Genomic DNA, 115,343 nt, shown 5'->3' with positions numbered 1-115,343 from the left:
AAACCGGTTAACGGTATTTCTGGAAGAAAAAGATACAACCAGAACCCGTCTTGTAGATTCGGTTTTCATTACCAATATTCCAGACAACCTTCCGATCAGACTTACTTACGATATTGATAAAAATTCCTCAACAGGAAATTACAGATTAGTTGCTTTGGGTCGTGTAAAGAAATGGAGTGTCGACTTTGGAAAGTTTTCAGCAAAATCGGATTCCGACCCTGATCACCTTTATAATCTGGAAATTCTTGAAGATACGGTAGCGGTTATACCATAAAAAAGGAGCCCAAGCTCCATTTTTTAATCCAGTTTTACTTTGACCCAAACCAGCCTGTGGTCTGAGCTTGATTCTCTTTTTTCTACGAGATCATACATCGGTTCACCTTTCGAAGGCCAGAAAACGCCGCTGTCAATTATTTTAAATCCTGCTTTTGATGGCAAAACATAATCTGCTCGCATACGCCAGAATGCCGTATGATTTTTTGCAAATGGATTATTGGCTGAATGTTCAGTACCTCCTTTGCTTTGTGGTGCATTTTCACTGATAAGTTTCGGATGTGCCAGTAAAGATCGTATTCCTTCACCAATTGCATTTCCTTCATCAGGAGATGCATTCTGATCTCCTAAAATTACGAAAGAGGTATTTGGTGCTAGACCACCATGCACACCTTTGTCATCGTAAATATATTTGTTGTTAGAATCACTGATATAATCTTTCCAAAACCTGATCTCATCATGATTTCGCTTACCATTTCTATCTTCTGCACCATCAAATGAAGGCGGTGTAGGATGGCTGGCCAGAAAGTGAATTGTTTTATTTCCAACCTTCACTGGAACATCCCAATGTGATTTTGATGATAATGGAAAACTTGCCCAGGCTTCCGGAGCATACCAATCGCTTCCATCAGCCTTCACAGTTTTCAAAAATCCCGGCATATCCTTCCATTTGAAATTTTGAAAAGTTCTCACTTTCGAAAGATCGATTGGATATCTTGAAATCAACATCATCGCATACTGACCGGGATATAAACCAAAACCCCAGGCATCAGCACCAAATTTTCCTGCAACTCCATTATTATCCAGATCGTACGGACTTGACTGTCCGGTATTTACCGTTCCATAATAGTAATATGGGTAATCTATACTTTTCGCACCATCCTGATCTTTTGCCAGATATCCTTTAATAAATTGTAAAACACCCTGATTTGGATCTTTTATATAGTCGAACTCATTCAGCAATATCACATCCGGACGAACCGTCTGGATTATTTTAGCGATGTTTTTTATCTGTTGATTATTTCCCGAAGCCAGTTCATTAATCAATATTTTTTCCGAAAGATCAGGCGTTCCTTTTTTAACATAATTTTCCGACTCCATACTAACATTGTAAGTCGCGAAAGTCAATTCCTTTGGAGTAGTTTGGGCTTCAAGCTGCATTCCTGAACAAAACATAGTGAGGCCAAATACGGATGCTTTTAAAATATTATAATTCATAAATTTTTTGTTATTGCTGCCAGCAAAGTTACTTGTCCTTTTTGACTATAAATATTTATTGCCATTACATTTATATTAAACAATCTTACAAAAACAAAACGAGCCAACTCATTACTGAATAGGCTCGTTTCTATATCTAAATCAAAATTGATCAATGAAAAAAATCTTTCATTTTATCAAAAAATCCTTTTTCGTTTTTACCCGGTTTCGGCTGGAAGTTGGGAGAATTCCTCAACGATTCCAAAGTTTCCCGCTCGTCAGAAGATAATTGCTGAGGCGTCCAAACGCTGATATGAACCAGCTGATCTCCTTTTCCGTAACCATTCAGATCTTTAATTCCTTTTCCTTTCAGACGAAGAATTTTACCAGCCTGTGTTCCGGGTTCGATCGTGATACGCGCTTTTCCGTCAATCGTTGGGATTTCAGTTGAAGTTCCAAGTGCTGCATCAACAAAACTCATATGCATATCGAAAACGATATTATTTCCGTCACGTTTCAGATTTGGATCTTCCTCCTCTTCGATAACGATCAGCAAATCTCCTGCTACACCGCCTCTTGATGGTACATTTCCTTTACCTGACATAGAAAGCTGCATGCCTTCTGCAACTCCACCAGGAATATTCAATGTGATCAGATCATCCTGCAATAATCTTCCTTCACCTGCGCAAGTATCGCAACGTTCGCTGATGATTTTTCCATCACCATTACACTGCGGACAAGTACTGGTTGAAACCATTTGTCCAAGCATTGTACTAACCACTTTACGAACCTGACCCGTACCATTACAACCTGTACAAGTTGTCAGAGAAGTACCGTTTTTCGCGCCATTTCCACCGCAGGTATTACAGCTTACGTGACGTTTTACTTTAATTTTTTTCTCAACACCGTTGGCAACTTCTTCAAGATTAAGTTTCAGCTTAATTCTTAAATCGGAACCACGACGGACTCTTCGTCCGCCTCCTCCGCCGCCACGACCGAAAATATCTCCGAAAGGACTTTCACCGCCACCGAAAATATCACCGAACTGAGAAAATATGTCGTCCATGGAAAATCCACCTCCGCCAAATCCACCCGCGCCAGCTCCTGCTCCCCCATTACCAACACCAGCGTGTCCGTACTGGTCGTAACGAGCACGTTTGTTATCGTCGCTCAGAATACTATAAGCTTCGGCAGCTTCTTTGAATTTATCTTCCGCAGTTGGATCTTCCGGGTTTTTATCCGGGTGAAATTTAATTGCAAGCTTTCTGTAAGCCTTCTTGATATCATCCGCAGCAGCGCCACGATCCACCCCAAGAACTTCGTAATAATCTCTCTTCTTTGCCATTTTTTATTTTCAATGAGTAATGTATGGAGCGTTTTTCACCATCGCAGAAAATTTAATAATGGATGATCCGAATCATACATTACCATTATTTATTTATCATTATTTCACGCACCAACGATAACTTTGGCGTAGCGAATTACTTTTTCATTCAGGAAGTACCCCTTTTCAATTTCGTCAATAACTTTACCTTTCAAGTCATCAGAAGGAGCCGGGAACTGTGCGATGGATTCGTGAAGTTCTGCGTCGAAAACCTCACCTTTTGATTGCATAGGTTTCAAACCTTTTGCTTCAAGCGCTTTGTATAATTTTGTGTAGATAAGATCAACGCCTTCTTTCAAAGCTTCAATCTCGGTTGAAGAATCAAAAGAAACTTTCGCACGTTCAAAATCATCTACAATTGGAAGAACAGCCTTGATTACATCAGCACTGGCCACAGAAAGCATTTCAAGTTTTTCTTTTGCCGTACGTCTGCGGAAGTTTTCAAAGTCAGCATAAAGACGCAGGTACTTATCTTTCAATTCCGCCACTTCTGTTTTATGCGCTTCTGCCGGGTCTGTTACTTCCACTTCACCGATTACCTCACCAGCATTGTCCATTGGCAAGCCGTTTTCAGCGAAATTTTGATCATCATTTACCACATTGTCAGTATTCATCTGTCCGGCTTCGTCGTTTATTTGGTTTTCCATGTCCTTATCTATGTTGTATTCTGTATTTTTCGGCATAGTTTTCCCATGCTTTCCTGATAAAATCATTACCTGGTGTTTACTAAATTACTTTGCCAGTCATAAAAAACTGACAAGATGACATTCCCGCGGCAATTCGTAACTTTGCATCATGACCACAGAAGATCTCATACGCCAGGAGCGCAGCCAGTTTATTAAATCGAAAGCAGCCGAAATTGGTTTCGATTTCTGCGGTATTTCCAAAGCCGAGTTTCTGGAAGCAGAAGCACCGCGACTGGAAAACTGGTTAAACCGTCAGCAAAACGGGGCAATGGGATATATGGCCAATCATTTTGACAAGCGCCTTGATCCGAGAAAATTAGTCGACGGAGCTGAATGCGTCATTTCTGTACTCTTAAATTATTACCCCGCTGAACGACTTCCCGAAGGTCCGGAAGATCTCAAAATTTCCAAATATGCTTATGGAGAAGATTATCATTTTGTTTTAAAAGATAAACTGAAACTTTTGCTGGAAGCCATCCAAGAAGAAATCGGAGAGGTAAGCGGACGAATTTTTGTTGATTCCGCTCCGGTTATGGATAAGGTCTGGGCTGCGAAAAGTGGCCTGGGCTGGGTTGGCAGGCATTCCAATCTGCTTAACCGAGATATGGGCAGTTTCTTTTTTATCGGAGAAATAATCTGTGATTTAAAACTTGCTTATGATGGAGCCGTAAAAGATTATTGCGGAACCTGCACCCGCTGTGTGGATGCTTGTCCGACCGATGCGATCACGGAGCCTTATGTCGTAGACGGAAGCAAATGCATCAGCTACTACACAATTGAATTGAAAGATGCCATTCCTGATGATGTCAAAGGAAAATTTAATAACTGGATTTTTGGCTGCGATATTTGTCAGGATGTGTGTCCATGGAATCGTTTTTCACAGACTTCCAAAACGCCGGAGTTCTCTCTTTCTCAGGAGTTAAGCGGCTTTTCAAAAAACGATTGGGAGGAAATCACAGAAGAAGTTTTCCGCGAGCTTTTCCGTCGATCCCCAATAAAACGCACAAAGTATGATGGTTTAAAAAGAAATATTGACTTTCTAAAACCGTTAACATAAGAAGACCGTAAATTCTCCCGCCAATTTTTTAATAAGATTTCCTTTTGATGACCGAAAAATACTCTGCTTATGAGAAAACAATCCGTCAATCTTTGGGCCGTGCTTGTATGTGTGGTGATCGGACAAATTATTCCTGCTATATGGTATTACATTTTTGCAGAACAATGGACAGCACTGAACGGTTTTGAAAAATCCGCTATGGATTCTGCCAACAGTTCTGTGCCTTATCTTGCCAGCATTGTTTCTTCCGCCTTTATGGCTTATACCCTTGGCTGGGTTTTTACAAAAATTCCGGTAAAATCCGGTTACATAGGTTTTCTGATCGGTCTGCTTTTTGGAATTGTTTTTGTGCTTTTTGAGATTATCGTCAAAGATATGTTTTCAAAAAGAGCGCTGGAACTTTCTCTGATAGACGGCGGCGTGAGTGTAATTGTTTATTGTGTAACCGGCTTTATTCTTGGAATCTGGCGCAAATACGAATAAAAATGAGCAAAGTCATAGTCGCTTGGCACCATTCTTTACACTAAGTTCATACATTATAAGAACTATTGCGTTAACTTGGAGTCTAACTAAAAAGCCTGTAAACCGCGACAATTATGAATAAGATTTTGATTCCCATCGATTTTTCTGAAAATGCTGACCGTGCGTTGAGCGCAGCAAAACTCATGGCAGCTAAAGAAAGTACGGAGCTGATTATTTTGCACGCTTACCAACCTTATATTCCGGATGTAAGTGTGATGCCCGGAAGTGTTTTGCCAGGAATCGGCTCACCAGATTATTCCTATGTTGGCGTTGATCTTGAAAATAATTTCCGTCATCAGCTTGATGAATATGTTGCCAAAGTTTCGGCGGAAGGTTATAAAACAAAATCAATCTGGGCTGTGAGTGGTATTCAGTCTGCAATTGAAGAAGCCGTTGCTGAAAATAAACCTGACCTGATTGTTACCGGGAGAACCGGAACAGGCGGTTTTCTTGATAAATTAATCGGAAGTTCTGCTACGCATATTGCACTTCATTCTCCTAGTCCGGTTTTAATAATTCCTCCACAGGCTGAACCTAAAAGATTCTCGAAGGTTGTTTATGCAACCCAACTTGAATATTCAGAAAACGATATTTTGAAAGAAGTTTATGTGTTGATGAATCATTTGGGTAGTAATCTTACTTTGCTTAAAGTCAATGCTGATCATCAACCGGATATCCAGCCAAACAATCAATATCTGGACGAAATAACAGCCGAATTTCCTGAAAGTATTAACACCATTGTTTATCGTGATGATAAAAGCGTTTTAGACGGAATCGAAGCGTATTGTGATGAAGTGAGCGCTGATCTTTTGATCATGTCAACACGTGAACGTTCATTTATTGAAGAGTTTCTGATCAATCCGAGTGTAACCAGAAAACTTGTCGTAGACACACATGTTCCTCTGCTTATTTATCACCTTGCAGAATAAAAACAGAAAACTTTATATTTACTATCCACACAGGTAATATCGTCAGTTCAAATTCGAATGTCTAAGAGAAAGCATCGGCAGAAGCGGGAAAATTTGTTAACATCTCCTGGTACACTTACGTACATCGGTCCTGAAATTGAGTTAAAAACCAAAGTCAGGAAACTTCAATACAATGCCAATTTTTATAAAGACGATGCCGTCACAAGCCTTGCGGAATGTGCTGTCAGTCAGAATCTTGAACCTCATAATACCTGGCTGGATGTAGATGGAATTCATGAAACTGCTCTGGTTGGGAAAATCGGAAATTTGTATCATCTCCATCCGCTGATTCTTGAAGACATCGTCAATACAGAACATAAGCCCAAACTTGAAGTTTATGATTCCGGCTATATATTCCTGACCTTAAAAATGCTTCATGTTGAATCAGAAGAGCCGCTTGAAATTTCTTCCGAACATGTAAGTTTTGTTGCCGGAACTGATTACCTGATTTCTTTTCAGGAAGAAAGAAAAGAAGATATTTTTAAACCGGTCATAGATCGGCTTAAAGCCTCTGTTGGAAAAACAAGAAGAAACGGAACAGATTATCTGGTTTTTGCTTTGATGGATGTGATCGTCGATAATTACTTTTTTGTGCTCGAAAAGTTTGGAGAAAAACTTGATTCGGTGGAAGAAAGCGTCATCAGCGGATCAAAAAAACAATCTTTAAATGATCTCTATTCGCTTAAACGAGAATTGACATTTGTTCGCAGAGCAATCTGGCCATTGCGGGATATGATCAACCAATTGATTCGTGAAGATAATCCTTTGATCAGCAAAGATGTAGTACCCTATTATCGGGATCTTTATGATCATGTAATGCAGGCCGTTGATACCATAGATTCTTACCGTGAGTTACTGGCCAGTCTCGCGGATGTTCATCTTTCAACCATCAGCAACCGCATGAACGCGGTGATGAAAACATTGACAATTTTTTCTGCCATCTTCATGCCGCTGACTTTTATTGTTGGTGTTTACGGGATGAATTTTGAAAATATGCCTGAGCTGAAAAATCCAAATGGATATTATTACACCTGGGCTGTGATGGTTGTAGTGACAATAGGTATGCTGATTTATTTCAGGATCAGGAAATGGATTTAGTCCGGTTTGCGCGCATATTCGAACCATATTTATAAATAACCATACAAAAACATCATTCTTTAATACCTTTGCACTTTGCAAATACGATTTGAATGATTCTGACTGAAAATACAACTGCATCCATAAATACTCAGGCAAGTTACCTGCTCACCGATAGCCGCCAGGTATCATTTCCCGGAAAAAGCATTTTTTTTGCGATTAAAGGTGAACGTCATGATGGCCATCAATTTATTTCTGAACTATATCAAAAAGGCGTCCGGGAATTTGTCGTGGAAGAAGCTTCACTGACGGATGCGCTCAAAGCTGAAATCAGTTCCTGGAAGGATGCGAAAGTCTGGACGGTATTTTCAAGTATCCGTGCTTTACAAAAAATCGTAGCCGAACATCGCAACCAGTTTAATATTCCCGTTTTAGGAATTGCCGGAAGTAATGGAAAAACGATTGTAAAAGAGTGGCTCTTACAACTTACAGCACCGGGACAACGTGTTATTGCCAGTCCAAAAAGTTACAATTCACAAATCGGTGTTCCGCTTTCTGTCTGGAATTTGAAGAAAGAACATACTTTGGCCATTTTTGAAGCCGGCGTTTCCCGTGCGCATGAAATGGAATATCTTCAACCGGTTATTAAACCTACGATAGGGATTTTTACCAATATCGGTACAGCGCATGATGACGGTTTCCGCAGCAGAAAACAAAAAATCACCGAGAAACTTCGTCTTTTTACGAAAGTCAAAAAACTGATTTATTGTAAAGATTATACCGAAGTTGATGAAGAGATCAAGCTTATCCTGAAACCTGTTAATCCGTTTTTGAAAACCATCAGCTGGGGAATCCGCCCAGGCGCTGATGTAACGGTTTCTTATGATTTACAAAAAGAAAAAACATTCATATCGTTAAGCGGACAATTTGAGAATAACCGTTTCGAAACCAATTTTCGAGACGATGCTTCACTGGAAAACCTGACGCACTGTATTTTATTCCTGCTTGATTTTGGCTTACCGGCTGCTGTGATCCAGGAAAGAATTTTAATACTGCGTCCGGTTTCGATGCGACTGGAATTAAAAGAAGGCATCAACAATTGTTATATTATTGATGATACTTATAACAATGATATTCAAGGACTTACAATGGCTTTAAATTTCCTGTCGCAGCAGGAACAGCGTAGTCACAGGACGGTAATTCTTTCTGATGTTTTACAATCAGGACAAACTCCGGCTGAACTCTACGGCATTATCGCCCAATTGTTAAGAGAAAAAAAGATTGACAAACTTGTCGGGATCGGACCGGAAATGAGCCGGCAAATTATTCAGTTTGATACAGCAGAAAAAGATTTTTATCCGGATACAGAGACTTTTCTGACATCATTTCCTTTCAACTCGCTAAGTAACAGTCTGGTATTGGTAAAAGGTGCAAGAACATTTTCTTTTGAAAAGATTGTTCATCGCCTTCAACAAAAAGTCCACGGAACTGTTCTGGAAATAAATCTGGATGCATTGACGCATAACCTCAATTTTTACAGAACAAAAGCTGGTTCAGAAACCAAAATCATGGTGATGGTAAAAGCTTTTGCTTATGGAAGCGGAAGCTCGGAAGTGGCGAGTTTACTGCAATACCATCGGGTTGATTATCTGGGTGTTGCTTATGCGGACGAAGGTGTTTCATTACGTCAAAGCGGAATTACACTTCCGATTATGGTCATGAATCCATCCGTGCCTACTTTTGACACACTTTGGCAATATCATCTGGAACCGGAAATTTACAGCCGCAGGATTTTGAGTGACTGGGTTTCTTATGTCAAAAATAAAAATACGCCATCCGACATGCCTTCTGTTCACTTAAAACTGGACACTGGTATGCACAGATTAGGTTTTGTGGAAGATGATTATGAGTGGCTTTCGCAGCAGCTTACAGAAAACCCTGATATTCATGTTTCAACCATTTTCAGTCATCTTGTTGGCGCTGATGAAGGCGTACATAATAATTTCTCTCATCAACAATATGAGCGTTTTATCAAAGGTTCGTCGCTGATTGAGGATACGCTTGGATATAAAGTCACCAAACACATTTTAAATTCTGCCGGAATCGTCCGTTTTCCTGAGTTTAAGCTGGATATGGTTCGTTTGGGAATTGGATTATATGGTGTTGAAGCAACGGGCCAGCAGCAGCATTTTCTACAATCTGCCGGAACTTTGAAAACCGTTATTTCCCAGATTAAATATTTATCTGCCGGAGAAACGGTCGGTTATAGCAGACGTGGTTTAATCGATCACGATTCGGCTATCGCAACATTGGCTATTGGTTATGCTGATGGCTACGACCGCGGACTTGGAAATGGTATCGGCGAAGTTTGGGTGAACGGAACACTTTGTCCAACCATTGGAAATGTCTGCATGGATATGACGATGATTGACGTAACCAATGCCCAGGCCGAAGAGGGCGATGAGGTAATTGTTTTCGGGAAAGAAATTCCAATTACAGATTTGGCAAAACGAATTAATACCATTCCGTATGAGTTACTAACCGGAATCGGGGAAAGAGTAAAAAGAGTGTTTTTCAAGGAATGAAACAAAAAAACCGATTGGAGATTCCAATCGGTTTTTTTGTTTTAAGCTTTTGATTCATCAGCCTGCTCCTCTTCAGGTTGTGCTTCATCACAATCTACCAGTTGTTTTTGTTTTGCCAGATCTTCCTCAATCGTATCGGCCGGCTTCTGGTCAGGTACAAAAAGCTTCACTTTTAAAACATCTTCCAAAGTAACATCGAAAAACGCTTTGTGAATATTTAACGGCTCTTCATTCGGCTCCATACATTTGATGTACGTTCCGTCTTCCAGCATTTCGTAAGCGTTGACATTATCAAGCAAGCTGAAATACAGAATATGAATTGCTTCCTGTTTTACACGGATATCGACAAGTTTGAACAAAGATTCAATCCGACGATCAAAACTGCGAACCATTGCATCCGCACTACCGCCATAAACCAACGGATCTCCGTTTTGATGGAAATAAAATATTCTTGAATGTTCAAGGAAATCACCAACAAGGGACCGCACAGAAATATTCTCGCTCAATCCCACCCTTCTTGGACGCAAACAACACATTCCGCGAACGATCAAACGAATTGGCACACCGGCTTGTGAAGCAGCATATAATTCCTGAATCGTCTCCTTATCTTCCAGTGAATTTATTTTAATACAAATCCCGCAAGGCAAACCGGCTTTTGCATTTTCTGCTTCATTCCGGATAAGTTCAATTAATTTGTTCCGCATATAACGCGGCGCAGTGATCAGGTTTTGATATTCCGTAGGGCTTGAATGGCCGGTAATTACATTAAAGAACTCAGAAATATCCTGAGTATATTCTTCATTTGTAGTCAGCAAACCGGTATCCGTATACAATCTGGAAGTATCCTCGTTGTAATTTCCACTCGACAAATGCGCATAACGAAGCACACGATTTCCTTCATTACGAACGATTAACAGAAGCTTGGTATGCGTTTTTAACTGACCAATACCATAAATCACAAAACAGCCGGCTTTTTGCAAACGCTGTGCTTCCTTGATATTATTTTCCTCGTCAAATCTGGCCTTTACTTCAAACAAAACAGCAACGTGTTTTCCGTTTTCTGCTGCATGAAGCAAGGCTTCTGTAACCCTGGAATTTTTCGCCAGACGATAAATCGTCAATTTGATCGAAAGTACTTTTGGATCTTCCGCAGCTTGTTCCAGCAATTGAAGAACTGGTTCAAAATTGTTATAAGGATGATGCAGAAGAATATCTTTCTCTCTCATCGCTTCAAAAACGTCCACAATTCTTTCTCTTTCAAGTCCTAGTGGCGGGACTGGCGGATGTGTCGGTGGAATCTGATCCTTGAACTCAGGATGGCGGATGATGCTCCAAAGCGAAGTATAATCAATAAGTCCTTCTACTTTGAAAACATTATAATCATCAATTTCCCAACGTTTTTTAATCAGGCTTAACAGATCAGGATTTGCGTCCGGTTCGATAGCAACACTAACAACACGTCCGAGACGACGGTTCTTTATTTTCTGTTTGATCTCATCAATAAAATCTGATTCCATATCATCACTTTCTTCCAGAGAAAAATCACCGTTACGGATCAGCCTGAAAAGATTTGTGGATACGATATCGACGTTACGATACAGTTTATAAATATGCGCTCTGACAATTTTTTCTATTGGTAAAAATAGAATTTCTTCCTCGCGTTCAATAACATAGAATCTTGGAAGATTCAGCGGAAGCTGAACGAAGGATAGTTTTTTATCCTCCTCGGATGTAGAACCTTTAACCTGCGTGATGACTCCCAGTACCAAAACTTTCGCCAGCAAAACCGGAAAAGCATGCGTATAATCAAACAACATCGGCGTAAGCATTGGATAAACCGTACGCTCGAAATATTTTTCAATGTCCGTAGTTTCCTCTGTGGCCAGATCTTCCATACCAATGATGCGAAAACCATGTTTTGCAAAAAGCGGCTGGAGCCTGTCAGTGTAACACTCACTTTGCAGTCGAACAAATTCCTGCAATTCTTTCATTAACATTTTCCTGAACGGAATTTCACGCAGTCCGGAATAGTCCACGCGTTCTTTTCCGAAGTCAAGATAATTGTATAAACTTCCCAGGCGAATCGTAAAAAATTCATCCAGGTTGGAAGAAGTAATCGCCAGAAATTTCATTCTGTCGAAAAGATTTCTCTCTTCATTTTTTGCCTGATCCAATACACGGTCGTTGAATTTCAGCCAGCTTAAATCTCTGCTGATGAAATCACTTTGCTGAACCAAAGTGTTCACCTTTTCTGCGGGACTTACCAATTTTGTATCGTCCATGGCTGTTTCTTTTGGGTTTTTAAAGTAGGAAAATAAACTTGAAAGTCTCCCCTTTCTTTCCTGGTTGGTTATGGAGTCAGTATGGTCAGGCATAATGTTTAAAATTAAAAACGATTCGTATGATCGTGAACCACAAAATGCAACGAATCTGATTAGGTATTGTTTTTAGCTTGATGAAGTTTTTGTTAATTTTTTAACCAAAAAAAACGGACGACTGAACATAGTCAGCCATCCGTTTTTAATAATCTGCGACGAGTGCTAACCGTTACACGTCTACACGGGCATATTTTGCATTTTTTTCAATGAAATCACGGCGTGGACCAACTTCATCTCCCATCAACATAGAGAACAAATGATCCGCTTCTGCCGCTGATTCAACAGAGACCTGTTTAAGACTTCTGCCATCAGGATTCATTGTTGTGCTCCATAATTGTTCGGCGTTCATTTCACCCAAACCTTTATAGCGCTGAATATTTACAAGATCTTCACGGCCATTAGCAATAGCTTTTACAGCCTCTTCACGCTGCTGCTCTGTCCAGCAATATCTTTCCTCTTTTCCCTTTTTGACAAGATACAAAGGCGGCTGGGCAATATAGATATAACCGCTATCGATCAAAATCTTCATATAACGGAAGAAGAAAGTAAGAATCAGGGTCCGAATGTGACTACCGTCAATATCCGCATCCGTCATGATTACAATCTTGTGGTAACGCAGTTTGTCAATATTCAACGCTCTTTCGTCACCATCTTTTCCGATCTGCACACCCATTGCGGTGAACATATTCTTGATCTCTTCATTTTCATAAATCCTGTATTCCTGTGCTTTTTCAACATTAAGAATCTTACCTCTCAACGGCAAAATTGCCTGGAATGCGCGGTTACGGCCTTGTTTCGCAGTTCCACCGGCCGAGTCCCCTTCGACAAGATACAATTCGCAAATGGCAGGATCCGTTTCTGAACAGTCAGAAAGTTTACCTGGCAAACCTGTACCTGTAAGGATATTCTTTCGCTGAACCATTTCTCGCGCCTTTTTGGCAGCGATACGGGCTTTTGCAGCAAGGATAACTTTTTCAATAATCGTTCTGGCTTCCTTTGGATGTTCGGCAAGATAAGTGTCAAGCATTTCTGCTACCACCTGGCTTACCACACTCACAACTTCCGAGTTACCAAGTTTTGTTTTAGTCTGACCTTCAAACTGAGGCTCTGCAACTTTTACAGAAATAACGGCAGTCAGACCTTCACGGAAGTCATCACCACTAATCTCGATTTTCTCTTTCGCAAGTACACCAGACTTATCCGCATAGTTTTTAAGCGTTCTTGTCAAAGCAGCCCGGAAACCCTGAACGTGTGTACCACCTTCAACCGTATTGATATTATTCACATAAGAGAAAACATTTTCTCCATATGAAGTATTATACATCATCGCAATTTCAACCGGAACCGATCCTTTTGTATTCTCCATGTAGATCGGTTCAGGAATTAATGCCTGACGCGTTCCTTCAAGGTAAAGTACAAATTCATTCAACCCGATTTCAGAGTGGAATTCTTCACCACGTGGTACTCCATTTTCATCAAGTTCACGTTTGTCTGCCAACGTGATTCTGATTCCTTTGTTCAAAAAGGATAGTTCACGTAAACGGGTTGCTACGGTTTCGTATTTATATTCCGTAACCGTAAAAATTGTAGCATCCGGCTTGAAGTGAATAAACGTTCCCGTTTTTTCAGATTCCCCGATAATGCGTACAGGATACAAAGGTTTTCCTTCGCTATACTCCTGTTCAAATATTTTTCCTTCTCTGTGGATTTCTACGCGTAAGTGAATCGAAAGCGCGTTAACGCAGGAAACACCCACACCATGCAAACCACCAGAAACTTTGTAAGTGTCTTTATCAAATTTACCACCGGCATGAAGTACTGTCAAAACGACTTCAAGCGCTGATTTTTTCTCTTTGGCCATAAGCCCGGTTGGAATACCCCGACCATTATCCTGAACGGTAATGGAATTGTCTTCTTCGATCGTAACGTTGATGGTGTCACAGTAGCCCGCCATTGCCTCATCAATGGAGTTGTCAACTACTTCCCAAATCAAATGGTGAACTCCTTTAAAACCAGTATCACCAATGTACATGGCCGGACGTTTACGTACGGCCTCTAAACCTTCAAGAACCTGGATGTTATCGGCTGAATAATTATTTACTTCACTCGCTATTTCGTTTGCCATATAGTTTGTTTTACTCTACGAAAAAAAGAGCCTTATCAGGGGCTTTTTAAACATACAAAGATACGAAATTTTTGCTCTATAACCTACCCGGTTTTAATATTGATAGGTGTAAAATCCAGATATTTCCTGCCTTATATTAATAATTTCTTGTAATGGAATTATTATAAAACCAAAACAATTTACATAAACCTGTTTTCTAATCAGGAGGGAGAAAAAAAAGCTTTTTTACAGGATTGGAAGAGAAAAAAATTCTCCAAGCGATTATTATAAATTGTGCTATAAACTGAGTGTCTGAGTTGCCCAGCTGAATTTATTATTATTGTAAAGCCCGATTTTATAAACACCAGCCGGAAAATTTTCCTGTAAAAAATCGGCTCTAAAACCTGGTTTAGACAATTTTCCTGTTTTCAGAAATTCTAAAATACCTGAATGCTGACGGCGCGTAGGTAACCAGTACCCGATTCCATTTCCGCTTTTAAGATAAATGAATGTATTGCCTCTCAGATTGTTATTTTCGATAATCTGCGACTGGTATTGATAAGCGCCGCTGGCATCTTCATTTCTAATTGTCTCCTGAGAAAAATTCAAATCATAAGCTACTTGCTTTAATGAATCCGATTGTGCCACTCCTCGAAAATTATCATTCATTTTACAAATACCCGCAGCAACGACTTCCTGATACGTTTCTTTAATATTTCTATTTAGTGACCCGACATAATCTAACATAACGACATGATTAATCCAGTTCGACTCATCCGCTACACGCCAGTTTTTCCGATACTGAATATCGGTATTATACGTAAAATAGCTCAGTGCATTAAATAAAACTGCAAAGACAATAAAAAGCCCGGCAACCACCTTTCTGCTTCGAATATTCAAAAAAGAAAGGACAACAATATATACCCAGCACAAGACATATGGAGCATAGTGCTGATAACGTGGCGCGAGCACGGTTTCAATACCTGCCCAGCTTCTCGATACACTTACCAGTGCCCCGGTGATTCCCAGAAATAAAATATTCCCAAGCAGCATTTTATCAAACCCATTCAGGATCGACATCGGTTTTAACCGTAATGCATTCAACTTAGGGATCAGATATATTGCCAGAATTAATGCCATACCAGTTCCCAGCAAAACAGCGGCATTTGCATTTGAGGTCCTGATCCGGGTAAGCGATCCGAAAAAAGCAAAGAAGGACGAAATCAGTCTTACGGGATCAGAAAAACTTTTTCCAAAATCTGCATTCTGGCCTTTGACAAAATGCCAGAAATAAATCACGCCCACGATCAGCCAAACAACAACCCAGATGAGTGCTGTCCTCTTTTTGCGATCCAGTAATGCAAGCGTAATTCCGATTATAAAACTAAAAATTCCATTGCCATGGGTAAATGTTGCTATCACTGCAACCAGAATTGCCCAGTTGTATCGATTTCTGGAACATAAATAAGTCAATAACGAAAACCAGAAAATGATAACAGATTGCTGTAAAATACTGATCGACCAGGTTACATTGTCAATATATTGAGGTTGTAAAAAAATAAAAGGAATGGCAATAAACATCCAGACCGGCCACTTAAAATGGCTGAAACCTTTCCAAAAAAACCACAGATTTCCGATCCAGATAAGATTACCAATGAGAATTAAAGTTTTCCAGTTGATAGATCCTTCAATTTTATAATCGAGCAGCGTCAGCAATCTGGGAAGAAGAATACGGTGTTCATTATGCTGGTTCATCAGAATGGCAAGCTTTTCCCAGAAACCATCCACCTCCTGAACCCATAAAACAGTATTTAGTAATTGAAAATCGTCTGCATAAAACAAAGGGGCAGAATTGGAAATTGCATAAATCAGATATAATAAAATAGGCAGAAAAATTGCAAAAATCACAGGAATTGGTCTTCCGTATTTAATCATACTGTTTCTTTTGTTTTGTAATGCTAGGTTAATCTGATCAAAATTACTAAAACGCCCAATTTAAGCAATCATTTAGTTTTAATATCAGGTTGACCTATATCAATTGCGTTCCAAGCAAAAGGAGGGTGAATACGTTCACCCTCCTTTATTAAAAAACCTCGAAATTTATAAGCTGCCAGCCACTAAGTTATTTATCCATCGGATAATCTTTCAGTAATTGATCAGGAGCATAAAAATCAATTTTCTTTTCAGAAGCTGCTCTCACCTTCTTCACCTTATCCGGAAGAATGGCAGGTCCTTTATTTCCAAAAGAATTTCTGACATAGGTTAATACAGCCGCGACTTCATTGTCATTAAGCAAACCACCAAAAGGTGTCATAGGAACCTGTCCAGGATATTTTTTCCCGTTTACATCAATAGGGCCGAGAAGTCCTTTCAGAACAATTTTGATTAAACGGTCGTCATTACCCATTACCCATTTATTACTGGTAAGCGGAGGAAAACCGGAAGCTTCAAGTCCTTTGCCATCAGGTTGGTGGCATGTTGTGCAATAGCCATCCTTGGCATAAATTATTTTTCCCTGATTGAACAAAGCAAGTTCGTTTCCTTTCAAACCTGAATTAGAAATTTCCTCTTTTTCCTTTTTGACATTTTCACCTTTCAAATGGGCAACTGCTGCATCATAAGCATGAATCATCCATTCATCCAGAGGTTTTTTCTTAGCTTCCGCCAGAATTGGCAAACCTTTTTCCTTACCGATCCAAGAGGCTGCAACAATTGCTGCAAGTCGAACCCTGCTGTTTTCATCCTGAGCTGCCTGCATCAGCAAATTCGCCTGATCCGGAACCTGGTGGCCTGTATAACGTACAACTGTAACAGCTGCCGCTCTGGCGTGATAATCTTTGGCTTTCAAAACCTGTTTTAACAGTTTCTGATCCACCTTATCCATTCCCCAGCTTACCCAAAGTCCTTCTAAAAGATGGTGTTCGTATTTCGGATCGTTTTTATCCAATCCGTTTACCCAAACCGTAAGTTTTGACAAAACCTGGTTAACATCTCTTCCTCTCAATTCACGGCGCGTTCTGTAACGGGTGCGGTATTCAGGAAGTTTCAGATTTTCAAAAAGCTGTTCAATACTTGCGCCATCAATTTTTGCAGGCGTAACAAGTGGTCTTGACGGATATGTAATACGATAAACACGTCCATGTGAGTGATCACGCAAAGGATCGCGGGCATTATGCTGCATATGACCAATCAGGATATTGTGCCAGTCGATCACATAAAGTGAACCATCGGGAGCAAATTCCATATCCACCGGACGGAAATTTTTATCTTCACTGACGAGCAGATCTGCTCTGTGATGACTGGCATAACCTGTTCCGTCATCCGTCAAAGTATGTTCTTTTGTACCCAAAAATCCGATGGTATTGTTGATCAGGAAATCGCCCTGGATATTGTCAGGAAAATGACGGCTTGAAACAAATTCCAGACCTGATGTCGGGCGCACCTTGTGTGCTTCCTCGATCAGCGTTGGGCCTTTGTGCGTGAATTCACCATATCTTGGCAAAACTGATCCAGGCATCATCCAACGCACATCCGGACCAGAAGTTTCTGCAAAAAATGGTTGTCCCCAATCGTCAAAAGCAATTCCCCACGGGTTTGGAATAGAAAGTTGTGCTGTGCGTTCCAGTTTATGAAGTTGTGGTGCATAACGGTAAAAACCACCGTTTGTAGCACGAACCGGCCCATAGGAAGTCTCAACGTTGGTATGCAAAAACACACCTTCACCTGAATAAATCGCTCCTGACGGATCTACTGTAAATGCGTGACTGTTGTGGTGCGTATCGTGGTCATCAAAACCACTTAAAAGAATTTCACTTTTGTCCGCTTTTCCGTCACCATCGGTATCCATCAGGATTTTCAGGTTTGTTCCCTGCGAAACATAAACGCCTTCTTTTGCAATTTCAAAACCAAGCGGAAGATGCAATCCGTCTGCAAAAACAGTTTGTTTATCTGCTTTTCCGTCATTGTTGGTATCTTCCAGAATGATGATTTTATCATTAGGTTTCGAATCACCCGGTTTGTAATGCGGGTAACTTGGCATGGTTGCAATCCACAGTCTGCCTTTATTATCAAAAGACATTTGCATCGGTTTTGCCAAATCCGGAAATTCCTCTTCCGAGGCAAAAAGGTCAATTTTATAACCTTCCGGTACTTTTAGTTTGGCCAATGCATCTGCTCCGTACAAATAAGTCAGACTTCCGTTTTTCTCAGGATTGAAATTGGTTTTTACCGGGGGCAATGGCGAAGTATTCTTATCCGCAACAGCAAGATCCAGTTTTTCACCTTTCGACGCAGCAAGCCATACAGCCTGATCGCGAATATCAGTTAGTTCACGGATTTTCTGGATTTCAGCAGGATAATTATCCTGACCAAACGGATTGTACCGACGACCATAAACGTGAACGCCATTTGGAATTTTAAAATCGTTGTGCCACATCCAGTTTTTTTCCAAAACGGCTGCTTCAACCAGTTTCCGGTTTGCTTCTGCCTTTGGTTTTACTTTTCCGAAAAGCTGATCGGACAACAACAAGCCAAATTTTTCATAACCCGCGGCCGTAAGTTGGGAACCGTCAATGGTCAATGGCTCGGCAGTAGTGTCATACCATTTTTGAGAAGGCGTAAAAGCGTCAATGTAAAGAACTTTGTTCTGATCAGCAACTTCTTTCATTGCCTTTGCATAAAGCGCGATATTAATATTTTCTTTCTTTCCGTTCGGCAAATCCATTTTGGCAGATAAATCCTCAAAAGCGATTGGTGACACCAGCGCCAGTTGTGGAGCCATAATACCATTATATTTTTGACTCAATGTATATTTTACAAAAGCATCAAGTTCAGCCTTGTAATTTGCTACACCTGCTGGTCCGTTGAAGGATTCATTATAACCAAAAAAAGCGATAATAATATCCGTTTTCAAACGGGTAAGCCATTGATCGGGCGTTTCAAAATGGCCCTCACTTTGAGAATTATTGGCAAGTTCTGTCTGGAATTTTTCAGCACCAGGGAATGCCCAGGGAAGATTACGACTTGCGTGCGGACGAAATCCCGGGGTATCGCCGCCATCACACATATTGCGGATATAGAGCGAACTGTCCGGATATCTGACCTGCATTTCTGTTTCAAAAGAACCGTAGTTCATCATACGCGATCCCAGATTATTGCCGATCAGCATAATGTGAGAACCTTTTTTAATTTTCAGCGTATTCGGTTCACTGAACTGAAAAGCGCTGAAAGCAATGATAGCCAGCGAGAAAAGGATGACTGATACATTGAAGCTTATTTTTCCGGGTTTAGACATTTTGATTTTTGATAATGATTCAAAAATTTAAGAAAGGTTTCTGACGTGCCAATAATTGCCTGGCATGCAGCGGACTACACTATTTCGCTTCTCTGTAAGGAACGTTGATATCGATTTTGCCTTTCCAGGTTTTTGGCACTTTCTGACCTAGTTCCCAGTGAATGGCATTGATTATTAAATGCTGAAATGGTTCAAGTTTGAAGTCGTCCGGATGCCCCATGGTCGTCATGAAAACTTTTCCGCCGAAAGAATTGGTGCCTGTCCAGGCTACCGGATTTTCAATAGCTTCTTTATCCGGATTAACAGATTTTCCCATCAAAAGCCAGGTAGAACCTTTTGTTGGGTAATCTGGCAAAACACGGTATAACCATGAACGAACGTGGAAATTTGGAGAAACGCCGGTAAGAATCGGGTTATTTGCCTGTGCGGCAATCACGGAAACATCCGTGCTGCTGTTATGTCCGTAATGTGTATGGGCAGCCTTTCCGCCCCAGCCCGGAGGTGCGTTCAGAGCAAATTCTCCAAAAGCATTCCACTTTTCATTTTCATCACCTTTTGGATAATTAAATGCGTGCGTGGTTGTACGGAAACCCATCACCGGTTTTCCGGTTTTTAAATAAGCTTCTATGTGCGCAAGCTGCTCTTTTGGCAGTTGTCGCCAGCGAAGATAAAAAACAACCAGATCAGCGTCTTTAAGTGCTTCCAGACCGGGAATATTTTTTTCCGCATTATGATCCGGATAAGCTTTTAAAACGATCGTGCGCATGCCGTAATTTTTTTCAAGTTCGGCAGCGATCAAAGGCAAGGTTTCTTCTCCGCTATACTCGTGATCGCCTGTCACAAACACGACAAGCGGTTTTTTGTCTTTAACCGGCTTCGGCGGGGAAGCAAATGTGCTAACGGATATGCAGCAAATAACTGCACAAAGGATTAGGAATAAACGGGGTTTTAACATCATACTTCGATTTGTATCCAGTGGTTTAGGCCCTGGAAATCTTATGAAAGAAAAGATTGAAAATGCTTAACAGATTAAGTCCAGAAACGGTATAATCTACCGTTTGAAAATTCATTTTTAAAATAGCCTGTCAAGGTTACACAAGTAAGACTTTTTTGTCCAACTTTTCCCTTACTTAATCATAAAACAAAACGAAAGTATTAATGTAGAAATTTCAATCCAAGGGTGATTTCAATACGGGACAGATCTTCAAAATTTTCTCTTGTGAGCTTGATTGTCTCTGTATGCCCGGCCATTTGTTTTCTGAATTTGTAGGATGTACCCAAATAGCAGGCGCCTGTCAGATTCAGCGCAAAATGTTCACTTAATTTTTGTTCCAGTCCCAGACTCATAGCCCAGCCGGTAGCACTTCCTCTAAGTGTAAAATCTTCACCGTAAGCTCTTGCGCTATTTTTATAAGATTGATATCCCATGGCAAAACCTGCGAGAACAGACGTTTTTCCATTTTCAAATGGCGACTGATATATAAATGACGGGCCAACAAACTGAATGGAAATATCGTCGCTGAAATCAGCGTCGTACTCGCCTTTGCTTTTGTAGAAATTATATTTTAAACCAAGGCCAACACGCGGCCAGAAAAATTTGTGTCCGTCTGCTCCTATTGAGAAACCAGTCTTTAATCCTCTGAGATATTTTGAGTAAGGCGTATCTGAACGTGTTCCTGCATTGGGCAAACGATAACTATAACCGCCATTTAATCCAAAACTCCAAGCAGATTGGGGTTTTGTCATTTTCGGTTTTGGTAAAGAATCAGTTAGAGCAGGTAATGATTTATCAGTGGAATCCAGGACAACTTTCAAAGAATCACTTTCTGCCGTTTTAATTTCCTGCGCTTGTGTATTAGCGGTTATCAGACAAAAAGTAAAGATGAAAGCAGCTAAATATTTATTCATTTATAATTCTCGTTCAATTGTTTTGAATTCACAACCCTAACCAGAAATCGCGGTTTTGCAGGAAGTGAATTCAAAGATACAATTATTACTTTATGGCCGTAAATTCGTGGCAGCTCAAAAATGTTTTACAAGATAGATTATGGTTTGACTTTGGGATTTAAACCGTTCAGTTTATAAGTCAAAACGGCGGAATTATTTACCGTGGCAATCAAAATATTTTCCTTGCCAACAGGTAACGTAAGCAGATCCCGAACTTCCCCTTTTACAAACAATCCGGAAGTTTTTTGAGGAATATAATCAAAGTTCAGGTTTCCCTTATTAACAAAAAGCTGGACATAATTCGCGTCGTTTCTGCCCACTCTTACACGGGTATGGTTCAAATTTCCACCCAATAAAATATCAGCACGACCGTCATTATTTACGTCTGTCAGAGAAATGGCATAGATCGGCGCGAACTGTGCTTCCAATGGCAACGGATGAAAAATCATTGTCCCATTTTTATTTTCAAGAATTCCGCTTCTCCATTCGTTGGCAAATAATTTCTGTGCAGCATCCAGTTTTTCCTGTGGCAAAATTTCTGACAAACTGGCTTTGGAATAACTTACGTAATTTGGAAATTTCTTTTTAAGTGAAGGAATCTGGTCCAGCAATTCATCACGACTGGCATAGGGAAATTGCTTTTCTCCTTCGGTAACACTGATTACCGGAACAATCCGGCCCAGCTTGTCATAGTCATTTGCATATAAAGTCAGGCCTTTTGGTGATGTGATATTCCACTGCCAGTTGCTTCCCATATTTCCTACAACAAAATCGATATCGCCGTCACCATCCATATCTGCTTGCTGAATTGTATTCCAGCAACCGTTGAGTTTTGCAGTTCCCCAGGCAATACTTGCATCCGTAAGTTTGCCTTTTTGATTGGAAAAAATCCTGACCGGCATCCAGTCGGAAACGATGATTAATTCCGGAAATCCATCTTTGTTCAAATCCTGCCAGGAAGCGTCGGTAACCATCCCGACTTTTGAAAGTTGCGGAGCAAGCGCCGTAGTTTGGTCTGCAAATTTCCCTTTTCCATCATTGATCAAAAGTGAACCACCCGCACTTTCCGGAAATCTTCCCGGCGTAACCCTGACACCCAGAAAAATATCCAGATCGCCGTCTATATCTACATCGGAAATTGCTACTGTTGAGGCATTCAAAGCCACGGCTGGAAATTCCGCACGCGACCATTTTCCTTTGTCATTGATGTACAATCTGGATTGCAAAAGTTTATCAACGGCGTTTAATTCATAACCTGCGCTTGTTACCAACAAATCTGCATCACCGTCATTATCCGCATCAAAAAATTCCATATCCGCATCTTCATAAGCCACATCTTGTGTGAAAACTTCCTGAGGAGAAAGAATCCACTGCCCGGATTTATTACTCATAAAAATTCCTTTGGCTTGTCCACGTGCGCCGCCAATGTAAAGATCTTCAATGCCATCGCCGTTCAAATCCTTATGTGCAATATGCGGGCCTTGATAGGAAAGCATTGCGGGAAGCAAAGTTTGTACCCGGAAATCATTTCTCGGATCTTCGCTGTGTTTAAAATCAATCATCGTCACTTTTTCAAAAATTCCCGTTTTGGGTGGGATAATTACTGATACCGGCAAAGTGGCTTTGCTGTAATTCAAGGTTAAAGCATTACCAGAAACATTTTTTAGAGTCTGTGTTTTTCCATCGGCCCAGGAAATTTGCAGTGAATCAATTTCAGTATCATGCCCCAAACCAAAATGAATCCCGTCCCACTGAGCAGACTGAAATCCTCGGACGGGCATGAAATTCTGTGTCTGGGTTAATGAATCGCTGTAAAGTGTAACACGCGCTCCGGCCATCACGGCGTATTTTGGAGCTTCCAGTTTTACTTTCAGGAATTTGTTTTTGAGCTTTTGTTCTGCATTATTTTTGTAGACAAATGCTTTCTGGTTAACGTTATTGGTAATCAAATCAAGATCCCCATCATTATCCAGATCCGCGTAAATAGCTCCGTTTGCCTGGTTTTTTTCATCAAAACCCCAGTCTGTTGTTTTCTTAGCAAAAGTCAGGTTTTTCTGGTTCTGGAAAATATAGCTCGGACCGTTAATAGGCGGCATTTGTGCAATGATTTCCATTTGGCTTGGCACTTTCCCGTCCTTACCGGCATTGGCTTGCAGATCCGTGGAATATTTCAAGAACTCCATATTCGTATAATCACGAGCATATCCGTTGGAAACAAAAATGTCTTTCCAGCCATCATTATCAAAATCCGCCATTAAACCAGACCAACTCCAATCGGTATTTGAAACACCAGCCAACTGACCAATTTCGCTAAAAACAGGAATGCCATTTTCGTTAACTCCATTATTGACCTGCAACATATTCCGCATAGTCTGGTCATGAAAACCGGCGCGTAAAAGTTGCTGGTATTTGTCATAATTATCGTCTCCGGCTGTCAGTTTGATACGTTCATTGCCTTCCGGAAGCATATCCAATGTCAAAATATCCGTCCAGCCATCATTGTTTAAATCAGCCGCGTCGGTTCCCATTGAATAGAGAGAAACGTGGCCTGTTGCGTCACGGATGACTTCTTTAAATTTTCCGTTTTTATCGTTGAGATACAGATAATCATTTTCGTTATAATCATTGGAAATGTAGATATCCGGCCAGCCGTCGTTGTTGAAATCGTTGACATTGATCCCTAATCCAAAACTCAAAACATTAGAAACGATACCTGAGGAATCCGTAACGTTGGTGAATTTATTGTTATCATTTCTCAACAACTTATTCCCATAAATCGGGTTTTTCTGTTCTCTATAATTCGCGATCAGATTTGTGAAACCGGCATATTTCTGGATCGAGTGATTCAACAAAAAACAATCTGTATCTCCATCTCTGTCATAATCAAAAAATACGGCCTGCGTAGTGTAGGAATCGTCATCCAATCCATACTCTTTTGATCTTTCCGTAAAAACCGGAATTCCGTCAGCGGTTTTGCCATTATTGACGTACAATTTATTTCTTCTGAGATTCGCATCCTGTGCGCCAGCGCGACTTACGTAAATGTCAATCCAGCCATCATCATTAATATCAACCAGTGAAACACCTGTTTTCCAGCCAACATTTAAAGCCGTTCCTGATTTTTCTGAAACATCCTCAAATTTGAAATCTCCTTTGTTGAGATATAATTTATTGGCCACCATATTGCCGGTAAAGTATACATCCACCAGCCCGTCATTGTTAAAATCTGCTGCTGCCACGCCTCCGCCATTGTAAAAATATCCGTATTCGAGAACATTGTTTTCGGCATCTTCGTCTATGAAATTATTAAATTCTATTCCGGTTTCACCCGAATTGAGTAGTGTGAATAATGTGTCTTTTTTTTGACAGGAAGAAAAAAGAATGATCAGTAAAAGAATCGGGATGCGGCTATTTTTCATAATAATGGAATATACTGAACCTCGCAGAAATATTAACTCCGGTAAATAAATTGCGGCTTATTACCGTTATTTAACAAAACTAAATTTACAAAGTAAGAACAAAAAGGCAGGCATAAAGCCTGCCTTTTGCTAACTGGTACAATACCCGCCAGGTATTAATTTTTATCCCACCACAGCGGAGTGCTTGCTTTATCGGGACCACCCAATAAGGTTACGGCAGCCTGGACGGCTGCTCCGTTACTTGCTTTTTCTGCATCTATGAACGGAATTCTGCGGATGAACGTACTTTTCGGCACGTCCGCATTATCTGAATTTACGACATTGTACAACTTAGGAAAACGTGTTCTTCTGAACTCAGCCCACGCTTCGATACCATCAGGATAAATGGCAAGCCATTTCTGTGTACCGATTTGCTCGCGCTTAACAAGCTCCGATGATCCATCATCCCATTTTACTGCAATATTCGAAATGGCTGGAGAATTTTGCTGATCAGCCGGAGCTACCGGTGTTTTGGTGCTGTTAATAAATGCTGTTGCCGCTGCTCCTGTAATATTCCACTGAGATAATGAAGTTGTGATACCCAGCTCGTAGTAGGATTTTGCAGTCCCGCCACCCATATTCCAGCCATTCAAAGCACCTTCTGCACGAAGGAAATAAGCTTCCGAAGCATGCATGATATCCTGATGAACAGTTAACTGACTATCCCAGTTTGCACCTGAACCTGTAACCCAATGAGCACCAACGTTGGAATTATTATCATTGCTGTTGGCATCGATACCAAGTTCCGCAGCAGTCAAACCATTTCTAACACCTTCAAAAGTATTGGTTTTGGATGCTGGCTGAAAGTACACACCAATTCGGGGATCCTCAGTTCCTTTCAAAACTGATTCCATGGATGCACTCATACGGAATTCATTCCAGATCGCGATTCTTGCCAAACCATTGTGGTCATCACCAGCAAGGTTTTTCACCATATAAGCATCGTCAGCGATATCCGTAAACACACCACCGGCAACAGCTGCTTCCGCTTCTGTTTTGGCACGGGCAGGATCTACTTTGGAAATACGAAGTGCCAAACGCAATCTTAAAGTATTGGCAAATTTGATCCATTTGGTGACGTCACCACCGTACATGATATCAAAGGTATCGTAAGGTTTCTCCGATGTTTTTGATTTCAAAGCGGTTGTTGCAGTATTAAGACGTTTGAAAAAATCGTCATAGATTAAATTTTGCGCATCATATTTAACTGTGTTTTCTCCATTACCCGCATCGAAATAAGGAACCGGACCATAATAATCCGTTACGCGGTGAAATGCATAAACCCACATGATACTGGCCAGAGAATATTCCGCAGAAGCCGGGTCCGCAAGTTCGAATACTTTTTTCAACTGCGGCACAACGTCTGTGTAAATCGGATTCCAGTGACCAGTCAGCCAGTCGAAACGCATTACGTAGCGGTCCGACGGGAAATATGTAGCTGTTGTAGCAAAATATTGTGCATATAAATCTGCAAAAAGATTTTGTGCAATTTGATACGTACCACCAGAATAGGAAGCCTGCTGCTGAGCTCTTGAAAACAAGAACGGAAGCTCGTCTTCTCCTACGGCCGCGGCAGTAAGCTTGGTTTTACTGGTATTCATTTCTTCAAAATCTCCGGTACAGCCGCTCCAAACCACCGCGGTGCTTGAAACTAAACCTACCACAAAAGATCTGCGAAGCCATTTATTTATATTTTTCATATTCTTTACAATGTTTTAGATAAGGTTTAAATCAATTTGTCGCTGGACTAGATCAGAAACTTAATTTTAGATTTAAACCAATACTTCTGGTTGAAGGCATAGTTCCATATTCAACACCCTGATAGTTTCCTGAACCAAGGGTTACGTCCGGATCGAATGGCAGTTTTCTTTTTGCAATACCCGGAATGTCCAATGTTGCGTAACCTCTGTAAATGAAGAACAGGTTCCTGGCAACGAACGATACGCGTGCATTTTTGAAGAAAAATTTCTCTCCGAAAGGAATGTTATAACCTACTGTAATCTCTCTTAAACGAACGTTTGTGGTTGAATAAGTGAAGAATTCAGCCCATGAATAACGTCCACCCGAAGCAGTTGTCCAGAAAGTTTCCGCATTGATTGGCGTTGTGTTCGTTTCTCCGGTTGTAGTTACCGCCGGAATTATCCAGCCACCATCACGGAAGTTAGTCGTGTAGTCGGCATTTCCATCATTAGCAAGAATAGCCTGGCTGCCAGAAGTCATTTGTCCGCCAATACGTGCATCGATCAGGAAGCTTGCAACGAAGTTTCCATAAGAAAACGAGTTGTTCAAACCGGCTGTAAGTTTTGGGTTGAAGTTACCAACCTTTTCATCCTGAGTTGCTGTTGAAACTGGTTTACCACCATTTTTGCCATCAGCATCAGGAGCAGTTACTACAAATCTGCCTTGTGCATCTCTCAACCATTTATAACCTACAAGATCTCCATAGGAACCTCCCTCTTTGACAATTGGAGAAGCCGTACGGCCATATCCACCTGAAAGGAATGCAGATTTAATGTTTGGATCAAGTTTGATAATGGTGTTCACATTTCTTGCCATGTTAAGCGTTATATCCCAATTCAGTTTTCCGTTTTTAATCGGCTTACCAGTTAAGGTAATTTCAAAACCTTCGTTTCTGATTTTACCTGCATTGATATACTGGGACAAGAAACCTGATGCCGGCGCTTTACCCAAGCTTAACAACTGGTTAACAGTGTTGGAAATATAGTAAGTCGCGTCAATACCCAATCTTCCGTTGAAGAATCTTAAATCAGCTCCAAATTCAGTAGAAGATGAAATTTCCGGTTTCAGGTTTGTTGCCGGCTGCGTGTTGTCTCTTGAAATGTAACCTCCGCCATTTCCACCCTGATAAAACGTGTAATTCTGGTTCAGACGGTAAGGATCCGTGTCAGCACCTACCTGAGCCCACGAGCCACGTACTTTGGCAAAACTGATCCATTGAGGCATTTTTAATGCTTCTGAAAGAATTACATTACCGCTGAAAGAGGAGTAAAAGTAAGAATATGGTTTTGGAAGCGTAGAAGACCAGTCATTACGGGCAGAAGCGTCAATCGTAATGAAATCTTTGTAAGAAAGTGAAGCTGTTCCAAATACATATTGTAATTCTCTCTCCGAGTAATCCGCAATCTTAGTCAGCGTTCTTGCGAAAGAAAGGTCAAATCTGTTTGGTACGGTCAAACCACCTGCATTACCACCAATTTGAGAATACTCTCTGTGTGTTTGACCTGCTCCCAGGTTGTATGACAACAAAAAGTCTTTTCCAAGTTTATTGTTACCAGAAAGAAGCACGTCAAGGTTACGTTCCAAGACATTGTTTTGGTAATCGCTGTAAGAACCACCTGGCAAACCTCCCAAACTGTTGTTAGCAGTTCTGTTAGTCACCACATCATCGTAACGGTCATAACTTATACGGCCCTGAACACTTAACCAGTTTGTAAGCTGATATTTGGCAGAACCAAGTGCCGTAATTCTGTTTCTTTTTTCCTGTCCTGTATTTTTATAAATATTCCAGAAAGGGTTAGTGTAGATAGACGAAGTTGTCCAATATGTTGGATATCCGTCACTGCCTTCATAATTTCTATAAGTATCCAAATCAACACTGCGCGGAATTTTATAAAGCTGCATTACATTGCTGGCTTCTCCGGTCAACTGCTTGTTGTCAATTTTTTGATTGACATAAGTAATTTTTGCATCGACAGATAATTTGCTGGTAACCTGGCTGCTGATACGCATATTGAATGTGTGACGCATCAAATTGTTGGTCGGTACAATGCCCTGGTTATAATTATTGGTGTAAGAAGTATAGGTCTGAATTTTATCAGTTCCACCGGAGATACCAATTGAGTTATTTGTAGAAACACCGTGACGGAAGAAATCGCTGATGTTATTGGGATATGTAGTCGTTTTTGGTCCCCAGCTACTTGCCCCGGTTCCTGCCACTCCTGCGCTTCCTTGTCCATATTCGTTCTGTAATTTTGGAAGTAAAAATGGAGATTCCATCGTCACACCAGAATTAATATTTGTAGAAATCTGACCGGCTTTTCCTTTTTTGGTCGTGATCATAATAACACCATTGGCTGCACGGCTACCGTAAAGTGCAGAAGCTGCTGCACCTTTCAATACGTTCATCGACTCGATATCATCCGGGTTGATATTTGATGCTCCATCCGAAGAGTTGCTTCCACCAAAATCGCTGGAAACCTGACCAAGCAAACTATTGTCAATAGGTACACCATCAACTACAAAAAGTGCATTATTATTACCTGTGATGGATCTGTTACCACGCAAAATTACGCGGGCTGCGGAACCCGGTCCAGCAGCACCTTGTGAAACGACCAAACCGGCAACTTTACCGGAAAGTGTATTTACAAAGTTGGCATCACGGTTATCTGTTAATTGTTTTCCTGCAATTTGCTGTGTTGCATAAGTCAGCGATTTCGCGCTGCGCTCAATACCAAGAGCGGTTACAACAACTTCATTCAAACTTCTTACATCGGGTTCCAGACCAACATTTACGTTGGTAGTAGAAGAACTTACATTTAATTCCTTTGGTAAATAACCAACCGAAGAAATAATAAATGTTCCGCCGGCAGATGGAATAGACAAACTGAATTTTCCTTCACCATCTGAATTTGTTCCACGGGTTGTGCCTTTAAGAAGAATGTTGGCACCTGGCAATCCGGCTCCGTTTTCATCCAGAATAGTACCAGTTACAGTGACATCCTGGGCAAAGATCGGAACGGTGAATAAGGCTACTGCAAGTAAAGTCAGCAGCCAAGGTCGTAGTTCTTTTAACATAGGTTAATTGGGTTATATTTTAATTTTCTATTAAAACTAAAAGAAACCATTTAGCAATTAACTTATTCGGATAAAATTAATTTTATTTTAACAATATTTTTTCAAATTAATTAATTCAGTTATAATAATTCAAGAATAATACATATTGCAAAATTTTATTCTTCCCGCACCTCTATTTAATCTTTACTGGTATGATCCCCGCTCTTTTAATTTTAGCAACAACAAATTCTCCAACTCTCCTACCCTGGTCCTGCCCGTTTTCTATGGCATCCCTGAAATGAATACCTCCATAAAGCCGTGATATGGAAGCTTCTTCGGCAGCCTGGCGGAAAGAAGTAAAGTCTCTGGTCGGCAATTCAAATATGACTTCCGTATTGTCAGTGAAAGCAAAATTATCGCCAAGAAAATAAGTCAGTATTTCGGCCACGGCGGACGAAATCACACTATGTCCGCTGGTATATTCCGGAAATGGAGGTGTTTGTAAAAGCGGCTGCCAGCGGGGATCGATATAACGATTGATAACAGTTTCGGGCCTGACACGACTACCTTTATATTTTTCATCCCAGCAGCTGATAAATGCATCCATTAAAGTTGCAGCAACTGTGGCATGAATCATAATTCCATGATCAAGATCAACCTTTGCCTTGGTTGTAACAATACTCGTAATATTCATCCAGTGACCGCCCGGACTGATTTTCTTAAACCCGATCATCATATGGCCGGAAGTATTGATGGCAAAAGGATTACAGTCCCAATACGAAGCAATGGCGCGGGTTTTCTCATTCATATTTTTGCCTGCGGAATAAACTTCATAGGCAAGTTTGTAAAAAGTGCTCGATGTATCCTTACTGAAGGGTATTTCCGGTTTTGGTTTAAACTGACCGCTTGAATCAATCATAACCGGCCGGATTGTCCGCCAATGCGGCTCAACGCCTTCCATATACGCAGGTGGTGTCGGGTACCAGTGACCTTCTCCTTTGAGCGGGCGATATCTTAATCTTGTACTAAGTTTTGAATAATTATCCTGCGTGGAGAAAACGATGATTTTTTTCGCAACCTCTTGCGCAACCAAAATAGATTGCTGAATAATGGCGTCGGTAAATCCTTGTTTTTTTAGAGTTTCAATAAGTTTTGCTTCATCCTCTTCCAGCATATATCCGGAAGGAAGAATAATTTTACCGGTTTCAAGAATACATAATAAAGCAGCGATTTTATAGTCGTAAGTACCCTTGGTTTCTATTTCAATCTTTTTTAGATCATTAATATAAGCCGTTGGAGAAGTTATAGATTTATTGTTTTGCGAAATAATCTCCTGAGCCCCCAACAAGCAATAAGTGTAAAATCTGCTTGCGGCGGGCGGGTTGGCAACATCATGTATCATCACCATCGTAACGGCAAAAATCGCTGGCTGCAAATGTGAATCCAGTTCTTTTCCTAAATTCTGGGCTTTGGCAAAATGACAAAAAAACAAGCTTACTACTACTAAAAATTTCTTCATTATTTTTTATCTGATTGATAGAATTGCAAGGGTTTATTGAATGCGCCGATTACCAGGACTGGCTGTTTTTTGACTTTTATTTCAAAAGCCGTTTTTACATCGCCAGCAACAGAAAGACCAGAGTTTGCCTGACTGACATAAGCGAATTTCCCTTTTCCGTCGCCTTTTAACAGACATCCATAATTTGCATCCATACTGCCCAATTTCAAACGGTTATCTGATTTATTCCCCAATAACAATAAATCCTTATTTCCGTCACGGTCAAAATCCTGGTATAAAATTGAAGTCACTGGTGCAAACTGAGCCTGGATTGGCAAAATCTGTTTTTCAAAACGTCCGTTTTTATTCATAAAACAAACGGAGCGTGCTTCGTTAAAATCCAGCTTACCTGCCTTTGCCAAAACTTCCGGAGAAAAAATATCTGTGATACTGGCACTTGCGTAATCTTTGTAAAAGGCAAATTTCTTTCGCATCGGATAAATCTGGTCATTCAACTCATCGCGACTCACAAACGGATAGGATTTTCCTTGAACGTAAAAACTGAAAAACGGATCGATGGAACCGTTTTTGTCAAAATCGGCAAAATACAATTCTCCCGGTTCTTTGTGGGAAACTTTGATTTGTGAATTAATACCAAAATTCCCGGCCACAATATCCTTTTTTCCATCGCCATCCAGATCCTCAATGATCATCGAAGACCAGGAACCGGATTCTTCTTCCGTAAAATATTGCAACGTTTTATCAACGAAACCTTCTTTTGTATTGGCATAAACCTTAATCGGCATAAATTCTCCGCAGATGATAAGATCTTTTCTCCCATCATCATCAAGATCAGCCCATTGCGCATCGGTAACCATTCCTACTTTTGAAAATGGAACCGGGGTAACCGTGAATTCTCCTTTTCCATTATTAGTCAAAAGAAATGAAGTCGGTGCCTCAGGATAACGTCCAGGAATAATCCTGCCACCTACAAATAAATCCTGATCGCCGTCGCCGTCATAGTCACAAGCTCTTATGCAGGATTTGCTGCTAGCCTTCATATTCGGCATCGACAATACGGCGAGGTTTAGTTTTCCTTTACCATCGTTCAGATAAATTTCGTCCTGAAGAGAGAATGTGTTTGGTTCAAAAAGTGAATAACCACCTTTGGCGATATATAAATCATCATAACCATCTCCGTTCGCGTCAAAGAAAAGTGTGGCGGAATTGCCGGATAAATTTTCATCACCAATCGAAAAACCAAGCATTTCCTTGAAATCACCTTTGGAATCCTGCAAATAGATTTTCGCCTGTTTGTTTTGATCACCGCTTATGTAAATATCTTCCAAACCATCTTTATTCACATCACCCTTGGCAATGATCGGTCCGGTTTGGGAGTACATGGATAACATCAACGGTTGTCTTTTGAAATCATTTTCGTTGAAACCCTCATGCTGATACGTTATCAGATTTTCTGCTTTGGTAAAAACAGTCTTTTCTTTTTTCTGATCTGTTTTTACTTTTTTCAATTTTCCGGATTGTTTTTCTACAACCAGAAGTTGATTCGCCGCGACATTGGTTAAATACTGCTCTTTCTGATCCGGCCAGATTATTCTTACAGAATCCACCTGCGTATCATTTCCTAACCCGAAGTGAAGTTTAACGGGCAAACAAGACAAATATCCGCGGTTCGGGTTTACTTCCTGATATTGTTGTTTCCCTTTTGAAAACAGATAAACTTTTGCACCAATGGCGTTTGTATTTCCTTCGGATTGTTTCAGTTTTATCTGCAAATAAGAAGATTTTAATTGCTCACGACCCATATTCTGGTATACAAAAGCGGGCTCATTAATATTATTAACCACAAGGTCCAAATCACCATCATTATCCAGATCCACGTAAACTGCACCACTGGAAATAGAAGGATTATTCAGGCCCCAGGTATCCTGCATTTTACTAAAAGTCAGATCCTTATTATTCTTGAAAATGTAATTGGCAAGTTTGGTTGAAGGCATTGCTTTCACCAGATCCATCAATAAAAACGGTTCTTTACTTACCGCTTTCTTGATTTTATATTCTCCCCAATATTTTAGAAAATCCTTATTTGTATAATCCCTTAGATAGCCGTTGCTGACAAACAAGTCCTTGTATCCGTCATTGTCAAAATCTGCCAAAAGCGGGCACCAGCTCCAATCCGTGTTAGAAACACCCGAAACCTGCGCGATTTCACTGAAAGTACCATCACCATTATTCAGCTGAAGCATATTCCGCATATACTGTTTGTACAGATTTTGCTTCATCATCAATTCAAAAGCTTCATAATTTTCCTGAAGCTGTAAAAGTTTTTGACGCTGGTTATCTTCCGGAAGCATGTCAAGCGACATGATATCAGGCAATCCGTCATTATTGAAATCAGCTATATCCAAACCCATTGAAAACTGGGCGAGGTGACGAAAACACATTTGGGATTCTTCACGAAAAGTGCCGTCTCCGCTATTGATGTACAAATAATCCGGCTCATTATAATCATTGGTGACGTAGATATCCTGCCAGCCGTCCTGGTTGATATCGGCAACGGCAACGCCCAGACCAAAGGTTAATGGATACTGATAAATGCCTGCTTTTTTGGTTACCTCTACAAATTTATTATTTCTGTTTTCAAACAATTTATTACCTGCCAATTCATCCGTTTCTTTACGAAAATTGGCTAATTCCATGTTATCAATTTTTTTGACGCTATGGTTCAACAGGAACATATCCAGATCACCGTCGTTATCAAAATCAAAAAAATTGGCTTGTGTGCTGTAACTGATATTATCCAGTCCGTATTCCTTGGCTTGTTCTAAAAAACTTACAGAGCCGTTTTTGATCCCCTGATTTATAAAAAGCTGATTTTTTCGAGTTTCGTCATCTACCTTTCCCGAGTAACAAATATGGATATCCAGCAATCCGTCACCATTTACATCCGCCATGGTGACGCCGGTTTTCCAGCCGCCCTTTCTGCCTTCCAAACCTTTTCCCGCTGATCCGGTGATATCTTTAAATTTTATTGCTCCGCCACTCGATGCCCCAAGATTCAGATAGAGTTTATTCGATTTCATGTTTGACGTGAAAAATACATCATCAAACCCGTCATTATTTACGTCTCCAACAGCTACGCCACCACCATTATAAAAATATTCATAAGCCATCACGTTCAGACTTTCGTCTTCATTGATGTCGTTACGAAATTCAATGTTAGTTTGTTTTGGTGTCAGTAACTGAAAAAGTGGCTGCTGCGCTTTTACACCCGAAATGAGAAAGCTCAGCAAAAAAATTTGTGATAAGTAAAGCGGCAAATTCCTGTTCGTCAACATGAAAAGATTATGAAAAATGTAACGAAAGATATTATATAAAAACTAAAAAAACTTCAACAATGCGTTGAAGTTTTAATTTATTCATAAGTAGGAATAAAACGAGTTAAGTGATACTCGCTTAACTCGTTTTAAAATGTTTATTTATCCCACCATCCACGAGTCAGGAAATCGTCAAGACCTTGAATCGCAACTGCGGCTTTATAGTTAACAGCATTTTTTGAACCCTCAGAAGCAGGATATCTCAAACGACGAGGAATAACACCTCCGGTAGCATTTCCAGCATAATTCGTTGGAGTCAAAACAGGATAACCAGTTCTGCGCCAGTTAGCATAAGCTTCATAAGAATTCAGGAATGTTGCCGCCCAATATTGTGTATGAATAGCATTCATTTCTGCCGCTTCGCCTGTTGCCGGGAAAGGATGAGCAGCCAGATATGCACTAATTTCTGCATCTGTGATTGTCGCTCCGTAAAGAGAGAACAATTTCATTGCAGCCGTAACACCTTTATTATAGTGCGCAGCAATAGCACCATCCCCCCAGCCACGAAGAGCAGCTTCCGCCAAAAGATATTCAACTTCTGCATATGACTGGAACACCGTTGGCGCTGCATTGCTAGCGATATAGTTCAGATTAGCTTCTGAATAAGTTGCCAGAGATGCATCGTTCCAACTTGGAATCAATGTTTTGATTGTAGTTGGGTCGTAACCGTTCGGTAATCCTTTTTGCACTGCCGGAGCTGAACTTGCTGGAAGAGCATTAGGATCGGCATTGCCTTCCCATAACGTTGCTATATATGGTAAACGAGGATCGTTATTTGTTTGAAGAAAGTCAACAAAAGTTTTACTCAGCTTACTATTTCCTTTTCCTTTAAGGTTAGTCGCGTCATATTCCTGTGTTTTTAACAAATTACCTTCCTGAAGCCAGTTATTGTCGTTGGTATTATAATGAAGCAATCTTGCGACATCATCATTGCTTGTCATTACACCGCCGGCAATTGCTTTTTTTACATAGGATTGCGCCATTGCAGCATCTGCTTTTGTAACGCGCATTCCCAGACGAAGCATTAAAGAATATGCAAATTTTTTCCATTTAGCAACATCACCTGAATATAGAACGTCAGCAGCACCATAGCTTTCTTTTGAAGCATCCAGGGCAGCAGCAGCTTCATCCAGTTCCTTTAGCATATCTGTGTAGATAAACTGCTGGGTGTCGTATTTTGGTGCAAGTGTACCGTCCAAAAAGCCTTTTCCGGCTTCTGAGTATGGTATATCACCATACAAATCCGTAATGCGGTGATAGATAAAGGCTCTCCAGATACGAGAAATATTATATTTATTACTCAACGCTGCGTCATCTTTTGTCAGGCTGATAATCTGTTCGATTTCTTTAACCTGATTAGCATAAGCCGTTTCAAAATACGCACTGTAATACTCAACGTTAGACAGGTATTTGTCACCCGACCAGTATGTATTCAGTGATGCAAAATGCTGGATCATGGCACCTGCGTAAATCAGATTTCCACGGTGGTTTTCATAACCAGTTCCACCTGTTTTAACGATGTTATATGTAAACATGTTTTCTAAAACAGGTGTTGTAACTGCATTCGGGTTGGTATTCAACTCAACGAATCCTTTGTCGCAAGAGGTTGTGACCAAACCTGCTGTAAAGATCCCGCCAAGAATTGCCAGTTTCGATTTATTGATATATTTTTTCATTTTCTCAGATCAATTTTTAGAATTTAACCATCAGGTTTAAGCCATAGCTGCGCGTTGGAGGAACTCCAAACATTTCCAAACCTTGTGCGTTTCCACTGTTGAATGAAGATTCAGGATCAACATTAGGCGTCTTTTTGTAAAGAATGAAAAGGTTACGGGCAACAAAAGAAAGACTTGCTGACTGAATAGGGAGTTTACCAAAAGCAGATTTAGGTATACTATAACCCAATGTCATCTGGCGCAGTTTTACGAAATCAGATTTGAAGATTGACTGATCTGTAATCGTTGTCGCAATTCCTGAATAATAATCCTGAGCAGTAATAGTTTTAGAGAATTCAGCTCCATTCTGATCCACTCCTTTAAGTGCAACACCTGTTTCGCGAACACCATTTTCAGCAGTCTCTTTAAGAAGTCCGCGTGACATTGCAAAAGCGTTGGTTGCTGAATAAATATATCCGCCGAACTTACCATCAAGCAACACTCCCAAAGAAATACCCTTGAATGAAATTGTGTTTGTTAAACCCATTGTAATCGGAGGAACACCGCGAGCAAGCATTTCAAAATCTCCTTGTACAGGAATTCCGGTTGCACTGTTATAAATAACCTGCCCTGCTTCATTACGTTTCATTCTTGAACCAGCGATCATACCATAAGGCTGTCCTTCGAAGTGATAGATATAGGCATTACGTGTGCGGGATTCGTCAAGAGACAAAGTAGGAAGTCCGTCAGCAATTTTTACAACTTTGTTGTCATTGTAAGCCATGTTGAAGCTTACATTCCATGAAAGACCATTTTTAGATCTGAAAGGAGTTCCTGATAACAAAAGCTCAATACCCTGGTTTCTAACTTCTCCAACGTTCAACAATACATCGGAATAAGCACTTGCCGAAGATGTGGAAGCCTTAACAGGATCGTTTGTTGTGACACGTTTGTAATAAGTAAGATCCAGATTGATGCGACTCTGGAATAATTTGGTTTCAAGACCAAATTCAGTTGTTGTAGATGTATTTGGTTTAAGATTCTGGTTAGGAATCGTGTTGGTACCAATATTCATCAAAGGATAGCTTGAATATGGATTTCCTTGCAGAGAATATGTAAGATTAAGTGCATAAGGATCAGGATATCCTCCACCAACCTGCGCCCAAGAACCACGAACCTTCGCGTATGTCAACCAGTTTGGTTTTGATTTAAGACCATCAGATAAAATATAACCAAGACCAACTGATGGATAGAAAATATGGTTATTTGCTTTTGCCAATGTAGAGAACCAGTCTTCACGACCTGTAAAAGTCAGGAACAAAATATTTCTCCAGCTTAAATCTGCCGATACAAAAGTAGAATTGATTTTGTACGGTTTGTATTCAATATTACGATCACTGCTTTGAAGGTTACCCAGAAAGTAGTTGAAAGGAATTACGAAATTACTTCCTCCAATATACATGTTTTGGTTAACATGGTACATTTTGTTACCACCCAGGATTGCATTGAAACTAAAATCTCCGAAATCCTTATTTACACCAAGAAGTAGTTCAGCATTTGTTTCACTGATTTTACGGGCGTTTTGTCCCATTGATCCTCTCGTAGAATAAGCAATACCCGTAGGTTCAATGCTTACAAAATCAATTGTATTCAAGTCAGTTCCCAAACGGCCTCTTACATATAACCAGTTTGCCAGATTATATCTAAGACTGAAAGACCCTAAAAAACGCTTACGATCATCACTGTTTTTTACATAGTCAGTAGCAAAGTAAGGATTTTGAGAATAGGTGCTACCATTCCAAAGGGTTTCATAACCTCTGCTGTCAACACCAGGCGCAAGGTTTCTGATATCCACGTTTGTCGCAAGCATATATGCGGCAAAGTTTGGGTTTTTTGGGGTATCAGAAAGGAAACTTCTGTTTCTTCCCTCTTCAATATTATACTGAGCAACACTTTCGAAAATCAATTTTCTGGCTAAATTCGCATTTACACTCAAATTGAAAGATTTTCTATTGAAAGAAGCATTAGGAACAACACCTTTTGAATCTGCATTAGAAGCTGAAAATCTGAAATTCATTTTTTCATCTCCACCAGAGACAGCAACCGTATTGGAAAACGTGCTTCCTGTACGATAAAAGTTTTCAATATTTTTCTTTTGCGCTTCATATGGACGGGCGACACCATCAAACTGAATTACTTGTTTAGATGGATCTAATTTACTACCCCAGGAAACAGCGCCATTAGCAATGGCTTCATCCTTACTTCCGGGAGCTACACCTTGTGTTCCTGATCCAAAAAGATATTGCCAGTCTGTAAGGTTACGAACTTTTTCTGCTGTGTAAGTTCCACTGTATTCAACGCCGATACCTTTACTGCCTTTACCAGTTTTAGTAGTAATAAGAATTACTCCGTTCCCTGCGCGCGAACCGTAAAGTGCTGCTGCTGTTCCGCCTTTTAATACTGAAATAGACTCAATATCATCCGGGTTGATACTGTTCAAACCATCCCCTGTATCAAAACCTCCCCACATACCTGCACTACCAACGTTTGTATTGTCGATAGGTACACCATTAATCACATACAGAGGTTGGTTCCCACCACTTAGAGAACCATTACCACGAATAAGTACACGGCTGGATCCACCAGGACCCGTTGCTGTACTTGAAGCATTTACACCGGCAATCTTACCTGACAAAGCGTTTCCAAGGTTAATTTCACGAGCTTGTGTAAAATCACTCCCTTTAACTTCTGTCACAGCATATGCCAAAGCTTTTTTATCCTTTGAAATTCCTAAGGCCGTTACTACAACTTCCTCCAAATTCGCCGCATCAACGTCCATTTTCAAACTGATCTCGGTTTTATCTCCTACCAGGATTTCTTTTCTGGAATATCCGATTGAAGAAAAAACAAGAACAGAGGCAGGAGTTACATTTGAGATTTTGTAATCACCATTAACATCCGTGTTAGTACCGGCATTGCTACCTTTTACAGTGATGGAAACGCCTGGAAGGCCTGCTCCATTTTCATCGCTTACCTTCCCCATTACCATCTTGTCCTGAGCGTTGGCCAGGGACAGGGTAAAGAAAAAGCCCAGAAGTATAAATACCCAGGAGCGGTTTTTAAGTAATTTTTTCTTCATAATTAATTTTATCAAAAATTTAACATAGGTTGCCTGGCAAAAACGCAAATTATAATAATGCAAATTTACCCTTTAAACAAATATCCTAACATTAATCTGTTTTTAATAATTTAATTAATAAAACAACTACTTATTATAATTAATTAATAATTACGTACATCTTATTATTGATATTTTCATATATATAATTATCTGGAAAATAATATTTCAATATATTGGATGCTTGGGGGTATAAAAAAAGGTAATAACTCTTGAAAAGAGTTATTACCTTTACATATTCCAAACTTTTTATTTTTGTTAATTATCCTCCGGATACGGAACAAAAATAAAACCGGAGAAATCACCGATTAATGCAAAAAGGCAGCAGTATTCGTCTGCGTTTTTATAGTTCTCCTTAAACAGATCAATTGACTCTTCGCCAATTAATTTCCGGTCTATAAATTCCTGCATGTAGGATGCTCTGTAATTATATCGGTTTGTCATTTCAGTAGAGCCGATCAGCAGCACACCAAGATCGACCTCTTCATTTGTGATGACAAAAATCGGGTTTTCAGAAAATCCTCTTTTACGGATCTGATATGAAGCATCCTTCAACTGATCCGAAACCCGTACAAAATCCTGTGACACATATCCCATTAATTTCCGGTTCAACTCAGGCGAGTTTGCATCGTCCATCATGGCATTTTCATTGCTGTTGTTAATCATATTTGGGCTATCGGCTGTCAGCCATCAGCTTTCGGCATTGGCTTGCAACCGTTATTTTGTTTATTATTATTTAATCACTACATCATTCTTCAAATGTATAATTCATTTATTCCAGTTACTTTGCGCTCGCAGTCGACAGCCGAAAGCTGACGACCCAAAGCCAAAATCACATTCTTGCCGCAAGCAACAACGTCAAATCTTTATAACGCATATTGAAACTTCTTGCGATGTGAGAATTGGTTAATGTTCCTTTATGACAATACACTCCTTTCATAAACCAACGATTTGCATAAATCATTTCTTCTATACCACCAATTGTGCCGGTCTGTAATAAAAATGGTAAAAAAACATTGCTTAAAGCCGTACTCGCCGTGTTGGCAACCCGTGAAGGAATGTTTGGAACACAGTAATGAATCACGTCTTTATATTTAAAAGTCGGATGCTTATGCGTTGTCATTTTGGACGTTTCGAAAGATCCTCCCTGATCGATGCTCACATCAATAATGACAGAACCTTGCTTCATGCCCGCCACCATTTCTTTTGTAACAACCATTGGACTCATGCCGTTTTCAGCCCTCATTGTGCCAATTACTACATCGGCACGACTGATTGCCTCAGCCAACGTATCCGAATCTATAATAGAAGTGTAAAGATTTTGCCCGATAGAATATTTCAGTCTTTGTAAGCGATAAATATGTTTGTCAAAAATTTTGATGTCTGCACCAAAACCCAACGCTGCACGTGTTGCGTATTCCGCCACAGTACCTGCGCCAAGAATTACGATTTTAGTTGGCGGCACGCCGGTAATTCCGCCAAGAATAATTCCCCGACCACCATTGGGATTGGACAAATATTCAGCTGCAATCAATAAAACTGTACTTCCGGCAATCTCACCCATTGCACGTATAATTGGTTTCCCTCCTACCTGGTCCTCAATTAATTCGTAACCGATACCTGTAATTTTGGCTTCGTTCAGTCTTTCAAAATATTTCTTTTCCAGCGTCGGTAAATTCAACGCAGAAATAAGCGTGGTACCGGCTTTGATAAAGGCGAATTCTTCTTCAACCAATGGTTCAACTTTTAAAATCAGATTGGCCTGATAAACTTCCTTTGGTCCTGCAACAATGCTGGCGCCAGCTTCGCTATAATCATGATCCGAAAAATTGGCACTTTTTCCGGCATTTTTTTCAACCCAAACTTCATGTCCGTTTCTCACCAGAATACCAACCGCATCCGGCGTTAAAGCAATGCGATTTTCCTGTAATGAAACTTCCCTTGGCAAACCAATAAGTAAGGAATTCTGATTTTTCCGGGTTGCCAGTAATGACTCCTGCGGATAAAGTGCCGACTGTTTTGCCAATTCTTCAAAACCCTTTATTTGCGGTTGTGCCATGGAATAGGTGAAATATTAAATTTATACTTGGTGAGTAATAATGTGGATCTATAAACAATCAAGAAAAATGGCTCACATTTTATCAGACTTTCACTTCGCTGATTTCCAAAACGCGTTCCCCTGTTTCATCAGAATTCAGTTTTATCAACAAATGCGGATATGGCCAAAGTGACTCTATTTTCTCGGGCCACTCTACAAAACAAAATGCGCCGGAATCAAAATATTCTTCAATACCGATATCCAATGCTTCAACTTCGCTTCTGATCCTGTAAAAATCAAAATGGTAAATTACTTTTCTGTCATTGGTAATATATTCATTAACAATAGAAAAGGTTGGACTCTGCACAATAGACTGAACGCCCAGAAGCTCGCAGAGTTTTTTTATCAATGTGGTTTTACCAACGCCCATGGGACCGTCAAACAGCCAAACCGAAACATTTTCTCCCAACTTTAATAAAGAAGCCGCAACAGTATCCAACTCGGACAAATCTTGAAAACGGATTGTAACAGGCCATGTATTCATGATACAAAAATACCACAATTTAAATACAGTAATCACATTTTGTGACTGACAATTCTTACAAAACCTCTAATCCTTATTGAAAAACGGCTGCTGCATTATTTAGTAATATCACCTGACCAGCATTTCAGGACTACTTTTCGAATTCCGGGTACGCTGTTAAATCGCCAAAAGACGGGCCTTACTACGGGTAGTAAGATTCATTGTTCGTCTCCTTTATAATAACATTGAATCAGCATCTTCTCTTTGTCACAGCAGCAATCTAAAAACCGTAATATGCCAAACCCATTGTCCCGAAGAAACTTTCTGATCAATTCTGCCCTTGCGGGAAGTTTACTTCCTTTCATTGAGCAAAAAGCATTTTCCAAAAATGTAACACCAGTGGCCGGTGTTCCCAAAATCAATATTTTCTCCAAGCATTTGCAGTTTTTAAACTATAAAGACATGGCAGAGGCTGCGAAAGAAATTGGTTTTGATGGCATTGATCTGACTGTACGGCCAAAGGGACATGTGTTGCCTGAGCGTGTTGAAACCGATTTACCACTGGTGGTTGAAGAAATGAAAAAAGTAGGATTTTCGCCATTGTTGATGGCCACTGCTATTGAAGATGAGAATAATCCGCTCGACAAGAAAGTACTCGAAGTAGCCGCAGCACAAGGAATTAAGTACTACCGAATGAACTGGTACAAATACAACGACCAGAAAACGATTCCGCAGTCGCTGGATGAATACAGAAATAAAGTGGCAGCTTTAAGCAAGCTGAATACGCAACTCGGAATTACCGGTTGTTATCAAAATCACGCAGGAAGAATGGTTGGCGCTTCCTTATTCGAAGTTTGGGAATTGCTGCAAAAGGCTGATTTGAGCCATATGGGTGCGCAATACGATATCCGGCATGCCACACTTGAAGGCGGACTTTCCTGGCAGACAGGTTATGAATTGATCAAACCAAGCATCAAAACAATTGTTTTAAAAGATTTCATGTGGGAAAAAACCAATGGAAAATGGGCGCCAAAAAATGTGCCGCTTGGGGAAGGTATGGTTGATTTCAAAACATATTTCAAATTGTTAAAAGCCAGTAATACTCAGGCTCCGATTTGTCTGCATCTGGAATATCCTCTGGGAGGTGCCGATCAGGGAGCGGATAAGATTACCGTCGCGCCAAAAGTTGTTTTTGATGCGATGAAAAGAGATTTATTTAAAGTGAAAGAATTATGGGAGCAGGCGTAAACGTGTATTATCAAACCTGATTTTAGATACAACTTGCCTCTGTACCCGTAAAAGTTAACTTTGCAACAAGAATTATTAATAGGAATCTTGCATGGCATATTCCTTTATTTATTATTCATTTATTCCAATTATTATGTCTTCCAAAATTCTTAACGTTGGCCTTATCGGTTTCGGACTTTCCGGCCGGTATTTTCATGCGCCTTTTCTTTCAGTTAATCCTCGGTTTAAATTAAAAACAGCAGTTGAAAGAAGCAAAAATGAAGCACAGGAATTTGACTCTTCCATAGAAAATGCACGTTCCATTGATGAGCTTTTGAGTGATACAGAAATTGATCTGGTATTTATTTGCACTCCCAATGATACGCATTTCCAATACGCCATGGACGCCCTTGAAAACGGAAAACATGTAGTAATTGAAAAACCATTTGCAGCAACCGAAGACGAAGCGAAACAATTGGTAGCCCTTGCTAAAGAAAAAGATCTGATCCTGACTGCCTATCAAAACCGCCGCTGGGATTCCGATTTCTTAACAATCAAAAAGCTGCTCGCAGAAGGAAAACTTGGTGATGTTATTGAATATGAATGCCGTTATGACCGTTTCCGCCCTGTTGTTCCGACGGAATCCTGGAAAGAGAAAAAGGTTGACGTGGGTGGAAATTTATATAATCTTGGACCGCATTTGCTTGATCAGGCTCTCACTTTATTTGGCACACCTGAAACGGTTACAGCCGAAGTTCGCAGTGTTCGTCCAAATAGTGAAATCGACGATTATTTTGACGTTAGACTAGGTTATGCTGACAAATTGGTAGTTTTAAAATCCAGTTTGATGGTTTACGAAAATTTCCTGCGTTATACTATTCACGGTACCAGCGGTTCATTTATCAAAGGCGGGCTGGATCCGCAGGAAGAAACATTACGTAAAAATATTTTACCTGATGAAAAACCATGGGGTGTTGAACCTGAAAATCGTTGGGGGAAATTGTCATCCGCTGACTTTACAGGTATTATAGAAAGCGAAGCTGGTGATTATATGCCATTTTATGACAATGTATATGAAGCAATTGTCGAAGGTGCAGAACTTGCGGTGAAGCCGGAAGAAATCCTACGAACTTGCCGCGTAATTGACCTTGCATTTCAAAGCAGCGCAGAGAAAAAGGTAATGAAATATTAGGAAGAATACAGTAAGCATAAAGAAACCGCCGCAGAAAGTGATTTCTGCGGCGGTTTTTGTTTATATACAATTTGAAAATAACAAATTGCAACGCATTCGTCATCGATTAGAAAAAAATTAAAAATGTTAATATTTCAGGTTTTCACCTTTAAAGTAACCGAGTGTGACAATTAAATAAATACAATCTTTCTAACTTTGCCAGACAGTTGATTTCATCCGTTTGCGTGTGAACTTTATTTTGTAAAAATCACTTAAATCACTAGTCAAAAACAGATGCATAGAAATAAGTCTGTGTCTTTGTTTAGTTTAATATCTCTTCTATCAATATCTTATGAAAAGAATATTCCTTGTCAGCATGCTTGTCATGCAAGCTTTTATCGCGTATTCCCAAACTTACGATTTCGCAAACGCTCATAATCAAAAAGGAAAAATATTTGTCTCCTGGGGTTGGAACCAGAGTGCTTATACAAAGTCAGACATTCACTTTAAGGGAAACGATTATAACTTTACCTTGAAAGATGTAGTTGCAAAAGATCGTCAAACAGGATTTTCTCTACGGTATTTCAATCCTTCAAAAATTACAATTCCCCAATACAATTTCAGAATAGGATATTATTTCAATTCCAAGTACAGCATTTCCTTTGGTTTTGATCACATGAAATATGTAATGCAGCAGGATCAGATTGTTAAAATTAATGGTGCTATTGCCGGAACAGGAACGGATTATGACAGGACGTATAATAATGTACCTATTAAGCTGACTCCAAACTTTTTGCGCTTTGAACACACCAACGGACTAAATTACCTGAATCTGGAAGTAAGAAGAATGGATAATCTTTTTGACCAGAGATCCCTGAAAATAAAAAACATTGACATTAATTTAATTGAAGGTGTCGGAGCGGGTGTTCTTTACCCAAAGTCTGATGTAACATTGCTTAATTATGCCGAGAACGATCAATGGCATGTGGCGGGATACGGTGTTGATTTGGTTACCGGACTTAATGTTACTTTTTTCAAGCATTTCTTTATTCAGGGCGAGGCCAAAGGTGGGTATATCAATATGCCGAATATCCTGACCACCAATTTTACAGATGACAGAGCAGCACAGCATTTCTTCTTTTTACAAGGAAATGTCAATTTTGGTGTGATCTTTAAACTGTAAGTTAATACGCCAATTTTTATAAATTAAAAATGCCATAACATTCCCTAATTGGTCATGTTATGGCATTTTTTCGTATTATAATCTCAACCCCTATGCTTTCCCCGGGTTAAAACCCGGCGCTACAATGTCGGTCATGCCTACGGCATTATGAATACTAGCAAATCTAAGTTTAACAAAGTGCCATACGTATGACCGATTTGATAACCACGGAATTTATTCCATGGGACAGATAAAAGTCAACCCAATAACATTCATATCAACCAAACCGTCACAAAGCAAAATGCCATTGGCATGACCGACATTATAGCGCAGGGTTTTAACCCTGGGAAACCCAAATTATTCATTGGCAAAAAACATAGCCCACAAAAAAAGGAGAGCAACGGGACCGTTGCTCTCCTTTTTATTTCTTAAAACTTGTATTCCTTATTTAACAGCAGTTACCAAACGTTTTGTTTCAGTAGCGATAACGAAAGGTTTTTCAGTAACTTCTGAACCATTGTTCACGATAAAAGTATAGTTACCATCCAAAAGATTAGAAAGGTCAAATACTTTCGAGTAGTTTTCAGACTTAGGAATTGCAGAGCTATAAAGCACAGTTCCGAAATCGTCTTTAATAATCACAGAAGATTTTTCTTTTACGTTGTCAAGTTTCAAACGGAAAGTAACATTGTCGCCAGAAACCAGTTCGATTGCAGCAGCAGAACTGTTAGAATTTTTTTCGTTTGCGTAAGAAAAACTTGCAGTTGATACTCCCACCAAAACTGCGATTGCTAAGATTGTTTTTTTCATGATGTCTTTAATTTTATGTTGTTTAATCTCTCTGCAAAGAATTGTACTTTACAGATATAGTTAAATTAATATTCAATTTCTACTCGGATTATATAAAAGCGCCTTTTCGTTTGCTTTTGATATGTCAAAGGTAGGTAACAATCTTAATATAAGTCAATAGCAATGTTTTCATATTGAAAAATTCCAATTTTGGTTATATCTTAATATTCGAATAATCCTATGTTTATATAAAAAGTGCAACAAGTAGTTTAAAATTTGACAATAGTATTTTTCCTGTATTTAAAACATCCATTGTACTATTCCAATAAATAGTACTCTTATAGACTTCAGCCGAAAATTTGGTAAAAACTGCACTTCACAACCGGATTTCGTTTAGTGCAAGTATATCTGGAGAATGGCCTATTTCCTGAGATCATCACAACAAGAAATATCCTGGACAAGCCTGTGCCACTGAACTAAATTTAATGAAGTTAGAATCCGGATCCTTAATTAAACCCTAATGATACTGGATATTAAAGCCCGTTATATAAGCCTTTAACAGATAATTATTTGGAATATGAAGAATCATCGTCAAGGTTGATATTATCTCTAATCATTTAATTGAAATAGTCTGAATAATGAAGAAAATGGGATTGAAATAGATGCTGACTAATCCAAATTTATCAATATATGATATAAAAATGGTAATATCTGCAAAGTAGTAAGATTTAAATTGTTATATTCTTATATTTTTTAATACTTTTGAGTAACTAAAAACTTCATACTTGACATCAACTTTTACACATAGTGAAGATAAAGTATTGTGGCAAGCCTTCAAACAAGGTGATGAAGTAGCTTTTACCACATTATACCATAGATATGTTCATGTCCTCTACGGATATGGCAAGAAGCTTATATCCGATGAAGAGGCTGTTCAGGATATGGTTCAGGAACTTTTTATTGATATTTGGCAAAGTAAAAGTCGTTTGGCAGATGTTGATTCTCCCAAATTTTATCTCTTCCGTGCCTTGCGCCGCCGGATACACAAATCCGTTAATGGAAATCATCATAGTCAGCGCTGGGAAAATATTGATGAAGGAATACATCCGGTAGATTTCCCCAAGGAATATGAGATCATAGAAGAAGAAGATTTTCAGAGACAAAAGGACGAATTAAACAGCTGGTTGAAAAGTCTTCCCGTACGTCAATATGAAGTTTTAATGCTTCGCTATTACCAGGATTTCAGCTATTCTGAAATTTCTGAAATACTTTCCATAAACGAGCAATCTGTTCGTAATCTCATCCAGAGAGCAGTTTTAAAGCTGCGTCATCTTACCACTTCTATAATTTTTGCAGGCATATTTTTATTTTTTTAAAAATATTTCTTTTAAAGTGAGTTAAACTTTCTACTTCACTGCTCTTTCTAAATAAAGAACAAGTTTAATTATTTCATCGAATAATGCTATCAATATGAGTTACTACCATTTTGAAGTAACTGATTTTCTGGAAGACGAATATTTCAAAGCGTGGGTATATACCCCTACCTCTGAAACAAATCATTTCTGGAAAGAATTTCTGATTCAGTATCCCGAAAAATCTGAAATGATAGCCAATGCTCAATCTATCCTGCTTCAAATCAAAGATGAAATAGAAACTGAATTTCCTGATGAGGTAAAAGTTGAAAATATGCTGGCCAATATTCAACAGCATATGGATAAAAAACCGGGCAAAATATTATCCCGCTGGCTGACTACTTTTGCCACTGCGGCAGCTGTGCTTATCTTTTCCATTAGCTGGTTTTTAAAAACAGAAAAACAAAACAATACAACAATCTATAAAAAACTTACAGCCTGTTCAAAAACAGAGTTAAAAGAAAAAATAAATAGCTCCGATACACTGCAGCTCATTGTTCTGCCCGACCGCAGTACGATTGTGTTACATCCCAAAAGCAGTGTAAGTTATGCTGCGGATTTTGAAAGAAATTCGAAGCGTGAAGTATATCTGTCGGGTGAAGCATTTTTCAACGTAACAAAAAATCCGGATAAACCATTTTTTGTTTACGCAAATGAATTGATAACCAAAGTCTTAGGTACAAGCTTCCTTATTAAAGCCTTTGATAATGATAAAGAAGTGGAAGTTGCTGTAAAAACCGGAAAAGTATCCGTATTTACAAGAATGGATGATGATGCTGAGAAGAATCAGTCCAGCAACAAACTTGCTGGTGTAATTCTCACACCAAATCAAAAGGTCATGTTTTTAAGGCAGCAGCTTCGAATTAAAAAATTGCTGGTGGATACCCCGGAAATCATTGCCTCAGCTGTATTACCTGCTCCCATGCTGAAATTCCAGGATGAAAAAGTCTCTCAAATTTTTGCCAATCTGGAACAGACCTATGGAATTGATATCGTTTATGATGAAAAAATACTAGGCAATTGCCTCCTGACTGCTTCCTTCAGTAATGAAAATCTTTACGAAAAAATTGATATGATCTGCAAAGGCATTGAAGCAAAATTTGAAGTAATAGATGCACAAGTAGTCATTACCGGCAGAGGATGCCACTGAAAAATATAAAAGATTTTACAACCTGACTAATTTATCAATTATCACCTAATCTTTCCAACTCGTTCACTATGACCTAACTAACAAAATCAAAAAAAGAGGTTGATGATGTTTGCACCATCACCAACCCAATCATTTCTCCTCAGTACGAATACATCCGTTCTCAGCGGATGGAGGATTTGTTTTGTCCATTTTTCAAGTTCAACAAAACTTAAGTAAAGTTATGAAAAAATTGTATCCTAACTATGCTCATTGGCAGATCATTATGAGATTCAGTTGTACGCAACTCATCATTGCAGCACTACTGTCGACTATTTCCATGGCACGTGTGAGCGAGGCGCAGGAAATTCTGAACAACCGCGTGACGATTCAAATGCAGAATCAGGACGTACGTAAAGTGCTGACAACAATAGAAGAACAAGCAAATGTAAAGTTCCTGTACAGTTCAAGTTTAATTAAATCAGAAAGAAAAATATCGGTAAATCTACAACAGCAACAACTTGGTGACGCATTAAAAACAATTTTACATCCTCTTAATCTTGAATTCGAAGTTTCGGGAAAACAAATCATCCTGAAACGTATCAAGCTGAAAACAGAAATGCTAACGCCTCAGCAAACTAAAAATCTGACTGTGGAACGTTCTATTTCAGGTGTTGTATCTGATGGCAGCGGTTCTGGCTTACCGGGTGTCTCTGTTATTGTTAAGGGTTCCGCCCGCGGTGCAAATACAGATGCAGACGGCTCGTACAAGATTGCTGCTCCGGATGGAAATGTGACCCTGACCTTCAGCTTTGTCGGTTTCACATCCAAAGACGTTGATGTTCCTTCAAGCCAAAGCACTGTAAATGTAACTTTGGTTCAGGATGAAAAACTGCTTAGTGAAGTTGTCGTTGTGGGTTATGGAACAGCAAGAAAAAAGGATTTGACTGGTGCAGTTTCTGTTGTTAAAGTAGGTGAACTTACCGAGCAGCCAAACTCCAACCTTTCAAACCAGCTTCAGGGACGTGCTTCCGGTGTTACCGTTCTTACTTCGGGACAACCTGGCCAGGCACCTCAAATCCGTATTCGTGGTATCAACTCATTTGGAAACAACACGCCTTTATTTGTTGTAGACGGTGTACCAACACAGGATATCAACAACCTGAACCCGAATGACGTAGCGACAATGCAGGTTTTGAAGGATGCCGGTTCTGCTTCTATTTATGGTTCCCGCGCATCCAACGGTGTTGTGATCATTACTACCAAACGCGGAACTGGAAAAGTGAAGATCAGTTACGATATGTATTATGGTACACAAACTGTGAAAAAAGGAAATGTATATGACATACTTTCTTCACAAGGAATGGCGGATTTGAAATTTCTTGCGCTTAAAAATTCCGGTGCTACCATCAATGATCCTCAATACGGAAGCGGTGCTACGCCAGTTCTGCCGGATTATATCGTTCCAACAGGCGCGAAAGAAGGAAGTGTTGATCTTTCAAAATACTATGTTAACCCGAATTATACGGACAAAGCCGATATGGATTCTTTCTACCGTATCGTAAAAGCCAATAAACAAGGAACAGACTGGTTTCACGAGGTATTTCACAACGCGCCTATTCAAAGCCATAACTTATCCGTTAGCGGCGGCGGAGCTGGTGGAAGTTATTTATTCTCTTTCAACCATTTCAATCAGCAGGGTAATTTGATGAACACTTACCTGAAACGCTACACAATACGTGCGAACAGCCAGTATAATGTCAGCAAGCATATCCGTGTTGGTGAGAACATTGCTTTGTCGCTTGTCGACAACCCAAGAACTGACATTTTGCAGGAAGGCGGCGGAATTGGTATGGCTTACCGTATGCAGCCAATTATTCCGGTTTATGATGTTCAGGGCAATTATGCTGGTTCCTTCGGTAGTGGTTTGGGTAATGCAAAAAACCCGGTAGCGATTCGTGACCGTGCGCGTAACAACAAGGGACTTGGGAACAACGTGTTTGGTAATATGTTTGCAGAAATAGATTTCCTGAAAAACTTTACTGCGCGTTCAAGCTTTGGGGGTAACTATTATTCGCAAAGAGGAAATTCTTTCAGCTATCCGGAATGGGAAAACTCTGAAAATACAACCACCAATTCCTACACAGAATATACTAATACCGGATTTAACTGGACCTGGACCAACACGGTTAATTTTGAGCACACTTTCAACGACACGCATACCATCAAAATTTTGGTGGGAACGGAAGCTTACACAAGCACAGGACGTGAAGTTGGCGGTACATCTCAAAGCTACTTTTCTTTTGACCCGAATTATACGATTTTGTCAACAGGATCAGGAACACCGACCAACTACAGTGCCAAATATTCTGATGCATTGTTCTCCTACATCGGAAGACTTGACTATAATTTCAAAGACAGATATTTGTTAAGCGGTACTTTGCGTCGTGATGGTTCTTCTCGTTTTACCAATCAATACGGCTGGTTTCCAGCGGTTAGTGCGGGATGGAGAATCAAGGAAGAAAATTTCATGAAAAGTCTTACCTGGATCACCGACCTGAAAGTACGCGGAGGTTATGGTATTATGGGAAACCAGTTTAATGTGGATCCAGCCAATGCTTTCACAACCTATGGTTTGAACAGGAGCAATTCATTCTATGATATTAAAGGAACAGGTAACAGCACAATTCAAGGATTCCAGAGAACACGTGTTGGTAACCCGAACGCCAAATGGGAAAGTAATATCAACTCAAACATTGGTATCGACGCGACATTGTTTAATGGTGCAATTGATCTTACTGTGGATTATTACCAAAAAAATATCAATGACCTTTTGTTCTCTCCTGAGCTTGCCGGTACGGTTGGACAAGGAACTGCACCAGCGGTTAACATTGGAAAAATGTCTAATAAAGGTATAGATCTATCCATTTACGCTGAAAAAACAATAGTAAAAGATTTCAAAATCAATGCTACTGCAACGCTGACGACTTACAATAACAAAATCAAGAAAATCACTGACGGTGCTACTTATTTTGATCAGGAAGGTCGCAGATTTAATGGAAGTAATATTGTTCGTAACGCAGTTGATCATTCAATCGGACAGTTTTTCGGATATAAAATTGATGGATTCTGGAATTCTCAGGATGAAATCAACAAAGCTGATGCAAGTGCAAAAGAGAAGTCAGGAAATCCGGATGCAGTTTATCAGAATGAAGTTAAAGTGGGTCGTTTCCGCTACGCAGATACCAACGGTGACGGAATCATTACTTCTGACGACCGTACTTTCCTTGGTAATCCAAGTCCGAAATTCAGTTACGGTTTGAATATCGGAGCTAATTACAAAGGTTTTGACTTCGGAATTTTCTTCTATGGTGTACAGGGAAATCAGATCTGGAATAACCTTAAATGGTGGAATGATTTCTATACCAACTTCCAGGGCGCTAAAAGCAGTACAGCTTTATACGATTCATGGAGACCGGATCATACAAACGCAACTGCGCCGATTCAGGAAAACACAGGTTCTTTCAGTACCACCAACGTTCCTAACTCATACTACGTAGAAAAAGGATCTTACCTGCGCGCGAAAAATGCTCAGCTGGGTTACACTTTACCAAAAAGTCTGACGCAAAGTTTGAGAATTGAAAAACTGCGCGTCTATGTACAAACGGCTAACCTGTTTACGATCACTAAATACTCAGGTCCGGATCCGGAAGTTGGTCAAAGCCAGGTGGCTGGTTCCACAGCTTTTGGTCTTGACGAAGGCGTTTACCCTAACACCCGTCAATTCCTGATTGGTTTAAATCTGACATTCTAATACTGTATCCTTTAACAGAAAAAAGATGAAAAAATTACGATTTTCCAAAATAGCCCTAGTCGTTGCTTTCGGATTGCTTTCATATGCCTGCCAGGATTCTTTTTTGGACAAACCGGCATTAGGCGCTTTGAGTGATGCCCAGTTAAGTACAAAAGCGGGTGTTGACAATTTACTGATAGGTGCTTATGCTGCCCTTGATGGAAACGGAGTTGGAGCAGCCAGCGCCTGGGATGCAGCCGCGGATAACTGGATTTACGGAAGTATTGCCGGTGGAGATGCAAAAAAAGGAAGTGACGGAGCTGATCAGCCGGGTATCAATTCCATCATGATTTACAGTGCAGGACCAAGTAACGGTTTTTTCAACAGTAAATGGAAAGCGGTATACGAAGGTATCAACCGCGCCAATACGGTTTTGAAATTTGTTCCTCTGGTTACATCCGGTATGACGGACGCAGAAAAAACAAGTTATTCAGCGCAGGCAAGATTCTTACGCGGACATTATTATTCAGAATTGAAGAAAATGTTCAACATGGTTCCCTGGGTTGATGAAACTACTGAAAATCCTGCTGCCGTAAAAAATGATGTAGATATCTGGCCAAATATTGAAGCGGATTTCAAATACGCCATGGATAATTTGCCTGCAACACAATCTGATGTAGGACGTGTGAACAAATGGGCCGCTGCTGCCTATTTAGGTAAAACTTATTTGTATGAGAAAAAATTTGCAGAAGCAAAAACGACTTTTGATCAGGTAATTAGCTCTGGTGTCACAAGCAATGGTATCAAATATGACTTGATGCCACAGTATCAGGATAATTTTGATGCGGCTAAGAAAAACATGGCTGAATCAGTTTTTGCGATCCAGATGGCTGCAAATGATGGAACAAACACCATTGATAACGCCAATACCGGTGGAATGCTGAATTTCCCTTACAACTCTCCTTTCCGTTGCTGCGGATTTTATCAGCCAAGTCTTGACCTTGCCAATTCTTTCCAGACTGATGCAAACGGACTTCCTTTGGTTGATAATTACAATGCAACAACTGTGAAAAATGATATGGGGATAAAATCGGATGCAGCTTACACGCCTGACGGAACTGTGGCTCTTGATCCGCGTATCGACTGGACGGTTGGCCGCCGCGGAATTCCTTTCCTTGACTGGGGTAACCATCCGGGACAAGCCTGGATTCGTGATCAGAGTTACGCCGGTCCATATTCTCCAAAGAAAAATATGTACTATCAGGCTACGCAGGACAAATATTCTGACCAGCATTCATGGGCGCCAGGAACAGCAATTAATGTATTGGTTATTCGTTTTGCGGACGTTCTTTTAATGGCTGCGGAAGCCGAAGCTCAGGCTGGAAGTCTGGAAAAAGCGCAGGAGTATGTGAACAGAGTTCGTGCCCGCGCCGCAAAACCGGAAAGCTGGGTTTATACCTATGCAGATCCAACTAAACCAATGGGCGGATATACCAAAACACCGGCTGCCAATTATAAAGTTGCTGTTTATCCGGCAGGTGCTTTTGCTGCAAAAGGTAAGGACGGAGCGCTTAAAGCAATTTATTTTGAACGCAAACTCGAACTTGCTATGGAAGGTCACCGTTTCTTTGATCTTTCGCGTTGGGGCATTGCTGAGACAACCTTGAATGCTTATGTCGCTTTTGAAAGCAAAATCACCCCTGATGTAAGTGGAGGAAAATTCGTAAAGAGCAGAAATGAATATTTCCCGATTCCTCAAACACAAATTGATTTAAGCACTAGAAATGGCGTTTCTTCTTTGAAACAAAATCCAGGATATCAATAACAAACTATAACCAACAAAAGGAGGCGGTTTCACGACTGCCTCTTTTTGTTTATAATTGAAAAAATCTTTTCATGCGGCCGGCAAATTATACGTCTTTTCTTATTTGGCTAACAATACTATGGACTGGAACTTTCCTGTCTGTCAGTTGCAATTCAAACAAAAATTCTGAAAAAACTGAATTAAAAGGAGAAATGGCGGAAGGGCAAAAATTGGCTCAGAAATATTGCAGCACTTGTCACTTACCCGTTGAGCCGTCTTTACTTGATAAAGAAACCTGGAAAAATCAGGTTTTACCTGCCATGGCAAAACAACTGGGATTGGAAGTTTGGCAAAACAATCATTATTTTCAAAACGAAAAATCTTCAATCTCTCAGGGCGACTGGATGAAAATCATTGCTTACTATGATTCATTAGCTCCGGTAAAACTCCCACAAACAAAAGCACCGACAGCTCCTAAAAATGACTGGGCTATTTTTTCTTTAAAATCACCAAAAAACGATACCAATTTTATTGCCACTACGACATTGGTTTCAATTAACAATAAGGATCATAACATTTACACAAACAGCTCAGAAAACCCGGATTTGTTTAAATGGGATTCAAATTTAAATAAAACACTTGCTGCTAAATTACCTTCGCCGGCGGTCAACGTTTTGTTTTCCGATAATAGGAATATCCTTACACTCATTGGAGAAATGAAAGCGCTTGATATTCCGAATGGTGAAATAATCCAGCTTGATAATACGCAAAAATCAACTTCTATTACTTCAAATTTAATCAGGCCAATACAAACTCTAAGTGCAGACTTTAATAAAGATGGATCAACGGATTATGTGGTTTGCAGTTTTGGCCATAATAAAGGCGGACTTTATCTTTTAAAACAATTGCCTGAAAACAAATTTGAAAAGACGCCAATAAGAGAAATAGCCGGCGCAACGCAGGCCATTACCGGAGACTTTAACAAGGATGGCTGGCCGGATATAATGGCTTTATTTGCCCATGCAGATGAAGGAATCTGGATATTTTTGAATGATCAGAAAGGAGGATTTAAAACTGAAAATATACTGCGTTTTCCGCCGGTTTTCGGTTCAAGCAGTTTTCAGTTAGCTGATATGAACAAAGACGGAAATCCGGATATTATTTATACCGCTGGCGACAACAGCGATTATTCAAGAATTTTAAAACCATATCACGGCGTTTACATTTATATCAATACAGGAAATTTCAATGAAGGAAATCTTCATTTTAAAAAAACCTACTTCTACCCTCTTCATGGCGCGACAAAAGTAATTGCCAAAGATTTTGACCGGGATGGAGATATTGATCTGGCCACAATTTCCTTTTTCGCAGATTTTCAAAATAATCCTTCCGGAAGCTTTCTCTATTTTGAACAAAATACAACCAAAACTTCACTGAATTTTATCCCGCATGCTATGCCAATAAATAAGCTGGGAAGATGGATTTGTATGGATGCAGAAGATATGGACGGAGACGGCGACCAGGATCTTGTACTGGGGAATTATTCCAAAGGGTTCCTAAACCAGGAAAACTTCAAACCAGATTGGGACGTGCATGTTCCATTTATAATCCTGGAAAACAAGAGATTTTAATTGTTAATTTTTAGTGGTTAATGGTTAATTATTGAATTTTGAGAAATCAGGCTTCACCAATACTATTTTGAATTCATATTTACCAAAGAATCAAGAATAAACTCACCAACCCCATTAACAATTAACCCTTAACCATTAACAATTAATTATTCTTCTCTTTTCCAATCCGCCGGCAACAACGTCGAATATCTGTCATTTCCCAGAAAACCGGCGATTTCAAATCCCATGGGCATAACGACCCAGCCTTGTGGCGTAATTACGCAATATCCTTGTGGAAATTTAATTTGCGTGTAGGCATATGGCATGTCGGCATAAGGAGAGCTTCCATGTTTTTTTGTGTAAAAAACTTCCAGCATTGTTCTTGATACAACCAGTCTTTCCGTGGACAATTCCCCGTCCCTTATAAGCCTGTCGCCACGAACCTGCTCAATCCTGTTATGAACATTGTTGGTGATATAATTGTATCCGTTCATACTTCTCACAGAGCGAAACATTCTCAAAGAATCCGGAATTTCCTGAAAAACCTTAAATCCATTTTCCTGCAAACTATCCGAAACCATGCTAGCTAAAAGATGTTTGAGCGAACCTTGATACGCGATCACCTGATTGCTCCTCCAAAGTTTTTTCTGAACCGTATCTTTTGGCGTTAACAACTGAAAACGGGTACTTCCACCGTAATATACTTTTCCTTCATAGTAATCAAAATCATCCAGATCCTGGAAAATTTTGTAGCCCAGCGCATTGTTTTCAATAATGAGCGCAGAAGTGGTTTGTGCACTTAAATGACCATTGTCGTCGAGAGAAATCCGAAGAACTTCCGGATTTAATATTTTGCATTGTTTGGCAAAAGGGGATTTGCCTAATAATTCTCTTGTAATAATAGCCAGGTGTTTTTCACGCTTTTTATTTTTCTTAGCGTAAACTGTTACACCAGTCAGCTGCATTCCTTCAATCAGCTTAAACTGAACCGTTTTAACACCAGGCTGCTCAAATCTTAACGTCTGTTTTACCGTTTCATAACCCAAAAAAGACACGGCCATTTCGATACTGCCTATCGTCAATCCCGTTAATCTATAATTTCCGTTTTCATCTGCATTTGTCCCAATGGTAGAATTGTTAACAAAAACATTGGCAAAAGGCAGTGGTTTGCCCGTCTTTCCATCCGTAACTTTTCCTACAAGTATAACCGCATTATTCTGCTGAGCGAAAGAGATTGAAATGACCAAACTAAAAATGCAGGTCAGCAAAAAAAATCTCTGAAAAAAAGATGGATAACGAAACATTATTTGACGGATAACTAACGGGTTAAGTGCTTTTCAACTCAAAGATAAATCAGGAGTTTGGAATCTTCATCCTGATACTGATAATGTTGGCAGTGTGTTGCAAAAGAAAAACTGAATGAGAACAAATTAATCTCATACAGAATAGATTATGATTGGACATTACCGTTACAAGACACAAAAAATCAATTTTAGTTTAATTACTATAAAAATAGTTTGTTAACTATAAAAATAGTTTTAACTTTAAATCATGGAATCAGAAAGACTTACAAATAAGGAAGAAGAGGTGATGCAGGTGCTTTGGAGTTTGCAAAATGCTTTTGTAAAAGACATGCTGCCTCTTTTCACCAAGCCAAAGCTTCATTATAACACACTTTCGACGATAATCCGGAATCTCGAAGAAAAAGGATATGTCGGGCATAAGCAATTTGGTAACACGCATGAATATTATCCAGCCATAAGCAAGGAAGATTACCAGAATAATTTTGTGCTGAAAAAGGTGGTTGGCAATTATTTTAATGACTCCTACAAAGACCTGGTTGCCTACTTTGCTAAAAATGAAAAAGTGAGTCCTGATGAACTGCGCGAAATTATCAGGATGATTGAAAAAGAAGAATGAAAATGATGTCTTAAAATTTAACTTAAAGACCTATGCTCATTGCCTATCTGCTCAAAGTTTCCCTCATCCTTGCCATTTTGACGCTTGGATACCGTTGGTTAATTCAGTTTGAAACATTTTCAAAAATGAATCGTGTTTTGTTATGGAATAATGTTTTTGCAGCCTGGACTTTACCATTTATTCCATTACCAAACTGGGGCCCAATTGAGGTTCAGGAAGAATTTCATCAGCAGATTCAAAATTGACAACCTCCGCTCCAAAGATCTCGACAGAAATTATTACACAAAAATTCAGTGAAGTTTCTTCTTTAAATTCTCCGCAGATCCAGTTGACGATCACTGATATAATTTTAACAATCTATTTTTTGGGTGTGATTTTTATGTTCACAAAGTTGCTGGCCCAACTTATTAAATTGTGTTATACACTTTGGAAATCGCCATCTGAAAAACTGGAAAACGGCATTATTTTAATCAGAAATCGAAATACCTTTTCTCCTTATTCATTTTTCCGATGGATTGTTTGTGATCCAAAAAAACATTCGACTCGTGAGCTTGAACACATTTTAGCGCATGAAAGTGAGCATATTTTGCAATGGCACAGCCTTGATCTTTTGCTCGCAGAAGCACAGCGAATTGTTCTCTGGTTCAATCCATTCGCATGGTTTCATCAAAAAATGGTTCAGGAAAACCTGGAATATCTGGCCGATCATGCTGTTTTGAAAAGTGGTTTCCAAAAGAAACAATATCAATTCAGTCTTTTGAAAACGGTTATGCAACGAAATGAAATTCCATTAACCAATTCATTTGCGCAATCATTATTAAAAAAGCGTATCAGGATGATGAACAGAAAACCATCTCAGATTTGGGTAATTGGTAAATACGCAGCCTTAGTAGCAATACTCTATTTGTCATCTGCTTTTGTAGCTCCTTATAGTCGTGAAATTGAATTACTTATTCCTGAAACGACTATACCAAAGGTGATAGAATTTATCAGAAAAGATGAAATCGTTAAAAGTCCGAAGCTTGATTTATTAGAAAAAGGCAAACAAAATATTCCCGATGTTTTGCCAAAAACTAAAAAAAGTAAATGGGTTTTGGAAAGAAATGGAACACTTTACTGGGCGATATCTCCGCTTGCGACACTTGACGATATCAATGAAATAAGGAAGGAAATCAAAAGTTTTGGAGGAGAAATGAATATCAACAAAATTGAATATGATCCGTTGCAAAAGTTTATTACAACACTTACCGTCGATGTAAAAATAAACCGTTCAGCAGGGCGAGGTTTTCAAAACGAGAATTCTTCTTACACTCCTATGAAAGGAAGTTCAGGTTATATTACAAAAAACGGGAATTTAGGTATGGGTTTCACTCCACCTGAAAGTATTAATCTTGAAATAGAAAAAGATTATCAAAAAGCGATTTCACTCCAAAAAATTAATTCAAATTATTATTTAGAAGATGAGATCAAATCTTCATTCAAGGGCCAGAACATGGGTTTTAGTGGTCGGGATTTTTCTTACAAAACTTTGAAAAGCGAAAAGGCAGAAGACGGGTTAAAACAAATTGGCATCGAAATAGCATTTGATAATACACTGACCATTATGCCAGTCAATCAGTTTGCCAAATTTTATCTGAATGGAACCACATCGACGCTCTCGGATTTAAATACAATTTCATTCGACCAGCTTGAAGAAATCAGATATTTCATCAATACCCTCGGACAGCGATATATTCTGGTTCGTACCAAATAAAAACGGCCGCTGCAAAGTTTTGCAGCGGCCGTTTTTTAATATCAAGTTGATTATTTCAACCCCAACTCCTCACCTATCGATTTCACTTTTTCTTTCAATCCGGCATAAACACTGTCGAATTCGTCTTTACCTTCAAGCTCAGCGCGAACACCAACATAGAATTTAATCTTAGGCTCCGTTCCTGATGGGCGACAAGTAAATTTGGTACCATCAACGGTAAAGAATTGAAGTACATTGGATGATTCAATTCCCATTTCTCCTGATGGAATCGACGTTGTAGTTCCGGCCGTAAAATCCGTAGTGGTTAACGCTTTGTAATCATCCATGCGGATTACGTCAGAACCAGCCAAAGTTTTAGGAGGATTGGCACGGAAGTCAGCCATCATTTGCTGTATTTCTTCTGCACCTGTTTTCCCTTTTTTGGTCAATGAAATCAATCCTTCATAGTAAAATCCGAATTTTTTATAGATTTCAATTAGCATATCAAAAAGACTCAATCCTTTGTCTTTTGCATAAGCTGTCAACTCAGCGATCATAGCGCAGGAAGCAATAGCATCTTTATCACGAACGGCGTCACCGATCAGATAACCATAACTTTCTTCACCACCACCGATAAATTGTTCAATACCTTCTTTCTCACGAATTACCTGAGCGATGTATTTGAAACCAGTTAAGGTATTATAGCATTTCACGTCATAAGACGCAGCCATTTTATCAATTAAATCAGTAGTTACAATTGTTTTACAAACAAACTGAGTTCCGGTTAATTTTCCTGCATCTTTCCATGCGTTCAAAAGATAATAGATCAGGACGCTGGCAGTCTGGTTACCATTTAAAAGCTGAATTTCACCATGGTGATTTTTAGCAGCGATACCAACTCTGTCCGCATCAGGATCTGTTCCCAAAACAAGATCAGCGTCAATTTCCTTGGCTTTTTCAACTGCTTTGGACATTGCTTCGCTCTCTTCCGGATTTGGATAAACAACCGTTGGGAACTGGCCATTACCATTTGGTTCTGCCTGTTCTTCAATAACCGTCACCGATTCAAAACCCATTTTTTTCAACAATGGCGGAACTAGCGTAACACCCGTTCCGTGCAAAGGTGTATAAACGATTTTCAGATCTTTCTGACGCGCAATCGCATCTTTTGAAATCGAAAGCGACAGAATATGATCAAGATATTTTTCATCAACATCAGCACCGATTTTAATAATTTTCGAAGGATCACCCTCAAATTTTATATCGTCGATTGATTTGATGGCATTTACCTCATCGATGATGTTGGAATCATGCGGAGCCACAACTTGTGAACCGTCATTCCAGTAAGCTTTGTATCCGTTGTATTCTTTTGGATTATGAGAAGCCGTAACAACAACACCACTTTGACAGCCTAATTGACGAATTGCAAAAGAAAGTTCAGGTGTTGGACGAAGTGCTTCGAAAAGATAAACGGTGATCCCGCTTGCGGAAAAAATATCAGCAATAATCTGTGAAAACTCGTCAGATTTTATGCGGCTATCGTAGGCTATCGCAACTTTAATTTCCTGGTTTGGAAATGCTTTGTTAAGATAATTTGCCAAACCCTGCGTTGCAGTACCCACTGTGTAACGGTTCATGCGGTTTGAACCTACACCGATTAATCCACGTAAACCACCCGTTCCAAATTCAAGATCCTTGTAAAATGCGTCAGTAAGTTCAGTATCATTTCCCTCATCAATCAATTGCTGGATTGATTGTTTGGTATCGATATCGTAATCGCCTTCAAGCCAGGTATTTACTTTGGCCAAAACAGCAGGATCTAATTGTGCGGTCATAATTAAATTGAAAGATGGTTTTCAGAAACAGTTAGTTTTAAAATGAGTCAATATTTACAACAAAAACTGTATTACGGTATTACAGTAAATAAAGACTAAAAATATCGTTCTCGGTTGAGTAATTAATTTTATAAAAGTAATAATAATCAGGAATTACTTACTAAGCGGCAATTCCAGCTTGGCAGGTTCTTTCATTTTTTCCTGAGAAGTTTTAAGAATCAGCTCGGCAACCAAACCTGTCCAGCCTGTCTGGTGATTTGCGCCGCATCCTCTGCCATTATCTCCATGGAAATATTCATAAAATAAAATATGATCACTGAAATTCGGGTCGGTCTGCATTTTCTCATCGTCTCCGTTAAATGCCCTTCTGCCTTCTGCATCCTTTTTAAAGATATCGATCAAACGATTGGCAATTGCCATTGCAGCATCTTTAATCGTTACGAGATTGCCTGAATTTGTTGGATATTCTATCTGGAAATCCTCACCATAATATGCATGAAATTTCATTAAAGAGTCAAAAATCAGATAATTTAACGGGAACCAGATCGGTCCGCGCCAGTTGGAATTACCACCCATGATATCCGTTAAAGCTTCACCCGGCGTGTAATCAACCTGCAATACTTCTCCGTTGATATAGAATTTATAAGGATTATCCTTATGATATTTAGACAAAGCACGAACGCCGTAATCAGACAAAAATTCGTTTTCATCCAACATTCGCTTCATAATCATTTTCATCCGGTGACCGCGAAGAATCGATAACAAGCGATTTTCTCCTTTTCCGGATTCAAACCAACGGGATATCAAACGGGCAAGATCTGGCCTGTTTGCCAAAACCCATTCAACCCGGCGTTTGAAGATAGGCATTTTGTCCAGATTCTGCGGATCAAGAATTTCAACCGCAAAAAGTGGTATCAAACCGACGATCGAACGCACTTTCAGCAGAATACTTTGTCCGTTTGGAATATGGATTACATCATAGTAAAACTGATCTTCTTCATCCCAAAGACTGATTGAAGAATTTTTACCACCAATGGATTCCATGGCACCAGCAATATGCAGGAAGTGCTCGAAAAATTTCGATGCCATATCCTGATAAACCGGATGTACCAAAGCAATTTCCACAGAAATTCGAAGCATGTTCAGCGTATACATCGCCATCCAGCCTGTTGCATCCGCCTGTTGTAATTTCCCACCAAAAGGCATCGGCGTGGAACGGTCAAATACACCGATATTATCCAGTCCAAGGAAACCTCCGCTGAAAATATTATTCCCGGTATCATCTTTCTGGTTAACCCACCAGGTGAAATTCAGAAGTAATTTGTGGAATATTTTTTCAAGGAATTCAATATCACCAACGCCGTTATTCTGCTCTCGGTCAATTTCATAAACCTTCCATGTTGCCCAGCCATGAACCGGCGGGTTAACATCAGAGAAATTCCATTCGTACGCAGGAATCTGTCCGTTCGGGTGCATGTAATATTCCCGTAGTAAAATTTCTAACTGTCGTTTCGCAAAATCTGCATCTACCCGAGCCAGCGGCACACAGTGGAAAGCCAAATCCCAGGCAGCAAACCAGGGATATTCCCATTTATCCGGCATCGAAATAATGTTGGCCGAATACAAATGTTTCCATCCGGAATTCCTCCCCCACTTTCGTCCCTGATTAGGTTCGGGTTGGGCGGGATCGCCTTTCAGCCATTCGTAAACATTGTAATAATAGAACTGCTTACTCCATAACATCCCGGCATAAGCCTGGCGCTGAATCGAGCGTAGATCAGCATCTGCTACATCTTTCTGGATATCATCATAAAACTCATCTGCCTCGCGGATTCTTTTGTTGAAAAGATCTTCAAATCCACCAAAAGGTTCTGAAATAGAATGATTTACATAACGCATCCGAAAAACAACGCTTTCCCCGGCTTTGATCGTTTTTGTAAAACGTCCGGAAGCTTTTGTTCCAATATTATTCGGATTAACCGTTGTGGTTTTTCTGCCGCTGACGATATAATCGTTTATTCCATCTTTTGGATAAGCCGTATTATTCGCTGTTCCGTATAACTTTTTAAGATTTGATTCATTTTCACAAAACAGAAGCTCATCCGCGTTATCCAGATAAAGATTATACTTTCCATGTTTCCGGTGCGTCACCTCGATCAAACGGTTTGAAATCCCGTTCATCATCGGTTTGTAATTGAACGCCTCATATCCCCACGACCAGGTATTTCTGAACATGATTGTTGGCAAAACGGTGATCGGAGCATCTTTCGGGCCACGGTTATGTACCGTCACTTTCATCATAATATCTTCCTCATCCGCCTTGGCGTGTTCTATGAAAATGTCGAAATATTCATTGTTATCGAACACACCCGTATTCATGATTTCATACTCAGGATCGGCCTTGCCTCTTTTGCCATTTTCCTGACGAAGTTTATCATAAGGAAATTGCTGCTGAGGATATTTGTAGAGCATTTTTGTATAGGAATGCGTCGGTGTACTATCCAAATAATAATACATTTCCTTCACATCCTCGCCGTGATTTGATTCACGGTTTGTCAACCCAAATATCCGTTCTTTTAAAAATTTATCACGATGGTTCCAAAAAGCGAAAGAGAGACAGATATGCTGTTTATTATCAGAAAAACCTCCGATACCATCTTCTCCCCAGCGATACGTTTTGGATAAAGCCATTTCGTGGGTTATATAATTCCAGGCATCACCATTTCCGCTGTAATCTTCGCGTACAGTTCCCCACTGACGCTCAGACAGATATGGCCCCCATTTTTTCCAACCTTTGTTTTCTTTTTGTAGGCTTAACCGTACTTTTTCTGCGCCGTGTGCCATTGGTTCGTCAAATTATCGGGGTCAAAAAACTCAATTAAAAATCTTCACAGTGTAAAATTCGGGCTTTTTAAAACCTGAAAAACTGTGTAGAAAATGAAATTTACTAAAAAAGAGCTTTAAACAAGCTCTTTTTCGTCCTTAAAAATGGGAAATAAATTATTGTCCAACTTTGACTACAACCCAATCTTTACTTAATTCTATTGATTCAGTATTGTCAAAAACATGAATCTGATCATCAATTTCGCCAGCAAAAAAATCGGTTAATGACTTCGCTTTTTGAGCTGTTTCAATCAAAAGCGGATGCCTTCCCTGACTTATTAATCCTTCTACATCCACGATATATTCCTTGAACATAAACGGGTTAGGAAGCTGATAATATTTGCCATCCGTTCCATGAAAAACAGGAATTGGTTTATAAACGCCTTCCGCATTCAATTTTCCATATGCTTGTCTGGCCAATGCATAATGTTCATCCGAAGCATCGAATAGAATTCCTTTTACCGGTTTGATAACGTTTTTCGCAGAAGTAATTTTTTCATCCAAACCTTCAAGCAAATGTCTCAGATTCCAGGTATCTTTTCCCAGACGAATTCTTTCTCTAATCGATTGACGAATAAAATAAGTCAATGCCTGAGTTACCGTCAATCCGATTTCTGCCATTTGTTTAAAAATGAAAGAAGTCGGCGACATACCCGGAATCGTGTTTGGGTCATGAAGTAAAATGGTACCTTCCGGTGTTAAAAATCCATCAATACGCACGCAAACGGTAATTCCCAATTGCTGGAAAACTTCTGCAATAACCTTCTGGATCTCCTGGTTTTTTTCGAGCGTAGTATCTACCGGAATTCTTTTGCGACTTGCGCCCGGTTTGTATTTGGCATTAAAGTCAAAAACGTCAACCATTTTAATTACTTCACTTGGAGGCAAAGCAAGCGGTTTTCCATTATCAAACTGAATACAACCGCAGGAGAATTCCTGGCCGTCAATAAATTCTTCAAGCAAAACCTGATCTTCCGCGTTTGAGCTGCTTAAAACGATTACATCATCCTGAACAACAAACATGTTGTCGAGCTGTTCAAGCAAATCAGCCGGATGATAAACGATTTTATCCCCGTTCACAACAACCGGAAATCCTATACCTTCATCCAGATTGGCAATGCGTTGTACATAAGCACGTTTACCAGTGGCATCCAGTGCTTTCCAGGTTTTACTTTCCAGTTCAACCTGAAAAAAACATTGGTTAATTGCAGCAACAAAAGCATCCAGAGAATCTTCCTTCACAATGGCAACGCCTATTGAAGAACCCTGATGCGGTGCTTTTATTACCAATGGCAGACCAAGATGTTTTTTCAGAACCGTAAACAGAATAGAATATTCACGCGGAATCCACTGATCGTAACGCAGCGTCCAGCTTTTCTTTTGCTGATTATTAACCAGCGCAATCATTTCGTTTTGAAGAATTTTATCAATCCCAACGGCAGAACCCATTAAACCGGGACCGCTGTATGGAATTTTAAACCATTCCAGTAACCCCTGAATAGCGCCATCTTCACAATCCGGGCCGTGCATGGCCAGAAATGCAAAATCAAAATGATCTTTAAATTGGTCAGGAGATAAAAGAATACCGATTTCGGATGAAACCGGTTGTTTTGCCATTTCCGGGAATGACTCTATATAAGTTTTGAAATCGCCAGTCTGATTACTTTTTGCCGGGTAGAAATCCCTTATTTCCTTTGAGTACATCAAAGAATGTTCCAGTTTTATAAAGCGACCGAAGCTGTCAACAAAAACGGGAACCGGCTCAAAAAGTGATTTATCCAAGTACTCGAAAGCGGTTTTCCCGCCCGCAAATGAAATTTCCCTTTCGCGGGAGGGACCTCCAAAAAAAACTCCTATGCGCATATTATTGCTTATTAATCCATTTTAAAACGTACCTGCAATATAAGCAGTATTTAAAATGAATCAATTGCAACCTATGATGCATAGGAAAGATTTATTTTCAATTTAGCTGCTTTGAAGCCAAACTGAATCAAGTTTGTTAACGCTTAACAAACGATTATGCTAATGAAGGCACGTTTGATGCCACAACACGGTTGATATGCGGAACCGCTTTACGGATCGATTCTTCAAGACCGGCACGGAAAGTCATTGCGCTCATCGGACAGCTTTGGCAAGAACCCTGTAATTCTAGTCTTACCGTAAGATCATCCGTTAATTCTACCAACTTCACGTCACCGCCATCTGCATGTAAATACGGACGAACAGTTTCCAACGCCTGCTCAATTAATTCTAATGTTTTTTCTCTTGAATCCATTATTAAAATAGTCTATTCGGTAATATGCAAGATTTTATTGATAAAGTCAAACCCAGGCATCTTCTAAGCCTGAATTTCTACCATTTGCGTCTTCTCCTTTGTCGCATTGCGGATGGCAACTTGTTGCGCCAAACCTTCAGCTGCGATGCGGAAAGCGTCATTTACAATCGGATTAACATCCATCACAGCCGGGCGACCTTCATCTCCCGCTTCACGAATGCCTTGTACCAAAGGAATTTGACCCAACAAAGGTACATCAAATTTATCAGCAAGCGACTGTCCGCCTCCTTTTCCGAAAATATGATACTTACTATCAGGAAGTTCTGCCGGGGTAAACCAAGCCATATTTTCAATCACACCCAAAATCGGAACATTAATTTGCGGCTGACGGAACATTGACATTCCTTTAACTGCATCCGCTAAGGCAACTTTTTGAGGTGTCGTTACAATAAGCGCACCGGTAACTGGTACTGTCTGCACCAAAGTTAGGTGAATATCACTAGTTCCCGGAGGAAGATCAATCAACAAATAATCCAGATCGCCCCAATCCGTATCTCCAAAAAATTGCTTCAAAGCCTGACTGGCCATCGGACCGCGCCAAACCACCGCACTGTCCGCAGGAGTCAGAAATCCGATAGAAATCATTTTGATACCATACTGACGAATCGGATTGATATAATTTTTTCCATTTCTCGGTGTGATTGTCGGCTGCATATTTTCAGCACCAAACATCAGAGGAATGGAAGGTCCAGAAATATCTGCGTCAATAATTCCAACGGAAGCACCTGAACGGTGCAAAGCCATGGCAAGATTAGCAGTAACGGTAGATTTCCCAACTCCGCCTTTTCCAGAAGAAATGGCAATTACGTTTTTAACCCCTGGAATAAGTGCCGCGCCTAATGGCCTGATACTCGTTACATTGGAAGTTAAGTTAACAATAACCTCAACATCCGGATTTAAATGCGTGTGAATGGCTTCAACGCACAATCTTCTTATCAATTCTTTTAAAGGGCAAGCAGGTGTCGTTAAAATAACCGTAAATTTCACCTGGTTTACACCGATCTCAATATCCTGAATCATGTTCAAGGTTACCAAATCCTGTTTAAGATCCGGCTCCTCAACAGTGCCCAAAGCCTGTAATACTTTTTCTTTATTGATTGTAAATTCGCCCATTGTATTGATTTCGCCCGAAAACCGGAGCGGTACTTGATATGGATTTGAGATTTCTCCCAAACCACTAAATTTTTATATATTTCGCCTGATCTAGTTCAACACGAATTACCACGAATGAGTTTATGAATTGGCAGGAAATTCACGAATTCTTCGATTTATTTCTATTAATTCATAAGATAAATCTACCTGACCGGCCAAATCGCCTAATCTTCCCTGAAGTGTGTGTAATAATGCCAGGTGGCCTGGCGTAAATCCATGTTGGGCATGATGATTCATCATTTTCTGAATTCCCTCCCAGTCTTTCATGAAATCCAGTGCTGGCTTATCGATGAAAGCTTCCGCAAAAGTACGAAAGATATGGTCCTCTGCTACACTGTTTGGATGAATAAGATCGGGTTTGTAGAAACGATAATCACGCAGTTCGTCCACCATTATCTCATAGGCAGGGAAATAATTTACCTGCTTAAATTTCTCCGACAAACGGTGGCAAACCAGACGTAAAGTCGATTTACTAACCTGATTCAGAGGAAGTGTATCCTTGGCATGCCGAACAGGACTAACTGTCAGAATAATTTTCAGGTCTCTTTTTATTGATTGTAATTTAAAAAGCAGATGTTCCAGTCCGATGATTACCTGATCAAGATGCAGTAATTCCTTAACAAATTTATCGGAAGGCACTTTGTGACAATTTCCAACCAGGACATTGGTTGCGCGATGGCGATAAGCAAAAGCAGTTCCCAAGGTAATCACAAGCACATCGGCATTTCTTAAAAACTGATTTACCTGCTTTTGCTTATCAATCAGTTTTTCTTCCAGATCAACACGACTTGTTGACCAAAGCGAGGAATGAAAATCATGATGCAGCCAGATTCCATCCGTATTTTGATGATAAAGTGCGGCATGCGGAGGTTTGCCATCCAGCGATAAATCGAGAAGTTTGGCTATGGCCAGCGGGTTAAAGACAGTGCCAAAAGGATTATTCAAAACCGGAAATTTGTTTTCCGATAGCTGATTTCCTAACACATCAGCAAAACAGGAGCCAATGGTTAATATATTGGATTGATGATTTATTTTCCATTCTGAAGGTGTAACGTTGAGTTCTGTGGTAAGTTTTAATTGCTTCATTCGGTTAATATTATGGGGCGAGCAAAATTAATAATATTTGATCAGTCCGGCACAAACAACCTGAGGAAGAGGATTTCAATAATTGATATACAAACGTTAAATTTGGAAAACCGACACACACGGTGGGAAATAATGATTGAATTGGTGAATGTGAGAATGATTGAATGTGGGCTTTCCAGAATTAAAACACCATTATTGACGGTTAATAGATTATCGACTTTTTCGCAAGAGAATAAATCGTTGAATTTGCTTACGGAAATTTTCTTTGTCCTGCTTTACGACCTCAACCTGCTCCTTTGGAGCATCCTGTTTATAGAAAAATATTAACTCAGCCACTTCCCTAACTCCTTAGGAGTTTCCTGGAAATCTTAGGCGGCTCCTACGGAGCCAGAAAAATAAACCTTAAATTACATTGCTATAAACAGGAAGCTCCACAGGAGCTATTTATCTGAATATCATTTCAATATTTCATTTTATATATCTTTTAAGTAAACATGGCAAAAATTAAAAGAAATATTCCGCTCAAATTAACCGGCGAGCAAATCGTTAATAAGAAATTGAAGGAAATGAATGAATTGTTAAAAGATGTAGATCTTTCTAAATTACCAAAAAGACCAAATGCTAATCAGGAATGATATGGAAATTAAGAAAAGCAAGTCTGTAAAGAAACTTACAGAAGAAGAAATTGTTCAAAGGAAACTGGACGAAGCTAACGCAATGTTACGTAAAATGGATTTTTCTACGCTTCCTATAAGGTTGAAAAACAAAGTGTAGCTATGCAAAAATTCTTTTCTAAAAAACTATTTCTCATTTCAGTCTGCCTAATCGGGTTTATTGATTGTTCGCAATCTCAAACTTCACCTGCACAATCAACACCAGTAAAATACGAGTTTGGATTAACGCCAATCTGGCAGGATGAATTTAATTATTCAGGAAAACCTGATGTTAAAAAGTGGAGTTATGATTTGGGCGGCGATGGCTGGGGAAATCATGAGTTGGAAAATTATACTAACAAACCAGAAAATGCCCGTGTTGAAAATGGCAGTCTGATCATTGAAGCCAGAAAAAAATATCAGGCAAACAAAATTACAGTTCAGCCCGATTAGTCACGAAAGGAAAAGGTGATTTTCTTTATGGGAAATTTGAGATTCGCGCCAAACTTCCGCAAGGCCGCGGAACCTGGCCTGCCATCTGGATGCTTTTTTCACAAGAAAACTATGGCAGCAAAGGCTGGCCGGATAATGGTGAAATTGACATTATGGAACACGTAGGTTTTGACCAGAATCACATTCATGGAAATATACACACCAAAGCATTTAACCACGTTTTAAAAACTAATAAAGGCCGCGATACATTACTCACAGATGCCTCAACAGCATTTCATATCTATATCTGTGAATGGACGCCCACCTATGTTTCAATCGGCATTGACGGAAAAGAATATTTCCGGTTTAATAAAGAATCAGGCTATTCCTGGGAGCAGTGGCCTTATGATAAATCTTTTCATTTAATTTTAAATATGGCTGTTGGCGGCGATTGGGGCGGACAGAAAGGTGTGGATGACAGCATTTTCCCTCAAAAAATGGAGGTTGATTACGTCCGTGTCTATCCGTTGATCGAGAAAAAGTAATTTGAAATTCCGTCGCACGGAGCTAACTTGCACCCATGGATCATTTCGTTGTTTCGGCCAGAAAGTATCGCCCGGTCACTTTCGACTCGGTAGTTGGCCAATCACATATCACGACTACGCTTAAAAATGCAATTCGTACCAATCATCTCGCACAGGCTTTCCTGTTTTGCGGTCCGCGTGGTGTTGGTAAGACTACATGTGCCCGTATTCTTGCAAAAACCATTAACTGTCAGAATCTTGGGGACGATGTAGAGGCTTGCGGCGAGTGTGAATCCTGTATCAGTTTTCAAAATAATGCCTCTTTTAACATCCATGAACTGGACGCTGCTTCCAATAACTCTGTTGAAGATATCCGTAACCTGATCGATCAGGTTCGCTATCCGCCTCAGACCGGAAAATATAAAATCTACATTATTGATGAGGTTCACATGCTTTCACAGGCGGCTTTTAATGCCTTTTTGAAAACATTGGAAGAACCGCCCGGATATGCCATTTTCATTTTGGCAACAACCGAAAAACACAAAATTCTCCCAACGATTTTATCCCGTTGCCAGATTTTTGATTTCAACCGTATCCAGCCAAAAGACATTGCTTATCACCTTGCTGATATTGCAAAAAAAGAAGGTATTGAAACAGAAAAAGAAGCACTCGAACTGATCGGCCAGAAAGCGGACGGCGGTTTGCGTGATGCGCTTTCTATGTTTGATTTGAACGTTACCTTTTCAACCGATAATCATTTGACTTATGCAGCTGTTTTAGAAAACCTGCATATTCTGGATTACGATTATTATTTCAAAATCACGGATGCTTTAACAGCTGCAAGTGTGGCGCGTTCATTGGTTTTGTTTGATGAAATATTAAGAAAAGGTTTCGATGGGCATTTATTTATTGTCGGCTTGCTTGAACATTTCCGTAATCTTCTGGTTTGTAAAGATCCTGCAACGGTTTCACTTTTGCAGGTTTCAGAATCGGCTGAAAGAAAATATATTGACCAGTCCAGAAATGCAGATATGAGCTTTTTGCTTTCGGCATTAAGCGTTGCCAGTCAGTGTGATATCAATTATAAAGCTGCGAAAAATCAGCGATTGCATGTGGAGCTTTGCCTGATGAAACTGGCCAATCTCCCCAATATTCTTCAACTTCATTCTCTTGCCGCCGTTGATGAAACGGCAAAAAAAAAAGTTGAGCCTCAACAATCCGTAAGTAATAACGAAGCAAAAGAAGCGACGCCGGTATATGAAAACCGGCCGCAGGAAGTTTCATATACAAACGGAAATATTGCGGCTGTTGTTTCGCAGCCGATAAGTCAAGCAACCGCAAGACCGTCAAAACTTAGAAGTACAACGCAGCTTACACCACAGGAGCCAATGGCCCAAAACGGTTCCGCGAAAGAAGTGGCTGCTGCTAATGAGGCAATTACTGCACCTCAACCTGCGAAAATACTGCTTGAACTGACGCTGGAAAATTTACAGCAGGTTTGGCATGAATTCGCTGAAAACAGAAGACGCACGAAAGATTCGACAACAGAAGGAATTGCGTTAAACAGGGCTGTCGATCTGGTGGATTTCACAATTCAAATCGCCCTGGATAATGATCCGCAAATGGATGCTTTGCAGGGAATGCGTTATGAATTGCTTGGATATTTGAAGAGCAGATTGAATGCACCAAAACTGGAAATAAATCCCCGTGTGGCGCCGCATGAAGTAAATCGGTTGCCTTATACGCCGGCAGAAAAATTCAATTATATGGCGGAGAAAAATCCTTATTTGTTGCAGCTAAAACAAGCATTGGGATTGGATGTAGATTTCTAAATTTGCTTCCCGTTTTTTTCCAGGAATAATTTATGAAGTTCTAAAACCTGTGGAATAAGAGCCGCATTTTCGCCATTATCAACCTTAAAATCTGCAATTGCATCACGTTCTTCATCCGAAATTTGTCTTTCAATTATCGATCTGATTTCAGCCTCCGAACGGTTTTTATCACGATTTCGAATTCTTGATAAACGTAATTCAACCGGGGCAGTTACTACAATTACAAAATCCAGATTATTATTTTCTCGGGCTTTATTCATGATAGCGGCTTCCTTGATCACATAAGGAAAATTGGTATGATTTTCCAGCCACGTATCAGTATCTTTTCCAACCGCCGGATGAATAATCCCGTTTAGTTTTTTTAGAAGTTCAGGATTTTTGAAAACTAGGGAAGAAACATAAGGACGATTATATTCGCCATCCAAAGTGTAAGATTCCTCACCAAGTAGTTGAATTACGGCTCTACGGATTTCAGGATCGTTATTGGTAAGCCATTTGGCTCGTGTATCAGCATCATATACAGGAATATCCAGACAGGCAAACAACTTGCAGACAATACTTTTGCCAGAACCAATGCCGCCTGTTACACCAATATGCATTTTTTAATGGTTAATTGTTAATAGTGGAGTTTGAAGTTTTTGGATAAATAGAATGGTTGTTTAATAAGGTTAATTATTAACGGACAAAATCTCATTACGATCCTGATACCCCATTAACAATTAATACTTAACCATTAACAATTAACAATTAATCCTTATTTAAGTTTCCCAGCATCTGCGCTACTTCAAAACTTACATAAACATCTCTATGGCTGACTTCTACCAAGGGAGAAACTGCTATGGGGATTGGGAGACTTTCGTCGTAATTATTTTGGATTTTTTTGGTTGGAATTCCTATGCGGATTGTATCGGGATAATTGCGGATTAATGAAATTGGTCCGTCTATTGAAATTAATGATGGGGATACGTTGATAATACTGGAAATTACATAACCCTCACGCATATTAATTCCTGCGCTGTCAATCCGGATCGGGATGATTTTCCTTATTTTTCTTTCAAAACTAAGTTCAAAAGTATCGGAAACCACGTAGTTAACTTTTACATCCGGAAACAGTTCAGTGATCTGATCTGTTAGTGATGTAGAGTTGATAAAACTTGCTTTGGTTGGATTTAGAACTTTGTAAACAACCGGCGCTGCATTAAAATTCAGCCATGATTTTCTCAGCAAATTCCAGCCATCACCTGTCACGTTCACTGAAATTCTTTTTGGCAAAGGTTGGAGCGGGACAAATGAAGCGGCATCATACTCAACGGTTAACGGATAGCTGAGCCTGATGGAATAATCGTCTTTGTTCAGCACATTCATCAACCAGAAAAATGTAGCCGCCAAAAGACACCCTAAAAAAGTATTAATCTTATTCCGACCTGATGGAATGTTACTCACAGCTGCTAATTAAAATAATTGTATATTTCTTCAATATACAGTTAATACGTATTATAAAAAAAGCGGTGTCAGGATTTGATGTAATCACCTAAATATCAACTATTAAGGCCACCCCTGACACCACTCAAAATAATTATATCAAATAAATAACGTTCTTTTGCCAGATATTATTCTGCAATAGTACGCGCAATTGCCGATTTGTCAACAGTCAGTTTTACACCTTTGTCAAGTTCAAGCGTTACCAAAGTTTCTTCAACAGCATACACTCTTGCATGAATTCCACCAATCGTAACGATTTGATCTCCCTTTTTGATAGCGCTCAAAAGTGTCTTCAACTCCTTTTGTTTCTTTTGCTGCGGACGGATCATGAAGAAGTAAAATACCCCGATAATCCCAACCCACATCACCACCTGATAAATCATGGCTTGTGAGCCGCCTGCTGCTTGTAATAAAATTGAAAGTGTCATTATTGTATTAGGGTTATTGAGATAGTTAAAACGAAATTGAAATACTTACTGAGTAAATTCTACTCAGTTGATTTTGCCGCTTCCGGCTTAGGAGCTGCATTGACAATGCCTCTCAAACGCAATTCGGAATAGGCCGGATCAGTATTGGCATAAACCGTAACCGTTTTTACCTGAGGGCCGGATTTCCCCTTGCTGTTAAAACGAACTTTAATACTTGAAGCAGCATTTGGAGCAATCGGATCACGCGGCCATTCCGGCGTTGTACATCCGCATGACGAAGTAATGTTATTCAGAATCAACGGATACGGTCCGTCATTTTTGAAATGAAAAGTATGTTCCACCACCTCTCCCTCCTGAATTGTACCAAAATCAAAAGAAGAACTGTCGGTTAAAGTAAAAACGGGAAGCTTTATGTCTCCCGTTTTTGAATCCTTTTTATTTTCAGAACCTGAACAATTTACAAGCATCAGGGCAATTCCCGAAAGAACTACAAATGCAGCAAGTTTTCTCATACGTTAAGTTTAAATCAGTTAGTCTGACTTTTTATTTGTGCCATCAAACGATCTACGTCTTCAAGCAATTTCTCAGCTTTTTCACGTGCATCACTTACCACCCGCTCGCCTTCTGTTCTGGCGTAGCTATCAGGCTGATTTTTTTTGTCAATTAAATCTTCGATAACCTCCTGTAACTTTTCACGGTATTTTGACAACCGGTAAGTCAGCTGGGTACGAAGCACATTTCCTTTATCAGGAGCATAAAGAATCCCCAAAGCTGCTCCTGTTGCACATCCAGTCAAAAATGCAATTAAACTACGGCTCGATTTACTCATGGCTTTATAATTTTAGCGGTTTTCCGCAACTGTTGATGATTAACTTTAAAACAATTAACCTAAAACTTCTATGCCTATTTATTATCTATCAATCCACGGCCACTTTTTCTGATGATACCCTGCGCTGCTAATTTAACAGAAAGTACATCAAGTACACCATTTACAAACTTACCACTTTTGGGAGTACTATACCTTTTTGCGATTTCAATAAATTCATTGATGGTCACTTTTACAGGAATTCCGGGAAAATGGATCAACTCAGCCAGAGCCGTTTTCAGGATAATCATATCCACCAAAGCGATACGATCAAGTTCCCAGTTTTTCAGTTGTTCGTCAAGATAAAGATCATACTGATCATTTTCTTCAATCACATATCTGTAAAGTTCCTCAACAAAGAAACGATCTTCTTCCCAATCTTTTGTCAAAGGAGCCAAAGTGAAAGTCTCTGCATTATCAGCAGATTTTAAAGTTTTGATCGCTAATCCGCGAATCAGTTCACTATGATCAGCCCAGTATAAATCACGTTGTTCTAGAAATTCCAAAGGAACTTCATGTTTCAGAATTACCTGGCGCAATATATATTGAACAAGCAGCTGATCTTCTTCCGGCGTATGTTCAACTTTATTACAATATTCCTCATAAGTTGCATCCTTGCGCAATGCCTCACGATACGTTTTGCGTATCATGTTCATATCATTACTCCAATTGATACCGTTTCTGATTATTTCTTCTTCAAGCGTTTTATCTTCCTGCAAAACCATAATGACACGGTTTGTATTCAACCCGCCATTTTTAGAAAAAGGAGCTTCCGGATCATCATATTTCCGTTCACGATCCAGTTTTGCCTGATATGAAAGTTCAAGTAACATGGAAATAACGCGGATAAAATCAACGTAAATAGATTCCGTTTCATTTAAAACGCGCCGAACCATTTTCTCTCCGTCCGTCCCGGTCTGTCTTTTGTAAGCCTGGTATGCGCTGCCGGCAACTTTTACAACGTCCTCAGAAACTTCATCATTCGGTTTTAATTCACCGTTTTTGATCAGTTCGTCCAACGCCGCTCCTGCCAAATGTTTGTTGTTCGTTAGTTTTTGCTTATCCTGAAATTCCATGGAATTCAAATCAGGCGCAAACGCTTCTTCAATCTGATCCAAAGCAAGTAAACGGTTTGCATCAGCAGTTAATTTGCGTGCGTAAAGAGCTTGAACAGCTTTTGTTCGTAATAATCTTCTATTCAGCATAAGCCGGAATACTAATTGGGTAAAAGGTACAGTAAACCAAAGAACGGGTCTGCGTTTTCAGCAAGGTTTTTAATTTGACAATCCCCCGCGATAATATTTAAAATTGACCGCAAAATTAGACTATTTTGTTTAGAAATGGAAAAATCGGAACGATGGTTTTACATTTGCAACGATTTAAAACGTTTGAATGTTGGTATTGAAACACCCGTAAATCGATATAAAAATCTTCTGGTTTGAAAAAACCGGGATTTATCAATTTAAGTATTTACCTCAATGCGGATAATCGATTAAGTGTGAAATGGATAACGGCCAAATAAACCACTGAAAATTAACGCAAATACAAAATCAACTCTATTAACACGTGAAAGCACTTAAGTACCTCAATAAGTACTTCTTGAAATATAAATGGTATCTTATTTTAGGAACAATTTTTACCATTATTTCTAATCTTTTCGGAATTATTCCCGCACAATTGGTTCGTTATGCCCTGGATTTGGTAAGCGAAACGCTTGATGTCTACTATTTATTTGCAGGCTCCAAACTGCAAAGTGAAATGTACGACACCTTCGCTTTTACGATTTTGCTTTACGGTTTGCTGATTCTGGCGATGGCGCTTTTGAAAGGAATTTTTCTTTTTCTGGTTCGCCAAACGATAATCGTGATGTCGCGCCATATTGAATATGAATTAAAAAATGACGTTTACGGTCACTACCAAACTTTGCCGACAAGTTTTTTCAGAAGTCATAATACCGGCGATTTAATGGCGCGGATTTCAGAAGACGTGAGTAATGTGAGAATGTATGTCGGACCATCTTTAATGTATGGTATCAATTTAATTGTACTTTTTGTACTTGTTATTTCCTACATGCTGACCGTCAGTACCAAACTTACGGTTTACGTTTTGATACCGTTGCCACTGCTTTCCATCAGTATTTATGTGGTAAACAATATCATGATGAAGCGTTCTCAGGAAATTCAGAAACAGCTTTCGGCACTTTCAACGTATGTGCAGGAAGCATTTTCTGGAATTCGGGTCATCAAATCTTTTGTTCAGGAAAAACATTCTTTTACCAACTTCGAGACCGAGGCCGAAGATTTTAAGAAAAAATCACTTGGACTGGCCAAAGTGGATGCGATCTTCTACCCTATTATTGTGTTGCTGATCGGTATCAGTAATATCCTGATTATTTATGTTGGCGGAAAAGAAATTATGAACGGCAATCTGACGCCGGGAAATATTACTGAATTTATTCTTTACGTGAATATTCTGACTTGGCCGGTTATGGCGCTTGGCTGGACAACAAGCCAGATCCAGCGCGCCGCCTCTTCACAAACCCGTATCAATGAGTTTTTGAACGAAAAAAATACACTTGTTTCTGATAAGAATATTGCAAAAGAACTTGATGGAATTATCACTTTCAAAAACGTAGGATTTAAATATCCGGATTCAGGAATCCAGGCAATTGAAAATTTTGATCTGGAAATAAAACATGGAGAAAGTGTTGCGATTCTTGGGACAACCGGTTCAGGAAAAAGTACGTTAGCACATTTGTTATGCCGACTTTACGATCCGACAGAAGGCGAAATCCTGATCGATAATCTGCCGCTTAAAGATTATGACGTCCACGCTTTTCGTCGTCAACTTGGTTACGTACCGCAGGATGTATTTCTTTTTTCTGATTCTATTGAAAACAATGTGCGTTTCGGAACAAAAGATATGCCGCACGACCGCATTGAACAGGCTGTGAAAGATGCAGATTTGTACCAAAACATTCTGAATTTCCCACAAGGATTTGATACCCGTTTGGGAGAAAGAGGAATCACTTTATCAGGCGGACAAAAACAACGTCTTTCCATCGCCCGCGCCATCGCCCGTGATCCTAAAATTCTGATTCTTGATGATTGTCTTTCTGCGGTTGATACCAATACAGAAAATATTATTCTGAACAATCTCAAACGTATCATGGATCAGCGCACTTCTGTGATTATTTCCCACCGTGTCTCTTCTGCAAAACTTGCTGACAAAATCGTAGTACTTCATGAAGGCCGGATTGTGGAACAAGGAACGCATACAAATCTTATGGCGAAAAATGGTGCTTACAAGGAATTGTATGAAAAACAGTTACTTGCCGAAGAAGTATAATCTCAAATGATTTAATATACCAAAAGTCACCCTTGGGTGACTTTTTTTTGTTGATTTTTGATCTGAAAAATCTTCTTTTATTCTTTATCTGACCAATATTTGTATTATTATAACAATAAATAGAATCATTTTGCACTTTTGAATTATTTGCACTTTTTGAAAGATTCTAAATTTAATACCCAAATGTGCTTTTGAAGCAAACAATGATGTATTAATATGGCTTTTTGAAAATATTAAGTAATTTTATTTTGTATTTTACAAATACAACAATACATTTACAGTGTCAATATCAAAAAGACAAAACCCAACCTGACTTCATATATCTTCCAGCCGCACCAGAGGAATATGAATTTTAAAAGTTTGGAGAATTAACCGACAGCCCAGTTAGCGGGTAGCTTGTGATAATTCTTTAACAAACACACAAAACATTATCCTGTAAAATTAGAATCATGAAAACGTCTGGATTGCTATCAGTCTTACTTTATGATTTGACAAAACTTTTTTGATTCTTTTTCGAATCCTAAACCATTTTTGAAAGAATATGCTGAGCTATGAATGGTCTTACACCTATGCGTGCGGGCATTATTTGTATTGCTTCATAGTCAGATTTTAAGCAGGATTACAAAACAGATTTTACCAGTAAGTCTTCAATTTATTGAGAAAAAAACGGTCGTTACTGTATTTACGTCCACTGGAATTACTATGTATTTACATTTCTGTTTAGGGATTTTTTGGCCGTTTTTTTAGGCCAGGCGTGTCGTTGTTATCGAAACTTACCATTCACTAATCATTAAAACATCATGGCAAAATCATTACCATTTAGTGTCAGGTTTGTAATTCTCTTAGTCATCTGCTGTTTGCTGACGAACATTTTATTCGCCCAGCAAAAAACTGTTTCGGGACGTGTGATCGCGACCGAAGACGGAGCAGGACTTCCCGGCGTAAGCATTGTCGTAAAAGGAACCAATATCGGGGCCATAACAGGGGCTGACGGTACTTACAATGTGGCTGTTCCAGGTGAAAAGTCAGTATTATCTTTTTCTTTTGTTGGTTTTGCAACACAGGAAAAAACAGTTGGCACATTAGCGACAATCGATGTATCACTTGAAAGTGATACCAAACAATTTTCTGAACTGGTCGTAATCGGTTCTCGGAATTCATCCCGTACCAAACTGGATACGCCAGCGCCGGTGGATGTAATTTCTGTTGCAAAAATATCTCAAAACATGCCTCAGACGGAATTAGGTCAACTTTTGAAACAAGTTGCTCCGTCGTTTAACTCACTTAAAATACCAGGAGGCGACCTTGCCTCACACGTAGATGCTGTGCAGCTGCGTAACCAACCCCCTAACCAGACATTAGTTTTATTGAACGGAAAACGCCGTCATTCGTCTTCCTTGCTTTTGGTAGCAAACAATTCCGGCCCGTCGACAACTGTTGATATGCGCACAATTCCTTTGGCAGCGGTGGAAAAAGTTGAAATTCTTCGTGACGGTGCAGCAGCGCAGTATGGCTCTGATGCCATCGCCGGTGTTGTAAATATGGAATTGAAGAAAAGCGTTGGCGTTTTTACGGGTATGTATAACACCGGCTTTTACGCAAATGTAGGTCTGGCAAAAAACAAGGATATCGACAAATTCGGTACTGATGGAAAGTTACAGCAATTCATGGGTAACTATGGTTTTGCTTTGGGAGATAAAGGTGGTTTTATCAACCTTACTTTTGAATTAAGTCAGCAGGGAAAAACAAGTCGTGTTCCAAAAGGCGGATACAGCGGCGCCGTTTTTGACGACAGTTATTTGAACAACACAAGAAAAGATGAGTACGGACAAACGATCATTACAAATCCGGAATTAATTGCCAGTCCGGATAACGCAGCACTTAAAACCGATCAGGGATTGCAGGATGCGCGTGGATTGAAAAAGAAAGATTTTGAAATGATCAATGGTTTGAGCAAAGTCGAAAACGGAACCATTTTCATGAATATGGCCATTCCATTAGGGCCAATGAAAGGAAATGAATTTTACGCTTTCGGTGGACTTAATTACCGTAATACATTGAGCGGTTGCTACTATCGTTTTCCTCGTCAGCAGGATCGTTTTTTAAATGACCTTTATCCAAACGGATTTTTGCCTCAGCTTACTTCCAATATTTCTGATAGATCTTTAACGATGGGTGTTAAAGGAAAAGCAGGAATTTTCGATGTTGATTTCAGCAATTCATTCGGAAACAGCAAGTTTGGTTTTGGTATGGTGAATACGATGAACGCATCTTACGGACCTTCCACGCCTACTACGATGCGTCTTGGAGATAACAATTTTATCCAGAACACAACCAATTTAGGGTTAACAAAATTGTTTGAAAATCCGGGAAATGGTGCGCTTAAAAGTATCAACGTAGCTTTTGGTGCGGAAATGCGTATTGAAAATTATCAGATCAAGGCAGGACAAAAAGAATCATATACCAAAGGTGATTATGGTACTTTCACAGCACCTGCTGATAATTACAACTATACAAAAAATGTTAACAAGGATGTAAAATCTGAACAAACAATTAAAACAGTAACCGGTGCAGATTCTACGGTTTATGTTGATTTGATCCTTCCTTACAAAGGCGACAAAGTTGATATCAAGGGATATTCCCCAAACTGCCAGTGTTTCCGCGGATTTGCTCCTGAGCAGGAAACAAATGCTTTCCGTTCGGTAATGGCTGGTTATGTGGATGTTGAAGTAGACGTTACAAAACGTTTTATGGTTGAAGGTGCTGCACGTTACGAACATTACAGCGATTTCGGTGGTGTATTAACTGGTAAATTTGCAACCCGTTATTCCATCATCCCTGATATGTTTGCCGTTCGCGGTTCTATCAGTACAGGTTTCCGTGCACCAAGTCTTCAGGAATTGTATTATGCACAAACTTCAACTGGTTTTACTCCGGGTGGTGTTCCTTTTGACCAGGGATATTTCACCAACAATAGTACAGCGGCAAAAGCATTAGGCATTCCAAAATTGAAACAGGAACGTTCGACAAACATCAGTTTCGGCCTTACTTCTCAATTAATTACCGGACTTGAAGTAACTGCGGATGCTTATTATATCAGAATTAAAGACAAAATCATCCAGACCGGTGGTTTTGGTGGCAGCGTAATCGGTGGAAATTTCAGTAACATTATTACCGCTGATGGTATCGCTCAGTTCTTTACAAATGCAGCTGATGTTGAAACAAAAGGGATTGACCTTGTGGCGAATTATCGTGCGGTTGTAGGAAGAGGCGGGCAAATGACTTTCTCTCTTGCGGCTAACTGGAATACGGTTGCATTCACAAAAGTTTATCCTGCACCGCTTAATATTGGTGCAAACAATACTTTGCCAACGGATCCAACTTTGCGTGCGCAGTATCTTTCTGACATCTACCTGAACCGTAGTTCCCGCGGAAGTTTTGAAAGAGGTAATCCACGTCAGAAATACATCGCTTCTATTGTCTATACAAAAGGACCTTTATCTGCGATGATCCGCGGTGTTTATTATGGCGGTGTAAATTATTACAGCAACTATCACGAAACTTCGGACATCACTTCTCCTTATGCAGATTACACATTGGGAGCTCGTGCAACGATGGATTTAAGTGTTAGCTATCAAATCATCAAAGCACTTCGTGTTTCAATTGGCGGAGATAATATTACAAACACTTATCCAACAAAAACACGTGCTGATTTGACAGATTCTGGTCGTTTCGCTTATGATAACTATCAAATGGGATATCAGGGCGCATATTATTACGCGCGTATGAGCTTCCAGTTCTAAGAGATTAAACAAAATAATTGGCCTTATTAGTTAGACATTTGTCGCTGATCAGGCCAATTTCTTTTTTTACAATATCAGGCTTTTAAAATCCAGCAATTAATAGCAAAACGCCGGTCTTTAAAATCAATGCCGGGTGCTATTACTGGCCTTACTTCATGTGGGGCAAAAGAAGGAAAAGCTAACAAAGAATTATTGTCGGGAGAAATATCTATAGAATGCTCCTTTTCCTCACCAATTGAAATCGTATGAATTCTCAGATTTCCTCCTTCAAACTTTTTAGGAATACTATGCAAATAGTACACAACACTGATCACTCTTGGCTTTTCTGTTTTCTTATGAACAGCCGTATCAATATGTGATTTAAAAAGTGACCTGTCTCCATAAGAAACAAATTCGGTTTCAATTTCTCCTGCATTAAATTTTGACAATTTCAAGCCATCAACCAAGGCAGGCACCCGTTTTCTGATACTTTCCTGAATGATCGTTTTATAAGGTTCAAAATTTTTTAAAGTCAATGAAATGCGTGATTCTGATATCTTTTTAATGCCTCCGCTATAAATTACAGACTGCTTGAAATCCAGTTGCCTCTTTACAGCATAAGCCAATATTTCAGCATTTAATTCATCACTTAAAAAGTCATGAATATGCATATAAGGAAACAATCTGGCCATCAATAATCTTCTATTTAATAATAACGTTGAGCTAACAAAGGTTTTCTACCGATCTGCGAACAGACGAATTTCACCTGGCCAGCTTCCTCACCTCCTCTTTCAATTCCTTCATTTCCTGATGGATATTCTGCAAACTGATGTTCGCAGCATTTGTTTCCATATCAAACGTCAGCTTACTGTTTACCTGCCAAAGTTCCCGTACTTCACTTCTGTCAACAGAAATCGGAGCGTATTCCGGATTTAATGAAATCAGGCTGACAAAAGTGCTTTTTTCACTTTTCTGGATTTTTTTCACAAGAATACTATCAGCAGTCACAATCACGTACATCCGGTTATTTTTCACATCATCCCAGCCTTCCACTGCCCTTCCCACGATCCATTCATCCGATTGTAAAACCGGCATCATACTATCTCCATCCACCTGAAATCCACGAAAAGTTGCGTTGCGATATTCCGGGAGCGGAATGCTAAATGCAGGCAAACTTTCAAACCAGCGCGTATCGCCAAGATTCAGCGGATATCCGGCAGCGGCCTTAGCATTAACCATCACAATATTTTCTTCCCCCGTATTATCAACTGTCACCACTTTTGGATTGATGGCAGCATCTCCTATCCGCAAATATTTCTGTCCGCTTTCTCCAAACAGCCAGAGCGGGTTAATATTATGCTGCTTCAAAAGCTCTTTCACAACCTGTCCGGGAATGCGCGTTCTGCCTCTTTCAATGTCGGCCGTTGTCATACTTATTCCCAATTGCTCAGCAAATGCAGCCTGCGTCAGGTTCAGTTCTTCCCTTAGTTGTTTGAAACGTTTACTTTCCTCTTCGATGGGCATATGTCTGATAAACTTGTACTTAAATGAGTAATCATATCAAAGATACAATTTTTTGGAATTAATCCATTGCTATATCAGGAAATATTCCATAAATTTGGAAATATTCCATTGATAAGTAAAAATTCCAAGCCACCATGGAGCGAACCATACTACATATGGACCTTGATACATTTTTTGTATCAGTCGAACGAAAAATTGATAGCCGTTTAGAGAAAAAACCGATTCTTGTCGGCGGGATTGGTGACCGCGGCGTTGTAGCTGCGTGCAGTTATGAAACACGTCCGTTTGGAGTTCATTCAGGTATGCCAATGAAAATGGCAAGAAATCTTTGCCCGGAGGCTATTGTGATTCGTGGTGAAGGAGGTGTTTATTCCAAACATTCAAAAGAAGTTACAGAGATTATCCGTGAAGCGGTTCCTGTTTTTGAAAAAGCCAGTATCGATGAATTTTATGCCGACTTATCAGGCATGGATAAATTCCAGGGATCATCTTATAAAATGGCGCAGGAATTAAGAATGCGTATCAAAAAAGAAGCAGGCCTGCCCATTTCTTTTGGGCTTTCTGCTAACAAACTGGTTTCAAAAGTAGCCACGGGTACCGCAAAACCTGATAATGAAAGAAAGGTTGAATTTGGAACTGAAAAGTCATTTTTAGCACCCATGCTGGTCAAAAAGATTCCAATGGTTGGCGATAAAACGAATCAGATCCTTTATAACCTTGGTATAAAACATGTAAGAACGATCCAGGAAATGCCCGTTGAAATGATGAGTAAAGTCCTGGGCAAAAATGGCGTTGTGCTTTGGAACCGTGCCAATGGAAGAGACGATACACCAATCATCCCCTTTCATGAACGGAAGTCAATTTCCAACGAACGGACTTTTGGAAAAGATACAGGAGATACAACAAGAATGCGGGAAATGATCAGGGCCATGGCCGAGAATCTGGCTTACCAGCTTAGAAATGGTGAGAAACTGACGTCTTGTATTTCAGTTAAAATAAGATATGCTGATTTCAATACTTTTTCCAAACAGCTCAAAATTCCTTATACCTCGGCAGATCATTTATTAATCCCGCAGGTGGAAAAACTATTTGATCAGTTATACAACAGAAGAATGCTGGTTAGGCTTGTCGGCGTCACTTTCAGCGATCTGGCCGGAGGAAATTATCAGATTAATTTATTTGACGATTCGGAAGAAAAACTAAACCTATATCAGGCGATGGATTATTTACGAAACCGGTATGGTACTGATGATCGTGGAAATGCAATTGTAAGCTGGGGTACCACAATAGGTATCGCCAATATATCAAGTATGGGAAATCCGTTTAACGGGGAACCGCCGATTATTCCGGCGCATAGGAATGCGTGATTAAATTATTTAGTAAAAATGTCAATTACACTTCATCAACTTCTAATGTCTTTATATTATTTAATTCATGAAAAATCGACTGCTGTTCTTCTTCAAGATCAAAATCGTCCTGCAAGCCGAGCCAAAACTTAGGAGTGGTGCCGGAATATTTGCTGAATCGCAATGCTGTATCTGCTGTCACTCTCCTTCGCCCTTTGATGATCTCACTAACACGCGTCTGAGGAATGGAAGTATCTTTTGCTAATCTGTAAGCAGAAATACCAAGAGGATTCAAAAACTCCTCCAACAAAATTTCTCCCGGGTGAATATTATTTAACTTTTCCATAACCGTTTCCATTCAAGTGCGTTAGTAGCGCCAAAGTAAGTATAAAGTTTAATTTCCCAAAACCCATGTTACTCAACTGCCACTCCTATTTCAGCCTGCGTTATGGAATGATTCCCGAAAAGGATTTGCTGGAACTTTGTGTACAAAACGATTATAATGCAATGGCACTGACGGATATCAACAATACGTCCGGCTGCCTGAATTTTATACGTTTGGCAGAAAAATATGATATCAAACCCATCGTTGGCATTGATTTCAGAAATGGGATACAACAACAGTTTATAGGACTGGCGAAAAACAATACAGGTTTTCAGGAATTGAATGAATATTTGTCAGGACACTCCCATCAGAAAATCGAATTTCCTGATCAGGCACCTTCGCTTGAAAACGCTTTTTTTATCTATCCTTTTGAACAGTTATTAAAAACAAAAAAAGAAGTTTTTCTCCCAAACGAATACATTGGTATTTCAATCAAGGATTTAAACCGCGTTCAGTTTTCTCCTTTGCGTGATCGCCTGGATAAGTTTGTCATTTTGCATACAGTCAGTTTCCGGCATAAAAAGGATTTCAGCGCCCACCGGCTTTTACGTTCAATCAATGAAAATACTTTATTAAGCAAAATTTCCGCCTTTGGAACAGGTGAAGAAACGGAGCAAATGCTGCCTTCCAATATTCTGAAATATCATTTCAAAAACTTCGATTCTATTGTTTTTAATACCGAAAAACTGATGGATGAATGTAACATCCGTTTCACTTTCGGAGAAAACAAGAAACATCAGAATTTAAAAGTATATACTAAAAGTGAGGCGGAAGATTACCAGCGTCTAAGTCAGAAAAGCTATGCTGCGCTTGGATACCGGTATGGCGACAACATCACCGATAAAATTTTCGACCGCATATCGATGGAATTGGAAATGATCCAGAAACAGGATTTCATTCCCTTTTTTCTGGTGAATCATGACATTGTAAGTTATGCAAGACAGAAAGGTTATTTCTATGTCGGTCGTGGCAGCGGGGCTAATAGTATTGTGGCCTATTTACTTGGAATAACGAACGTTGACCCTATTGAACTGGATTTATATTTTGAACGCTTCATCAACATGTACAGAAAAAATCCTCCCGATTTTGACATTGATTTTTCATGGAAAGACCGGGAGGATATTACTGAATACATCTTTAAAAAATTCGGCAGCAAAGGGCAGGCTGCACTTTTGGCAACTTACAGTACTTTTCAGCATAGTGCGGCTGCCAGAGAACTGGGCAAAGTTTTTGGTTTGCCAACTTATGAAATTGACGCGCTCAGCGATGGAAAATATGATCCTAAAAAACTGGATCAGCTTTCTGCGCTGGTGATTAAGTACGCGCAATATTTCCAGGAAAACAACCAGCCGAATCACCTGAGTATTCATGCCGGCGGGATACTCATTTCCGAGCGACCGATCAATTATTTTTCAGCAACCGATCTGCCGCCCAAAGGTTTCCCGACCACACAATTTGACATGGTAATTGCAGAGGATGTTGGCCTGAATAAATATGATATTCTTAGTCAGCGCGGATTGGCAAAAATCAAGGAAACGCTGGAAATCATCAAATACAACCGTCCCGAGGCACCGGAAATAGATATTGACGATGTAAAACAATTCAAACTTGACCCGAACATAAATAATCTTATTAAGCAGGCTCAGTGTATCGGATGTTTTTATGTTGAATCGCCTGCCATGCGTATGCTGTTGAAAAAGCTTGCAGTTGATAATTATCTGGGACTTGTAGCAGCGAGCTCGATTATCCGGCCTGGCGTCGCCAAAAGCGGGATGATGCGTGAATATATTTTACGGCACCAGGATAATAGCAGAACAAAAGATGCACATCCGATTTTACTGGATCTGATGCCTGAAACTTATGGCATCATGGTTTATCAGGAAGATGTGATCAAAGTTGCCCATTATTTTGCCGGATTATCATTGGGAGAAGCGGATGTAATTCGTCGCGGTATGAGTGGAAAATTCCGTGGACGTGATGAGTTTGAATATGTAAAAGCCAAATTTTTCAAAAATTGTAAAGACAAAAAATATGATCCGATAGTTACTGAACAAATCTGGGCGCAAATCGCAAGTTTTGCCGGTTATGCTTTTGCAAAAGGACATTCCGCATCTTATGCTGTGGAAAGTTACCAGACACTTTTCCTGAAAGCTTATTATCCGCTGGAATATATGGTGGCGGTTTTAAACAACGGCGGCGGTTTTTACGCACCTGAATTATATGTTCATGAAGCCAGAATGATGGGGGCAAATGTTATGGCACCCTGTGTTAATCATAGCAAAGCGCAGGCTGTCATCAAAGGGACTGATATTTACCTGGGTATGTCAGCATTAAATGAAATTGAAGAAAAAACCATTATAAAAATCCTGGAAGCACGTGAGGCAGAAGGTGAGTTTACTTCTTTAAATAATTTCCTGGATCGCGTATCCATTTCCATTGAACAGATCACAATCCTGATCCGAATTAACGCTTTTCGTTTTACCAAAATTGACAAAAAAACATTACTCTGGAAAGCGCATTTCCGTCTAAACAAAGCGCCCCAAAAAGTCCCGCAAAAACAATTGTTTCAGGTAGAAGTTAAAGAATTTGATCTTCCAACATTTGAAACTTCCCCTACTGATGAAGCTTATGACCAGATCGAGTTGTTAGGTTTTCCGCTTTGCAGTCCTTTTGACCTCGTTAAAAATCCAATGTCAAAAAGCGTGATGTCCAAAGATCTGGATAAATATATCAATCAGGATATTATTCAATACGGATATCTGGTGGCCGTTAAAAATACGAGAACGTCAAAAGGAGAACGGATGCAATTTGGCACATTTCTGGATCAGGAAGGACAATTTATTGATACCGTACATTTTCCACAGGTTGCAGCAAAATACAATTTCTCAAACAAAGGAGTTTATAAAATTTACGGAAAAGTGATTGATGAATTTGGGTTTTTGAGTATTGAAGTGAGTGAAATTGTAAGGATGGATTTGGCTTTGAGGTGATGGGGAATTGAGTATCTTCAAAAATAATTTTAATTCTTTTGTGACATTTCTCTTGCAATTCATACTAATACTTAAAACAAAGGAACAGCAATGGATTCGGCAAATAAAACTCACTTCGTAAAAGTCATCCAGGAACATCAGGGGATTATAAATAGTATTTGCCGAATCTATTATATGGATATTGAAGATATAAAAGATGCGAGGCAAGATATTATTCTACAACTCTGGAAATCTCTTCCAACATTTCGAAATGACTCCAAAATCAGTACGTGGATTTATAAAGTAGCACTCAACACAATTCTTTCAAAAGTTAAAAAGAACAAAATAATTCTTCCAAGGAGTTATTATCCGAGTCGCATTTAAACAGCCCCGATAATAAGTTGGACACAAATGACGACATCCATCAACTACTATTTCTGGTCAACCAGCTCGAAGCAACTGATAAGGCCCATATGATTTTACATTTGGAAGGATACACAAACAAAGAAATTGCCGAGACGCTGAAACTAACAGCTACTAATATCAGTACAAGAATGAACCGCGTCAAAACGAAACTTAAAGAAGCATTTAGTACAGTTTCCCATGAACTCAGATAAATATAAATCATCCTGGAACCAGTTCCGAAAAATGAATAATTACGTTGAAATCAATGATGTGGAAATATTGAATATCATTGAAAATAACGCCAATAATTCCTTCCATTTTGCCCCGGAACGCCTGCTTAGAAATACAGCCGTATTTTCATTTCTCGTTCTATTCTGTCAAAACTGTTATGTCTAAATGATTGATACCACGATATCTTTCATACTTTGGAACGTAAGGACTAATGTATTTCCAAGTCTTGAAATCCCGAAATGGTATGGTTTGTGTTGGACATTAGGAATATTCCTAAGCTATCGGATCATGTTTTATGTTTTCAAAAAAGAAGGCAAAACGATCCAACAACTTGACATACTTACTACTTATGTCATTATCGGCACGTTGCTTGGTGCCAGATTGGGGCATATTCTTTTTTATGATCCCATTTATTACTGGAATCACCTGATTGAAATATTACCCATTCGCCTTTCACCTTCTTTTGAATTTACCGGATTGGCTGGGTTGGCAAGCCACGGAGGAGGAATAGGCATCTTCCTGGCAATCTACCTTTATTCTAAAAAGTATAAAGAAAGTTATCTCTGGATACTAGACAGAGTTACAATTGCTGCGGCTCTGACAGGCGCCTTCATACGCTTTGGAAATCTGATGAATTCTGAAATGATTGGTATTCCAACAAAGGTTTCATGGGCATTTATTTTTACAAAAATTGACCAAATGCCAAGGCATCCAGCCCAGTTGTATGAATCCGTTTTTTGTTTGTTTCTTTTTTTCCTAATGTTTTCAATATGGAAAAAAACATTAGGAAAACTTCCTGAGGGATTACTAACCGGTATATTTCTTGTGCTTCTTTTTAGCTTCCGCTTCATGGATGAATTTCTGAAAATCGATCAGGAATCATTTGAAAGTCAAATGCCGATTAACATGGGACAGATCCTCAGTATTCCGTTTATCCTAACCGGTTTATTGCTTATCAAAAAAGCAAATACATCCAAATTGTCTAATTTCTAAAATCAATAATTTTTATTCTTGAACAGTTAAAAATTGTGTCTTAACTCTTCTTAGCTATATTCTTTTATCCTCCCATAATCTCACCTAATAAAATCATATTTCATACCTTGGTACGTTTAAGCAGGACTGTTTGTATATTTCTGTTTTTAATCGTTCACCAGGGATTTTAATGAAAAAGTCATTTCTTTTTATAGCGATCACAAGCTGTATTTTCACCGCTTGCAGCAAAGAATCCGGTTCTATTTCCGGTAGCTGGGTTAAGGCAATCGATGAGCAATCGCAACATCAGCAAGGCTTCACACTAAAAGATGATGGAAATGCCTCTTCGATAAATCTGAAAGAAAAACATTATGACAGGTGGGAAAAATTTGGTGATCTGCTTATTCTTCGTGGCAGCAAAAATCCAGACGAGACGGACAAATTTTCAGATACCCTAAAAATTATCTCTGTTAACGACAGCTCACTGGTTCTAAAAAAGACAGACGGCGCAGAAATAATTTATACCAAAACCCAAGTACCTGGTAAATTAATAAGGGCTTTCGAAGCCATTGACTGCTACCAGTTTGCTGCAAAACAGGATACAGCATTTCTCCATATCAATGTGACAGATAATATTGTGTCAGGGGATTTGGAGTATCATCTTTTTGAAAAAGACAGTAATAAGGGCAAGCTTAAAGGCAAAATAATTGGTGATACGCTGGTGGCCGATTATACTTTTTTATCCGAAGGTACCACATCGGTCCGGCAGGTTGTTATGATCAAAAAAGACAACAATTATATTGAAGGTTTTGGAGATGTTCAGGAAATGGATAACAAAATGAGTTTTGTTAACAGAGCTAAATTGAGTTTTAAAAATGGACTGATTTTCAAAAAAACGAATTGTCGATAAGCCGGATAAATCCTGGCGTTCTCCGGGTATGATATTTTCAAACTTATATTTACTAAACAGCAGCATGATGCAAATCAATTATTGGTTTACATTAAGCTGATAAGTAAAAAAATTAATCAAATATAATTATGCTTAACCCAAAATTCGGTGCCTCTATCTTATCCTGGATTCCACCGGTATGGACTCCGGAAGCAGGACTTTACGCCATAAAAAAAACAGCAGAGACAGGATTTGATTTACTGGAAATATTACTTCCGGTTTCCATGGATTTTGATGCTGAGACTGTTAAGAAGCAATTGAAAGAACATAATATTGAAGCAATTTGCAGCCTGAATTTGCCTAAAAACTGCCATATTCCATTTCATCCACTTGAAGCAACAACGCTGATTAAGACGGCTTTGGATAAAGCAGCAATTCTTGAAGTTGACATTCTTGTTGGTGTTTTGCATTCCGGAATCGGAGTTTTTACCGGGCTTCCACGCACAAAAGAAGAGGAAGTTATTATTTGTCAGGTTTGGAGTGAAGTTGCGGCTTATGCACAAAATCTTGGCATTAAAATCGGGATTGAGCCAATTAACCGGTACGAAAGCTATATCTGCACCGCAGCAAGTGAAACCATGACGCTGATTAATAAAGCTAACGCATCGAATCTGGGTTTGCATCTGGATACTTTTCATATGAATATTGAAGAAAGTAATTTCCGGGATCCGGTACTTGCCGGAGGTTCGAAATTATATCATGTCCATATGACCGACAGCGACCGCGGGATGCTTGGCGAAGGCAATGTTCATTGGGAGGAATTGTTCAAGGCTTTGTCAGAAATCAATTACTCCGGCGCGCTGGTTTTGGAAAATTTTTCTTCTGAAATTAAAGATTTGGTTGGCCCCACCTCCCTGTGGCGTCCTTCTAAATACAATGCCGAAGATCTTGCAAAAGGCAGCCTTGCTTTTATGAAAAAAATGGTTGAAAAGTATAAATAAATTATATCTGCCACAGCTAATCCAAATACGATATCTGTGGCAGATATTTCTGTTTCAAAGGAAAAATACTTCTCTTCTTCAAGTTCTTACTCACATTACGACTAAAATATTTCAGTACACAACCTTTGCAATCGTACTGATTAACGATATCTTTCGTTTTCATCCATTTTATCCACTTAATAGCAGTAAAATGAAAAAATCCCTCTTGGTATTATGCGTTTTAGGCATATCTACGGCATTAATACCAACTTTTGCACAAGATTTACACACACAGAAAATTCCACTGGACCCGACCGTAAAAACCGGTAAGCTAAAAAATGGTATTACTTATTACATAAAAAAGAACGCCGAGCCAAAAAATCGTGCTGAACTTCGACTGATCGTAAAAGCCGGATCGGTTCTTGAAACTGATGCGCAGCAAGGACTTGCCCACTTCATGGAACATATGAATTTTAATGGCACGACTAATTTTCCTAAAAATGAACTTGTCAATTTTCTCCAAAAAACCGGTGTTCGTTTTGGTGCCGATTTGAATGCCTATACAGGTTTTGATGAAACGGTATATATGCTTCCAATACCGACAGATTCATCAGGATTGCTGGAAAAAGGTTTGCAGGTTTTGGATGACTGGGCACACGGTGCTTTACTAGATCCTGCTGAAATTGAAAAAGAACGAGGTGTTGTTTTGGAAGAATCCCGCATGGGTCGTGGTGCGCAGCAGCGGATGAGGGATAAATATCTGAAAATGATCCTGAACAATTCCCGATATGCAGAACGTCTGCCTATCGGAAAAGACAGTATTCTTAAAACCTTCAAGCCAGAAAGTATCAAGGCTTTTTACAAGGATTGGTACCGTCCGGATTTAATGGCCGTTGTGGCCGTTGGTGATTTTGATGTAGCAAAAGTAGAAGCAATTATTGCTCAGAAATTTGGTAAAATACCGGCTGTAATAAAACCTAAAACCCGGACAGAATATACAATTCCATTAAATGGAGGCACAGACGTTGCGATTGTAACAGATTCGGAATATCCACAGAATGTAATTCAATTGATTTACAAACAGCCGAGCACTAAAGAAAAATCGATGTTTGATATTCGGAATAATATCGCTCAGGGCTTGTATAATGCTATGATGGGGCAGCGTATGCAGGAACTTACGCAGAAAGCAAATCCACCTTTCCTTTATGGAGCCAGTAATTACAGCGATTTTCTTGGAAACCTGGATTCTTATACTTCCATCGCGCTTGCAAAAGATCCGTCGTCTGTTGAAACCGCACTGACCGCCTTACTTGAAGAAAATGCACGAGTACAAAAATTTGGTTTTACAGCACCTGAGCTTGAAAGAGCCAAGAAAGATCTGATGAACCAGATGGAGCAGTCTTTGAAAGAAAAAGACAAAACGAAATCGGCAAATTATGTACAGGAGTATTTGGACAATTTTCTTCACCAAAAACCATACATGGGAATTGAAGCTTATTATGCTTTCCTGCAAAAAAATATTGGTGGTATAAAACTTGAAGAGATTAATGCGCTGGCTAAAAAATATATCACGGATAAAAACAGAGCTGTGGTAATTATGGGGCCAGAAAAAGGAAAAGATGCTTTGCCGACCGAAGCAAAAATCCGCACTATGCTATCACAAACAAATAGTGATTTGAAAGCTTATGTTGATGACGTTCTCGATTCACCATTGCTTAAGGCTGAACCGAAAGCTGGAAAAGTTATAAGTGAAAAAGCAGACGAAAAACTGGGAATTACGGAATTGGTACTATCAAATGGAGTGAAAGTTCTCCTCAAACCTACTGATTTTAAAAATGATGAAATCCTGATTCAAGCTACCGGGAAAGGCGGATATTCTTTGTTCCCTGGTGAAAGAGAAACCGGAATTATGACAAGTTATATGCTTCAATCAGGTGGTGTTGGACCTTATAACCAAACGCAGTTGCAGAAATTTCTTGCCGGCAAAACAGTTGGTGTTGAGCCTTATCTTAACGAATTGAAAGAAGGCGTGGAAGGCAGTACAAATCCAAAAGATCTGGAAACTACCCTGCAATTAATTTACGCCTATTTTACAGAACCACGTAAAGATGCCGAAGTTGTAGGTGGGATGCTTGCCAATCAGAAATCTTATCTGGAAAATATGCGTAAGACTTTGACACCGGACAAAGTCTATTCGGATACATTGAATGCAGTTTTGACAAGCAATAATCCTGACCGTCGCCCGCTAACACCGGAAAGTATTGATAAGGTAAGTCTGGATCGTGGTATTGAAATTTACAAAAACCGCTTCGCTGATGCATCTGACTTTGTTTTCACTTTTGTAGGTGCATTCAAAGTTGACGCGATTAAGCCTTTGCTTGAAAAATATATTGGCGGGTTGCCATCAACAGATCGTGATGATACTTACAAACATCCGAACATTTTCCCTCCAAAAGGACGTATTGAAAAGACAGTTTATAAAGGTTTGGAGCCAAAAAGCCGCGTAACTATTGTCATAAGTGGTGAGTATGACTACAATCCGGAAAATAATATTCAGATCGAGGCTTTACAGGAAGTTTTACAAATTAAACTAATTGAAGCGCTTCGTGAAGAAGAAAGCGGTGTATATGGCGTTCGCGTTTCGGAGGATGTCGACAAATTGCCAACAGGACATTATCGATTCAATATCGGATTTGGCTGTGCTCCTGAAAATGTAGATAAACTGGTAAGTCGCACTCTGACTGAAATGAAAAAGATCAAAGACAATGGTGCAGATCCAAAGGATATTGAAAAATTTGTCGCTGAAACAAAACGCAAAACAGAGGTTGCGCTGAAAACAAATGGCTTCTGGATTAACTATATTGACGAAAATACTTTTCTGGGAGATGATTTGAATGAAGTCCTGGAAGAAGATAAATTGTTAAAATCAATAACTGTACCGAGTACAAAAGCTGCTGCTAATAAATATTTCTCGGATGAGAATTTTATTAAAGTTATTTTGATGCCTGAGAAAAAATGAAAAAAGTAGCTTCAGGCTAAAGCCCTGATATTGTGAGGGGTATTTCTGACCCAAGGCTAAAGCCTTGGGTTAATTTTTTGTCTTTTGCATCGACGGCTACGGGCTAAAGCCCGGCAACTGGTGAGGGTATTCCGAGACCCAAGGTTAAAACCTTGGGTTATTTTTTGTCTTTTGCATCAACGGCTACGGGCTAAAGCCCGGCAAATGGTGAGGTTATTCCGAGGCCCAAGGTTAAAACCTTGGGTTATTTTTTGTCTTTTGCATCAACGGCTACGGGCTAAAGCCCGGCAACTGGTGAGGGTATTCCGAGACCCAAGGTTGAAACCTTGGGTTATTTTTTCTTTCGAATCAGCGGCTCCGGGCTAAAGCCTGGCAATTGGTGAGGTGATTCCGAGACCCAAGGTTGAAACCTTGGGTTATTTTTTCTTTCGAATCAGCGGCTCCGGGCTAAAGCCCGGCAATTGGTGAGGTTATTCCGAGACCCAAGGTTAAAACCTTGGGTTATTTTTTGTCTTTTGCATCAACGGCTACGGGCTAAAGCCCGGCAAATGGTGAGGTTATTCCAAGACCCAAGGTTAAAACCTTGGGTTATTTTTTTCTTTCGAATCAACGGCTACGGGCTAATGCCCGGCAAATGGCGAGGTGATTCCGAGACCCAAGTAAGAAGCCTTGGATTAATTTTTGTCTTTTGCATCAACGGCTCCGGGCTAAAGCCTGGCAATTGGTGAGGGTATTCCGAGACCCAAGGTTGAAACCTTGGGTTATTTTTTCTTTCGAATCAGCGGCTCCGGGCTAAAGCCCGGCAAATGGTGAGGTTATCCCGAGACCCAAGGTTAAAACCTTGGGTCTTTTTTGTCTTCAAATCAGCGGCTTCGGGCTAAAGCCCGGATAGTGTGAGTCGTATTCCCGACCCAAGGCTTTAGCCTTGGATTAATTTTTGTCTTCGCGCATATAAAAGCCTATGCTAGTTCTTCCTGGCCTTTTCTCGACAAATACTAACCCAGGGTTTCAACCCTGGGTGCATGAATTACCAGAGATTTTCAGGGCTTTAGCCATTGTTTTTATTGTAAGGTATTCATCCAAAGTCTTCATCAGAATACCCCTCCGCATAACCCAGGCTGTTCAGAAAAATCTTATATTCTTCACCAAAACTCTGTTTCCGATGATGTTCTTGCTGATTGTCGATATACTTCCGAACAAAATCAATTTTATTATTACTCACAGAAGATGCAAAGTATTTATTTGCCCAGTAAAGTCGGTTTTTTGTCAATTGCATTTTATTAGCCCAGTGCGAGCTTTCACCTTTTAATAATTTGACTTGGTTAGATACTCCCAAATCGGGGTTCAGAATCATTAGTACATGAATATGATCATCATGACCATTAATTCTATCAATGTAAATTCCATGCTCTTTGGCATTACCAAAGATATGATTGCAGATTTTCTTTAAGATATCAGGTTTTAAAACTTGTTCACGATTCTTTGTGGCCCATACGGCATGAACCCAGATTTTTACATAAGACATAGTAGTGTGTTTTAAGGAAAATAGTCAATATCAATTAGACTTACTTTGTCAATCGAAGTTTCTATTTTCTGTAAAACACTTTCTAAAATCTATCTACGATAAATCTTCTTCAATCCATCAATCAAAAACATCAGATCATTCAACCGGATTTCGTACATCGTACTTAACATCATACCCAATTTGCCGGCTGGAAAGCCTTCCCGTTCAAACCATTCTAAATATGAAACCGGCAAATCAGTGATCAGCCAGTCTTTATATTTTCCGAAAGGCATCCTGTAAAGGATTAGCTCTTTCAGGATTTCGGTATCAGGTTTTGGAATTTCATCACTCATTTTCAATCTAAATTTTAATTATTTCGCGGCTCTTAACTTTACAATCAAATCCGTTTTCATATCAAATAATTGTTTTTCAAGTCCAACCGGATAAGTATGCGGATTGACAAAACGTTTGATTCCTTTATGAAAATGCGCTAATTGCTGTTCGACACGCTCACGGGTTTCGTATATAGAAGGCAGACTATATACCAACGTGCCCTCAGCAAAAATGGGCACCAGCAAATCTTCATAAGATACCGTTTCTGAAAATGATCTGGTTTTGGTAAAATCATATGGATCCACCATTGTCGGTTTTCCGGAAAGTGGTGTTTCAATATTAAAAATCATATCGGAAATAAACCCCTTCGAATCTTTGAAGCGACGAACCTGCTGAATGCCAGGTGTAGAAACCTTGATAGCCTGCTCGGATAATTTCAGTTTATAATCCCACTCGCCTGATTCATTTTTTATCGCAGCCAATTTAAAAACACCGCCTAATGCGGGTTGATCGAAAGCCGTTACCAGTTTTGTTCCAATTCCCCAGACGTTGATTTTTGCACCCTGAATTTTCAAACTATCCATGATATATTCATCCAGATCATTGCTGGCAACAATATTGGTTTTCTCAAATCCTGCCTCATCCAATAATTTTCTGGCTTCAATACTCAAATAAGCCAAATCGCCGGAATCCAGACGAATTCCACCGAGCTCATAACCTCTTTCACGAAGCTGATTTCCTACAATAATTGCATTTTCAACACCTTTGATAGAATCGTAAGTATCAACGAGCAAAGTCACGTTATTTGGCATGTACTTCGCATACGTTTCAAAAGATTCCAGTTCGCTGTCAAACGACATTACCCAACTATGTGCATGCGTACCTCTAACCGGAATACCGTAAAGTTTTCCGGCCAAAACATTGGACGTCGCATCAAAACCGCCGATATATGCAGCGCGGCTAGCCGTCATGCCACCATCCGGTCCTTGCGCCCTTCTTAATCCAAATTCCAAAAGGGCATCATTGTTTGCAATCAGACGCATTCTTGCGGCTTTTGTAGCGATGAGCGATTGAAAATTTAAGAGATTTAATAAGGGAGTTTCTAATAATTGACATTGTAAAACCGGTCCTTGAATACGAAGCAACGGCTCATTTGGAAAAACAACGGTACCTTCCGGAATCGCATTAACACTGCATTTAAATTCCATAGTACGCAGGTAATCGAGAAACTCAATCTCAAAAAGCGCTTTATCATCACTTCCCTTTAACGAACCTATATATTCGAGGTCTTCCTCATCAATACGATATTCATTCAGATAATCAATTACACTGCTCAGTCCGCAGGTAATTGTAAATCCCCCCTGAAAGGGATGTTTACGAAAATACAGATTAAAAACTGCTTCCTGTTCTGCTTTCCCGGATTTCCAGTAGCCATAAGCCATTGTTAATTGATATAAATCGGTAAGCAGACTTAAAGAGGTGTCATATAGCCGGTTAATCATTCTGGTTTTTCTTTGATGAAAATGAATGACTAATTACTAAAAAATACCCGTTTTGTGTTTATAAAATCCTGGATTTTATGAAAGCAAAGTTGAATTATAAGAAATGGATTTTAGATCGTTCCTCAATTCACACTTTCCAGCGAAGGAAACTGTTGTTTCCACATATCGTAATATTTACCTTTTTTGGTAATCAGTTTTTTGTGACTTCCTTCTTCAATCAATTTCCCTTGTTCCAAAACCACAATTTTATCCGCATTCATTACCGTACTTAATCTGTGGGCGATTATGATAATGGTTTTACTTTTTTTGCGCAAAGATTGAACCGCAAGTTGAATATGCTGCTCCGATTTTGAATCAAGTGAAGAAGTGGCCTCATCCAGAATCAGAATTTCCGGATCACGGTAGAGCGCTCTTGCGATGGCTAATCTTTGTCTTTGTCCGCCCGATAAACTGGTCCCGTTTTCACCGATATAAGTATTAAATCCGTTTGGCAGATTTTCGATAAATTTGATAATATCAAGTTCCTCACAAATCGAAACGATCTTTTTCATATCCGGCTCAAACTCCCCTACCGCAATATTGTTGATCACATTTCCTGCAAAAAGATGAACATCCTGAGGTACAGCGCTAACCAGTTTTCGTAAACTATCATTGGTCAGATATTTCAGATCAAATCCGCCCAACTGGATGTTTCCTGATTCAATTGGATAAATGTTTTGCAATAAGGATAAAAGCGTCGTTTTTCCCGAACCGCTTTCACCAACAACTGCCGTAATTTTCCCTTTTGGAATCATCAAATCCAGTCCGTCAAAAACCGTAACGCGTGAACCATATCGAAAATGAACATTTTTGAAATGAATATCCCCGATCATATCAGGTGTTAATTCTGCCTTGTTTTCCAGGGATTCACGTTCAATATCCATAATTTCAAAAAGCCGGTCCGCCGCAATGGACGCATCCTGAATCGTTTTATTCATACCGATAAGACTGGAAACCGGTCCGGTAAAATATCCTATGATGGCATAAAAAGAAAGCAATTCACCCGGCGTAATGATATTTTCCAATACAAATAGGGAACCTGCCCAAAGCAAAATAATCGTAAAAGCACTGGAAACAAAACCGCTAAAATCTCCAATCCACAGTGCATTCGTGTTGGATTGATAAATGGAACGAAGCATACCAACAAACCTGGTTTCTGTTTTTAAATTAGTAAAATCTTCCAGTCCGAAACGTTTGATCGTACTTACAGAATTAATGGATTCCACCAATTGCGCTTCAAGTTCGGCCGAACTTTCCATCAACTGGCGCTGCGTCGATTTGTTTACTTTATTGGAAAAATAATAAATGATGGCATACAATGGTACGACGCCAAGCATGATCAGCGCCAGTTTCCAATAGTAGGTAAACATCAAAACAAATGAGAAAATCAGGATGAAAAAATTCATGGAAAAACCAATGAGCACGTCATTGATAAAAACCCTGATTTTAACGGCGTCATTAATCCGGGAAATAATTTCTCCCACCCGCATATTATCAAAAAACTGCTGCGGCAAGCGCATCAGATGTTTGTAATAACCCAAAATTAATCTTGCATCGATTTGCTGTCCGGTTTTAATGGTCAGAAGTGATTTCGCATGATTGATAATAACTCTGAAAACCAAAAGGAAAATCATGATGATTCCCATCAGGTTTAACAAGTTCCGGTTACCTTCCGGGAGTACATTATCGACAATTTTTTGAAGGAAAATTGAGGTAGAAAGTCCTAATAAAGTGTATACAATTGCTCCGAGCAAAACTTGTAATAAAACAGATTTATGCGGTTTCAAAAGAAACCAGAATCTTTTGGACACAGAAATCTTTTCATTGCCTTCCATGAACGTTTCTCCCGGCTGAACCAATACCAAAACACCCGTCCAGATTTCCTTAAATTCCTTATAGGTCATAGACACTATTTCACCCCGCGCGGGATCCATTACCTCAACTTTTGTATCCGTAACATTATAAATCACCACATAATGGTGTAAAATACCTTTGATAATTACGTGGGCAATAATTGGAACCGGGACATGCGGAAGTTGATCGAAAGTTGCCTTTACACCTTTGGAGTTAAAACCGAGTTTATTGGCCGCCTCAATCAAACCCAGAACATTTGTTCCTTTTTTATCCGTTGAAGCATACTGGCGAATTCTTGCAACCGGCACAGTAAGATTGTAATAAGCTGCTATGGAAGCCAGACAAGTTGCGCCGCAATCAGTCAGATCGTGCTGTTTGATGGTGACGTGACGAAGTTTATTTTTTGTTGAAAAGAAGGGAATTTTACTGATAAGATTATTTCCTAAATTCCCGATTTTTGCCAGTTGAGTAAAAATATTTGACTGAGCCATAACGATTTAGTTTTGAGGTGTTTCTTCCGTTGCAATTAAATTCGGATTCAGCCAGTCATCCGCTTTGTCATAAAGTAATTGAAAAAGTGTGCGCTCTGTAACCAAAAACCGCGCTTGCAAGGTCATCCCTTTTTTAAGTTTTCCGACATATCCATTTCGCAAAGTCAGCGCATCCTGATCTAGCCTGCAACGGACTTTAAAAAAAGGCTGCTGATTTCCACTTGTATAAACGTCGTTTGAAATTGACAATACTTTCCCTGTTACCAGTCCCCACTGATTATAATTGTAGGCATCAACCTGTAATCTTGTAAGAGTTCCCGGATGAAGCAAACCGATATCTTTTGGAAGCACATACATTTCCGCCACCATGGAGGCGTCAGGAGAAATTTCTGCTAAAAATTCATTGGAAGTAATAGAGCTACCAGCCTGTAAACCTTTTAATTGTTGAACCGTACCGCTTATGGGCGCTTTAATCGTGTAAAAATCTTTCTCTCTTATATATTGCTCATTCTTGGAATTTAGCTCCCTTACTTTCATTTCAAGCTGCGTCAGCTCCGACTCCCAACGCGCTTCCTCCTCTTCCATGATGGTTTTTATATTGTTGTTTGCATTGCGGTGCAGTAAAACTGCACGGTCAAATTCCATTTCTGAAATTGCCTTTACATCATGCAGTTTTACACTTCTCGCGTAATCTTTTTCAACCGTGTATAATGTTGTTTTGGCTTCGGTTATTTTTTGCCAGAAAAGAGCAAAATCCTGTTTATATAAGCCACTTTGCAAACCAGGTTTTTTACTCCAGTTATTAGTCCGGCTTAAATGAAGAAGCGTTTTTAAATCCTTAACCTGATTTTCAAAATCACCTTGCTGTGCTTTTACCAGTTGGTTTTGTTCAGTAAGTATATCTGTTTGAATGGTTAGTAAGATCTGTCCTTTTTTGACACGCTGATTTTCTGTTACAAAAATCGAATCCAGTCTACCGCCTACCAGAGCCTTTATTTCATTTTTGTCATTGACAGAACGAATAACCCCGGTGCTGCGGACACTAACATCCACCGTAATAATAAATAGAGAAATAAAAGAAATGATAACGATTAAAAGCAATAACTGATACACGAGCTGAGAACGCGTATTGTGCTGATGAAAGTGATAATCAGCAGTATATTCAAGAATTTCGGGTGGGAAAATTTTATTATCATCCATGATAGAGAAAAGATTTCATTACAACCTAAATGCCAAAATCACTTGTAAACAAAGAGAGGGTGGACTAAGCCACCCCTCTTGATTGTTTTGCTAAAAGCATTTTCTTAGTTGGTAATAGAATTAAAAATTCCACCCAGATCCAAACCTAAACCAAAGTTGGTTTTGTCTGACGAACCATCGTCATCTACGGATTCATTACTGAAATTAAGACCCAAAGCTCCGAACAGCCCGCTTGACGATGCTGAATCACTATTGCCTAGTCCTAAAAGGCCACCATTTATTTCATTCATTTCTGCGAAGTTCAATTCTTGAAGTTTCATGATTTCTATTCGTTTGATGAAAAATTTGCTTACTCGATTTCAGGTTTTCAGCGACTCCTGTTTTTTTGCGTTGAGAAAATCTTGTTAAACCCAACTATGCTTAGTTAGTGATAGAATTAAAGATTCCGCCCAAATCCAAACCTAAACCAAAGTTGGTTTTTTCTGAGGATCCGTCGTCGTCTACTGATTCATGGCTAAAATTAATTCCCAGTCCTCCAAACAGACCACCTGATGACGCGGAGTCACTGCTTCCAAGGCCTAAGAGACCACCATTGATTTCATTCATTTCTGCGACATTTAATTCCTGAAGTTTCATAATGTTACATATTTCGTGAAAAATCCGCCTACTCTATTTCAGGTTTTCAGCTACCCCTGTTGAACTGCGTGTTCGAATGATTTATTAAAAGAGCTGTGCCATATTCAGTTTAACTCACTGATTAACAAACAACTAAAAAGAGTAAATTACAACAAAAAGGAGTATCCGTACTGATCTAAATCGGAAATCATGTCGTATACGCGCACGTTCCTTTTATAACATGAGGAAATAGGAAGGAGTACTTTACAACTATGTTGAGTATGATTTCTATGATTTTTTGAGTGGTAAGTAACTTGTGGTTTTAGTTACAATTAATCATTAGAAAATGGTGACGCTTTTCTCCACAATCGGAGAAAGCAGTTCAACAAAACGGGGGAAAATTATATTATTCCGGGTTTATTATAAATTAAATTCATGATGAGATCTGATTTTAGCTAATATCTGCCAGCTTTAATTATTTCTTATCTTTTTCGACATATTTTATTCCCAAATGATCTATCAGTGTCTCAGTGTCGTATATTTTAACAAAAACTTCATCATAAGAACATTCTAAATCAACCTAACTTTTAAGGCGTTATGAACGTAGGTGTGGAAACAAAATTAAAAGCGGTAGCCACGAATATTAGAAAAATCAGAGAATACAGAGGTTATCCACAGGAATATCTGGCAATGAAATTAGGTATCAGCCAGAATGCATATAGTAAGATTGAATTGGCTTATACAAGATTGACAGTCGAGCGCTTATTAGAAATTACATCGATTCTTGAAATTGATATCGTAACACTTCTAAATAATACAAATGGAGATATGGTCCAACTGAATTCGAAGGCTGTTCAAAAATAATTAGTTGATGAATAATGGTTATAATTAGATAGGTGGTAAGTATTGAACAAAAGGCAGAAAACTTTTCCAAATTGGATGTTTTCTGCCTTTTTTAATTGGAGTAAATAAGGGAACTATTTTTTATCCCACCATACTTTTGAAACATAAGAATCGCCCTTGGAAAGTCTGCTTACGGCGTCTTTGTAGTTAGTTTCATTCAATAATGCTTCGCGCGATGAATAAATCGTACGACGAGGAATTGTACCACTCGTTGAACCCTGATTCGGTCCCGGTGTAAGTATTGGATAGCCCATTCTTCGCCATTCAGTGAAAGCTTCATAGGAGCGACCGAACAATTGAATCCATTTTTGCGTCCCGATTTTTTGCAGTTTTTGCTCTTTGGTTAAGTTTGTGAAGGAAAGCTCTGCTGCAAAAGTTGCCGGTACCGTTGTGATATTAAAAGGTGCCTGCGCCAAAGCAGCTTTCACGCCCGCCTGATAAAAACCTTCCGCCTGATCTGCCGTTGCTCCCCAGCCTTCCAGCGCTGCTTCTGCCTTGTAAAAACTCACATCAGAAAACGACATAACCATACATGGAATAGCAGGACTGTAATCTTTATTGAAAAAGGTTGACTGCGAAGCGGTGGAATAATCGTCTTTTACAAGCGCTTTCAGCAAGGCATCCGTCAGCGCCACTCCCATGCCTTTGTAAGCCGGAGCACCAGCTTTGACAGAGTTAACGCTTGGCTGTGCGATTAGTGGAAGTCTCGGATCATTTGTTGTTGCTAACTGGGAAACAAATGTATTGGCCAGATATCTTAAATCGGAACTACCCGTAAGCCATTGATTTAATAATGGATGCACGTTAGCATTTGTAGCATTGTTATACGTCGGAATTGTCGCATTATCCGTATTACTTTCCATCAAAGGCTGGCCCATCGCTTCGGTAATTGTTTTTTGTGCCAAAGCAGCATCAGCATAACGGACGCGCATCCCCAATCTTAATTTCAAGGAATTGCCATACTTTTTCCATTTGGTAACATCGCCTTTAAAATAAAAATCTGCTGTTCCGTAACTTGCGTCAGAGGCATTTAATTGTCCGATTGCTGCATCAAGATCTGTGATCAATGATTTATACACTGATTCCTGCGTATCAAATTTTGGTTTATTATTTACATCGGCAGAACCCAGTGCAGTTTCAGAATACGGAATATCACCGAAAAGATCTGTAAGTCGTTGCCAGACAGAAATTTCAACGATTTTGGCAATCGCCAATTTTGTTCTTCCTGCCGGATCATTTTCTTTTCCTTTCAAAATATCCGTTCTGATCTGTGCAAGATTCCGGATCAGCGTGTAATGCGCATCCCACACATTGTTATCACTTTGCTCGACATATCGTGAGCTCGAAACCACCGCTCCGCCAGCCCATTGCTGAATCCAGGAACCATATTGACTGTTCGGGATTTCCAGTCCTTCGGCAAAAGCTGCGTCTTTTTGCGCTTTTGATAAAATAAGTCCCGCGTCAATCGTAGTTACCGAAGTTGGCGGTGTATTTATTTTTTCAAAATCATCAGTACAAGACTGCATCAGGCAAACGAAACCTGCTAATATGAATGGTTTAAAAATATTTTTCATCGTATAAGAAGTTGTACGGATCGTTTCAGTTTTCGAAAATCTATTGAAAATCATCCTGTTATAAAATTATAATTCTACGTTAAGGCTGAATCCAAAATAGCGTAACAATGGCAGCGCAGTCGATTCCAGACCCAGGGAAGAATTGTTGACGTTAAACGATGAAGCTTCCGGTGCAAATCCTTCGGTATGACGTTGCAGATAGAATAAGTTCCGTCCATAAATACCCGCCCGAATTCCTTTAAAAGGTGTTTTTCTCACAATGCTTGACGGAAGCTGATAGTTGAAAGTCATCTCCCGGAACATCACATAACTTGCATCATTCAGCATTTCTTCCGAAACCACGTTGTCTTTGTCGGGTGCTACCACATTCCAGTAATCCTGAGCGCGAACCTGTTTTGTATTTTGCTGACCGGTACTCGTGTAAGTTCCATCAGCAGATTTTGCAGCAACCACACCTTTGGCAACGTAAGTACCATCGCGACCTTCCAAAGTCATTTTGTTGGTACCATAAATCAACTCTTCTCTCAAACTCTGAGAATATATTTTTCCGCCCTGACTGATATCCACCAAAGCTGATAAGGCAAAACCTTTGTAACGGAAACTGTTGTTAAAACCACCAATCCATTTTGGCAGCGCGTTACCCATTTCATACAAAAGTTTCGCATTGGTTTTAAGTGGCAAACCCGTCACCGGATCAATCAAACGATTTCCCTGATCATCTCTCAGCCATTGAAAACCATTTCCGATCATCGTACCAAATGCTTTTCCAGGTTCAGCAACCACATTCACACCGCGGTCACTTCCGAGCAAATAAGTATCAACACCTTCGGCTAGCGCAAGTACTTTGTTACGATTTCTTGAAAAGTTGAAAGTCGCATCCCAGCTGAAACCATTATCTGTTTTGATCGGCGTTCCGTTTAAAGTCAACTCCACACCACGGTTACGGATTTGTCCGGCGTTGATACGGCGGGAAGCAAATGTGCTTGACGGAGGCAAAGGCACGTCTAGAATCTGGTTTTTGGTACTAGCATTATAATACGCAGCGGCCAATCCCATTCTGTTTTTGAAAAAACGTGCTTCCACACCAAATTCAGTTGAAGTTGTTAATTCATTTTTCAAATTTGGATCAGGAATAATTGAAGCAAAAGATGCCAGTGGAACACCTCCGTGCGCATTTTGTTCCAAAGAATAAGTCCCCGTCAATTGATATGGCGAACCTGAACTACCAGCCTGTGCCCATGAAGCTCTCACTTTCAAAAAGCTCAAAACATCACTTTGAAGATCCAGCGCATCTGTTAATACCAAACTACCGCTCACAGCCGGATAAAAGAATGAATTATTGGCAGGTGATAAAGTGGACGACCAGTCATTTCTGGCTGAGAAATCAAGAAAAGCAAATTCCTTATAACCCAACTGACCTGAACCATAAACGGAATTAATGGAAGATTCTGTCAATCCGAAAATGTAAGAATTGGTCAGTGTATTATTGATCACATAAAGATTCGGTGCGACAAATTCAGTTCCGGTATTACCCGTTGTTCTGGATGAAAATTTCTGGTGATTGGCACCAAGATTCAGAGAAAACGAAAGATCTTTTGAAAGCTGCGGATTTAATGAAAGCAAAACATCGCTGTTGTTTTCACGCACGCGGGAAACTTCCTCTCTGATATCTCCATTTTTATTCAGCGATTGATAAGTTCCTTTTTCACGGTAGCGAAGTCTCTCATCCGTATAGAAATCAGTACCGGTTTTTGCAGTTAATCTGATCCAGTTATTGAACTGATAACTCAAACGGATCAAGCCCAGAATACGCTGACGATCATCCGAATTTCTTGTGTGCGCAACGGTCCAGTAAGGATTTGCCGTGGATGAATTCGTCGCATAGGTTTTTTCCATACCCACCACCGCTGTACTTCCATAACCCAGCTGGCGGCTCACATCCTGCGCCGTCCATGAAGAATTGGCAAGAATATCCATTGGCATACTACGCGGCTGACTGATAAACAGATAGGCCGGATTATCGCTTGCATCGGAAACGGTCGGGCGGTTAACACCTTTTTGGTCGATGTAATTAACTTTTACATCCATTTCTAATTTCGACGTCAGTTTGGCCGTTGTACGAAGGTTGAAATTGTTACGTTTTAAAGTATTTCCCGGTGTGTAACCATCGATATTTGTATTTCCATAAGACAATCGATAACTGATATTGTCGTTTCCACCTTCCAGACTCAGGTTATTTACCACTTGTCTTTCCTGTTTGAAAAACTTCTGGAAAGTATTTGGCTGCGGCGTAAAATTCAAAACATTTCCCCACTGGTCTTCATACTGCTGACCTTCCATTTTCGCTCCCCAACTCGATCTTGTAAAACGATCACGGCCACCGCTCATTTTTGGCATACCTGCAATTCCGGCTGCCTGTGCCGCTGCCCAGGTGTATATTTTATCGTCGGTGCCTCGGAAATTTGTAAAGTTTCCGTCATAACCCTGACCGTAAACATTTTGCAGATCCGGCAAAACTAACGCATCGCCTAATGAATAATCGATACCATATTTAATGCCAATACCCTTGCGTGATTTACCAGATTTCGTGGTGATCAAAACAACACCATTACTTCCGCGCTGTCCGTAAAGTGCGGCCGCATTCGGGCCTTTCAGCACCGACATGCTTTCTACATCTTCCGGATTTATATTTGAAATACCATCACCATAATCAATTCCACCGGCACTTCCGGGAGAACTTGGATTGCTGTTGTCCATCGGAATTCCGTCAATCACATACAATGGCTGACTATTTCCAACCAGAGAATTGGAGCCACGAATCACAACACGGGATGAACCGCCCGCACCATTTGCAGAACGCGTTACCTGCACGCCGGCCATTTTCCCGGCAAGTGAATTGGCCAGATTTGCTTCTTTGGCCGTTGACAACATCTCACCACCAATTTCCTGAACAGAATATCCCAGCGCTCTTTTATCTCTTTTGATACCAAGCGCGGTAACGACAACCTCCGAAAGATTTTGGGTATCTTCCAATAAAGTAACGTTAATTTCAGACTGTGCGCCGGTAACAATTTCTTTTCTCACATAACCTACAAATGAAAAAACAAGTGTCGAATTGGCATCGTCAACGGCAATTTCATATTTCCCGTTAACATCCGTTGCCGTTCCGCGGGTTGTTCCTTTCACCAAAACACTTACACCAATCAGCGCCTCTCCCTTTGCGTCTACAACACTTCCTTTAATCACATTTTCAGTAATCGAAGATTTGGAATTGATTTTTGGCTCCTCCATCACAACATGATTGACAGAGCCTTCTTTGGCATACAATTCACTGGTTTTGAGATCAGAAACAATACCGGAAGTTTCTTTCGCCTTTTTATTTTTAGAGGCCAGCAAAACATAAGTACCAGCCTTCACTTTTTTGTATTTCAAACCCGTTGTCTGTAACAACACATCCAGATTTTGTTCCAGACTTGCCCCTGGTTTAATTGTATTGGCGGGCACACTCAATTCCGTCAATAATTTTTCTTCAAACAAAATATCAACAGCATAAACATCTTTCAGTTTCAGCAAAGCATCCCGCAATTTCATCGACTGCACAGGTTTTGTTTCCTGCTGTTTTTGATTTTGGGGAGAAAAGGCAAATAACTGGGCAAACGCAAACGTGGGAGAAATACTCACCATAACATACAGGAACAGCGTCCTTGCTGACGGTAGTTTTAGATTCATCGTAAAGAAATTGGGTTTTTACAGTTAAAAAAGATCAACTGGTTTAGCGTTAAAATAAACTTTGTTTTCACGGCGGGATATATCAAGATCAAGCATTTCGGAAAGTACTCCCAAAATTTCATCAACGTTTTCAGCTTTAAATGAGCCGGTCAGCTCTCTTTCTGCCGTTTGCTTATCTTTTATTTCTACGTCAACGCCGTAGATTTCATTCAGTTTTATGGCTACATCACCAAGTTTTGTATGGTCAAAAACCATCCGGTGTTCCTTCCAAACCGATTGAAGTTCAACTTCTGATTTTGTAAGCTTTTCAAGTTCCATTTTACCATTCTGATAAATCGTCACCTGATCTCCTGGTTTCATTGTCAGCGGTTTACTTTCCTGTGCAGACGAAAGCTGTACTTTCCCTTTGTTCAAAACAACCCGCGTTCCTTTTTTTCTGGTGTAAACAACGAATTCAGTTCCCAAAACCAGGATTTCGCTATCATCCGTTGTATGTACTATAAATTGCTTGTTATCAATCGTATGTGTTACATTAAATTCAGCTTCACCTTCCAGAAAAACTTCCCGGCTTTTACTAAAAAAATCAATACGTGGTACTTTTAAAGACGAATTTGCATTCAGGGTTACCCGGCTGCTATCGTTCAGGATAATTGTTTTTAATTCTCCGTTTGCTGTTTGATGGTTTTCATAAAGAATAAAATCCTTCGAGAATATTCCTGTTCCAACTACAATTACGGCCGTCGCAGCCCATTTCCAAACATTCAGATTCAGGATTGATTTTTTAGTTTTTACATCAAAAAGAAAAGTTTCGTTTTCCGATTCCTCAGTATCCGTACCTGCTATACGTTGCGAAAATTTTTCAAAGGCAATTTCATTGTCGGGCAAAAACTGGGGACGATTTAATTCCCATTCTTCCAGATATTCAAAATACGATTCCAAATTTTCAGGACTGCCTAACCATTCTTCAATGAGTTTTTTCTGCAAAGCCGTAGCGTTTCCAGCGAAATAAGTAAAAAGTATATCTTTTGGTAATCCGGATTTCATGTTGATGTTAACGCTGTTGGTATAATGATGACCAGTTTCTTCAATCTCTCCCTAGCTCAATTTTTGATTATTTTGGTTGGGCGGAAATATTTTTTACCAATTCGGCAAAAAAGCGGATAATATAAACAGCCAGTAATTTTGTAATGCTTTTCTCAAAGTGATTAATGCTTTGCTGATATGCGCCTCCACTGCCTTTCCTGAAACGTTCAGTTTTTCCGCAATTTCCTTGTAACTTTTTCCTTCAAAACGGCTCATCAAGAAAACTTTCTGGCATTGGGGTGGCAGCTGATTTATTGTTTTTTCAATGTGTAAATAGAGCTCATCAAATTCCATAACCTCATCCGGTTCCAGCGTAGAAGATGCTTTATCATTTTCTTCAAGTTCTTCGGATTTTTCTTTGTCAAATTCCCACTTTATATAGGTGAGACTTTTATTTCGGACAGAGGTAAAAAGGTAAGCCCGAAAAGAAGTGGTTATTTGCTCGTGTAATTTCTTTTTCCAAAAAGTATAAAAAACTTCTGCAACCAGATCTTCTGCTACTTCTCGATTATACACAAACCTAACTGCATGACTGCAAAGCGGACTATAATACTGACGAAAAAGCAACTCATATCCTTTTACAGAATCCTGCTCGAAAGCTTTACGAATAAAAAATTCTTTATCGGTTTGAATCGAATTCTGCGAGTCAGCATTGGTTTCATCAGGCACAAGTCTCACTTCCCGACCAGTCGGTTCGTCAGATTCCAAAGAATTATTTTGTAACAATTTCCTCACATCGCAAAACTTTTAATACCCTTTATATTATTACGACAAAATAATTAGAAGCAACCCTACCTCATATCGAAATAATTTATCATTTTATTTTTTAACATAATTACTGCTGTTATTATTCCATTTACAGGAAATCCCCAAAACCATTTCATGCCGACAATGACCAATTTCATGGTCGAATTTTTACCATTCAAACTTTTTTTCTTTCATCATGCAACATTCTTGCTTCACTTTGTATCTATCATGAGAAAGGCGGATACTTGGTTTCCGTTCATCCAACAAAAGAACCTTTCGTGTAATCTAAGGTTCTATGTTATACCAAGTACTTATCTTTGCAATGTACTCTATATTCAAGAATGACCGAGTTATTACAATTCTGAATATTTCGAAAATATCGGGTTCATAATATAACTATCTATTAGCCATGAAATTCTTTATTAATCTAACAGTAGCACTGCTACTTAGCGGTAGCTTTGTGCTTGCTCAAACAACAACGACAAAAGGAAAGGTCTCCGGGGCAATTCTGGATGAGAAATCCCAGCCTTTTCCTTTTGTTAATGTTTTACTCTTAAAAGCGAAAGACTCGACCTTATCAAAAGGACTCGCAGCTGACGAAAACGGAAAATTTCTTTTCGATCAGGTTGATGCCGGCGAATACATGGCAATGGTGTCCATGGTCGGCTATCAAAAAGCTTACAGCAAAAATTTTTCAGTAAAAGAAAATACTGTAAACCTCCCCTCTTTCACTTTACAACCGGAATCACAGGCACTGAATGAAGTGACGGTTATGGCTAAAAAACCCTTCATAGAGCAGCAAATCGACAGAACTGTAATCAATGTTGAGAACAGTATCGTATCTGCCGGAGCCACTGCACTGGAAGTTTTGGAGCGTTCGCCGGGAATTACTGTCGATCAGCAAAACGATAAGCTGCAACTTCGCGGAAAAGATGGTGTCATTGTGCAAATCGATGGCAAACAGACTTATCTGAGTCAGGCTGAGCTTGTGAATCTTTTAAGAAATACGCCGAGCGATAATATTGAGAAAATCGAGCTAATCACCAATCCATCAGCAAAATACGATGCAGCGGGAAACTCAGGAATTATCAATATCAAGTTTAAGAAAAATAAAAATTTCGGAACGAATGGTAACTTTTCTGTCGGCGGAGGTATTGCTACACCAGATTATGGACGTGGAAACGGGTCGCTGGCTCTGAATAATAGAAAAGGAAAAGTTAGCCTTTTTGGAACTGCAAGTGCTTTTAAAGGTGAAGGTTTTAACAACCAGATCATTTACCGCGCCATTCCGTATGAAGGAAAAACGACGACTTTCAACATGAATTCAAAAAGTGAATGGCGGTCGCAAAATTATAATTACCGTGTTGGAATGGATTATTTCGCAACGGACAAAACGACGATTGGTGTTCTTTTCTCAGGTTTTTATAATCAATGGAAAAACCCGATCAGAGCAACAAATGCAGAAATATTAAACGATGATCTGAGCCTTCAGCAAACCTATCACACGGATATGAAAGCGAACAATCACATGAATAATATCAGTGCGAATGTTAACCTGAAACATCAATTTAACGACAAAGGCAAAGAATTGACATTTGATGCGGATTATGTTCAGTACGATAGCAAAGGATACAATTTCCTGGATACCAGATATTACAATCCGGACGGATCGCCAACCGGAACACCTGATATTGTAAGAAATAATATGCCGGCTTTGATCAACATAGGTGTAGCGAAAATGGATTATACACAACCATTGGGAAAAGGAAAGTTTGAAGCAGGATTGAAATCAAGTTATGTAAGATCAAACAATAACATGATTTTCGAAACAAAAACGGATGACTGGGCTCTTGATCCAACACGTACTAATCAATTCAAATACACTGAAAATATTAATGCAGGTTACGCAAATTACAACGGACAGATTAATGCAAAAACGAAATACCAGCTTGGTTTGCGTGCTGAGTACACACATGCAATAGGTAATTCGGTAACGCTTAACAGCATCAGAAACCGTAAATATCTGAATGTATTCCCAAGTATTTTCTTGTCGAGAAATCTTGATAGCAGCAACGTTTTGAATTTGTCATACAGTTACCGGATTGACCGCCCGAATTATCAGTCGCTGAATCCATTTGAATATTATCTGGATCCGTATACTTTCCAAAAAGGTAATCCAAACCTTCGCCCGCAGTATACACATTCCTTTCAGCTGGTTCATGTTTATAAAAATTTCCTGAATACAACGCTGGCTTACAGTCGTGTGAAAGATATGATTGCTGATGAAGTGCCGATGCTGGTGCCTGAAAAAAACCAGACTTATGTAACATCAGAAAACCTTGATAATCAGAATTATGTGAGTTTAACAATTTCAGCACCAATTCCGATTACGAAATGGTGGAATGCGCAAACCAACTTATCCGGCGCTTATAATCATTATAAGACCTTTTACCGGAACGCGCCGTTTGATATGAAGATTTTTACTTATAACGCTTTTGTCAACAACACTTTTACGCTTTCCAAAACGTGGACAGCAGAACTTTCGGGGTGGTTTAACAGTCCGCAGATATATGGATTATTATCAGCGAAATCGCAAGGCGCTATCAATCTTGGTTTGCAGAAATCATTGATGGATAAAAAAGCAACGATTCGTTTCAGCGTTCAGGATCCATTCTGGACAAACAAATTCAGAGGAACTACGAAGTTTGAAGATATTGATTTAAGAGTAAAAAGCACATGGCCAAGCCGTCAGTTCAGACTTGTTTTCACTTACCGTTTCGGTAATCAAAACGTAAAAACAAGACAACGCAACACAGGTTCTGACGACATCCAGTCGCGTGTGAAAAGTTAATCAAAAGAGATAATGACGGTCAAGGTTGTGACTTTATTTATAAATTAGTTAGGTTAATAATACAGACAATCCATTCTTCAATTGAGGAATGGATTTCTTTTTTATCAGGCTTTCGGCAGTCGGCAATCGGCGGTCATACTCTACCCGAAATACAAAGCTGTTTAAGATGCAAAATTGGGGTAGAATGTTTGGGCAAAAAAAATTGAGAACCAAACGATAAGCGTCCAATTCTCAATTCCTCACTATTAACAATTAACAACTAACCATTAACAATTAATCCAAGGCTGCAACGCCAGGCAAAACTTTACCTTCCATATATTCAAGCAATGCACCACCACCTGTTGAAACGTAGCTTACGCGATCTCCGTAACCTGCGTTGTTCACAGCAGAAGCCGAATCTCCACCACCAATTAGTGAGAAAGCGTCGTTTTCTTCCGTAGCAGCAACTACCGCTTCCGCGATTGCATTAGTACCGATTGCGAAATTAGGGAATTCAAAAACGCCCATCGGACCGTTCCAAAGAACTGTTTTTGATGAAGCAATAATTCCTTTGAACAATTCAACCGACTCAGGTCCGATATCCAAACCTTCCCATTCATCAGGAATTTCAGCAGCAGGGACAGTCTGGCGACTTGCATCATTGCTAAATTTATCGGCAATTACTGTATCAATCGGCAAAACGATATTTACACCTTTCTGTTTTGCTTTTTCAAGCAGTTCAAGTGTCAAATCCAATTTATCCGCTTCAAGTAAAGATTTCCCGATATTTCCGCCTAGTGCTTTTGTAAAAGTATATGACATTCCGCCTCCGATGATCAGGTTATCAACCTTATCAAGCAAACGTTCGATGATCAAAATCTTGTCAGAAATTTTAGCTCCACCCATAATTGCAGTGAAAGGACGTTCTGAGTGTTCAAGAAGTCTTTCTGCATTGTCAAGCTCAGCCTGCATCACATATCCGCAAACTTTGTCTTTGAAAAACTTACCGATTACGGCAGTGGAAGCATGTGCACGGTGAGCCGTTCCGAATGCATCCATAACCCAGACATCGCCAAGTTTCGACAATTTTTCTGCGAAAGCTTCGTCGCCTTTTTCTTCTTCTTTGTAGAAACGAAGGTTTTCAAGCAACAACACTTCACCTGGCTGCAAAGCACCTGCAAGTTCTGTCGCACTTGCTCCGATACAATCGTCAGCAAATTTTACCGTTTTACCTAAAATCAGGGAAAGAGGGTTAACAAGGTGTTTTAGAGAATATTTTTCAGTAGGTCCATCTTTCGGACGTCCCAGGTGGGACATCAAAATCACAGATCCTCCTTCACTAAGAATCTTGCTGATGGTGGGTATAGTGGCACGGATCCGGGTATCATCCGTAATCTCAAACTTGTCATTAAGCGGTACGTTAAAATCAACGCGCACCAAGGCCTTTTTGCCGGAAAAATTGTAAGAATCTAATGTTGTCATGGGCTCTAAAAGTTGTTTTCCATAGGAAACAAATGTAATTCAATTCTTTATAAAATACTACGTTAATGCAAAATGGGAATAATTTGAATTGATATAGTACAATTTTTACTAATTATAATTTTAATTAATTTAGTTTTAATATGCAATTTTGCTGTTTTTTGTAAAAGGTAACACCATTGCAGTTCTTACTATAATAGCTAGTCGATAAATATGCACTTTGTTGAATAATTCTTCTTTTGTCTCGTTATATTTGAATAAAGTTTAGTGGCAAACTGACTGCAAATTCTACAATACTTACTGTGCAAATTAACGAGTTTCCAAAGGATCTTCCTCCAAAATATTAC

Annotated in this window: 82 protein-coding genes and 1 pseudogene (2 of these 83 running past the window's edge); 35 read left to right on the top strand and 48 right to left on the bottom strand. The window is 39.5% G+C overall.

Annotation, left to right across the window (positions count from 1 at the left end):
• A protein-coding gene (locus IEE83_RS04315; RefSeq protein ID WP_194119393.1) for a hypothetical protein crosses the window boundary here: on the top strand, window positions 1-274 show its 3' portion. Its footprint begins 125 nt before the window's first position; the window shows 274 of its 399 coding nt (coding positions 126-399); the start codon falls outside the window, past its left edge; its stop codon occupies window positions 272-274.
• 23 nt (window positions 275-297) lie between these two features.
• Here the strand turns inward: IEE83_RS04315 and IEE83_RS04310 are convergent, their stop codons facing one another.
• From IEE83_RS04310 to IEE83_RS04300, 3 genes are all read right to left on the bottom strand, one after another.
• Window positions 298-1,491 carry an endonuclease/exonuclease/phosphatase family protein gene (locus IEE83_RS04310; RefSeq protein WP_194119392.1) on the bottom strand — a complete coding sequence of 398 codons (1,194 nt, stop codon included), beginning with the start codon at window positions 1,489-1,491 and terminating at the stop codon, window positions 298-300.
• Between the two features lie 151 nt (window positions 1,492-1,642).
• A complete protein-coding gene (dnaJ, locus tag IEE83_RS04305; RefSeq protein ID WP_194119391.1) occupies window positions 1,643-2,815 on the bottom strand; it encodes a molecular chaperone DnaJ in 1,173 nt (390 codons plus the stop codon).
• A gap of 104 nt (window positions 2,816-2,919) precedes the next feature.
• A complete protein-coding gene (locus IEE83_RS04300) occupies window positions 2,920-3,537 on the bottom strand; it encodes a nucleotide exchange factor GrpE (RefSeq protein ID WP_228101673.1) in 618 nt (205 codons plus the stop codon).
• Between the two features lie 112 nt (window positions 3,538-3,649).
• Between IEE83_RS04300 and queG the strand changes: the two genes are divergently transcribed.
• The 5 genes from queG to IEE83_RS04275 all read left to right on the top strand — a co-directional run bounded on the left by queG (window position 3,650) and on the right by IEE83_RS04275 (window position 9,749).
• Window positions 3,650-4,597, top strand: a complete 948-nt coding sequence (gene queG, locus IEE83_RS04295; RefSeq protein WP_194119390.1) for a tRNA epoxyqueuosine(34) reductase QueG — start codon at window positions 3,650-3,652, stop codon at window positions 4,595-4,597.
• 69 nt (window positions 4,598-4,666) lie between these two features.
• Complete coding sequence (locus tag IEE83_RS04290; RefSeq protein WP_194119389.1) at window positions 4,667-5,080, top strand: DUF1761 domain-containing protein; 414 nt, start codon at window positions 4,667-4,669, stop codon at window positions 5,078-5,080.
• Window positions 5,081-5,193: 113 nt separating this feature from the next.
• The gene (locus tag IEE83_RS04285) at window positions 5,194-6,048 is read left to right on the top strand and encodes a universal stress protein (RefSeq protein ID WP_194119388.1); all 855 of its coding nucleotides are present in this window, start codon (window positions 5,194-5,196) and stop codon (window positions 6,046-6,048) included.
• A gap of 57 nt (window positions 6,049-6,105) precedes the next feature.
• Entirely contained in the window at window positions 6,106-7,185 is a 1,080-nt protein-coding gene (gene corA / locus IEE83_RS04280) for a magnesium/cobalt transporter CorA (protein WP_194119387.1), read from the top strand.
• Window positions 7,186-7,277: 92 nt separating this feature from the next.
• On the top strand, window positions 7,278-9,749 hold the full coding sequence (locus IEE83_RS04275) for a bifunctional UDP-N-acetylmuramoyl-tripeptide:D-alanyl-D-alanine ligase/alanine racemase (protein ID WP_194119386.1): 2,472 nt from the start codon (window positions 7,278-7,280) through the stop codon (window positions 9,747-9,749).
• Window positions 9,750-9,790: 41 nt separating this feature from the next.
• Here IEE83_RS04275 and ppk1 read toward each other — a convergent pair whose 3' ends face one another.
• From ppk1 to tsaE, 16 genes are all read right to left on the bottom strand, one after another.
• On the bottom strand, window positions 9,791-12,124 hold the full coding sequence (ppk1, locus tag IEE83_RS04270) for a polyphosphate kinase 1 (protein ID WP_194119385.1): 2,334 nt from the start codon (window positions 12,122-12,124) through the stop codon (window positions 9,791-9,793).
• A gap of 172 nt (window positions 12,125-12,296) precedes the next feature.
• Complete coding sequence (gyrB, locus tag IEE83_RS04265) at window positions 12,297-14,252, bottom strand: DNA topoisomerase (ATP-hydrolyzing) subunit B (protein ID WP_194119384.1); 1,956 nt, start codon at window positions 14,250-14,252, stop codon at window positions 12,297-12,299.
• A gap of 276 nt (window positions 14,253-14,528) precedes the next feature.
• A complete protein-coding gene (locus IEE83_RS04260; protein ID WP_194119383.1) occupies window positions 14,529-16,166 on the bottom strand; it encodes a hypothetical protein in 1,638 nt (545 codons plus the stop codon).
• A gap of 187 nt (window positions 16,167-16,353) precedes the next feature.
• Window positions 16,354-19,524: a PVC-type heme-binding CxxCH protein gene (locus IEE83_RS04255; RefSeq protein WP_194119382.1), complete on the bottom strand. Its 3,171-nt coding sequence runs from the start codon at window positions 19,522-19,524 to the stop codon at window positions 16,354-16,356.
• Window positions 19,525-19,603: 79 nt separating this feature from the next.
• A complete protein-coding gene (locus tag IEE83_RS04250) occupies window positions 19,604-20,482 on the bottom strand; it encodes a ThuA domain-containing protein (protein WP_194119381.1) in 879 nt (292 codons plus the stop codon).
• A gap of 197 nt (window positions 20,483-20,679) precedes the next feature.
• Entirely contained in the window at window positions 20,680-21,432 is a 753-nt protein-coding gene (locus IEE83_RS04245; protein ID WP_194119380.1) for an outer membrane beta-barrel protein, read from the bottom strand.
• A gap of 137 nt (window positions 21,433-21,569) precedes the next feature.
• A complete protein-coding gene (locus IEE83_RS04240) occupies window positions 21,570-24,890 on the bottom strand; it encodes a VCBS repeat-containing protein (RefSeq protein ID WP_194119379.1) in 3,321 nt (1,106 codons plus the stop codon).
• A gap of 155 nt (window positions 24,891-25,045) precedes the next feature.
• Complete coding sequence (locus tag IEE83_RS04235; RefSeq protein WP_194119378.1) at window positions 25,046-26,629, bottom strand: SusD/RagB family nutrient-binding outer membrane lipoprotein; 1,584 nt, start codon at window positions 26,627-26,629, stop codon at window positions 25,046-25,048.
• Between the two features lie 52 nt (window positions 26,630-26,681).
• Entirely contained in the window at window positions 26,682-29,744 is a 3,063-nt protein-coding gene (locus IEE83_RS04230) for a SusC/RagA family TonB-linked outer membrane protein (RefSeq protein WP_194119377.1), read from the bottom strand.
• Between the two features lie 172 nt (window positions 29,745-29,916).
• Window positions 29,917-31,242: a vanadium-dependent haloperoxidase gene (locus tag IEE83_RS04225; RefSeq protein ID WP_194119376.1), complete on the bottom strand. Its 1,326-nt coding sequence runs from the start codon at window positions 31,240-31,242 to the stop codon at window positions 29,917-29,919.
• Window positions 31,242-34,529 carry a VCBS repeat-containing protein gene (locus tag IEE83_RS04220; RefSeq protein ID WP_228101987.1) on the bottom strand — a complete coding sequence of 1,096 codons (3,288 nt, stop codon included), beginning with the start codon at window positions 34,527-34,529 and terminating at the stop codon, window positions 31,242-31,244. Before IEE83_RS04220 ends, IEE83_RS04225 begins: the two co-directional genes overlap by 1 nt.
• Before the next feature lie 185 nt (window positions 34,530-34,714).
• Window positions 34,715-36,292, bottom strand: coding sequence for a SusD/RagB family nutrient-binding outer membrane lipoprotein (locus IEE83_RS04215; RefSeq protein ID WP_194119374.1), 1,578 nt, complete (start codon window positions 36,290-36,292; stop codon window positions 34,715-34,717).
• Window positions 36,293-36,308: 16 nt separating this feature from the next.
• On the bottom strand, window positions 36,309-39,410 hold the full coding sequence (locus IEE83_RS04210) for a SusC/RagA family TonB-linked outer membrane protein (RefSeq protein WP_194119373.1): 3,102 nt from the start codon (window positions 39,408-39,410) through the stop codon (window positions 36,309-36,311).
• A 297-nt stretch (window positions 39,411-39,707) separates the two neighbouring features.
• On the bottom strand, window positions 39,708-40,115 hold the full coding sequence (locus IEE83_RS04205) for a hypothetical protein (RefSeq protein WP_194119372.1): 408 nt from the start codon (window positions 40,113-40,115) through the stop codon (window positions 39,708-39,710).
• Between the two features lie 166 nt (window positions 40,116-40,281).
• Window positions 40,282-41,508, bottom strand: a complete 1,227-nt coding sequence (locus IEE83_RS04200; RefSeq protein WP_194119371.1) for an alanine dehydrogenase — start codon at window positions 41,506-41,508, stop codon at window positions 40,282-40,284.
• A gap of 82 nt (window positions 41,509-41,590) precedes the next feature.
• Complete coding sequence (gene tsaE / locus IEE83_RS04195) at window positions 41,591-42,031, bottom strand: tRNA (adenosine(37)-N6)-threonylcarbamoyltransferase complex ATPase subunit type 1 TsaE (RefSeq protein ID WP_194119370.1); 441 nt, start codon at window positions 42,029-42,031, stop codon at window positions 41,591-41,593.
• Between the two features lie 273 nt (window positions 42,032-42,304).
• Between tsaE and IEE83_RS04190 the strand changes: the two genes are divergently transcribed.
• The 3 genes from IEE83_RS04190 to IEE83_RS04180 all read left to right on the top strand — a co-directional run bounded on the left by IEE83_RS04190 (window position 42,305) and on the right by IEE83_RS04180 (window position 45,591).
• Window positions 42,305-43,258, top strand: coding sequence for a sugar phosphate isomerase/epimerase family protein (locus IEE83_RS04190; RefSeq protein WP_194119369.1), 954 nt, complete (start codon window positions 42,305-42,307; stop codon window positions 43,256-43,258).
• 91 nt (window positions 43,259-43,349) lie between these two features.
• Window positions 43,350-44,429: a Gfo/Idh/MocA family oxidoreductase gene (locus tag IEE83_RS04185; RefSeq protein ID WP_228101672.1), complete on the top strand. Its 1,080-nt coding sequence runs from the start codon at window positions 43,350-43,352 to the stop codon at window positions 44,427-44,429.
• Between the two features lie 331 nt (window positions 44,430-44,760).
• Window positions 44,761-45,591 (top strand): hypothetical protein, encoded by an 831-nt coding sequence (locus tag IEE83_RS04180; RefSeq protein ID WP_228101671.1) that lies wholly within the window; start codon window positions 44,761-44,763, stop codon window positions 45,589-45,591.
• Between the two features lie 423 nt (window positions 45,592-46,014).
• Here the strand turns inward: IEE83_RS04180 and IEE83_RS04175 are convergent, their stop codons facing one another.
• Window positions 46,015-46,380 carry a T9SS type A sorting domain-containing protein gene (locus IEE83_RS04175; protein ID WP_194119368.1) on the bottom strand — a complete coding sequence of 122 codons (366 nt, stop codon included), beginning with the start codon at window positions 46,378-46,380 and terminating at the stop codon, window positions 46,015-46,017.
• Window positions 46,381-47,144: 764 nt separating this feature from the next.
• On the opposite strand from IEE83_RS04175, the gene IEE83_RS04170 reads away from it, so the two are divergent.
• The 5 genes from IEE83_RS04170 (at window position 47,145) to IEE83_RS04150 (ending at window position 56,125) form a co-directional block, all read left to right on the top strand.
• Window positions 47,145-47,735, top strand: coding sequence for an RNA polymerase sigma factor (locus IEE83_RS04170; RefSeq protein WP_194119367.1), 591 nt, complete (start codon window positions 47,145-47,147; stop codon window positions 47,733-47,735).
• A 94-nt stretch (window positions 47,736-47,829) separates the two neighbouring features.
• A complete protein-coding gene (locus IEE83_RS04165; protein WP_194119366.1) occupies window positions 47,830-48,921 on the top strand; it encodes a FecR family protein in 1,092 nt (363 codons plus the stop codon).
• 220 nt (window positions 48,922-49,141) lie between these two features.
• On the top strand, window positions 49,142-52,711 hold the full coding sequence (locus IEE83_RS04160) for a TonB-dependent receptor (RefSeq protein ID WP_194119365.1): 3,570 nt from the start codon (window positions 49,142-49,144) through the stop codon (window positions 52,709-52,711).
• A 25-nt stretch (window positions 52,712-52,736) separates the two neighbouring features.
• Window positions 52,737-54,515: a RagB/SusD family nutrient uptake outer membrane protein gene (locus tag IEE83_RS04155; RefSeq protein WP_194119364.1), complete on the top strand. Its 1,779-nt coding sequence runs from the start codon at window positions 52,737-52,739 to the stop codon at window positions 54,513-54,515.
• A 191-nt stretch (window positions 54,516-54,706) separates the two neighbouring features.
• Complete coding sequence (locus tag IEE83_RS04150) at window positions 54,707-56,125, top strand: FG-GAP repeat domain-containing protein (RefSeq protein ID WP_194119363.1); 1,419 nt, start codon at window positions 54,707-54,709, stop codon at window positions 56,123-56,125.
• A gap of 146 nt (window positions 56,126-56,271) precedes the next feature.
• On the opposite strand, the gene IEE83_RS04145 is transcribed toward IEE83_RS04150, so the two are convergent.
• A complete protein-coding gene (locus IEE83_RS04145) occupies window positions 56,272-57,351 on the bottom strand; it encodes a carboxypeptidase-like regulatory domain-containing protein (RefSeq protein ID WP_228101670.1) in 1,080 nt (359 codons plus the stop codon).
• A gap of 304 nt (window positions 57,352-57,655) precedes the next feature.
• On the opposite strand from IEE83_RS04145, the gene IEE83_RS04140 reads away from it, so the two are divergent.
• Genes IEE83_RS04140 through IEE83_RS04130 form a run of 3 tightly spaced genes read left to right on the top strand, consistent with a single transcriptional unit; the run spans window position 57,656 to window position 59,777 of the window.
• The gene (locus IEE83_RS04140; RefSeq protein ID WP_194119361.1) at window positions 57,656-58,024 is read left to right on the top strand and encodes a BlaI/MecI/CopY family transcriptional regulator; all 369 of its coding nucleotides are present in this window, start codon (window positions 57,656-57,658) and stop codon (window positions 58,022-58,024) included.
• A gap of 32 nt (window positions 58,025-58,056) precedes the next feature.
• The gene (locus IEE83_RS04135) at window positions 58,057-58,269 is read left to right on the top strand and encodes a hypothetical protein (RefSeq protein ID WP_194119360.1); all 213 of its coding nucleotides are present in this window, start codon (window positions 58,057-58,059) and stop codon (window positions 58,267-58,269) included.
• Window positions 58,266-59,777, top strand: coding sequence for a M56 family metallopeptidase (locus tag IEE83_RS04130; protein ID WP_194119359.1), 1,512 nt, complete (start codon window positions 58,266-58,268; stop codon window positions 59,775-59,777). Before IEE83_RS04135 ends, IEE83_RS04130 begins: the two co-directional genes overlap by 4 nt.
• A 50-nt stretch (window positions 59,778-59,827) precedes the next feature.
• Here the strand turns inward: IEE83_RS04130 and IEE83_RS04125 are convergent, their stop codons facing one another.
• The 6 genes from IEE83_RS04125 to IEE83_RS04100 form a co-directional block, all read right to left on the bottom strand.
• Window positions 59,828-61,591 (bottom strand): phospho-sugar mutase, encoded by a 1,764-nt coding sequence (locus tag IEE83_RS04125; RefSeq protein WP_194119358.1) that lies wholly within the window; start codon window positions 61,589-61,591, stop codon window positions 59,828-59,830.
• Window positions 61,592-61,744: 153 nt separating this feature from the next.
• Window positions 61,745-64,435: an MGH1-like glycoside hydrolase domain-containing protein gene (locus IEE83_RS04120; RefSeq protein WP_194119357.1), complete on the bottom strand. Its 2,691-nt coding sequence runs from the start codon at window positions 64,433-64,435 to the stop codon at window positions 61,745-61,747.
• Between the two features lie 156 nt (window positions 64,436-64,591).
• Window positions 64,592-66,337: a D-alanine--D-alanine ligase family protein gene (locus IEE83_RS04115; RefSeq protein WP_194119356.1), complete on the bottom strand. Its 1,746-nt coding sequence runs from the start codon at window positions 66,335-66,337 to the stop codon at window positions 64,592-64,594.
• A 154-nt stretch (window positions 66,338-66,491) separates the two neighbouring features.
• Window positions 66,492-66,749 (bottom strand): NifU family protein, encoded by a 258-nt coding sequence (locus IEE83_RS04110; RefSeq protein WP_090335217.1) that lies wholly within the window; start codon window positions 66,747-66,749, stop codon window positions 66,492-66,494.
• 63 nt (window positions 66,750-66,812) lie between these two features.
• The gene (locus IEE83_RS04105; protein ID WP_194123289.1) at window positions 66,813-67,922 is read right to left on the bottom strand and encodes an Mrp/NBP35 family ATP-binding protein; all 1,110 of its coding nucleotides are present in this window, start codon (window positions 67,920-67,922) and stop codon (window positions 66,813-66,815) included.
• Window positions 67,923-68,042: 120 nt separating this feature from the next.
• Window positions 68,043-69,047, bottom strand: a complete 1,005-nt coding sequence (locus IEE83_RS04100) for a GSCFA domain-containing protein (protein ID WP_194119355.1) — start codon at window positions 69,045-69,047, stop codon at window positions 68,043-68,045.
• 494 nt (window positions 69,048-69,541) lie between these two features.
• On the opposite strand from IEE83_RS04100, the gene IEE83_RS04095 reads away from it, so the two are divergent.
• From IEE83_RS04095 to IEE83_RS04080, 5 genes are read left to right on the top strand one after another with little or no spacing between them, the layout of a single operon-like run.
• Entirely contained in the window at window positions 69,542-69,682 is a 141-nt protein-coding gene (locus tag IEE83_RS04095) for a hypothetical protein (RefSeq protein WP_194119354.1), read from the top strand.
• Complete coding sequence (locus IEE83_RS04090) at window positions 69,666-69,821, top strand: hypothetical protein (RefSeq protein WP_194119353.1); 156 nt, start codon at window positions 69,666-69,668, stop codon at window positions 69,819-69,821. The genes IEE83_RS04095 and IEE83_RS04090 overlap by 17 nt, the downstream gene beginning before the upstream one ends.
• 2 nt (window positions 69,822-69,823) lie before the next feature.
• Entirely contained in the window at window positions 69,824-70,153 is a 330-nt protein-coding gene (locus tag IEE83_RS32830; RefSeq protein ID WP_228101669.1) for a glycoside hydrolase family 16 protein, read from the top strand.
• The gene (locus IEE83_RS32825) at window positions 70,117-70,677 is read left to right on the top strand and encodes a glycoside hydrolase family 16 protein (RefSeq protein ID WP_310588570.1); all 561 of its coding nucleotides are present in this window, start codon (window positions 70,117-70,119) and stop codon (window positions 70,675-70,677) included. Before IEE83_RS32830 ends, IEE83_RS32825 begins: the two co-directional genes overlap by 37 nt.
• A gap of 35 nt (window positions 70,678-70,712) precedes the next feature.
• Complete coding sequence (locus IEE83_RS04080; protein ID WP_194119352.1) at window positions 70,713-72,488, top strand: DNA polymerase III subunit gamma/tau; 1,776 nt, start codon at window positions 70,713-70,715, stop codon at window positions 72,486-72,488.
• Here the strand turns inward: IEE83_RS04080 and coaE are convergent.
• From coaE to nusB, 6 genes are all read right to left on the bottom strand, one after another.
• Entirely contained in the window at window positions 72,485-73,087 is a 603-nt protein-coding gene (gene coaE, locus IEE83_RS04075; protein ID WP_194119351.1) for a dephospho-CoA kinase, read from the bottom strand. The two genes, IEE83_RS04080 and coaE, sit on opposite strands and share 4 nt — an antisense overlap.
• A 148-nt stretch (window positions 73,088-73,235) precedes the next feature.
• The gene (locus tag IEE83_RS04070) at window positions 73,236-73,931 is read right to left on the bottom strand and encodes a YbbR-like domain-containing protein (RefSeq protein ID WP_310588470.1); all 696 of its coding nucleotides are present in this window, start codon (window positions 73,929-73,931) and stop codon (window positions 73,236-73,238) included.
• Between the two features lie 167 nt (window positions 73,932-74,098).
• On the bottom strand, window positions 74,099-74,398 hold the full coding sequence (gene yajC, locus IEE83_RS04065; RefSeq protein ID WP_194119350.1) for a preprotein translocase subunit YajC: 300 nt from the start codon (window positions 74,396-74,398) through the stop codon (window positions 74,099-74,101).
• A 59-nt stretch (window positions 74,399-74,457) separates the two neighbouring features.
• Window positions 74,458-74,910, bottom strand: coding sequence for a DUF1573 domain-containing protein (locus IEE83_RS04060; protein WP_194119349.1), 453 nt, complete (start codon window positions 74,908-74,910; stop codon window positions 74,458-74,460).
• A 14-nt stretch (window positions 74,911-74,924) separates the two neighbouring features.
• Window positions 74,925-75,227, bottom strand: coding sequence for a YtxH domain-containing protein (locus IEE83_RS04055; RefSeq protein WP_194119348.1), 303 nt, complete (start codon window positions 75,225-75,227; stop codon window positions 74,925-74,927).
• A gap of 74 nt (window positions 75,228-75,301) precedes the next feature.
• Window positions 75,302-76,468, bottom strand: a complete 1,167-nt coding sequence (gene nusB / locus IEE83_RS04050) for a transcription antitermination factor NusB (protein ID WP_194119347.1) — start codon at window positions 76,466-76,468, stop codon at window positions 75,302-75,304.
• Between the two features lie 361 nt (window positions 76,469-76,829).
• Here nusB and IEE83_RS04045 point away from each other — a divergent pair, with 361 nt between their 5' ends.
• Window positions 76,830-78,611, top strand: a complete 1,782-nt coding sequence (locus tag IEE83_RS04045; protein ID WP_194119346.1) for an ABC transporter ATP-binding protein — start codon at window positions 76,830-76,832, stop codon at window positions 78,609-78,611.
• Window positions 78,612-79,411: 800 nt separating this feature from the next.
• Window positions 79,412-82,414, top strand: coding sequence for a TonB-dependent receptor (locus IEE83_RS04040; RefSeq protein ID WP_194119345.1), 3,003 nt, complete (start codon window positions 79,412-79,414; stop codon window positions 82,412-82,414).
• A 74-nt stretch (window positions 82,415-82,488) separates the two neighbouring features.
• Here IEE83_RS04040 and IEE83_RS04035 read toward each other — a convergent pair whose 3' ends face one another.
• Window positions 82,489-83,085, bottom strand: a complete 597-nt coding sequence (locus IEE83_RS04035; protein ID WP_194119344.1) for a 2OG-Fe(II) oxygenase — start codon at window positions 83,083-83,085, stop codon at window positions 82,489-82,491.
• A 70-nt stretch (window positions 83,086-83,155) separates the two neighbouring features.
• On the bottom strand, window positions 83,156-83,917 hold the full coding sequence (locus IEE83_RS04030; protein ID WP_194119343.1) for a LexA family transcriptional regulator: 762 nt from the start codon (window positions 83,915-83,917) through the stop codon (window positions 83,156-83,158).
• A 134-nt stretch (window positions 83,918-84,051) separates the two neighbouring features.
• Between IEE83_RS04030 and dinB the strand changes: the two genes are divergently transcribed.
• The gene (dinB, locus tag IEE83_RS04025) at window positions 84,052-85,284 is read left to right on the top strand and encodes a DNA polymerase IV (protein ID WP_194119342.1); all 1,233 of its coding nucleotides are present in this window, start codon (window positions 84,052-84,054) and stop codon (window positions 85,282-85,284) included.
• Window positions 85,285-85,309: 25 nt separating this feature from the next.
• On the opposite strand, the gene IEE83_RS04020 is transcribed toward dinB, so the two are convergent.
• Window positions 85,310-85,609, bottom strand: coding sequence for a HigA family addiction module antitoxin (locus IEE83_RS04020; RefSeq protein ID WP_194119341.1), 300 nt, complete (start codon window positions 85,607-85,609; stop codon window positions 85,310-85,312).
• A gap of 65 nt (window positions 85,610-85,674) precedes the next feature.
• On the opposite strand from IEE83_RS04020, the gene IEE83_RS04015 reads away from it, so the two are divergent.
• From IEE83_RS04015 to IEE83_RS03985, 7 genes and pseudogenes are all read left to right on the top strand, one after another.
• Window positions 85,675-88,638 carry a DNA polymerase III subunit alpha gene (locus tag IEE83_RS04015; protein ID WP_194119340.1) on the top strand — a complete coding sequence of 988 codons (2,964 nt, stop codon included), beginning with the start codon at window positions 85,675-85,677 and terminating at the stop codon, window positions 88,636-88,638.
• A 90-nt stretch (window positions 88,639-88,728) separates the two neighbouring features.
• Window positions 88,729-89,001 carry an RNA polymerase sigma factor gene (locus IEE83_RS33515; RefSeq protein WP_194119339.1) on the top strand — a complete coding sequence of 91 codons (273 nt, stop codon included), beginning with the start codon at window positions 88,729-88,731 and terminating at the stop codon, window positions 88,999-89,001.
• Between the two features lie 2 nt (window positions 89,002-89,003).
• Window positions 89,004-89,234, top strand: a pseudogene (locus IEE83_RS04005) (RNA polymerase sigma factor); the annotation flags it as partial.
• 184 nt (window positions 89,235-89,418) lie between these two features.
• Window positions 89,419-90,246 carry a prolipoprotein diacylglyceryl transferase gene (lgt, locus tag IEE83_RS04000; RefSeq protein WP_194119337.1) on the top strand — a complete coding sequence of 276 codons (828 nt, stop codon included), beginning with the start codon at window positions 89,419-89,421 and terminating at the stop codon, window positions 90,244-90,246.
• 169 nt (window positions 90,247-90,415) lie between these two features.
• Window positions 90,416-91,135 (top strand): lipocalin family protein, encoded by a 720-nt coding sequence (locus IEE83_RS03995; RefSeq protein WP_194119336.1) that lies wholly within the window; start codon window positions 90,416-90,418, stop codon window positions 91,133-91,135.
• A gap of 128 nt (window positions 91,136-91,263) precedes the next feature.
• A complete protein-coding gene (locus IEE83_RS03990) occupies window positions 91,264-92,115 on the top strand; it encodes a sugar phosphate isomerase/epimerase family protein (RefSeq protein WP_194119335.1) in 852 nt (283 codons plus the stop codon).
• A 190-nt stretch (window positions 92,116-92,305) separates the two neighbouring features.
• The gene (locus IEE83_RS03985; RefSeq protein ID WP_194119334.1) at window positions 92,306-95,113 is read left to right on the top strand and encodes a M16 family metallopeptidase; all 2,808 of its coding nucleotides are present in this window, start codon (window positions 92,306-92,308) and stop codon (window positions 95,111-95,113) included.
• Window positions 95,114-96,188: 1,075 nt separating this feature from the next.
• Here IEE83_RS03985 and tnpA read toward each other — a convergent pair.
• The 7 genes from tnpA to IEE83_RS03950 all read right to left on the bottom strand — a co-directional run bounded on the left by tnpA (window position 96,189) and on the right by IEE83_RS03950 (window position 102,672).
• Window positions 96,189-96,638, bottom strand: a complete 450-nt coding sequence (tnpA, locus tag IEE83_RS03980) for an IS200/IS605 family transposase (RefSeq protein ID WP_228101668.1) — start codon at window positions 96,636-96,638, stop codon at window positions 96,189-96,191.
• Between the two features lie 89 nt (window positions 96,639-96,727).
• Entirely contained in the window at window positions 96,728-96,970 is a 243-nt protein-coding gene (locus IEE83_RS03975) for a DUF3820 family protein (RefSeq protein WP_159470910.1), read from the bottom strand.
• A gap of 18 nt (window positions 96,971-96,988) precedes the next feature.
• Complete coding sequence (locus tag IEE83_RS03970; protein WP_194119333.1) at window positions 96,989-98,452, bottom strand: nicotinate phosphoribosyltransferase; 1,464 nt, start codon at window positions 98,450-98,452, stop codon at window positions 96,989-96,991.
• 122 nt (window positions 98,453-98,574) lie between these two features.
• Complete coding sequence (locus IEE83_RS03965; RefSeq protein ID WP_194119332.1) at window positions 98,575-100,836, bottom strand: peptidase domain-containing ABC transporter; 2,262 nt, start codon at window positions 100,834-100,836, stop codon at window positions 98,575-98,577.
• Window positions 100,837-100,842: 6 nt separating this feature from the next.
• Window positions 100,843-102,036, bottom strand: a complete 1,194-nt coding sequence (locus tag IEE83_RS03960) for an HlyD family secretion protein (protein ID WP_194119331.1) — start codon at window positions 102,034-102,036, stop codon at window positions 100,843-100,845.
• A gap of 104 nt (window positions 102,037-102,140) precedes the next feature.
• Window positions 102,141-102,356 (bottom strand): hypothetical protein, encoded by a 216-nt coding sequence (locus IEE83_RS03955; protein WP_194119330.1) that lies wholly within the window; start codon window positions 102,354-102,356, stop codon window positions 102,141-102,143.
• 100 nt (window positions 102,357-102,456) lie between these two features.
• Window positions 102,457-102,672 (bottom strand): hypothetical protein, encoded by a 216-nt coding sequence (locus IEE83_RS03950; RefSeq protein ID WP_194119329.1) that lies wholly within the window; start codon window positions 102,670-102,672, stop codon window positions 102,457-102,459.
• A gap of 576 nt (window positions 102,673-103,248) precedes the next feature.
• On the opposite strand from IEE83_RS03950, the gene IEE83_RS03945 reads away from it, so the two are divergent.
• Window positions 103,249-103,515, top strand: coding sequence for a helix-turn-helix domain-containing protein (locus tag IEE83_RS03945; protein ID WP_194119328.1), 267 nt, complete (start codon window positions 103,249-103,251; stop codon window positions 103,513-103,515).
• A 113-nt stretch (window positions 103,516-103,628) separates the two neighbouring features.
• Here the strand turns inward: IEE83_RS03945 and IEE83_RS03940 are convergent, their stop codons facing one another.
• The 4 genes from IEE83_RS03940 to IEE83_RS03925 form a co-directional block, all read right to left on the bottom strand.
• Window positions 103,629-105,128: a SusD/RagB family nutrient-binding outer membrane lipoprotein gene (locus IEE83_RS03940; RefSeq protein WP_194119327.1), complete on the bottom strand. Its 1,500-nt coding sequence runs from the start codon at window positions 105,126-105,128 to the stop codon at window positions 103,629-103,631.
• Window positions 105,129-105,194: 66 nt separating this feature from the next.
• Entirely contained in the window at window positions 105,195-108,857 is a 3,663-nt protein-coding gene (locus IEE83_RS03935; protein ID WP_228101667.1) for a SusC/RagA family TonB-linked outer membrane protein, read from the bottom strand.
• 24 nt (window positions 108,858-108,881) lie between these two features.
• Window positions 108,882-109,901 carry a FecR family protein gene (locus tag IEE83_RS03930; RefSeq protein WP_194119326.1) on the bottom strand — a complete coding sequence of 340 codons (1,020 nt, stop codon included), beginning with the start codon at window positions 109,899-109,901 and terminating at the stop codon, window positions 108,882-108,884.
• Between the two features lie 93 nt (window positions 109,902-109,994).
• On the bottom strand, window positions 109,995-110,675 hold the full coding sequence (locus IEE83_RS03925) for an RNA polymerase sigma-70 factor (RefSeq protein ID WP_310588469.1): 681 nt from the start codon (window positions 110,673-110,675) through the stop codon (window positions 109,995-109,997).
• A gap of 421 nt (window positions 110,676-111,096) precedes the next feature.
• On the opposite strand from IEE83_RS03925, the gene IEE83_RS03920 reads away from it, so the two are divergent.
• Window positions 111,097-113,538 carry a TonB-dependent receptor gene (locus IEE83_RS03920; RefSeq protein ID WP_194119325.1) on the top strand — a complete coding sequence of 814 codons (2,442 nt, stop codon included), beginning with the start codon at window positions 111,097-111,099 and terminating at the stop codon, window positions 113,536-113,538.
• Between the two features lie 273 nt (window positions 113,539-113,811).
• Here IEE83_RS03920 and IEE83_RS03915 read toward each other — a convergent pair whose 3' ends face one another.
• On the bottom strand, window positions 113,812-114,999 hold the full coding sequence (locus IEE83_RS03915; RefSeq protein ID WP_194119324.1) for a phosphoglycerate kinase: 1,188 nt from the start codon (window positions 114,997-114,999) through the stop codon (window positions 113,812-113,814).
• A gap of 299 nt (window positions 115,000-115,298) precedes the next feature.
• Between IEE83_RS03915 and IEE83_RS33395 the strand changes: the two genes are divergently transcribed.
• Window positions 115,299-115,343: the 5' portion of a VRR-NUC domain-containing protein gene (locus IEE83_RS33395; protein ID WP_310588468.1), read on the top strand. It continues 1,647 nt past the right edge of the window; only the first 45 of its 1,692 coding nucleotides appear in the window; the start codon lies at window positions 115,299-115,301; its stop codon lies off the right edge, out of view.

This window comes from Dyadobacter subterraneus (assembly GCF_015221875.1).
GTDB lineage: Bacteria > Bacteroidota > Bacteroidia > Cytophagales > Spirosomataceae > Dyadobacter > Dyadobacter subterraneus.
This window is presented reverse-complemented; position numbering and strand designations above follow the sequence as displayed.

Bases quoted from the DNA above. Each gene is read 5' to 3' on its own strand.
- IEE83_RS04150 (WP_194119363.1), top strand. From the start codon at position 54,707: ATGGCGGAAGGGCAAAAATTGGCTCAGAAATATTGCAGCACTTGTCAC.
- IEE83_RS03970 (WP_194119333.1), bottom strand. From the start codon at position 98,452: ATGATTAACCGGCTATATGACACCTCTTTAAGTCTGCTTACCGATTTA.
- IEE83_RS04230 (WP_194119377.1), bottom strand. From the start codon at position 29,744: ATGTTAAAAGAACTACGACCTTGGCTGCTGACTTTACTTGCAGTAGCC.
- IEE83_RS04175 (WP_194119368.1), bottom strand. From the start codon at position 46,380: ATGAAAAAAACAATCTTAGCAATCGCAGTTTTGGTGGGAGTATCAACT.
- IEE83_RS04240 (WP_194119379.1), bottom strand. From the start codon at position 24,890: ATGAAAAATAGCCGCATCCCGATTCTTTTACTGATCATTCTTTTTTCT.
- IEE83_RS03975 (WP_159470910.1), bottom strand. From the start codon at position 96,970: ATGAGTGATGAAATTCCAAAACCTGATACCGAAATCCTGAAAGAGCTA.
- IEE83_RS04200 (WP_194119371.1), bottom strand. From the start codon at position 41,508: ATGGCACAACCGCAAATAAAGGGTTTTGAAGAATTGGCAAAACAGTCG.
- IEE83_RS04260 (WP_194119383.1), bottom strand. From the start codon at position 16,166: ATGATTAAATACGGAAGACCAATTCCTGTGATTTTTGCAATTTTTCTG.
- tnpA (WP_228101668.1), bottom strand. From the start codon at position 96,638: ATGTCTTATGTAAAAATCTGGGTTCATGCCGTATGGGCCACAAAGAAT.
- IEE83_RS04165 (WP_194119366.1), top strand. From the start codon at position 47,830: ATGAGTTACTACCATTTTGAAGTAACTGATTTTCTGGAAGACGAATAT.
- IEE83_RS04040 (WP_194119345.1), top strand. From the start codon at position 79,412: ATGGCAAAATCATTACCATTTAGTGTCAGGTTTGTAATTCTCTTAGTC.
- IEE83_RS03960 (WP_194119331.1), bottom strand. From the start codon at position 102,036: ATGGATGATAATAAAATTTTCCCACCCGAAATTCTTGAATATACTGCT.
- IEE83_RS04055 (WP_194119348.1), bottom strand. From the start codon at position 75,227: ATGAGTAAATCGAGCCGTAGTTTAATTGCATTTTTGACTGGATGTGCA.
- tsaE (WP_194119370.1), bottom strand. From the start codon at position 42,031: ATGAATACATGGCCTGTTACAATCCGTTTTCAAGATTTGTCCGAGTTG.
- IEE83_RS04100 (WP_194119355.1), bottom strand. From the start codon at position 69,047: ATGAAGCAATTAAAACTTACCACAGAACTCAACGTTACACCTTCAGAA.
- IEE83_RS03985 (WP_194119334.1), top strand. From the start codon at position 92,306: ATGAAAAAATCCCTCTTGGTATTATGCGTTTTAGGCATATCTACGGCA.
- IEE83_RS03995 (WP_194119336.1), top strand. From the start codon at position 90,416: ATGAAAAAGTCATTTCTTTTTATAGCGATCACAAGCTGTATTTTCACC.
- IEE83_RS04290 (WP_194119389.1), top strand. From the start codon at position 4,667: ATGAGAAAACAATCCGTCAATCTTTGGGCCGTGCTTGTATGTGTGGTG.
- IEE83_RS33515 (WP_194119339.1), top strand. From the start codon at position 88,729: ATGGATTCGGCAAATAAAACTCACTTCGTAAAAGTCATCCAGGAACAT.
- IEE83_RS03920 (WP_194119325.1), top strand. From the start codon at position 111,097: ATGAAATTCTTTATTAATCTAACAGTAGCACTGCTACTTAGCGGTAGC.
- IEE83_RS04120 (WP_194119357.1), bottom strand. From the start codon at position 64,435: ATGGCACACGGCGCAGAAAAAGTACGGTTAAGCCTACAAAAAGAAAAC.
- IEE83_RS04250 (WP_194119381.1), bottom strand. From the start codon at position 20,482: ATGATGTTAAAACCCCGTTTATTCCTAATCCTTTGTGCAGTTATTTGC.
- IEE83_RS04135 (WP_194119360.1), top strand. From the start codon at position 58,057: ATGCTCATTGCCTATCTGCTCAAAGTTTCCCTCATCCTTGCCATTTTG.
- IEE83_RS04255 (WP_194119382.1), bottom strand. From the start codon at position 19,524: ATGTCTAAACCCGGAAAAATAAGCTTCAATGTATCAGTCATCCTTTTC.
- lgt (WP_194119337.1), top strand. From the start codon at position 89,419: ATGATTGATACCACGATATCTTTCATACTTTGGAACGTAAGGACTAAT.
- IEE83_RS04125 (WP_194119358.1), bottom strand. From the start codon at position 61,591: ATGACCGCACAATTAGATCCTGCTGTTTTGGCCAAAGTAAATACCTGG.
- IEE83_RS03990 (WP_194119335.1), top strand. From the start codon at position 91,264: ATGCTTAACCCAAAATTCGGTGCCTCTATCTTATCCTGGATTCCACCG.
- IEE83_RS03940 (WP_194119327.1), bottom strand. From the start codon at position 105,128: ATGAAAAATATTTTTAAACCATTCATATTAGCAGGTTTCGTTTGCCTG.
- ppk1 (WP_194119385.1), bottom strand. From the start codon at position 12,124: ATGCCTGACCATACTGACTCCATAACCAACCAGGAAAGAAAGGGGAGA.
- IEE83_RS04020 (WP_194119341.1), bottom strand. From the start codon at position 85,609: ATGGAAAAGTTAAATAATATTCACCCGGGAGAAATTTTGTTGGAGGAG.
- IEE83_RS03950 (WP_194119329.1), bottom strand. From the start codon at position 102,672: ATGAAACTTCAGGAATTAAATGTCGCAGAAATGAATGAAATCAATGGT.
- corA (WP_194119387.1), top strand. From the start codon at position 6,106: ATGTCTAAGAGAAAGCATCGGCAGAAGCGGGAAAATTTGTTAACATCT.
- IEE83_RS03955 (WP_194119330.1), bottom strand. From the start codon at position 102,356: ATGAAACTTCAAGAATTGAACTTCGCAGAAATGAATGAAATAAATGGT.
- IEE83_RS32830 (WP_228101669.1), top strand. From the start codon at position 69,824: ATGCAAAAATTCTTTTCTAAAAAACTATTTCTCATTTCAGTCTGCCTA.
- IEE83_RS04140 (WP_194119361.1), top strand. From the start codon at position 57,656: ATGGAATCAGAAAGACTTACAAATAAGGAAGAAGAGGTGATGCAGGTG.
- IEE83_RS03915 (WP_194119324.1), bottom strand. From the start codon at position 114,999: ATGACAACATTAGATTCTTACAATTTTTCCGGCAAAAAGGCCTTGGTG.
- IEE83_RS04105 (WP_194123289.1), bottom strand. From the start codon at position 67,922: ATGGGCGAATTTACAATCAATAAAGAAAAAGTATTACAGGCTTTGGGC.
- IEE83_RS04155 (WP_194119364.1), top strand. From the start codon at position 52,737: ATGAAAAAATTACGATTTTCCAAAATAGCCCTAGTCGTTGCTTTCGGA.
- IEE83_RS04210 (WP_194119373.1), bottom strand. From the start codon at position 39,410: ATGAAGAAAAAATTACTTAAAAACCGCTCCTGGGTATTTATACTTCTG.
- dnaJ (WP_194119391.1), bottom strand. From the start codon at position 2,815: ATGGCAAAGAAGAGAGATTATTACGAAGTTCTTGGGGTGGATCGTGGC.
- IEE83_RS04285 (WP_194119388.1), top strand. From the start codon at position 5,194: ATGAATAAGATTTTGATTCCCATCGATTTTTCTGAAAATGCTGACCGT.
- IEE83_RS03930 (WP_194119326.1), bottom strand. From the start codon at position 109,901: ATGAAATCCGGATTACCAAAAGATATACTTTTTACTTATTTCGCTGGA.
- IEE83_RS04225 (WP_194119376.1), bottom strand. From the start codon at position 31,242: ATGAAGAAATTTTTAGTAGTAGTAAGCTTGTTTTTTTGTCATTTTGCC.
- IEE83_RS03935 (WP_228101667.1), bottom strand. From the start codon at position 108,857: ATGAATCTAAAACTACCGTCAGCAAGGACGCTGTTCCTGTATGTTATG.
- IEE83_RS04310 (WP_194119392.1), bottom strand. From the start codon at position 1,491: ATGAATTATAATATTTTAAAAGCATCCGTATTTGGCCTCACTATGTTT.
- nusB (WP_194119347.1), bottom strand. From the start codon at position 76,468: ATGCTGAATAGAAGATTATTACGAACAAAAGCTGTTCAAGCTCTTTAC.
- gyrB (WP_194119384.1), bottom strand. From the start codon at position 14,252: ATGGCAAACGAAATAGCGAGTGAAGTAAATAATTATTCAGCCGATAAC.
- IEE83_RS04245 (WP_194119380.1), bottom strand. From the start codon at position 21,432: ATGAATAAATATTTAGCTGCTTTCATCTTTACTTTTTGTCTGATAACC.
- IEE83_RS04080 (WP_194119352.1), top strand. From the start codon at position 70,713: ATGGATCATTTCGTTGTTTCGGCCAGAAAGTATCGCCCGGTCACTTTC.
- IEE83_RS04030 (WP_194119343.1), bottom strand. From the start codon at position 83,917: ATGCCCATCGAAGAGGAAAGTAAACGTTTCAAACAACTAAGGGAAGAA.
- IEE83_RS04205 (WP_194119372.1), bottom strand. From the start codon at position 40,115: ATGATTAACAACAGCAATGAAAATGCCATGATGGACGATGCAAACTCG.
- dinB (WP_194119342.1), top strand. From the start codon at position 84,052: ATGGAGCGAACCATACTACATATGGACCTTGATACATTTTTTGTATCA.
- IEE83_RS04180 (WP_228101671.1), top strand. From the start codon at position 44,761: ATGAAAAGAATATTCCTTGTCAGCATGCTTGTCATGCAAGCTTTTATC.
- IEE83_RS04095 (WP_194119354.1), top strand. From the start codon at position 69,542: ATGGCAAAAATTAAAAGAAATATTCCGCTCAAATTAACCGGCGAGCAA.
- coaE (WP_194119351.1), bottom strand. From the start codon at position 73,087: ATGCATATTGGTGTAACAGGCGGCATTGGTTCTGGCAAAAGTATTGTC.
- IEE83_RS04185 (WP_228101672.1), top strand. From the start codon at position 43,350: ATGGCATATTCCTTTATTTATTATTCATTTATTCCAATTATTATGTCT.
- IEE83_RS03945 (WP_194119328.1), top strand. From the start codon at position 103,249: ATGAACGTAGGTGTGGAAACAAAATTAAAAGCGGTAGCCACGAATATT.
- IEE83_RS04115 (WP_194119356.1), bottom strand. From the start codon at position 66,337: ATGCGCATAGGAGTTTTTTTTGGAGGTCCCTCCCGCGAAAGGGAAATT.
- IEE83_RS04215 (WP_194119374.1), bottom strand. From the start codon at position 36,292: ATGAAAAAATATATCAATAAATCGAAACTGGCAATTCTTGGCGGGATC.
- IEE83_RS04035 (WP_194119344.1), bottom strand. From the start codon at position 83,085: ATGGCCAGATTGTTTCCTTATATGCATATTCATGACTTTTTAAGTGAT.
- IEE83_RS04160 (WP_194119365.1), top strand. From the start codon at position 49,142: ATGAAAAAATTGTATCCTAACTATGCTCATTGGCAGATCATTATGAGA.
- IEE83_RS04235 (WP_194119378.1), bottom strand. From the start codon at position 26,629: ATGAAAAATATAAATAAATGGCTTCGCAGATCTTTTGTGGTAGGTTTA.
- queG (WP_194119390.1), top strand. From the start codon at position 3,650: ATGACCACAGAAGATCTCATACGCCAGGAGCGCAGCCAGTTTATTAAA.
- IEE83_RS04190 (WP_194119369.1), top strand. From the start codon at position 42,305: ATGCCAAACCCATTGTCCCGAAGAAACTTTCTGATCAATTCTGCCCTT.
- IEE83_RS04060 (WP_194119349.1), bottom strand. From the start codon at position 74,910: ATGAGAAAACTTGCTGCATTTGTAGTTCTTTCGGGAATTGCCCTGATG.
- IEE83_RS04300 (WP_228101673.1), bottom strand. From the start codon at position 3,537: ATGCCGAAAAATACAGAATACAACATAGATAAGGACATGGAAAACCAA.
- IEE83_RS04275 (WP_194119386.1), top strand. From the start codon at position 7,278: ATGATTCTGACTGAAAATACAACTGCATCCATAAATACTCAGGCAAGT.
- IEE83_RS03965 (WP_194119332.1), bottom strand. From the start codon at position 100,836: ATGGCTCAGTCAAATATTTTTACTCAACTGGCAAAAATCGGGAATTTA.
- yajC (WP_194119350.1), bottom strand. From the start codon at position 74,398: ATGACACTTTCAATTTTATTACAAGCAGCAGGCGGCTCACAAGCCATG.
- IEE83_RS04015 (WP_194119340.1), top strand. From the start codon at position 85,675: ATGTTACTCAACTGCCACTCCTATTTCAGCCTGCGTTATGGAATGATT.
- IEE83_RS04090 (WP_194119353.1), top strand. From the start codon at position 69,666: ATGCTAATCAGGAATGATATGGAAATTAAGAAAAGCAAGTCTGTAAAG.
- IEE83_RS04110 (WP_090335217.1), bottom strand. From the start codon at position 66,749: ATGGATTCAAGAGAAAAAACATTAGAATTAATTGAGCAGGCGTTGGAA.